Below are 115,343 nucleotides of genomic sequence, written 5' to 3' on the forward strand. Positions count from 1 at the left end.
TGGAACTCCTTGTGGTCCTGTCGCACCTGTTGGTCCAGCTGGACCAGGAATTCCTTGTGGTCCCTGTGGTCCTCCAGACCCACCTGGGGGTCCAGGAATTCCTTGTGGTCCTTGTGGTCCTGTTGCCCCTGTTGCTCCTGTTGATCCTGTTAATCCTTGTGGTCCAACTGCTCCTTCAGGTCCTTGTATTCCCCTAGCCCCCGTAGCTCCCGGTGATCCTGGAGTTCCTTGTGGTCCTGTTGGTCCCTGTGGTCCTGTTGGTCCAGGAATTCCTTGAGGTCCAGTTGCCCCTGTTGGTCCTGCTGGTCCTACTGGTCCTATTGGTCCTCCCGGAGTGCCAGGCGGCCCCTCTGGACCAGGCGGCCCCTCTGGACCAGGCGGCCCTTGTCGTCCCCGAATTGGGAGAAGGTGTTTACAATCACAACAACAATCACAACAATAATTACGATTTTTTTGTTTACATTGGTTGCACGAATTACCTTTAATTAATGACATAAGTCCACCCTTTTGGTTTTTAATAATATATGGGATTAAGTACTTAATGGTACGGGCAAATAGGAAATGATACGTATTTCTAACCATCAATCACAAAAAACACTTCTTAATTGAGAACAAATACAAGGAAAAAGAAAGGTTTTTGGGGGTGTTTTTTTATTACATTACTTGTTTTTATGATGTCTCATTAAATTCCGTTATATATAAAGGGGTGTTGGTTCATTTGGTTTCTTATAAACCCTTTAATACCAAGGATTTGAAAGATTTTCAAGTTGAAATTGACTGGATTTTTCAAAAAATAGAGTTAAAATTTTATAAGCCTCTCACAAGTTCATTGAACCCGTGGGAGGCTTTTCTTTTTAAAGCAGTAATAGAAAAAAGATCTTCTTTGTAGACTTTTAATCGATATTCTAGACAATAAATTCTCTTCCTTACCTATAAAGCTTTTCTAATTAGCTTGACGAAAAAATATCAAGTAGGTATAGTATAGATATTCATTGAGTAAGCGTTTACGTAAAGTGGAAGTAAGGTGTAATAATCATGAATCCAACAATCCAAGATGTAGCAAAAGCAGCGAATGTTTCGATTGCAACAGTATCCAGAGTCCTGAACAATCAACCCGGATTTTCTCAAAAAACAAAACAGCGGGTCTTGCAGGCGATTGAGGAGATTGGCTATCAGCCAAATGCGATTGCCAGAGGGCTTGTCAATCGAAATTCAGGAACAATTGGAGTGCTTTTCCCTAGTGTATCCGGTCTTCTATCATCAGAAGTCCTACATGGAATTGAAGCCCGGGCTAATGAGGAAGGTTACAGTGTGATTGTGTGTAATACAGCTGCAGATCACGAAAAGACCTTGAAATATATCCAGTTATTAAGTGAGAAGCGGGTGGATGGGCTTGTATTTGTGAGTGAAGAGGTCAATGAGGAATATTATAAGGCATTTCAGCGAATGGGCGTCCCAGTGGTGCTCGTATTGACGCAGTCTTACAAATATCCATTGCCTTATGTTAAGGTAGATGACTCTCATGCCGCTTATACGGCTACAAATTATCTTATTGAATCTGGTCATGAACGAATAGGAATGCTCTCAGGGAACCCGAATGATCTCCTGGCTGGAAGGTCGAGAATTGAAGGCTTTAAGCGGGCACTATTAGAGGCGGAACTTCCTTATTCTGAATCATTAGTTAAAAAACAAACTAGTTTCACCTATGAAGATGGAATCAACAGCCTACCTCGACTTTTAGAACGTCATCCTGAAATTACGGGTATTTTTGCTGCCAGTGATGAAATCGCCATAGGAGCAATAGCCGCTGCTTACAAACTAGGGATACGTATTCCAGAGGATGTATCAATCATTGGATATGACAACTTAAAACTATCGGAGATGTCCATTCCGCCACTTACAACGATTTCTCAGCCATTTCAGCGAATGGGAGAAAAAGCGATCGAAATGGTCCTTACTCTAAAAAATGATAAGCAAGCAGAGTCTAGCGTGATGCCCCATCATTTAGTAGAGCGAGAATCTGTGAAAAAAATAAAATAAATTTTTTTAAGGATTTACGTAAGCGTTTACGTTAAAAATTATGCGGAGGGTGAAAAACGGCAGAACAATGGTTGTAAATAAAGGGGGGATGTCCATAATCTCATACGTAAGCGTTTACTCTTTTTGCTAATGAAGAATTGCTAATTTGTACTTCTCACGTCCCATCTAACTAAGAGGAGGAAGAAAATGATTAGAAAAAGTATAACCCTTTTTGTCATGCTGAGCATCCTATTTTCTTTTTCAGCCACTATGGTTTGGGCTGATGGTTCATCTGCTTCTGTAGGCTCGCCAAATGGGAAAATCGATCTAACCTTCAACCTTAATGAAAACGGGGAACCCCAATACCAGCTCTCTCATGAGAAGGTGCAATTGGTTGAGCCTTCTTCATTGGGGTTTCAATTTAAAGGCCAAGATCCATTGAACAGTAATTTTGAGATTGTGGATACCGCGACCGAAACGTTTAATGAAAGCTGGGAGCCTGTGTGGGGAGAAAAGGATACCATCAAGAACCACTTCAATCAGTTAACCGTGTATCTCCAGGAAAAAGAGTTCCCACACAGAAAAATGAATCTCGTCTTCAGAGCTTATGACGATGGAATAGGCTTTCGCTATGTGCTGCCAAAACAAGAGAACTTAGATGAGAACCTGCAAATTACTTCAGAAGATACGGAATTTAAATTTTCCAGCAATAACACGTCCTGGTGGATTCCGAATGACTGGGACAGTTACGAATACAATTACAATCAAACACCATTAAGTGAGGTGGAGGAAGTCAGCACCCCATTTACAATGAAAACACCAGAGGGTATTCACATGACGGTTCATGAAGCGGAGCTCGTCGACTACTCAGGGATGGCTTTGCAGGCGGTAGAAGGGGAAAAGAATACATTCAAAAGTATTCTTGCTCCATGGCCGGACAGCAATGTGAAAGTGAAAAAGGATACCCTTCCTGTTGAAACTCCGTGGAGAACGATTGAAATCGGTGAAGATGCCGGGGATCTAGTGGAATCGGATATGATTTTGAACCTAAATGAACCTAGTAAAATCGAGGATACCTCATGGATCGAACCGATGAAATATGTGGGTGTTTGGTGGGAAATGATCAGTGGAAAATCAACCTGGGCATCCGGAGAAAAGCATGGAGCAACCACAGAAAATGCCAAACGCTATATCGACTTTGCGAATCAATACTTAGACACTGAAAATCAAAATATCGGTCTACTAGTGGAAGGATGGAATATCGGCTGGGATGGAAATTGGATAGAAAATGGAGATCAATTTAGTTTTACGAAACCATACCCTGACTACGACTTAGAAGAAGTAGTTCAATATTCCAAAGATCGTAACGTTTCCTATATTATGCATAATGAAACATCTGGAGATATCCTCAATTATGAGGAGCAAATGGATGAAGCATACCGTTTGTATCAACAGATGGGGATACATGCGATTAAGAGTGGGTACGTTGCTGACAACGGTATGCACAATCCAGAGGGCCAAAAGCACCATGGTCAATATATGGTCAACCACTATAATCAAGCAGTCAAGAAAGCAGCAGAACACCAAATCATGATTAATACACACGAACCGATCAAATCGACAGGTCTCGAACGTACTTATCCGAACTGGATGAGTCGTGAGGGTGTCATGGGAATGGAATATGCTGCGTTTGGAGATCAAAATAACCCGCCAGAACATGATACGATTTTGCCATTTACAAGAATGATGGCTGGGCCGATCGATTTTACACCAGGTATCTTTGATGTGGAAATTTCCCACGCAGATACCAGGGTCCATACGACTCGTGCCAAACAATTAGCTATGTATGTCACGATTTCTTCTGGTACTCAAATGGCTGCGGACTTACCTGAAAACTACAAAGATGAAGATGGACAGATTTTACCAGAATTTAAGTTCATCAAAGATGTACCTGTAACGTGGGACGATATTATGGTTCCAAATGCTGCAATTGGTGATTATGCTACGGTTGTCCGCCGCAGTGGCGATGAATTTTATATCGGTAGTATTACGGATGAACAGGCGAGAGACTTGGATGTCGACCTAGACTTTTTGGATAAAGGCAAGAAGTATGTTGCGGAGATTTATTCTGACGCCCATGATGCGGACTTGGAACAAAATCCTGAAGCTGTTTCTATTCAGAAAGTGATTGTCAGCCATAAAGATACACTAGTGGCTTCCATGGCCACAGGAGGCGGACAAGCTGTACGAATGTATCCTGCTTCTAAAGAGGAAAGGAAAGAGCTTCCTAAATATAAGGATCCTAAGCTGAAACTTTCCTATCAACATGTCCCAGAAGCTATCCAATCCAATGATAAATTCCAGATAACGGTAGAAGCGGAGAATAAAAGTGAAGTCGTGACAGGTAAAACGGTCCAATTGATGGTAGATGGTGAGCAAGTAGCTGAAGAAAAGATCAGAATTGCACCTCACAGTATCAAAGAAGTGACTCTCTCATACAATAAACTATTTAAACCAGGGAAATATAAAGTTCAAGTTGATGGACTGGGTGTCAATCAAGTGGAGGTCAACGAAAAAGAACCAACCTTTGAATATAGCAACCTTTCTGTAACAGCGGATGGGGATAGAATTATAGCTGAAGCCACAGTGACCAATTATGGCACAACTTCAGGAACAACAACTGTTCCGTTTACTGTGAATAGTGAGGAAGTAGAAACAAATGATGTAGAAGTCCCCGCTCAAGCAGGCGGAGGTACTCAGAAAGTGACCTTCACCTATGATACAAATGGGAAAGCAGACGCTTATACGGTTGCCATAGGGAACTTAGTACCTGAACCTATAGCCATGCCATTAATAAATCTTGCGGGAAGCTGGCTTTTCCAAAAAGGAGATAATGAAACTTGGAAGTCTCCAGAGTTCGATGACAGTAGCTGGCAAGAGGTTAACCTTCCAAGCAGTTGGGAAGATCATTCCAATTACTTCGAAGACGACACTTATGGATGGTATCGAAAAGCGATCCATATTCCAGAAGAATGGAAAGGCTATTCGTTAAAAGTGAAGCTTGGAAAAATAGATGATGTTGATCAAACGTTTGTGAATGGTCAAATGATCGGCGAGTCTGGCAGTTTCCCGACGGGAGAAGGAGAGCAAGGAATGATCTCTGCATGGGATTGGGAGCGTGAATATACGATCCCTGCAGAAGTGATTCGCTACGGTGAAGAAAATGTTCTAAGTATCCGCGTATTTGATGCTAAGAACGGGGGTGGATTATACGATGGACCTCTGACTCCGATTGAACTAATCAAGGAAGATGAAGATAATGAGAAATAACTACCTACAAACATATACCTAGAGAGATCGATGCCGAATAGAGGAGTATGTTCGTATTTGCGGCGAAGAATATTTCGCATATCTGTGAATCTATAGGTACCTAATCGAGTACCCTTGGTTATTCCTTATTAATTTGGGGAATTTTACTTGAAAATATAAAAAGAGGTTTTCCGTATGTTCTCTGAACTACTGGAAAACCTCTTTTTGGGCTTAGCAAACGTTATCCCCCTTGCTAATAGGCTAATGAGGCTATTTCTAAATAGTGCCGACTCTTTTAGCGATAAATTAATATGATATTTACATGTTCTCCGAATAAGAGAATGGATCTTTAAAGAAGCGAATTGATCTGATCTTTGGTCACATCAAAGTGGTTAGGTTCCTAGAATGATGAGCTGTAGCTGTAGGAATAAATATGAGAAGAGGTAGTGCCTGTATGACGATCATGTATTTTTCCAGGTCATTTATGACTGGAGTTTGACTGGACACCGTGCACAATCTATGATGTTTTATTTAATTAGAGGGTAGAATTTTTAAATAGAAGCGTTGATAATATAAGGTTTCTAAACTTTAATTATACTTATTTATACTAACAAAGGTATGGGCAACATGATGTGATAACTCCCTAACCCTCGGTATGATAAGGTTTTGACTGGATTTTTTTCAAAAAATCTAAAACAGCTGAAAGCCTCCCTTAAGATAATCAATCTTAAGGGAGGCTTTTTTATGAATTTTCTATTTTCCTTTTTTTTCATTACACTTTTTAGAACACTCTACAGGAAACATGTGCTTGGTGAATCTATCCGCTATGCCTACCCATTCCTGGTCTCAGCGAACGTTTTTTAGAAGCATTGGAAATGGCAGGAGAGTGGAGGCATCTAGATGCTATTACGTTAAATCAGATGCCCTTATTCCAAACCAAGGACAACTGGAAGATGAGCGAGTATTTTTTTATACCAAGGGAAGGAGCCGATCACTGATGCCTTTAGCCGTAAACTTATGAGCAAATTTACTCGGCGCTTCCTATTACAAAGCGATCGTAAAAAACGTTAGCGCTTAAAAAGAATTTATAAACCTCTTTAATCGTACAAAACGTAAAGAAGTTTTTATGGTGATTAAGTCTGACCCTTTCGTTGTATTTGTCTTATTGTTCTTCCGATCGAATTATAGTTGTTTCTAAACGGGCATTTAATCCATATTTCGAAAAGCAGTGCTTTTCCAAATTAGCAGAACTCCTAAGAGAAGCCCGGTACTGGCCGTATAGGTCAGTACTGTTTGAATAGGTAGATCAGAAGCTACAAGAAAGGAAATGAACCCGAACGCAATTGGTTCAAAACCACTTGCTGCAAGCGTAATGATGCTCATCACACGACCGAGCTTGTTTTTATCCGTTTTTTCCTGGACCATCGTCACTGTAGGAAGGTAAACGAACATTGCCGAAAATCCGGTAAGGGCTGCGAGCAGTACAAGAAAGAAAAGCGTTTCGACTTGGCTGAATACAAAGAAAAATAAAAAACATACAATCAAGGAAAAAAGCACCAGCCTGCCGCGTCGAAGTGTTACATTCCAAACAACGAGCACCACACTTGCGAGAAAGGTGCCGACAGCCAACCCACCTTCTAACAGGCTCAATTCGAAAGGACTGCCTCCTAGTGCACTGACAAGAAAAGGAAAGCTAATCATCATAGGACCAATCATGAATAAATTAATAATGACGATAGTGAGGGTTCCCGTCCTGTGCAGCGGAGAGTTTTTCACATAGTTTAGTCCCTCTTTTAAATCATCCAAAACAGTCCTTTCATTGATTCGTTTTTCCGTCACAGGATCTCTTACAAAAGAGGGAAAAACCAATATCGTGGAAACAGCAATCAAGATAGCTGAAACAGAAAAAGTAAGAGTGAAGTCTCCGATCGTGAGCAGAAAACCGGCAATCACTGGGCCGATAATAAACATTATTTCTGTAGAACCTTGAAACAAAGAGTTCGCCCGCTGGAGTTCCTGATCCTTCACAATAGTCGGTATCATCGAAGAAACTGCAGGGTAGAAGAAGGCATCGAGAAAGCCAAAAACGAGTGCAATGATGATTAATGAACTGATCTGTAAGGCGTCGATATTATAAAGTAGAATCATGGCAACCATTACAAATACCTGCAGCATATTTGTAATAAACATAATCAGTGATTTACGAATTTTATCTGCAAGGATTCCTCCATAAATTATCATAACGACACGTGGGATCGCTACGGACATCATAACAATACCAAGAAGAGCAGGCTGTCTGAGTACGTCTACCACGAACCAGGAAACAGACAAAAAGAACATCGAAAATCCCAGCATGACGCTTAGACCTGACATCCAGACAAGTAGAAAAGCTCTGTTTCGAAACAGTGGTGGTGGGTTTTCCATACATTTTTCCTCCCTGACGGCAACCCGGTAATGAGGCTTGGATATTTAATTAGATTGAAAAATTTCCATAGCTTTACGTTTACAGCAATCATATTTCGCCGTATTCTCTTATATCAATTACCACATAGCTTTTGTTTATAGAATGTCCTTAGTCGAATATTTTAGAAAATGGTAAACCCATATTGACAATTAAATGTTCAAACATTACCATTGATAATGATTATCAATTTCGATTTAGGGGGCAAGTTTTATGTCAAACCAAATAAATAAAAAACGATTTTTACTTATGTTTGCAATAATTCTTATTTTATCCATTACTTTACTAGGATGTTCAAGTAAAACTACAGAAAGTACTGAATCTACTAGTGAAAGTAGTAATATGATTACTTTTTCTTGGCCGAGGGATGTAGGTGAAATAAACCCCCATGTCTATAATCCTTCTCAAATGTTTGCTCAATCTATGATTTATGAACCTTTAGTTAGCTACCAAGATGGAGGAGAGCTAAAGCCTCATTTAGCGGAATCTTGGGAAATCTCTGAAGATGGAAAAGAATATGTATTCAACTTACGTCAAGGTGTGAAATTTTCTGATGGCTCAAGTTTTAATGCTGAGGTTGTGAAAAAGAACTTTGACACTATCTTAAAAAATAAAAAAACACATGGTTGGTTAAAATTTATTTCGTTAATTGATAGTACAGAGGTCGTAGATGAACATACATTTAAGTTTACATTAAAAGAACCATACTACCCTACAATTCAGGAGTTAGCTGTTGTTCGTCCAGTACGTTTCTTAGGAGAGGCAGGATTTCCTGAAAGTGGGGACACTTCAAAAGGTGTAGCAAAACCAATCGGAACAGGCCCATGGGTTTTGGATGAACATAAAGTAGATGAATTTACTATTTTCAAACGAAATGAAAATTACTGGGGTGAACTTCCAAAAGTAGAGAAAGTTAAAGTCAAAATCATTCCTGATGCTGAAACACGCGTTCTAGCCTTTGAAAAAGGTGAATTAGACCTTTTATATGGTGAAGGTGTTATTAATATTGATGCTTTTAACCAATTAAAATCCACAGCTTCCTATAAATCTGGTATTTCTGAACCAATAGCTACTAGAATGCTAGTTATGAATACAAATAATGAAAATCTCTCTGATATACGGTTGCGCGAAGCATTACATTATGGATTTAATAAACAAGCAATTGTTAAGGGCGTAACATCTGGGTTGGAAGAGAAGGCTGACTATACCTTACCACCTAATATGCCTTACACTTCAAATATTGATGTAACAACGGTTAATTATGATATTGAAAAAGCTAAACAATTATTAGATGAAGCAGGGTGGAAGTTACCAGAAGGGAAAGATATTCGTGAAAAAGACGGGAAACCACTTGAAATAGAGTTAATGTATAACTCTGCTGAATCCATTCAAAAAACGATGGCACAAGCATTACAATCCGAGTGGGCGAAAATAGGCGTTCAATTAAATCTTGATGGAGTTGAACTTACTACTCAAGTCGAAAGATTCGGTGAAAATGAGTTTGATATGAATTTCTATAGTAACTATGGGGCTCCATATGACCCACATACTTTCGTAAACATAGTTGCTACAGAAGGATTTGGGTTTAGAGAAGCTATTTCATCTTATCCAAATAAAGAGGAGTTACTGAACCAAATTGCTGAAGTTCAACAAACAACAAATGAGAAGGAACGTCAACAACTTTACTCATCCATTCTAGCTACACTACAAGAGCAAGGTGCAATTGTACCGATTTCTTATATTAAGCAAATAGCAATCTATCAAAAGGATGTTTCTAATTTTACATTCCCTACTAACCGGGATGAACATCCATTTACAGGTATTAGTATCGAGGAGTAAGCGACAGGAGTTTTTCTTATGGGCAATTTTATTTTGAAACGAATTATGACGATCGTTCCAATTTATCTTTTAGCTACTTTGATAACATTTGGAATGATTCACTTATCACCAGTGGATCCTGCTGAGGCATACTTAGCTGCAAAAAACATCCAACCAACAGATGAGCTATTGGCCCAAAAAAGACATGAGTTTGGCTTAGATAAGCCTCTTCTTGTACAATATATAAACTCTGTTATTCAGATATCCCAATTTGACTTTGGGGTATCTTATGTAACGAGTAAACCTGTATGGGAAGAGGTATCTTCTCGAATACCAGCAACCATTCAGTTAACTTTAGGGAGCCTCATCATAGCAATCCTAGTCAGTATCCCACTTGGTTTTTTAGCAGGTATAAAGAAAAACAGTGGAATCGACCATTTTAGTCGATTTCTCTCCTTTTTCGGGGCATCCATACCTTCCTTTTGGTTTGGATATTTGTTGATTTTTTTCTTTTCTGTAAAACTTGACATATTCCCAGTAGAAGGTATAGGAACTTGGAAACATCTAGTTTTACCCGCTATAACTTTGGCTTTACCTTTAATTGCTTTATATACCCGCCTATTACGTGCCAGCGTTCTTGAAAATTTAGAAGAGCCTTATGTGCTTTTCGCCCGAACAAGAGGAATTCATGAAAGAAAAATAATGGGAAAACATGTGTTTAGAATGGCCATATCTCCTATGGTTACTGGTCTCGGAATGAATTTAGGAAAGCTGATGACAGGTGCTATCATTGTAGAGGCAGTATTTTCATGGCCAGGATTTGGACGGTATTTTATCGAGGCTATTTTTAATCGTGATGTTCCTGTTATTCAATGCTATGTATTGTTAGCTGCAGGTTTATTTCTTATAAGCAACTTAATCGTTGACCTTATTCATATGTATATTGATCCGCGTATTTCAGGAAAAGGAAGGTAGTACCAATGATTGCAAGTTTTAGCGTATTAGTAAAAAGTCAAAAAGTGATTATACTATGTTCTCTAATCTTATGCACACTATTGTTTATCGCAATCTTTGCTCCGTGGCTTGCTCCTAATGACCCCACTTTAGTTAATTTTGCTCATAAACTTCAGGGCCCTTCCTTGAACTACCCATTAGGAACAGACCACTTAGGAAGATGTACGTTTTCACGTATTCTTTATGGCGCTCGCGTTTCGCTAGGATTTGCTACATTGATTTTCATTTCATCTTTAAGCATCGGTTTGATTATTGGCCTTATTGCGGGTTATAAAGGTGGTTGGGTGGATCAAGCGTTAATGAGATTTGCAGATGGTGTGATGGCATTCCCAGACCTTTTGCTAGTTCTTGGATTAGTTGGTATATGGGGAGCTGGCCTTACACAAGTCGTAATTGCATTAATTTTCGTACAATGGGTCTATTACTCAAGGGTCATTCGAGGTGTGGTTCTAAGTCTGAAAGAACAGAACTATATTACCGTAGCTAAAATAAGTGGATCTTCTCAATGGACAATTATGAAGAAACATATCATTCCTAATGTCCTTCCACCACTTGCAGTAATGGGAACATTAGAAATGGGTTGGGCTATCATGCATTTATCTTCCATGTCATTCTTAGGATTAGGTGTGCAACCCCCTACACCGGAGTGGGGAGCCATGATACACGAAGGGAAATCATATATCAGGACAAATCCATTATTAATGGTTTATCCTGGTCTAATGATTATGCTTGTAGTCGTTACCTTCAATTTATTAGGCGAGACACTATCAGAACGTTTTGGAATTAAACGTTGATAAAAAGAAGGGCTGATAAAATAATGGAAACAAAAGGGCAACATATTTTAAATGTGAGGGACTTACATGTGAAAGTAAAAACAAATAATGGTTTTGCCACACTTGTTCAAGACATTAATTTTGGAATTCAAAAAGGGAAGGTAATGGGTCTTGTTGGGGAAAGTGGTAGTGGTAAAACAGTCACAAGTATGTCTATATTACAGCTACTTGAACGGAAAGAAGCGGAAATTCAGGGTAGTATTACACTAAAAGGACGAGAATTAAATGGTTTAAAAAACAAAGAAATGCGAGAAATTCGCGGAAAAGATATTGCCTTTATCATGCAAAATCCGATGAATGCCTTTACTCCAATTTTTACGATTGGACATCAATTTGATGAAACGATTAGATCACATACCTCATTAAAGAAAAAGCAAGCAAAGGAGCTTGCGATTGATATGATGCAAAGTGTAAATTTGCCTGACCCTGATAAATTACTAAAAAGTTATCCTTTTGAATTGAGTGGAGGTATGCTTCAACGGGTGATGATTGCCATGGCTGCATGCTTACATCCCTCTGTTATTATTGCTGATGAGCCAACTACTGCACTAGATCTTCATAACCAATTATTAATACTTCGCTTATTAGACAAAATTCGCTCTGAATATGGGACATCTATTCTGCTCATTTCTCATGATCTAGGAGTGATTTCAGAAATGGCAGATGATGTAATCGTGATGAAAAAAGGAAGAATTGTTGAATCAGCAAATGTTTTTGATTTATTTGATAATCCAAAACATGAATATACAAAGAAACTGTTAAGAACAAGGCCTACCTTATACGGTGAACAACAACCTATTCCCCATCTTGCAGAGGTGGGAAACGAATGAGCTTATTACAAGTAAAAGAAGTAAGTTATAGCTACAATTCTAAGAAACTCTTTAAATGGAAGGATCAATCCGAAAAGGTACTTCATGATATTTCCTTTTCTATTGAAGAAGGAACATGCTTAGGTTTACTTGGTGCAAGTGGAGCTGGTAAAAGCACTTTAGGGAAAGTGATTCTTGGCATACAACCCCCACAGCAAGGAAAGGTTCTGTTTCAAGGATACGATATTTATAATGCAGATAAGATGACTCAACGAAAGGTATGTCGCGACCTACAAGTTGTTTTCCAAGATTCATATTCATCGGTTAATCCTCGAATGACAGCTGAACGTATTATAAGTGAGCCATTAGAGAATTATGAAAAACTCACCAAAAGAGAACAGAGAAGAAGGGTTATGGAGTTATTGGCACGAGTAGGATTAAGTGAAGATGATATAAAAAAATACCCACATCAATTTAGTGGTGGACAATTACAAAGGATTAATATCGCTAGAGCAATAGCACTTAAACCGAAGTTAATCGTCCTAGATGAATCAGTTAGTAGTTTAGATATGGTTACACAAAGTTTAATTTTAGATTTATTAAGCGAATTGAAAGTCGACTTCGGATTATCTTATCTTTTTATTACCCATGATATTAAAGCAGCCTTTTCCATTTCTGATAAGCTTGGTGTGCTTGAAAAAGGAGAACTTATTGATCGATATGATTCAAAGGATCAGTTTATGAAATCTCACCATCCTGCTATAAAACGAATGCGAGACTCTATTCTCGCTGAACATCCACGTTATCGTTCGCTTACCCCGAAGTCAAACAAGACATAGTACTGTAGGGTTAATCGTTTATTCAGCTAGAAATAAACCGGAGAATTAATGTCACAACATATTAAAATGCTGTGACATTTTTGTGGTTTAAAGGGGACAATTCAAGAATATTGGATCACGTTTTTTGTTCCGTTATAGGAAGCGATTGTTTAGTAACGTGTGCAATCCTTAGACCGAAAGAGAGCATGTCACTCTCTTCATTTAACTTCGTGTATAATATCAGTTTTACGAATAGTTGTTAGTAAACGAAACAAACGTTTGCTATAATAGAAGAAAACCAATTAATGGAGGTTATTCCATTGGATAATAAGATGCTAACGGAAATCGTGAATACGTTAAAAGATACGGTATCCCCTCATTTGATTTACTTGTTTGGATCTACAGCTAAAGGAACATCTCATGCAAAAAGTGATCTCGATGTCGCTTTCCTTTCACCTGTCACGTTGGATGAATATGAGGTATTTATGCTCGCTCAGCAGTTGGCCACAAAAGTGAATCGAGACGTTGACTTGGTTGATTTGAGAAGAGCATCGACAGTCTTTCAGGGGCAAATCGTGGCTACAGGTAAAATCATTTATTCTTCAGATGAGCAAACACGCATGAATTATGAAATGAAAGTTCTAAAGATGTACGCCAAATTAGGTGAAGAACGGAAACTGATCATCGATGACATTGAGGAAAGTGGGACGGTGTTTAATGAAGAATGACGTCATTTTAAACAAAATCAGTATTATTGAACGTTGTGTACGTAGGGTTAGAGAGGAATATGCTGATAATCCAGCTAATCTAAGCAACTTCACAAAACAGGATTCCATTATCCTTAACCTTCAAAGAGCTTGTGAAGCTAGTATCGACCTAGCGATGCATATCGTAGCCGAGAAGAAACTTGGGCTGCCTCAAAACAGCCGTGATGCCTTTACTTTTCTTGAAAATGAAGAGGTCATCTCCTCCCCTCTTAGTCAAAAGATGAAAGCGATGGTAGGATTTCGAAACATTGCCGTTCATGATTACCAGGAAGTCAATCTAGTCATTTTACAGAAGATCCTTGAGGATCATTTAATCGACTTTATGGAGTTTACGAAAACCACTTTATCATACTAGTTTAAGATAATTATATTATGGTAACAAAAACGTGTAAAAATTGTATTATACACGAAGTTATTTATTTTAAGGAGATAGCATGTATGGCCACTTCTAGACAACAATTGAATCATCAACGCAAATATGAAGCCCTCCTCCCTTCTCTTCCTGAGTATGTTCGTGATTATATACTCGCGTTAGAAGAAAACGAACGATCAGCTTCAACGATTCTGAACTATGTGATTGATATTAAGAGCTTTTTGGTATGGCTTCAGTCTCAGGGGTTTGCTGATGAAGGTCCTATTAAAAACATTTCACATGAGGTACTGGCTACGCTTCCTTTAGATGCAGCACGTGCTTACTTTAACCAGGTATCGAATGAGGAAATTCATATCTCTCGTTTCGAATCAAAAAAGAGAGAAAAAACCTCGGTTAATCGGAAGAAGTCTGCTTTACGCTCCCTTTTTAAGTATTTAACTACTCAAACGGAAACAGTTGATGGCGAACCTCTCTTCCATCGCAATGTGATGCAAAAAATAGCGGTTATAAAACCTAAAGAAACGCTAAACGAACGCAGTCGAAAACTGGCCGATAGCATATTTCAAGAAGATGATGATGTCGCTTTTTTAGACTACCTTCTAAATGACTACGAGCATTCCCTGAGTGAAAGGCAACGCTCCTACTTTTTAAGGGATAAAGAGCGTGATTTTGCGATTCTATCTCTCTTTTTAGGAAGTGGGATTCGATTAAACGAGCTTGCAGACATTCGAGTGAGAGATCTTCATATCAAAAACAGCAGCATTTCTGTTATACGTAAAGGAAATAAAATGGACAGTGTTCACGTTATTCCAGAGGTTTTTGATGACATCGCTAACTACTTGGCCATTCGATGTGAACGATATGGTGGAACGGATGCAGAACATGAGTACTTATTTCTCTCTAAATATAAGAAACAAGCGACTCCTCTTTCTGTTCGTACGATTCAGGACTTGGTGAGAAAGTACACCAAATCTTATAGAAAAGAGATGTCTCCCCATAAACTTCGGCATACGTATGCCACAAACTTAATGGGTGAGAGCAAGGACTTATCGCTTGTGATGGAACAGCTGGGTCACTCCTCGACCTCGACTTCTGTTTTATATGTTCACTCTACCCAGGAAAAAGCGAAACGTGCAGCAGAGGCGTTGGGTGCTAAGAGGAATAGAGCCCGATCTAATAAGGATTAGACTTGACCTTATGATTTGAATACGAAGATTAAAAAAATGAAAAAGAGATCCCAAGGGTCTCTTTTTTACTCTATAAAGCTTGTTTAATTTTACTCGCCACACGTTGCATCTGCTTTTCATCGAAAATCTCATCGAATTCAAGTTTCTTAGTCCCATACTGGATCTTTAGCCCCTTTTCGAGCATGCCGTCTTTAAACCAATTTACGTCTTTGATGGTTTGGTAACGAAACTTTTGCTGAGTACGGAAGTCATTTGATATGAACCAGACTCGTTTATTGGTCACAATCAAGTATCCTTTTAGTTCCTTCGTTTTTGACATATCGAATTCACATTTCAAGAAACAGAAGCCGTATTCCCCAGGTTCATAGACTGTTGCCACAAGGTTGGTGAAGAAGCTCTTATTCCTTTTTATCTCATTGTATTCGTATTTGGTATAATCATTTTTATTTAAGTTCATCACCTTTGCAATTAGACCAAGAACTTCCTGGTGTTCCTGTTCTTTTTTTCGTTCTTTTTGTTGTTGTGCCACAGCAGCTCGCTGCTGTGCCTTTTCCTTTTTCCTCGCTTTTTGAGCTTCTTTTGAGCCTCTATAATCCATTACTTTCATGGTAATTGTTTCGGAATCCTGTTTTCGACTCAGTACCCTGACAAAAACATCTTCTACTTTATAACAAACCGTTCTGTATACACCCATTAAAGATCTCCCCTAAGCCACCATTTTTTTCGCTACATAAAACCGTCTGCCGAGCCATGCTAGAATGATGGCGCCAATTCCAACAGAATTTCGTGTCGTTTCTTTTTGCTTAATCTCATCATATTCTGTAGCGCCTATCTCGTAATGGTGAGTAAACACTTCTTCTGATGCAACGTATTCTTCAGGAATAGCCAACGCTTCGCCACTTAGTCCTGATTGGTATGCAGTTTCCTGAATATCAAGGACTTCTGTGAGTGATTCAAACCCTTCTTTGTACCACTGATTGTACTTTTCTGCTTTGAAACCGGGGGTTTTGTATTTCAACATTGTAAAGGCATCATTAAAGCCTTTTTCAATATAAGAATCTTTCAATTCTTTTTGTCCTTTTCCAAATCCTGTTTCGTAAGCCTTACGATAATTCTCCTCCTCTACAGAGGGTGGATTGGCTTTATCGTTTTTTCCATCCTCATAGCCCTGTTTCGCATACTTTTCTTCTCTTTCCTGGGTTACTTCTTCGATTGCGCGATCGTATCCAGATTCAAATGACGCTTTTAAAGCAGAATGATTATTATAGGCTGCTGGGATAGTCAGTTTACTTTCCTTTAAGCCTCCTTCATAGCCAGCTTTCTCGGCAGCTTCTTTTTCAGCATTTAGCTTACTTTGACCTTCTTTATATCCCTGTTCATAACCATTGCGGTAGTTAGCAGAATCCTCGTTAGATGTAGCATTCTCTTCTTTATTGGCATAACCATCTTCTAGTCCTTTTGGATAGCCTGCTTCTTCTCCAGATACTTGTTCATTTTGAGCGATTTGAGCTGGGCTACCGTTGATTTTTGTAGTGTCATAGCCACTTGGCGCTTCACATGGTATCCCATCATCCACTACGTTCCCCCAACCATCTAGCCGTTCTGGATCATAATCTTTTGTGTACCCTTTTGCATTCCAATAAGAAATCATCTCATCATAGCTGGCGAAATCGGTACAATCTTTATCATTGGACTGAGATGATGAAGTACTAGATGTTGAAGTTGATTCAGAAGAACTACCGGATGAATCACTTCCTCCATTGTGAGAATGGTACCCCGTACAGAGCCCTTTTGCTTTTGACGTGTCTGAGCACTTGTGTCCGCCACTGGCATCTGTTCCTCCAGAATGTGCACTTGCGCTATTTTGAATCGCAAAAACTAGAAAAATAGTAAATAAAATAATTAGACTCCTCATATAATACCCCATTTTTATAAGTTCTTCGTTTAGATTGTTATGTTTTTATAGCAAATAATAGAAGGAATTAACAAATATTGAAAAAGGCCTCTTACCTTGTAAGAAGCCATAGGAAGCATTTTTTTGATAAATAGTCCTTTCAAACTGGAATTATACTATCCCTTTTCCAGTTACTATCTGGTTTCTTCATTCGATCGAACTTAAAAACGAATTGTCTATTCTATAGGCCGAATTGACTCAACCATATCAATGGGTATGTGATGAACAACATGGAGATGATTAATTACTCGAATTTGATGAGAAGAGAAATCCAGGTAGTGAATGCTCCCATGGATTGAAATGATTTTTTCTTTAAGTTTGTATGTAATAACCACTTCTGTTGAGAACTCCATCGCTGTATAAATCTCGGCAAGCGTATCTGGTTGAAACATACGACTTTCATTCATACTGATATCTATCCCCGTCCTCTTTTCTTCTGTATCACCATCATATACGAATGTATGTTTGGTCATGAATGTTAAATATAAACAGCCTTTAATTAGGAAGAGATTGTGAAAATGTGAATTTAAAGTAACGGGCAGTTTACTTCAATTTTTATATAGATGCTGACTGTTTTAGTTTACAAATAGGATGGAAAAATTCGAATTAGTAAAAATTTAAATGTAATGTTGACATTACATTTAAATTTTTATATTATTGGTTTATGTAATGTGCACATTACATTTCAGGGAGGATGTAATTCATGAAACATGGTGTACGAAATTCAGTCAAAGAATTTAGAAAGGAGAAGCGTATCACACAGGACAAATTAGCTGAAAGTATTTCCGTTACAAGACAAACGATTATAGCGATTGAAAAACAACGATATGAACCATCTATTGGTACTGCACTTAAATTAGCAACTGTTTTAGAATGTCCGCTTGAAAAATTATTTTGGATTGAGGGAGAAGAATAAAATGAATTTATCGTATCGAACCAATTTTATTATGCGTATGGTGATTCCACTGTTTTTGTTTATTAGTTATTTCTTCATCTCACACTCTAAATTAACATTAATCATTGCTATTTTAGCAACAATTCAATTGATTACACTTGGTCTAGATATTCATAGAAAAGGCAATTGGAATAAGGTTAATCTTCAGCATGACCAACGTACACGAGAAAATGCCTTATTTGCAGGAAATCTTATTTATTGGTTAACTATTCTCGTTTTACTTATTGGCACGTTGCTAATTCAAAACTCTATAATTACTATCACATATCCGAAGTTGATTGGATACCTGATATTAATTAGTTTGATTTTAAGATGGATGATACGAGATTACTTAAATAATCAAGAAGAAACGGAGGATTAAAAATGAAAAAAGTATTCGGAAGAATTTGGCGTTTACAAGAATAGTTATCAAAAAAGTTTTCGGCGGACTTTTATTCTTTCGATTATTATTGTAATGGTACGGAAACCAGCTAATATCTTGACGGGAGATTAGCTGGTTTTATCACCGTTCAAAATGATGAAAACTATGAAACTCTCAACTTAATAGGTATTCGCTGATCCATATCGAGAAAAAAACAAATTGGAAAACATAGAAGTGTTGTTCTCTCATCAAAAAGAGGTCACATGTTTATTAGATATCGTTCCTCTTTTTGATAAACTCGACCGTGGGCACCATCGTGCAATTTACGCTACCTTTGGCAAGAGAAAGGAACTAACCTGATTGGAAAACGTAGCTACGCTTTTGGCGCGTCACTTTAATCAATGGGGGCTTTCCCATGTATTCGGCTTACCAGGAAAACCAGTTGTTCCCTTAATAATGGCACTTGAGCAGCAAGGCGTGCACTTTGTGTTAAACCGACATGAATCTGGTGCAGGGTTTACGGCATCAGGCTATTCTCTCTTAAAAGAAGGACTGGGCGTAGCGATTGCGACATCCGGTCCTGGTGGTACCAATCTTTTAACAGCTGCAGCACAGGCAAAAGCATATCATGCACCCACGTTGTTTCTGACTGGACAGCCTTCTGGTCGGGAACTAGGAAAGCCTATTGGGCAGGATTCTTCTCTGTTTGGAACAGATCTTGTCAAAATGTTTGAACCCGTCACACTGTTTAGCGCGCGAGTTGACCGAACAGATCAGCTTGAGATGATGCTTCGCCATGCACTTGACCGAGCCAAAACAGGTCGCAAGGGTCCTGTCCATCTTTCCATCCCCATGGATGTGCTACGAGATGAATGTGCTTCGTTCACCATCCCACTCCCTTCTTCCCGATCATTGGTCGTTTCAAGCGAATTAGAGAATGTCTTCGAAAGGTTGCAAGAAGCAAAATCCCCTTTGTTGTTTCTTGGGAAAGGTGTGCACCTTTCGAAAGCCTATGAGCATGTTCAGTGGCTTGCCGAACACTGGCAAATTCCAGTTGTGTGACAACACAATCTTGAAAAGTTTTATCGGATGACAGAAGAGAAACAGTCGAACCCATGCCTACTATTAGGACGAAAAAAACTCCCACAAGAGAAGGAAACGATTGCTTCCTCAGTAACTGGAGAACCAGGGGGCCTTTCTGCAAAAATCGCCATTCATGCGATCAGGTCATCACTCCCATCCGAGACCATTTTCTTTGGTGACGATGGAAGCCATTCCTTTTATGCCATTAAACACCTCGATATTTTTCAAGCCGGAACTTTCTTTTTTGATGATGTATTTGGCTCAATGGGGCATGCCATCGGGTATGCGATAGGTGCAAAACTCCGTCAGCCAGAGCGTCCTATTATTTGTTTAACCGGCGATGGATGTTTTTACATGCATGGAACTGAAGTGGCGACAGCTGTTGATCTAAACCTTCCTCTTCTTTTCATTGTCTTTAACAACAATCAATTAGATATGGTTGATAAAGGCATGAAACAGTGGTTTGGCTCTTCTGTAGGTGCTTCGTATTCAGTCGGTCTAGAGGTTGCTCGATTTTCAAGGGCTTTAGGTTCTCGCGCTTATCGCTGCGAAACTGCCATGGAAATAAAAGAGGCGATTCATGAAGCCCTTTTTGTGGAAGGAGGTCCAACTGTAGTAGAAGTTATGGTCGACCCAAATGAGATCCCTCCTACATTAAATCGGGTTTAACTGAGAGAAGATGCAATACGTGCTACTATCGGCGAATCTGCTGAGCTTCTATTGGAATACACCTGTCGTATTGTTGCATATACAAAATAAGATTTTAAAAAATTTACATAATCCTTTTTGGGGAATTTGTTTTGATATATATTATAAGAGCATATAGCTAAATTAGGGAGAAGCCCATGGAAGGATTAATTTATATTTTCTTATTTGCAATTTTGTTGCCTAGACTAACTGCTTTTTTCGCAGCCTGGCCCTTCGGGTTCTTAAGGGAATTATGCATCAATAATGTCAGGAAGATTTATTGATAACACAAAGCTCATAAGGCTTATGTGTTTTTGGGGAAAGGAGGGAATAATCATAAAATCAAACAGAAGAACCGCTATCTTCCTTGGTCTACTGTTAATATTCAGTTTTATATTTGGAATACTTAGTTCTGTTCCAGCGTTAGAACAACCAGATTATCTTGAAAAATTGCCTGAAATCGAAATGCAAGTTTTGGTCGCAATATTTTTTCAAGCTGCAATGGCCGTAGTATATGTAATTATAACCGTATTATTGTATCCGATAATTAAAAAATACAACAAAGGTTTAGCGGTGGGATATTTCGGTTTCAGGATAATTGGAGCTGGATTTCTTTTTGCCAGTATAGGCTCTCTTCTTCTTTTATTATGGTTGAGTCAGAATTTTGTAGCTGCTAACCAAGCTAACTCAGCATATTTTGAAATAATAGCTGAATTGCTTAGACAAGGCAGAGATATTCTGAATCATATAGGAATGATATTGCCATGGAGTATTGGCGGATTGATACTCTATTTTTGCCTATATAAAATTAAACTTATCCCAAGATGGTTATCAATATGGGGTATTATTGGTTCTTCATTTACTCTAGTGGCTACGTTAATATTGATGTTGAATATCATAACATTAATGAATCCAGTCTACTTTATCTTAAATGCACCACTAGCTTTTTGCGAGCTGTTTTTTGCAATTTTTCTGATAGTCAGAGGGTTCAATCCTACTGATATAAAACCTAATGAATACGGAGATAGATTATGAAGTATTAGTTCTTGGGCAAGAGATGGCTTGAACTGTACCTCATAAAATGAGTTTAATAAAAACCACCTAGACAGCTAAAAGGTGACCACGGTATTGAACTAGGGTCATCTTTTTTAATGACCATTGATAACGCTCATTATTGTGATGATTCATGTATTCCCGAATGGCTTGCTTCACCTCAAATACGTAGAAACACGATTTAAAATCAATCTCATCCTTCATGTGTCCGAATAAAGATTCCATAGAGGTCTTGTCCCAACATTGCTCACGTATCTTGAAGACTTAGAATCGAGGTGATTTATCATAAATTAAAATATGGCGAGCGTAATGATCACGACTAACCTAGAATTTACAGAATGGAACCTAATAAAGCTCCCCCCTTATCCGGAGACTCAAAATCGAGATATCTAAAAGGGGATTATCTCGTCCGTAGACCCTTTAGTGCAAGAATGAATCCTTTCTGGCATTTTCAATCGAATAAATATATGAACCGAGGGTAACACTATACATAAAACTAATGTGGGGTATTAATTACATGAAACAGATTATTCTCTGGTCACTCTTGATATTGCCTTGGGCGTCTTTGTTTTTTTTGAAAACGGAGACTGTACGCAGGTACATGCCGGTCGCTCTATTTATGACCGTTATTCATACCTTAGCATATCAAGCGGCTCACCATTACGGATGGTGGAAAGAAGCAGGTTCCAGTCTGTTCGGGTGGGATAAAGTCGTCCCGGTTCCTTGGGTGTATGGAGCATATTTAGTTATAGTTATCTGGATATTTCGCTTTACTTTCGGGAAATTTTGGATGTATTTGACTGTCAATATACTTTTGGACGGGTTATTTATGTACATCATTTACCCGGTATGGCAACGGATTGGGCTTGTTTCGAGTGAATCGACTTTGCCCACAATAGCTATTGTTGCTATGATGGTCGGTTTTGCATTTATTATCTATCTATATCAACTGTGGCAGGACGAAGTGTTCAAACAGCCTTAAGTATGTTGCTTAATCGTTTCTTTTACGTAAGTAAGAAGATTACTGTATGGTGAGTTCCCTTTCAAAAATTGCAATACAACATCCAAAGGTAATATAACCATATCCCTCTTTTTAGTATAAAGAACACTCTGTGTGTTGTTATTACTAAACGCTCCATCAAGATTGGACGAATAATTACGGACAGAATCAGACTCATACAAGTAAAAGTCTTGATTAATACTATTTTTAATAACTTCACCAATATACGCACCTATACGATTAAAACAAAAGATTTTATTAGGTCAATAAATGCTAAATTGTCAAAAATCTCCCATAATAATATAATGCTTGTTATGATAATCTATGACTCAAGGAGCTTCCCCGAACTCCTTCCCCCTGAAATAAAATAAAATGATCCAAACCCCCACACTTTAAAGTGTGGGGGTTTGCGGTTTGTACATTCTATTAGGATCAATAAGTCTGACCTATTTCTGGATGAATATCTTTGCACTGAGTGAGAAATTGATATTCTCGCAAAATACATTATACAAGAAGTTGAAATAAAGAGAGTGACATGCTCACTTTGGGTCTAAGGATTGAACACACTACTAAACAATCGCTCCCTAAACCTGAAGACTCGATATCAAGATAATACACTTATCAATTTTCACGGAACTTTGGCTCTATATTCTTTGGGAGAACAGTTTACCCTCTTCCGAAAATTTTTATAAAAGCTTGAATGAGACCCATAGCCAACTTGGTATGCAATTTCAGTGCTAGATAATGATGTTGAAGACAACAACTCCTTTGCCTTCTCAATTCTGATTTTTTCTAAATACATATGTGGAGTACAGCCGATCTTTGATTTGAATATTCGATTTAAATGAAAAGGGCTTACTCCTACTTGGTGAGCCAAATCCTTAAGATGAATCGTTTGAGTGTAATCCATATTAATAATAGTCACTACTTGTTCAGCAATATCTGTTTGAGGATCATAGTTCTCTGATAAAAGGTCTGGTCTGCATCTTTTACAAGGTCTGAAACCATTATCGAAAGCATCTTCAATGACTATAAAGAAAACCGTATTATTGTATTTTGGGGTTCTAGATTTACAGGAAGGTCGACAAAAAATGCCGGTCGTTTTTACAGCGTAAAAAAACCGAGAGTCGTAGGTAGCATCACAAGTAATTATTGCCTTCCACATAGTTAGGAGGGAGAGTTCATTTTTTATCTCCATGTAGAGATCACCTTCTTTCGTGAATCAAGATATTCTTTCGAAAAATCATATAGAGGGAATAGAATCCGATAACTAATAAAGGAACTACAATGTATAATCTAAAAAAAGGAAGAACAAGTATACAAAGAATTAGCGCTACTATAGAACAAAACCAAGACAGAGATCTTTTCTCAAGCAATTTTATGCCTGCAGCCATTGAAAAAATATATACGAGAATTCCCAAAGAAGTAGGGATGAACAATATATCTTTGAAGGTCATAGAGAAAGATAAGGTAGTGAAAACGCCCATGATAGCAAATAAAATGACAAAAACAATCATTCGACGAGGTATCCCCGATGGAACATGTACTTCAGATAGTTTTTTGGGAAAAGCACCGTTTCTCCCCAGTGAATATCCAAGCTGAGCAAGACTAGCTACAAAAGCATTGGACGTCCCTATACAAATAATAAAAGCTAAAATAGCCGTTAATACTTGTGCTCCTATTCCTAATTCATTTCCAATAATAACTCCAATGGGGGATAAATTACTTTCCATATTCCCATACGTTGCTGTACCAATCGTAACAAAACTTAAAGCTAAAAATAAAACCCCTATAATAACTGCGCTAATAATGGTACTCCTAACAATGTCTTTATGAGGTCTCTTAAATTTAGTAGCAAGATTACATATAGCTTCCCAACCAAAAAATGCCCAATAGATAACAGTTATCGCTGTACCGATAGAAGGCCATCCTTTCGAAACAAAAGGAGAAAAATGAATCATCTGCACTTTTGGTAATGATAGGAAGACAGTGATCACTAATAAGCTCAATAAACATGAGCTGATAATTAAAGCAACTTTCCCACTGACTTCTATACCTAAGTAATTCGTAATTCCAGCAACCAATAAGATAGAGACGGCAATAAAAACACTCTGGAATTGGGACAATTCAAAAGCATTACTTACATAAAAAGCCCCCGTTAAAGCAACAATTGACTGACCAAATGCAGCCGTGACAAAATAGAACCACCCTGTAATATTCCCTAGGTGATCACCAAACGACTTCCTAACAAAGGTGGGGGCACCGCCTGCATCGGGAAATTCCCGGGCTAAACAGGCAAATGAATAGGCCAGGGGAAAGCTCATGATAATAACAATCAACCAAGACAATAGTGAGGCAGGTCCGGCTATCGAGGCGGTGACTCCTGATAAAAAAAGCACTCCTGACCCGAGAATTGCTGCAACATATAATGCGATGGCTTGAAATAACCCAATCGTTTTCTTTTCCATAAAACCACCAACTTTTACTATGATCGTATCAAGTTAGTAATCTCAAATTCATTTCTTATATTGCTTTTTAATTTCGTTAAGTTAAACTACCCAGAAAAGGCGACTATTCTTATTGAATAATCGCCCCCTTATCTTGAATACTTGAATTCAAGATAACATCAACCATTCTTTAATTGTTTAAAGCATGTTTTGAATGATTTTCCCTCAAGTTACTTCTTGTAATTTCATCAATTAGTAAAAAAATCACAGTACATATAGTTGGTGAAATGAAAACACTAGGGTGTAGGTAGTCAAATAAACTAATGCCTAATATCTCTGTTGTTTTATATATATGTCTCATCCTCGACTCTTGAAGATCAACAAAGCACTATTATGTATGGCCAAGTTAAGAGTCACTCACCTAATTTCTAAGAAGGATCAGGTTGTAATCCTGTCATGGCACCAAAAAACTGAGATGCCGTAGTAAAACATACAAAGGCACAAAGTTCGCTTATTTCTTCATCACCAAATGAATTATGTAACACATTAAATACAGTCAAGGGTATATTGCCTCTATAGAACAAAAAAGCTTCTGCAAATCCTACTGCAACTGACGTTTTTTCATCAAATAAATGGGGTTCCGGATGTCCTTTCGCTTTGCAATATTCACACCCATTCTCTTGTGCTAAAGTTCTTCTAACTTGCTCTTTTAACTGAGAGGATAAGGAACCCTCGGCTTCTAAGACCCCTCCCAAGTCATTCCATTCTTTCATTACTTGTTGATTATGTCCTAGTAATTGTTGAAACGAACTGCTTCCATTTTCAGAAAAAGTTATTCTTGGCATTGCTCTCCCTCCTCGTCATGATTATAGAAAAGATTAACACGTAGTTACATGTTATATTTAAAGCATTAGACCAATTTAATTTGCATTTCAACAAAAAATAGAAGGGATACTTTACATATGCATTTAGATACTAAGGATAAACAAATCTTGAATCAACTCAATCAAAACAGTCGGTTATCCATGAGGGAATTAGGAAGAATTGTAGGTATGTCTTCTCCTGCTGTAACAGAAAGAATAAAACAAATGGAATCATTCGGAGTAATTAAAGGGTACCATTTAAAAATTGATTATGAAAAAGCAGGCTATCCAGTCAGTTGTATAATAGAGACCACCGTTAAAAATGGACAGTACGAGTTGTTTAAGAAAAGGGTTGAGAAACTGAATAATGTGGAATATTGTCATCGAATTGCAGGTCAAGCTTGTTATATGATGAAATTACACTTTGAGAGATTAGCTGATATAGAAATTTTTATAAATAATCTTTCAGATTTAGCACAAACCGTAACCCATGTCATATTTTCAAGTGTTGAAACAAACCAAAAGCTTTAAAGTATCTCAATTAATAAGAATCCTCAAAAAAAAGGGTGCATGTCTATTTGACATTGCGCCTAATAAGTTAAGGTTTTTTCTAAAATATCTAATATATTCTTATTGAAGAAATGCTCCTCGATTGTTTAAGTACTTTTTTTCAAAAGTTATTTCATATCCAAAAATTCGTCGCATATCTTCCACATTTTTTACTTGATCAGATGTTACAACGGTAAGCCCTTTTTTAAGGCCAAAATTCCCCAGCCATGAATTGATAACTCCGTAACGTGTACATGTAGGTTTCGCATCGAACCCCAACCAAAATTATCAAATTCGTGAGTGTAGTCTTCTTTAGTTACGGTTTCCAAATATTGAAACAGTTTTTCCCTAGTTTGCTGAATCCAGTTCTACTGTTGAACCAATACATTCATTGTGTTACACACTCCCAATCATTCTTATTCTTGATTTGCCCCATTATAGTTGAACAAATACATTTGTTACACCGCTGGTTTACTAACGCTGTCTATTTTCAATTCATTGGACCGCAGAGCTTTGGACCATAAAAATACAGAATGTACAATTAGGATGGAGATAAGTAAGTAATTATAAATTGAAGAACCATTAGTTTGTGCCGTCATAATAAAAAGTTGTTTAAATCGTGAAAAGTAATGGCAATAATAATCGATTGGTTGTTCACCACTAACAGGGAAAGAACCATCCCTATAAAGAAAGCATATGTAATTTGCAACAATGTGTCTTCAATAGATTGTCCACCAAGAAGTTGTAGGGAATGAGTTAAAGCAAAGAGGAAACTTGATGTAATAACTGCAACCTTGAAACCCTTAGAAATCAGAATATTAATCATAAATCCTCGGAAAACCATTTCCTCAATGAATGCAACAACAAGGATTTGCGTTCCTAATACCAGCAGTAACTCTGATACGGATGAGACACTTATTCCGTCATTACCAATTAATAAAAGAGTTAAAACTACCACTAACGGAGATCAGTGAAGGATACTCTTCTTATCCAATTGAAGGGCTACCCTTAGAAAAGAAGTTCCTCCATTTTTTAGTTCTTATGAGGTAAAAACATAATCCTAACGCCAATGGTAAAAGACCGAAATATTGCATTAATGTATTAGAAGGATTGCCCAATACAAAAATAAAGAAAGGCGGCTACCCCTTATTAGATAATCGCCCCCGTTTGCTTAACAAAGTTTCCTCAATATTTATTTGATTTGCTCCGCCAACTCTAAAATAATCCCTTCTGGCCCACGAACGTAGCATAATTTATAAGCGTTTTCGTAGTTTTGTATCTCACCAAAAAGTTCCGCGCCTTTCTTTTTCAATTTGGCAACAACGCCTTCAATATCTTCAACAGCAAATGCAATATGCCGGATACCCAAGGTATTTGCAAAAGATTGCTGAATACCTTTTTCATCTGACGGCGTATGGAATTTGACCAATTCCAAAGTTGCCTGGCCGTCTGGCATCCCTAACATTACAACCGTCTCTCTAACATCAGTAAGCCCAATTATCCGTTCCACCCACTCTCCTTTCACTTCTGTTTCCCCTAGCACTTCAAGTCCAAGGTCAAGAAAAAAGGCTTTAGCAGCAGGAAGATCATTTACGATTACACCCACATGATCTATTCTATGGACCTTCATACCTCATACCTCCTATGTTCCTAAGTTTATCAAATACGTCTCCTAAAAATTTCTTCTCGATTGCTTAAGAGCTTTTCCTCTTTATTCCACAAACTGGACCACAGCATAAGTAAAGGAGGCAAGTCACCTTGTTACGCATTTGCCCCCGTTTAATAATCTATCTAATTAACCACTAAGCTTCCCAACATTATTTAGACCAACGCTTTCATGAGTACTATATAACTTCAGTTTATTTCTCACTAAATGCAATCTGTACCCCTATAACTCCCAATATTGACCCTTTTATAACGTTTATTCTTTTCGCAATAAAAGAGTTGAGTTCTAATAAATAGCGTATTTTATCCGATAAAATACTAATCCCAACAAAAATAACCAATGCCTGAACCATTGTAATCATTCCCAAAATAAATACTTGTCCTGTGACATTCCCTATTGATTCATCTACAAATTGAGGTAACAATGCTAAAAATAAAAGGGAAACCTTAGGATTTAAAATATTCATCAGAACCCCTTTTTTGTACAATGACTTATAGTTGAACAACCTTTTATTATTAGTGCCCTTGAGATCCATATCTTTTTCTCTAAATGATTGAATAGCTAAAAATAACAAATAAATAGCTCCAGCGTATTTTACAATAGAAAATGCAAGTGCAGATTGATAGATAAGTGCAGATATCCCCAAAGTAGCCGCACTTATATGTACGATTAGACCAGTACAAAGTCCGATTGCAGTTGCAATCCCTGCCTTTTTATTTTGAGAAATACTTTGAGCAATAACAAATAAAATATCTGGACCTGGCATTAAAGTAAGGAATACTACAACACCTAAATAAGATAAAACCATTGCTATATCCATTTACACACCTCTTAACAGACAAATTCATGATAATCTGAACTACATCATGCTATATTCTATATTAAATGTCATATCTTTTGGAAAGCTTTTCTTTGTGCGCTTGGAACACTTCTTCTAAGGGAATGTCATATTTATTCGCAATAATGACAGATCTTGCTGATGGATTTATTGTTTTTTATTCTCCTTAATTAAAAAACCTTATAACACATGTACGAAGTAAAACGATTTTGGTTTCAAAACGTTAATTATCTCGAAATCGAGTCTTCCACATCGCACCCTTTAGTTGAACAAGAACAGCCTATTTGCTATGAAGAAATGCTGTTCTTCTTATGTTGTATAAAACAGACAATAGTACAAATTTATTTTAAATAATGTTTTTTAAAGTCTGGGTGAATAGAGAATTTATGGCGTAAATTCACGAGGTTTTCCCCAAAACTTTCCTCTAAAAGTTCTCTATGTTTCTCCATAATTTCCATGAGATACAAATCATGAATCATGACTTCTGTAATTGGCATTACTAAACCTACATGCCTTGTCCATGCTGCACGGCTATCTTTCCCCAGCGAGACAATACCTGCTACTACTTCTGAATCATCTGCACTAATAACAATCCATCGTCCACCATACTCTTCTGTAATTTCATGACCCATATAATGAAGGTAAACATTAGCAAAATCAGAGGCGATTTCCCCATAAGCAATAATTGTTATGTTGACCCTTCTTTTTGCTGCCTGTCTTAGTTCAGACTCCAATTCTTCGAATTCCTCTTTCCAAAGCTCTAAGAGAATTCTTTTTTTTGCAGATAATATACAATCTTTTACCTTATCGAGTATTTCATTGCGTCCCGTGATATTCCAGATATTTTCACGGTCATTTGCAGAACGTTCGAACTCCGCTAATGATTTTTCTGCCAGTTCAAAATTCTCTTCTGCTTCCCTTCGGCGGTTTTTAATTAGCTCCTTTGCAGGAACAGGAGTATACTGCGGCGTGTTTCCAGGACTAACCAGAATATCTCCTCGTATGGCAAGACTATCTAGAACTTCATATATTCTTGAACGTGGTACACCAGAATTTTTCGCTACTGCATATCCAGTTAATGGAGATTCATCCAATAAGGTAAGATACGCTTTCGCTTCATATTCGGTAAAATTTAGATTCTTTAATGTTTCAAAAATGATTTCCTTCATAAACCCTCCAACAAAATATTAGTCGCTACCTTAGTAACTAATATTTTATCAAAATCTGTTGTTTATTTCCAAATGTTTCTGATATACTCATATAAGTAGTTACTTTGGTAGTCACTATTAGAGAAGGAAGGGAGAAACAACATGGATAGCTTACTAACATACATTTCAATTGCTGCAATGATGGTTGTTATACCAGGAGCAGATACTATGCTCCTGGTGAAAAACACGCTCAGCTATGGTCCAAAAGCTGGACGTTATACGGTTCTCGGAATGGCAACGGGACTTTCTTTTTGGACGCTTGTTGCTATTCTTGGATTATCTGTTGTCATTGCAAAGTCTGTAATTCTTTTTAGTACAATAAAATATTTGGGAGCTGCTTACTTAATTTATTTAGGTATAAAAAGTTTTTTTGCTAAAAGTGTGTTTTCTTTAGAGGAAATTCAAGCACAAGCGAATGCACCTACCAATTCTTCAAGTCGGCATAATAAAGAGTCCTTTATGCAAGCATTACTTAGTAATGTTCTTAATCCAAAGACTGTTTTGGTTTATATAACTGTCATGCCTCAATTTATTGATTTGAACGGAAATGTAAATCAGCAATTGATTGTGTTAGCATCAATCCTTACTTTCCTTGCTGTATTGTGGTTTCTAACCCTTGTTTATGTAATTGATTACGCAAAAAAATGGTTGAATAACTCCAAATTTCAGAAAGTATTCCAAAAATCAACTGGCTTAATTTTAGTAAGTTTTGGCGTTAAAACAGGGATTTAAGTTTTATTTATTAACACTTCTAATTCAACTTTCTCCGTTCAGACAACTGAACGGTTTTTCTTTTTTGTCCTCATTTGCTTCAAACATGCAACTAACATCATTGTTCAACTAACCTGCTCCGTTAGCACAATAAGCGATAGCCCTTTTTTGCCATGAAACTAACTGCTTTAGCAATAGACTCTTCTGATACAGCAATAAAGTCATCGACGTAATCTTTTGCTAAATCATAGCTAAGCTTTCCAATCCCTCCAACAAGAGCATCACATATTGATTCCTCACCTGGATATTCTTCATAAAAGGTATTGTCCTCATAAGATTTTATCATGGCAGGACATGCTTCTGTTTGCACTCCTATGACTCTAATTCCTGGTTTTTTAGATTTAGCTGCTACAGCTATTCCTGTAATTAACCCTCCTCCTCCTATAGGCACTACGATGGTATCAATGTCTTTATTTTGTTGTAGAATTTCAATGTTGTTAACAGCATTTATAACGGGGATTAGTATCGATATGTGGCTTTTTTTATTAAAAAATTTGCTCACACCTGAACTATGGTACAGCAAAGTTGTTTACTTTGGAATCGGCTTAATTGTTATAGGATTAGGTACTGCAATATATCTACACACAAATTTTGCACCGATCCCGGTTGACCGATTAACGTTAATCATACAAGAATTAACTAGAACAAATATATTTTTTTCGAGATCATTCATTTACCTTATATTCTTAATAATGGCTGTGATTTTTAGAGGACCAATTGGTGTTGGAACTTTATTAATCGTTTGTTTAAGTGGTCTAATACTTAACTACTTTATGTCATTTACTAAAAAGGTATTGGGCCAAGTATGAATAAACCCTAGTATATCGGCAAACTTTGAGAGGTAAAAAGCATTCAATATAGATTGCTTTTTTCTAGGTTATCTCGAAACTGAATCTTCAACAATCCTGCCATTACCCTACTTCTACCCTCTTTAACATTTCTAGCCCTATGGTTTTACTATGTATATTTTTAAATATCCTTAACAAGCTATATATAGGGGTGGTTATAAAAGGAGGATCTTCTTTGGATTTACATTTCATATGGAAATCTATTGTTATTGTCGTTGGTGGAGTCTTTATTTTGCGGTTAGCTGGACGAAAGTCAATTTCACAGCTTACGGTTGCCCAGACTGTCATGATGATAGCTGTTGGTTCATTAATTATTCAACCTGTAAGCGAGAGGAACATTTGGATTACTATGGTAATTACATTTTTAATGGTCCTTACCCTTCTGTTTATTGAGTATATCGTTTTGAAATATGATGCTCTAGAAACTTTAATTTATGGAAAATCTCTTATGGTTGTCGAAAATGGACAGATTAATGAAAGCAATTTAAAAAAATTACGTTTAACGGTTGATATGCTTGAAGTGCGATTAAGACAACAAAACATTCAAAACATCAGTGACTTACAATGGGCAACCATCGAATCGAATGGTCAGTTAGGATATATGTTAAAACCTAATCTCCAATACTCTACTAAAAAAGATATTCAAATGCTGATGACGATGATTCAAAACAACTCTCCTGCCCCCATTGAAACAACAGAAGATCAACCAGATGAATCACATAACCTTTTTGAGGAAGTTAAAAATAAAAAACATCTAAAAAAACCTCCCGAAGGCTTAAGATGAGGAATGCAAAATGGATAGAAAACTAAAATATAAAACCTTTTTCACGGTTCTTAGTCGATGGGTATTTTTCGGCAGCCTGATTGGTATAGTTGTGGGTTCGTTCACTGCTTTCCTATTAGAAACTAACGATTTTTTAGGAGAGGTAAGAGAAGAAAGCGGATGGCTCATCTTCTTTCTTCCTTTAGGAGGAATTGTTCTCGGGTACATATATATGAACTTTGGAAAGGTGTTTTTAAATAACACACTGCATGACACAGCTGAATTAAATAACTTAGTAATTGAAGGAGTTCATGGAAAGAAAAAAGTTCTGTTGAGAATAGGCCCCATCGTCTATTTGGGAACCTTTATAACCATCTTATTTGGGGGGTCAACTGGAAGAGAAGGTGCAGCTATCCAAATGGGCGGCAGCGTAGCTCAAGCAGTTAACATGTTCTTCAGGAAAAATAAGTCAGACACTAAAATCCTCCTGATGAGTGGGATAAGCGCTGGGTTTGGCGCGGCCTTTGGAGCACCCATAACAGGTGCCGTTTTCGGAATGGAAATGGCTGCTTTAGGAAAGATGAAATTTGAAGCGCTCGTTCCGTGCCTTGTAGCTAGTTTTATCGGCCATTATATAACAACATCGGCTTTGGGAGTTGAACACGTAGAATTCATAATTCAAACTCTACCTGAGACGTCTCTTGTTACATTTGCAAAAGTTATATTAGCAGCTGTTATTTTCAGCCTATTAAGTATTTCATACTGCCAATTAAGACACGGAATACAAAATTTATCTAAAAAAATTTTCAAGAAAAACCATATGAAAAGAGCCTTTGTTGGAGGAGTGATCATTGTAGTATTAACTTTAATAGCAGGTTCACAAGACTACAACGGTCGAGGTTTAGAGATGCTTGAACAATCTTTTAAAGAAGATGTACCTCCCTTTGCCTTCCTTGCAAAGCTACTATTTACAGCGATTACGCTCGGCACTGGCTTTGTAGGTGGAGAAGTCATACCTCTATTTTTTATGGGGGCAACATTAGGCAACACTTTACATGACTTCATGGATTTACCCATCTCATTTCTTGCTGCCCTAGGAATGATAGCTGCTTTCAGTGCTGGTACGAATACTCCTATAGCAGCTTTCCTATTGGCCATGGAGATGTTTGACGGAAAAGGAGCAGAGTACTTTTTTGTTGCTTGTCTAGTGAGTTTTATATTTTCAGGCCACCATGGATTATGGCCTTCTCAAAAAATATATCAACCTAAAAGCAGTTTATATAATATCGCCAACGGAGATACCATTGAACAAGTTGAAAAAAAGAAAAAATCCAGGGATTAGTAAGCGAATGGTTACTTATTCTAATAAACCTACTTTTGATTAATTCTCCTACACACTTTAGTTTATCTTTATTTGCAATTTATCTCGAATTCAAGTCTTCAACAATCCGGCGCGATTGCATAATACCAATTATTTCAAATCAGCATTACTTTCACAAGTGATTGTTCTAAGGTTAGTACTAATATATCCAGAGAGAATCCGAAATAAATAAGACTAAATATGATGAATTTAATGATCTATAAAATAAGGATTATACACAAAGTTAATATGGCGGCTGAAGACTATGTCCTCCTTCTACAAATTGTTCATCTAAAATTGGAATGTGAAAATCATATCATTCTAATTTACGTTTTCATATTAAAAAACTAGCCTCTCGTTCCGATACACTATTTAGCACTCACACCTCTTTACTAGAGTGAAAATTAGAAAAGACTCGAAGTTTTAAGATTATTGTCAATTCAACAAAAAACACCGATTCTTTTATATTTTATAAATGGAAGCAGTGTTTCTTCGTTTTTAATTATTATTTCCGCAAAATCTTCTCCATCGCTTTTCCCTTTGCTAACTCATCGATCAGCTTATCCAAATAGCGAATTTCCTGCATAGTTGGTTCTTCGATGTCTTCCACTCTGACACCGCAAACCACACCTTTGATCAAAGTCCGTGAAGGATTCAGTTGGGGAGCTTCCGCAAAGAAGGCCTCAAAGTTTGTCTGCTTTTCCAGTTGGGATTCTAACTCTTCCTGGCTATACCCTGTTAACCAACGGATGATTTCATCGACTTCTGTTTTCGTACGTCCTTTTTTCTCCGCCTTCGTAACATAATGGGGATAGACACTTGAGACACTCATTGTATAGATCTTATGTTTGGTCATGATACATCCTCCCTTTCATGTATTTTTGATTAATTGTTCTCCAATTATATCATTCAAAAGTTATTTTGATTTCTCATGGATAGCTGTATGATAATATTGATCCAGATAAATAAGTAAAGGGCGTATCCCTATCATGGACACTACCCTTAATAGCGCTTCTATCACTATCATCATCAAACTCCAAAATTGTTTATCTGTGTTGATCGATTAGAATCGGGTTACCATCAGGGTCTTCAATCGTAAGACTTGCTGGCCCTTCGCTCGTTTCATCTGCTTCAGACAGGATTTTAATTCCGTGTTCTTTTAGCTGCTTTTGGAGTTCGCGAACATCTGTAAACGAATCAATATCTTCGGCATTTTGATTCCATCCAGGATTGAAGGTCAGGATGTTTTCCTCGAACATTCCTTGAAAAAGCCCAATAACACAGCTTTCATTTTTCATAATGAGCCAATTTTGAGTAGCATCTCCTCCAAGGGGCTGAAATCCTAGCTTTTCATAAAACGCTTTAGATTTGGTGATGTCTTTCACACTTAAACTTACAGAAAATGCACCAAGTTTCAAATAATTCCCTCCTAAAGTATTGCTATTGGAAGTACACCTTACAAGGATACAACAATCTCCAATTGTATCTGAGTAAGCCTCCTGTCCATTCGTCGAACAGGAGGCTTTTTATGGTGATAAAGAAGGGTGTGGGCTATTACCTCGACTGATCCTCTGGGACATTCACTTGAAAAGTAACGCCGAACTTGTCTTTTACGATCCCGTATAAGGGGCTCCAATCCGTTTTTTGAAGGGGCATGACAACTTGCCCACCGTCTTTAAGGGCAGCAAAGATTTCTCTCGCTCTTCCCTCTTCTTTAGGATGGAGGGCAATCTGAATCGTATCGCCTGGCTGATAAGGCATGCCTGCGAATGTATCTGAGAACATGAGATCTGCTTCGCCGACTTTTAAGTGAGCATGCATAACGCGATCCTTCATGTCATCTGTCAACGGCTGATTTGGGTCCGCCGGCATATCTCCGAACGTCATGATATCCATCACTTTTCCTCCCAGTGTTTTCTCGTAAAAATTGACCGCCTCTCTCGTGTTACCGTCAAAAATCAAATAGGGGTTCAAACTAATAGACATCATTTAACAGCTCCCTTTAAACAATTTGGACAACCATATATATTATATACCAATATAAGTAAGAGACAAATAGTCCCACCTTTAGGCAGGAGTTTATCTCTTGCTCCAGAAATGCCCCTTTTTCTGGAAAACTTGAAATTGAGATACCTTCAATGAAATTAAGGACACATTTTATTTTCTTGTGAAAAGCGCCCCTAAATAATGAACCAGACCAATCATCCCTCCTATAATTTCTAGGTTCTCCAATACAGACACCACTTTTCCGTAACAAGATGTTCCTTCCATTTTCTATGTAAAAGGCGATTCCTAATACAGAAATCACCCCTATTTAACCGAACATTGACTAGTTCTTTTCATTTGTACAATATTCTATCAGAGCTTATGATTTAGTTCGTAATCCTCCTGGATGGTATTAATGATATTGTATGAATCTTCTGCGGTTTCTTTGTTAGATCTCCTATTCCAATTGTAAGTAATTAAAGATTTCCATAAAGCCCATCCTCGCGCCCTGTTCCATGTTTCTTCGTCCGTATTTAATATATCTTTAAAAACCTTTCTACTTTCGTCTTTAAAAAAGGTCCATGCCATGGCATAATCACAAGAAGGATCACCTACTCCTAATATCCCAAAGTCTATAACGGCAGAGAGCTTTCCATCTTTAGTGAGAATATTACCTGGAGCCATATCACCATGAATCCAAACAGGATGACCGAAAAATTTAGAGCTCAACGAAAGTTCCCAGGTTTCATCTAGTAATGAGGTGTTTAATGTATCTGTGTTCGCGTTAATAGCATCTCTCGTCTCTTGATCGTATACCGCAAGATCGCCACCTCTGTAAAAATTGTGTTTCCCTGCAAAAGGACCTCCACTAGCATCTACAGATTGAAACTCAATTAAAAATGCTCCCAGGTCTCTTGCGAATTGGTTAACATCAAGAATATTTTTAGAAGTTAACGTTTCTCCCTTTAACCACTTGTTGATTGACCACGGAAACGGGTATTCCTGACTAGGATACCCCTTTGCTATGGGTGTCGTAATGGGTAAAGATAATTCTTTTGCTAACTTTGGTAACCATTTTTGTTCTTTCTCGACTTGAGGAACATAATGTTCAGAACTCGGTAGCCTTACACTCATATAATCACCTAGGTGGAACGTCCTATTGTCATTACCACCATTTCTCACAGGTGTAATATCTAATTCTGACCATTCAGGAAATTGTTCGTTTATTAAACTTCTAACTAAATCAACATTAATCTCCATTTAATCTTCCTTTACCAGTTAAGTTTTCATCACCTTACATTCTTTAATTTTTAGCGCCCGATTTAGTTAAAAGTAAGTTCATTCGAATTACCTCCCTATTAAAATTACCATCATTGTAGCATTAAGCATTAACACGTTAGATGTAATATTTTCAATCCCACTAAACTGATTTCAAATCGAAGTTATCTTGAAAATACGTCTTCAACAATCTTCCCTTTATAAAGAAAGGAAAGTCTTACGATTTCTCTAGTTTTCTTAGAATTTCATAGTCATTCATTTCTAGTTCACACTGGAATCATGGAATTAAATTGTATTTATGTCTAATTATGGACTTTAAGATGCTGAGGATCTATATCCCACTTCATATATTTTAAAAATAGGATGTCTGAATGCTTATGATCGCACTAGAGGATGTCCACCAGCCAATATTTATTGACTGGTGTAATATGGTAGATAAAGGTTTACCGGAATGACTCATCTGTAAATATAATAATCACCCAAGTTTATCGCTAACTTTTTTCTTTACTGGCATCCAAATTTCGCTATATACATTTTCTGATGTACTATTGTGCTTAGTAAAAGAAATTCCAGGTATATCTGCTATTGTATAATCTGAAGAAGGCAACCATTCAGAATAAACTTTTGCGGTAGTTTCTTGAAGTGTAGCTGGAAATGGTCCTTGATTAGGGAAAATAGCCCATAAGCTTTCTTCAATAGAAATTTGCTCTAAATCATCGAATGGATTTTCTTTTGTAGTTGCAAATCCAATCATATGAGTTAAGTAGCCTTTTTCTTCCAAGAAGCCATCATCAAAGTCATAAGATACATTCAGGACTTGATGAGGATATAAATTAGCTAATTGATGCATTTCACTTCTTTGTTGTTCTGTAATTGACTGGGCTAGTTCTAAGATAGCATTATTTTCACCTTCGAATTGAATTGGCACTCTTTTCGATACACCTACTATATTAAATTTCTCCTTCTTTTCAATTTTGAATTCCATGGATATTCCTCCTCTTATATCTATAAAGAATGAAAATTTGGGAAATGATTTTTGAATTTTGTTTTTAATTACTTCTGAAGGTAAAAAACCACTCCATTCACGAAAGGCTCTTGAAAATCCTTCTATAGACTGATACCCATATTTATAGGCGATATCTGTCACTTTTGCTCCGTTTATTAATTCAACATTCGCAACTGATAATCTCCTGTTTTTGATATACTCATTTAAGGACATTCCAGCCAGATACGAAAACATTCTTTTAAAATGGTAATCAGATAGTCCTGCAATTTTTGATATATCTTTTCCAGAGATTTCTTCCGTTAAATGTGTTTCGATGTAATCCATTAAATTATTGAATTCTTGTAACATTCATTTCCCTCCTTTACAAGTACATAATATCGTTAAAATTCATTATTCACTCGATATTTTTTATACGGAAGTTATCGGATCTTGCATTCCATTATTAGAGTCGCAAAGTATTTTTACTCTCGAACACGAGGAATCCGCACCTCTATTATCTCGAAACTGAGTCTTCAAGTATCCTTCCCTTTAACAGAACATGGGTATTTCAATGATGTCCCCTATTTCACCATATAAAAATTTTAATACGGGCGATTCCTAAATGTATTGGCAGTAAAAATGGCAATATAATTGACACTATTTTAGATCAAATCTTGAATGGTCATAATGCCAAAAATAAATGTGTGTCATTTTTGAAGTAATTGACTTTTAACGCCTTTGGTATAAAAAGAAACCGCCTCGTGTCAATTCACAAGACGGTTAGTATGTAATTTAAACAAAAGGCTCCTGAAATCGGAACCAAGGTCTCTGCATATAACATCACTTTTTTTCGACCAAACTGATCAGCGAAATATCCCCTAATAAAGTTGTTTCCAATCCCAATGAAAACATTAATTATTAGGAGTAGCCCTGCTACCTTTGCACAAAAAGTACGGCCAAGTAAAACACATAAAAGGAAAAATGTGTATAAAGGAGACACTTTTATTTATCCCGGTTGCACTCCAAGGGTAACTAAAGTGATAATCAATAGGAATTCATGGTTAAAATCTCCTTGTTTATGCATTCGTATTCGAGTGATGTATAGATATTTCAGAATGACGATCCGTTATTCTGAAGGCTTATTAATCTTGTGTGAAGGACGACTGATGAACTTGATAGGAAGACGACTATTTAAATCGCCTTCAAACCCTATATTTTACCAAACAACCAAAAATATTCAAATAAATTCAATTAATATGGCGCTTTTATCTTAAAGAGCCAATCATGTTTGTCTGATCGAATCCTCGTCATCCCAGATTTACACTCCCTTTTCGGCATCCAAATAGCCTTTTCCTTGTGTATTAGGAGGTAATCCCCAATCTTCGGCACTATTCAGAAGCTTCTCCTTCACTTGATCAGGGGTAAGATTTGTATTTTGTTGAAGAACTAAAGCGGCCACTCCTGCACAGATCGGAGTTGCCATCGAGGTTCCAGAAAGTGAAAAGTAATGCTGTCCAACACGGCTCGATTTTGATACCTTATCTAAAAAGGAATTAGGTGAACGAAGTGATACGATGTCTACTCCAGGAGTTAATAGATCAGGTTTTGTAAATCCATCGATGGTTGGTCCTCGACTTGAAAAGCTGGCTATGGTATCATCCGAACGGTTCACCGTATTGTGATCCTCCATCGCTCCTACCGTTATAACTGTTGGACTAATCCCTGGACTAGCGATCGTGTTTTCATCAGGACCATCATTCCCTGCGGCTACACAAACGACCATTCCTCTTTCCCATGCCTGTTCTACTATTCTTACCACTGGATCATCACTGGCAGATTGAGTGGCTCTGCTTCCAAGAGACATCGAAAGAATATTAATCTTATACGTCTCTTTATGATCGATACACCATTGCACACCAGCAATCACGGTTGAAAGGGAGCCAGAACCGGTCCTGTTTAGCACTTTAACTCCGACAACATTGGCTTCTGAAGCTGGTCCTTTGTACTTTCCATCGGATGAAAGTCCGTTTCCTGCTGCATCACCAGCACAATGAGTACCATGTCCGTTATCGTCATAAGCAGTATCTCGATTGTTTACTAGATCTTTAAAGGCCAAGATCCTGCTATCCAGATCAGGGTGGGGGTATATCCCTGTATCAATAATGGCTATTGTCACGTCTTTCCCTGTTAATCCTGAATCGTTTACATGATTCGCATGGATGGATGGAGAAGCTACATCAAGTAATGCGTTGACTTCCCGGTCGTAGTGTATTTTTTTAATTTGCGAACCGTTCACAATGAGGTGCTCAACAGCGTTGGCTGTTAAAGTTGCTGAACAACATGAGATGCTATTAAATTCATGGTTTATTTTACATCTACGGTGTTCGGAAGCAACCTGTTGAACCTCTTTCAACCCTAGTGAGCAAGCATTTTTTGATTGATAAAATTCGATGATGACCGGTATTCTATGTCTCCTTTTTATCCATTTTTCAAAAGAAGAATGAAGAAAACAGGGCACCCAATGGAGTGGACGATAAAGATTAACAAGCCTGTCTCGCAAAGGCTGGTCCATCTTATCTCCAAAACGTCGTACTAATTTGATCATGGAAAATCCAAACATCATTTCCCTCCTTATTTTATGAGATAGAGCATCTTATGAAAACAAGCTCGAAAGGGAAGCGGTTCTTGTCCACTACAAAAGAAAGTTTTACGGATCATCGTTTTGGAGTGAGAAAGTGATTGACTGTTTTTTGACGTGGTGTTAAAAAACAGCGCAATCATAAAATTAGATCGATTTATGATAGACCTCTGCTCAATCATTTTTTCTATTATTTACATATGGTATTGGAGGGGCTAAAACCTCTTATGAATGTAATTGAATGGAGGCGAGAAGATGGAATGAATTTCATTTTCATATAAGATGGGGACCGTTTGTCTAGGGGGATATATCAGTTACTTATTCGGTTCGATGACGCCACTTTTAAATATGCTTGTTCTATTTGTGATTGTGGACTATATATCTGGAATGCTTGCGTCAGCATATGAAGGGAAGCTTTCAAGTGCGTTCGGCTTTATAGGTATTTTTAAAAAAATAGTTATATTTAGTATCATTGCAATCGCCCATTCCCTTGATCAACTTTTTGGAGGTCATATGATTAGAGATGCTACTCTTTTCTTTTATTTATCGAATGAATTATTGTCTATTATTGAGAATGCCGGAAGGTTGAACGTACCGATCCCTGGTGTTATTAAAAACGCTGTAAAAATTCTTAAAGGAAAAGCGGACAAGAAGTAGCCTAAACCCCTTTTCAAAAACGAATAGATTGACTTAAAAAGCGAATCTTTTTCCCTGATCATCGTGTTTCATAGCTCCTTTGAATACGTTGGATGCATACTATTACCTCAAGGTACCGATTTTTTCAAATAACGTTAAAAGATAAAAAACACCATGATTCCTGAAAAGGATCATGGTGTTTTTGGTTTTATCCTAGATCGATTTTTATGTAGAATGCATGATTCATTGCTAAATAATGATCAACGAAAAGTCTCAAACAGAAAGAAGGGATTTTTCCATTTTCCTTTTTGACATTACGCCCATCATATAATTGATCATGATCCCTAAATTATAATGAACTTTATACAGTGTACGGTCTAGTTCTCCTGCTAGGGTAAACTATCGAAGAAACTCTTCTCTGATAACACACGTTTGAGGAATATATGGAAATTTAACTCTGTAGTTAAACCGAGACAACAATAAAATGCTGCTCCTCATTTCGGGCTCTACATCATTGAAGTTAAAATAGAAATAAACGACAATCCAGTGATCAAAGTAATCGAGATCAGCGCTCTCATCTATATGAACCTCTTACTCACTCCTGGATCCTCTCTCTAAAAATTCGAGAAGCATCAAGAAGAAGGGGTCAGGTACGTACCTGACCCCTTCCTCATTTTATAACGGGGGCAAATCAAGCTTCCCTTCAGAAAACAATTCCTTTATCATATGCTGAGCATAGCCTTTTGCCTGGCTAAATGTTAAGTTACTTGGAAGTGGTGCTTCATTTGCATCCACAACAACGTCTACAATACAAGGTTTTGACTGAAGTGCTGCTTTTTTTAGAGTAGGCATCAAATCTTCCGGTTTTTCTACTCGGAACCCTACTCCCCCACAACTTTCTGCGTATTTAGCAAAGTTAGGATTGTGTAGATTTGTTCCGAATTCAGCATTCCCCATTACTTCTTGCTCAAATTTAATCATGGCAATCTTATGGTTATTTAAAACGATGACCATCATCGGCAAATCATATTTAACGGCCGTCACAAAATCGTTCATTGTCATTGTAAACCCGCCATCTCCACATACAGCAACTACTTGTCTTGATGGGTAAGCAATTTTCCCGGCAATAGCACCCGGAAGCCCGCAGCCAAGAGTTGCTAGCCAGCTAGAGATAACAAATTTCTGATTTGTCATTCTGAAATGTCGAGCCATCCATACGGTTACGTTCCCCACATCACAGGAAATGATGGCATCACTGGATGTGACTTCTTGTAAAGCTTTCACCACGCTTTGAGGTTTAATCGGAACATTCTCCACCTTTTCTTCCTTCTCCATCTTGGCCCACCAATCGGCCATACGTCCCTGACAACTTTCTAAGAATGTTTGGTCTTCCTTTACTTGTAGTACATTTAATAATTCCTTTAGCGTTTCTTTCGCTTCTCCTACCAAACCAACATCGATTGGGTACCGTTTGCCGATTTGAACAGGGTTCGTATCGATTTGAAGAGTTCTCGCTTTTTCAGGAAGAAATCCGGTGAATGGAAAGGACGTCCCGATAAGAATTAATGTGTCTGCTTCTTTCATCGCCTCATAAGCCGGTTTTGTCCCGATTAACCCTAATCCTCCAAGGCAATAGGGATGCTTGTCAGGAATAACACCTTTCCCAGGTAACGATAATACTATGGGACATGCCATTCTTTCAGCAAATTCCACAAGTTCTGCACTGGCTTTCCTAGCGCCTTTTCCTGCTAAAATAACTGCTTTTTTTGACTTACGAAGCAGTGCTTCTGCTTTTATCAAATCTTGTTGATGAGGAAAGAATTTAGGCTTGATAACAACGGGACTTGTAAACCGAGCTCCCTTCTCAACTTCAGCCTTCTGAACATCATCAGAAATTGTAATAACAGCAACGCCACTTTTAGCATACGCCGTACGAATTGCCTGATTTATCACTCCTGGAAGCTGCTCAGCTGATGTAATCCGCTGATTATAAACGGCAACATCATCAAAAAGGCGAGAAAGGTTAACTTCTTGGAAGTAATCTATTCCCATAAGGTCCGATTCCACTTGCCCGCAAATAGCCAGTAAAGGTGCCCCATCCAATTTTGCATCATAAAGCCCGTTAAGTAAGTGAATAGCTCCTGGACCAGCGATGGCTGTACATACTCCAATCTTACCAGTTAACTTAGCATAGGACGAAGCTGCCAATGCTCCATTCTCTTCGTGGCGAATTTGGATAAATTTAATTTTATCCTCGACTTTTCTTAATGACTCAATGATTGAATTAATGGAATCTCCAGGCATTCCATAGATATGATCTATGTTCCAATCAATTAACAATTCCATCAACACGTCTCCAGCATTCTTTCTAAACAATGTGGTCCTCCTTCAAAATAGTGATACCGTTATTCTTTGCATTTCTGGTTTTACAATACAATTGAGTTGAATTTTTATCATTCGGGAAGCTATCACCTATTCCTAGTAATGCAAACCACCTTCAAAGCAAACATGCTGAATTTACTATAAAAGCTAATTCTGTATATATAAGTTGAATTAATGATTCTGTCGGGTATGAATTAAAAATATTCGAAAGGATGCATGAGGTACGGACGTTCAAAATCAGCTAAATGAATTGAAAGAAGCCATGCATGAAGCGAAAGATCGTCGCCATTTCGAACGTTTTTAAGACATCCAAGACACCATTGTCTAGGCTAACAGTTCCTACTGCCAAGCCTGTAGTGGACTTTCATCACCTAGTTATAGCCCATACCGGGCGCACTAAAAAGACAAACGTAAACATCAACGTTTACGTTTGTCTGTATTGACCCTTGGTATTTATATTGCGGTCCTATCCTGCATACTGTCGATCCATTTTCGTAATAGATCGTAATATATGTGCAAATTGGCTTGGGTTTTGAGAGCTAATTCTTCATTATACGTATGTACGGTTAAGTTACGATCATTCACCATCTCCAAAGCGACGATCACTTCGTCGTCCTGGAGAAGATGGATTTCCCGGCTGCTCCGAATCACAGCTTTCGTAGAACCCTCATCCAGGCCTTGTGCTTCGATTAGAGTCAAAGTAATCAAGTTTTCACTCCGTATACGATAAAATTCCGGAAAATCATATCCTCAAAAAGATTACGATAGTTATTGATTTCTGTTTTATTAACGAGCTACTGAAGGACACCTTTCAAACGTTTTCGGCGTCTAGCGAAAGAACCCTTGATTTCATGTGTAAACTTCTATTCTTACAATATATTTAATACTATTCAGATGAACAAATGAAGAAGTTAATCTTGTCTAAATATATTTTCTCGTGATCAATCCAGAAGACTCCCTGCCAGATAAAAGTCCTTGTCAAAATTCCGAACGCAACGACTCGGAGAGAACATGCTTGATGAGATAATGACAGAGATCTCACGGCAATTTGTGGACCTGGGAAATTAAAGGGAAAAGTTGAGTATATAATAAAGTGGTCTCTCTCTGGCGTTAACTATGCTTTCATTCTCAATCACGACTGAAAATTGAAATACCCCCGATAATGGCCACCTTTATTATAAGGCTTCCAGTATCTGAGGATAGTTCATTCAACCACATCTTTATGTTGTAACAGTCGTAGTAGAAGTTGGAGAGAAGTTTATAACTTCCAATACAACTGGTGAGCCCGTTGGTATAGAATCTCCTCCTGCAGGAACCTCAATCGCAAGGGAACCAACAGTTGTGGCACCAGGTGTGTAGGTTGAAATACCTTCCATTTGTAACACACCGTTCACATTCACATTAAAGTAACTATTACTTGTTGCCAATACAGGAAGATTACTAGCAGCAGCACCTGCATCATCGAAAAAATCTGCAGTATCTATTGATAAAGTTGCCCCTGCAGCAGTTTCTCCAGTGGTAACATAGAAGAACTTTGCTGGAGTTGGACCAGTTTCTATGGTTGACGTTGCCGTTACAAGAAGCTTCATAAGCTGTAATGCCATTATTTATAACTCCTTTTTAAAATTTTATCCCCTACCCTACAATATATACATAATATAAATAATGGTTATAGGTTAACAGGTATTTACTTGGTTAGCTCATACAGGTAATATCTTCCTATAAAATTCAATGACAGCCGGGGGCTACCGCTAATGAATGATAATTTATCTAAAAATAAACAAAAGCAATCGCCCCTATTTACATTCCCAGAACTCCCCAAAAAAGAAGTTCGCTATGTTTGTCCAAAAAGAGTTAAAGTTTTTGAATACTATACTATGTCTACTGGATCTAAAAGGGTATTTATGGATAATGACTCTCTTTCCAATTATGGTCCTCAAAAAATTCTATCACCTACTTTGGTCTCTTATATGAGTTTGTTTATTAATGCAGTCTTACAACCACCAGCTACCTATACTGTAAAAGAAGGTAAAATTATTCTCCATACAAAGGATATCCCTTTATCAGGTACACCCATTATTTTACAAATGATCAAAGTAGAATAAGCCTTTTCTCGTTTTTCTTCTGGAATTATGCCCCTCCTCCTTCTCTCAATCAAAAAGGAGGAGTTTTTCAAATTCAATTATTACCACAAATATTAATTATTTATCCAACGTATTACCAATTAATAAAGTTAAAAAGCATTGCAAGTGAATTGATCGTAATAGGTGGAAACTCAAAGGGGTTAAAAGCAGACAAGTTTACCGTACTTTCAGGTGCAAACCGATTTGAAACGGCTGCCAAAGTAAAAAAATATATGAATTCAATTTAATAACTTAACATTCTATATAAATAACGTTGCCAACGTATAAGAGGTAGAGTCCTTTCTAAGAAGGATCCTTTGAAACGAATTCACATATTGTAACCCAAAGGGAAGGGAACGTAACAGAAAGAAATTGTATAGTCAGAAGGACGTTATCCCTTACGTCCTTTTTATTATATTGCATAATGTAGACTAAACTGTTGGAATTAATCTAATTCTGGATTGTAGATCCATCCCCCTTTTTTTAACTTCTATAAACAATACCTTTTTTGTATTTTTTAACAATAGAAAAACAGGTGAGAGGTGGATCATTACGAAATATCCTATTGGAGATATGAGTTTTAGCCAAAATATACTACTCTACTTACCTTGCATCTCTAACTGAAATCATGGAGATCGATCTGTTTTTGCGAGATAACGAAACAAGCTTTTTTGCATCTTTTTTTGAGATTCCCTGCTTTTTTGCGTTGTTCTTTCTAGCCATTTCATTTCACTCCCTGAATGGATATTATTCGTTATTAGAAAGTATCGCCAGGCTTTCTCGCTTTTATACTTCTATCCTCCCCTCCTCTCGCATATCTATGACTATATGATTTTCTGACTCTTTGACTCTAGGATATTCCTTGAAAGTGGAGTGAATTTCAATGGGGAGGTAGAATGATGGATTCACTTAATCCTATGTTTCAGAAAAAGAAAGCAACGAGACCTAAACCAGTTCGGACCACCAATGTTCGGAAAAAGCCGATCACAAAAAATGAAGGGCGCAAAGTGCGGCGTGATAAGAAACATGATATTAAGATACCTCTCACGCTTGATCAGCGAAAAATGATTAAGGCATTAGCCCGTCAGGCCGGTGAATACCCCACAAACTATCTTAGTCAAAAGATGAAGACTGAACTGCCACGGGCGGAGTTCTTTCCGGAACCTACTGTGCCCTATCCTTCCAAGTCTAAATTGTCATACCCTGTTAAATTGGAGCAGGATTATTTTAAACAACTTCAAGATCTCAGTATTGAATGGGATTGTAGTTTGCGGCGGGCAGCTTACCGTATTATCTCTGCAATATTATCTTAAAAGGAGGTTAAGTGAGATGCATTCAGAATCTGACCGTTTCAAGCTAGTTCACGAAGAGGTTTCGAATCTTGCTTACGAAGGGACTTCCCTGCGTGATCGGATTGTTGAAAGACTTTTTAAAAAAATCCAGTCTTCCGAAGTATTAAAATACCGTTTTGTGGTTCCGGCTTCTCTCTATCTACGAGGGGAACTTCTATGTGAAGATATTACAGAACTTAGTGATTTTCAGTTTACCCAAGCCGATCTATTAGATTTATTGTTGAAGGATTTTTTGCATAATATCAGGCAATCCCCTGATCATCATGCAGTCTTTCGTGAACTCATGGCCAGGGACAAACGCCCGGCCGTTTTAAGAACGTACACTGGACAGGAAGTACTCCTCAATCAAGGAGTGAAAAGAATGAAAGAAATTACCTGTCCGATTAAACGGCGGGCTGGTCTCCGTGTTGAAGTCTTTTTAGCAGACCTATCAGAGCTTTACGAAGATGCCAATTATTCGGTTGAGGACATTTTACAGCTTCTGTACTGTGATTTTATTGAGTCCTATCGAACTGGTCAAATTCGTAATGTCGTAAAATCGATTATTAGCAAACTTGAAAAAGGGATATGACTCATTAGCATATATGGATTCCCCCTGGAAGTTTGAATAAGTTTTTCGGATGCTATAAGAAATACTCCTTATTTCTTGTCATTAAAAAGATTAACGACTCCCCATATGCGGATTTGTGTATGAAGGGTCATAATATAATTTCACATACCATACTTTAAATAAAATATAATAAATTATTCCATCATTAACACTTTACTTACCCAATTCCCTACACCTTGTCTATAAAATTTATTAATTACCTCTAATGTACAAAGAGAAGAGATTTAAAAACTAAATGCACATATAGCGTTAGAGGGAAACTAAATACTTATTGTGTTTCCTTTACCTCAGAAAAGACATGTTGATATATAAGGGTTTTAACTACTCTTTCAAATCTGGTATACTAGTAACGAAACATAACGATTATAGTTGTTTCCTAAAAGGAAACATTAACATACTACACATTTAGTCAGGAAGTTGAATGCACTTTCGCAGAGAATAAGTGATTTCAGCAAAGGAGAAGAGGTGACTTATGAGAACGGTAGAACCCATTCGTGATTCGGAAAAAATTGAAGAAATTAAGCGAGTCTTACGAAGAGATGGTTATCGAAATTGGTTTTTATTCGTCCTTGGAATTAATACAGGGATGCGAATTAGTGATCTGTTGAAATTACAGGTAAAGCATGTACGAGGAAAAACACATATTAAAATGATTGAACAAAAAACTGGGAAAGCAAAAGTATTTAAAATCAATGCCAGTTTACGTATGGATATCGATGAATACATTTTTGATATGGAACCAGAAGCTTTCCTCTTCCCTTCAAGACTTACCGATTTGCCAATTAAGCGGGTCCAGGCTTATAAAATTTTGAATCGGGCCGCTAACAAAGTAGGTCTAGATGGCATTGGCACTCACACGCTTCGCAAAACATTTGGATATCATTTCTATAAACGAAATAAAGATGTCGCCATGCTACAAAATATTTTCAATCACTCTTCCCCTTCCGTAACATTACGGTATATAGGAATTGCTCAGGAACAAATCGATGAGGTTATTGATGATTTTTATTTATAATATTTAAAATAAGTATGGTACGTGAAATTATTTTCTCTAGTTATCTAACTCCCTCATCTAACTCGGCCCCCGTCAAAGTGCTGGGGTTTTCAGTTCTTTGCAATGAAACCTATTCTATATAAACAATAAACAGCAAATCAGATCCTAATCCACTTAGATAAAGAGAAGAGTGCCTTATTTCACTCAAAATAGATATATAGAGGTTACGATTAAACAAACATATTACTGTTACATTTATGGTTACATAAACGTTTATTTAATTTATTACATCTACTTATACGTAATATTAAACCTACACTTGATGAGAGGAAGCTACCAAGAAAGGTAAATTAAGTTAGGTAAATATTACTATTGATATTGGGTTTTAAAAAGGGAAACCCCATTATCAGAATGGAGTTTCCCTTAGTCCTTCAACAATCGCTCCCCTATAAACTGTATTATTCTAAAGATAAAAAGCCATCGGAAATCCCTCTGGCCTCCTCGTATTCCTTTTTCATCCCCTTATTTAACATGATGCTGAAGCATAATAAATCCCAATATCATGTAATCATTCCTCTTCCAATAACACCACTAGACTGGGAGTAACTAATGGCCCGTTTGCTTAATAGCAGCTACCTATGGTAAAGAATATTTTTTCAAACTAAAGAATCTTATTCCTATTACCGTCACAAAATAAGCCGCGAAAACAAACTGAAAAAAAGCTTGTCATTCTTTCGAGTCTCCATTAAGCATTGTCCTAACTTAATCTGCTAAGTCTTTACGATTCGCTGCTTCTAGCGGCTGTTCCAGCCAACCGTTGTTAATAATCATAATGTTTGCCCCATCATTAGCATAGTGTCCAATTTCTGCTGTTACATAAGTAACATCTAAGTCGTGTCTCGGACTGGAAGCCATCGCCATACCATATTGACCAATGCCAGTCCCAATGAGTGAAGGTCTAACTCATATTCCAATATAGAACGAATGTCGTCATCATCAGTGTGTTTAAAAAAATACTTAATGCCGCAAATGGCCATTGAATCATTTTAATACGACAACCAAAGATTGGCGATTTCTGATGAGGTTAAGTCAACGTTGTGTTCCATTTAGATTCATCCCTTCATTCGTATTTTGTCCATTCTGGTTAATGTTTTCGTTTGGCTAATTGATCACGATCTGCTGCCTTAGGGGGTTGTTCCATCCAACCTTTGTCAATCATCATCTTTGCTCCGTCTTCGGAAAACTTCGCGATTTCTGCCGTTAAGCGAACATAATGTAAGCCTAAATCGTGTCTCGGGCTTACGGACATCGACAGGCCGTATTGCCCTATACCTGAAGCCGAAAGGACGGCAATATGAAACATCAATAATTTATCCGAAAATGGCGGGGCCGTAGAATCCGTTACTTGATGATCCAAAGTCATGGGCGCAGGTAAATGCTCCTCACCAAGGATAGAAGAGAAAATTTCAATGTGTTTTTGTGAAATATCCCGTCCTCTTTCCATGTACTTCCGTACTTCTTTTGAACGGGTTACTTGACTGAAACCGATAATAATGGCCTTTCCTATTGCGTTTCGTTCAATATTGGTCGTTAAATTTGTGATTTCAATTCCCAGCAATGGTCTGCGATCACCAAACCAACCCGTCAAGAAGCTTCGACTGGTCACGTAGTCCGGCTGATCCGGTTTGGGAATCTCAGGTGAGCGCACATATACACCTTTTTGAAATGCCAGCTTTTTAGCTCTTACATGAAGCTCTTGTGCTTGGTCTAAGGAAACTCGATAAAAATCAACAACATCTAATCGTGCGGAGACTGCGCCTGCGAGACCGTATGCGGGCAGCATAAATCTGGCCATATCTAAGATGTACATGAGAAAAAACGTATCCGAGTATAAACGCGGCGCGTTTTCATTGACATCTTCATCTGTAAAACCATACGGAATAGGATAATTTTCCTGATTAAAAATTTGCGTCACCGTTTCAACATGCTGTTGCATGATGTCCAGCGCATAGATCAATACAGATGAAATGTCCGGATCGTCTACTTTGGCTACAAAATATTTCAGTCCGCAGACCATCATGGTCCCTTGCACGTAGGATGTCCAAAGGTTTGAGATATCCGCGGAGGTCAATTTAGGTTGGTGATCAACCATATACAGTAACCTCCAATTCAAGTTCTATTGTTAAGGGATCAAAATAAAACGCTCCGTTTTAACCTTTGGCTAATGGAATTTGATCCATGTGACCTCGCTCAATCATGAGATTTAAACCATCTTCCCCATATTGAAGAAATTCTGCCATCATTCTTGAAAGATCAAGACCTACGCCTTTCCTCATCACACTGGAAATCGCCATGCCGTACTTACCGGTTGCGGATGCAGATAAAACAGAGATCTTGTACAGCATCAGTTTCTCTGAAAAAGGAGCCGCCGTGCTTTCTTTAATCTCACTTTCCCATGTAGGGATTTGGGACAATTCATCCTTCGCTAAGTGGGATTGGAGGATTTTTAAGTGTTTTTCGATCATGGTTTCCCCACGCTCAAAATATTGCTTTACCTCTTTTGAATCCACGGTTTGAGCAAAACTTCGGTAAAATTCTTTAGCGGCGGCTAAACCTGTAAAATGAAAGTGAAGTTGCAAAATTTCAGCGGCATTTAACGAACGATGTCCTGTAAACCAACCACCCAAAAAGGATTGTTGGTGAACTTTTTCAATGCCGTCAGGGGTTGGGATATGAACCTTTGTTTGGGACAGTCCCTTTTTCTCCATAAGGTTTGCACACTTGTTATAAAATTCAGCTGTTTTCTTCACGTAGGTTTCGTAGTACTGACGAACGTCAGTACGGATGGACGTGGATAAAGACATCGATTAGGCTGCTCCACCATCCTGGCCTAATGTGTATTTAATCAAAAGGATTATGTTATCTGTATAAAGCCGGGGCGTACCTGGATGGGTATCATGTTCGGTAATCCCGTCAGGAAGGGGCTGCCCATCTTGTGTCAATAACTGTTTTGCTCCCTGTTCTTGCTCTTTAGCCAATTGCCATGCATCAGTAACCAAGGCATACACATCTTGATCTTGTATATAAGTAAGGAAGTACTTAGAAACATGTTCAGCCATTGTATTTCCTAAGTAAGAGTTCCAAAGGTTCATGATTTCAGCGGATGTCAGTCGATCATTATTCACTTTCATCCCTCCAAAATTCAGTATTCTCGGGTAGTTTTTACCAGAATTCGGAAAGTATTCACTATTTGAAGCATCTTTGAGACAGTTTGGTTAGAGATAAACAAACGAATACAACACAACAGAGAGGAGTTATATAGAAGTTTTAAAAGTGAATTACACAGAGGACTCAAGAAGATAAAGTGATCCGTTCGGTTGTATCTGCTGCAATCGAGCGCTTTAATTGAGCAAGATAAATATTTTTGACTGATCGTTTTACCGTTCAGTCCATTTTTTATTTCATTAGGGTCCAGGTATGAACTATGCCATAAAGCTTTACAAAGAAGGGAATATGACCGTAAAGAAAAATTGCGACATCACAAATGTGTCAAGATCAGCTTTGTACAGAAAATTGACAGAAGGAAATAAGAAAAGCTAACCATACTATAAAGTTAATATTCCCCAGCGTGGCCTCTCAATCCTCGAATCGTTTCCGTACCCCTATAAACAGCAAACCAGATCCTAATCCACTTAGATAAAGAGAAGAGCGCCTTATTTCACTCAAAAGGGAACTTAGATATAGAGAGGTTACGATCAAACAAACATATCACTGTTACATTTATGGTTACATAAACGTTTATTTACTTTTTTACATCCACTTATACGTAATATTAAACCTACATTTGATGAAAGGAAGCTACCAAGAAAGTTAAATTAACTTATGTTAAATCTTACTATTGATATTGGATTTTAAAAAGGGAAACTCCATTATCAGAATGGCGTTTCTCTTAGTCCTTCAACAATCGCTCTCCTATAAACCGTATTACTTTCTAAGATATTGAAAATCTTAAAGATTTGATCCATTTATTTTCTCATCGAATACTAATCATTAAATCCCTTTCCATTGAGAATTGGCTGCCTACACTTTTCAACCCTTGACTCTCTAGTTTTGAATTGTTTGAGTTTAGAAAAATAAAGAATTTATGCTCTTTGCCGTACCAGCGATGTTTCTTTTCTGAAACGTGTTACAAGGAACACCCCACTTCAATTGTTTATTCCATGGTAATTCGTACTTTGGAAGCCTTTAACGTTGTAAATCCACATCTTCCCTGAGTCGACCCCTATCATAAGGTAACTTAGATATAGAGAGGTTACGATTAAACAAACATATTACTGTTACATAAATGGTTACATAAACGTTTATTTAATTATTTACATTGAATTATACGACATAATATACCTATACTTGAAGAAAGGGATGAGCTAATAAGAAAGTTAACCACTAAATTTTGCTTCGAAAAACCACTCGTTATTTAGAATAAAGATAATGATACATACCGTTTGTAAACTATCTTCGGCTCTACTACTCTAAATCTGTACATCTAGTATGTCCTTCGTCATTTGCTAGATTCAACTAACAACGAACAACTAACGAAACAGAATGAAGCCCTACAGAACAAGCTTCAAAGCATCGATGAACGAATGAACGAACGAACACACACACACACACACATTAAACGATTAATGGAATCTATAAGGGAAATGCAAGAAACTAAGCAAATGATGGTTGCTGCAAAAGAGGAAGAAAAAAAGGGCTTCTTAGCCCGTTGGTTTGGTGGTAAGTAAGGATGATTAAGACTAAAGCTGATTATCCTATAATATTAACTGCTTTAGAAGTTGCTGAAATTTTACAAACCTCAAAATGCAACGCATATAGAGTGATGGACTTTAAAGGATTTCCTTTAGTTAGAGTAGGTAGATTAAAGCGAGTAGGACGTGATGCTTTTTTTGAATGGTTTGAAAAACAAGGGAGTAATACTTTTGAGTAATAAATTAAGATACGATGTAATGTATTGCCTTGAAAAGCTCCTATCAGGGGCTTTCTTTTTTTTGATCGTCATCATCCTCTATATCCTCATTTCGTATCAGCACCATCTTACTCTTTCCATCTCCCCACATTACCCGGAATACAGCGCCTTCCTCAGTTTGACAGATGAACTCATAGTCAACGTTGAACACGTTCATACCTCCCTAAGAAACAACTAAAATAAACTAATGAACATATCCTACAGCCAAAAGGCAACCATCACTCCTAAGATCAGCATAAACGCAAGGAACGGCAGTATATACCACAGCGCATATCCTTTCAACATCATGTTCCCCGTCTTAGCGAGTTTCTCTTGTTCACTCATCTTAGGCTCATTCGCATACTTTTCTTTTTGTTCTGCTCGCGTAGCCCTAAACTCGTCACCTACTTTTTTGAAGTCTGCCTTCGTTTCCTCTTTCCACTTTCTCATATCATCCTTGAATCCCATGATAATCCCCCTTTTATCTTGTAGAATATCTTTGCCGTTCCTTTGCTAACTTGATCAGACTGGGCATTAGCACTTCAATAAACCTCTTGTACTGGGCTTCAGTGAGTTGGATTTTTATTTGTATTCACCTCATTTCTCAACCCATAAGGTAGCTTATGGTAGATAAAAAGACAGGCATTAACCTGTCTTCGTTGTTGAACCTACGCGTACACTCATTGGTTTCTTGGCCATGTCGATCAGTTCTTTAGCATTTTGAGTTTGAAGAATGCGAAACCTATACTGCCCCAGGGTATATTTGTTTGAGGCTACTATCCAGACCCGAGGGTATACTGGTTTATTCTCCGGTTGCCATTCCAGTTCCTTCCACATATTGCTGTAAAAATACTTCTCGTAGCGCTTTATCTTCTCTGTCATAATCCTTTTTGAATATATACTGCGTTGGATTTCAACCCAGAAGGGGGCTCCACGCCAAATCATGAAGATATCCGGCCTCATATCGTCGTACTGAGGCTCGATTATGAAGGTTTTTGGCTTAGAATATCTCAGTAGCTCAAGGTAGAATGATGCGATCTCAAGAAAATGTTCTACTTTTTGCCCATCTTTCTTAATTCTTGAAGGAGCTCAAGTGGTGTCGAGATTCTCAGCAAGTTTTCTGCCGTATCTTCTCTGAAAACTAGAATAGGAAACAGCACACGGAATTGCTGGTCTCTTTCTATAAAATCAAAAAGGTCTTTTACCCCTTCTTTAGCTAGATCTTCTCCAATCGGCCATCATTTGAACATGAGGAAAATAGAGTTCATTTGCTGTTTTTTTTTAAGATTGCCGTATGTATCATCGAAGGCAGCCACTGTGACTTCGCCTTTTCTCTCCTCTCCATAATAAAGTTCACGTCGAGTTTTTTTAATCGCTTTGCCATGCCAAACATTGTTCCTGGGATACCATCAGCAAATATTTGATACTCTTTGGCGGCACACCTCTCCATTTATATATAATTTGTTACTGTCAGAATCTGATTTTTTTCCCCATATAAATGACTTATATTTAACGTTCCTGATTCATCAGTTAGCTTTACTAACTTCACCTATTTTGTGGAACAGTAAATTGTAAATAGCTTTAATTCACGAAATATATCATTTAGAACTCACGCTGCTTAGGATATACCTTTAACTTCTAACCTTCCAAGCTTGTCTCAAAGATGATTATTAAACTTATATAACTTACTCTTTTCGCACACACTAGTGTAAAGGCTTTATTATATGGAATCAATTACGATAAATAGAACACTTGGTTTGCATAAGAGGTGATGTTAAATGTGGGGGAAAATTTTTTTCTACCTTCCTGAATGGGAGGTTTTTCTTCAGGCTTTTACTGTATTTTTCATTCCATATGCAATCTCAAAATTTTTTGCTTGGGTTCGGGACTCAGATAAAGATGGAGATGAATGATAGTGGAACAGCATTCAAAATTTTTCACGGGAGAGCTTAGTAAAGATTTAAAAGCCATCAAGCAGGAGATCGGCTATAATTTTGATGTGCGTTTTCATGAGTTCAATATAGGTAGCACCGATACTCGTGCAGTTATCATTTTCGTTGAGGGCCTTTCCGATAAAGAGCTAATCGAAAAACATATTCTAAAATCACTAATTCCCCCTATTTCAGCAAACCCCAAACATAGAAAAAAAGATTTACTTTCCGTAGACTATATTAAAAATTACATCCATTCTCTCATTGAAGTAAAAGAAGTCAAAACCATGGAAGAGCTCGTTCCTGAGGTTTTAATAGGGTCGGCGGCTCTTTTAGTTGATAGAGCTTCCACAGTATTAATGCTTGATACCGTAAAAGGAAAAACACGGGACCTACGAGAGCCACCTTCCGAAGAAGCAATCAGAGGACCCCGAATTGGTTTTACTGAAAATTTAAATGATAACAGCGCGTTATTAAGACAAAGTGGGAAAAATGAGAAATTATCATTAGTAAAACACGAAGTGGGAGTACGATCAAGAAAGAATCTTGTAGTTGCCTATATCACGGATATAGTTGACCCTGAGTTAGTGAAAGAGGTAAATAAAAGAATTAAAAAAATCGATATTGATAATGTAATGGAATCGGGATTCGTTGAGCAATTGATTGAAGATAATTATCTAAGCCCTTTTCCGCAAGTCCAGAATACGGAACGACCAGATCGTGTCATGGCCGCATTGATGGAAGGCCGCGTAGCTATTCTCTTGGCCGGGACGCCATTTGCTTTAATTGTCCCTGTTACCTTTAGCATGATGCTGCAAGCGCCCGAAGATTATTATGACCGTTGGATAGCAGGATCTCTCATTCGTCTATTGCGTTTTTTTGCAGCCTTTATTTCTCTTTTTGGCCCATCCTTATATATAGCCTTTATATCCTTTCATCCAGGATTAATTCCAACCGAACTTGCCATTACTGTGCTTGGAACGAGGGCTGGTGTTCCGTTCCCTTCCATTATTGAAGCCTTAATAATGGAAATATCTATTGAAATTCTACGTGAAGCTGGACTGCGTCTGCCAAAACCTATTGGACAAACGATTGGAATTGTAGGCGCACTGATCGTTGGAGAGGCTGCCGTACGAGCAGGAATTGTCAGTCCTATGATGGTAATTGTCGTGGCGATAACGGCAATTTCTTCGTTTGCTCTCCCACAATATAGTATAGGTATATCTTTACGAATCCTTCGTTTTGGAGCAATGATTTTCGCCTCGATGCTTGGTTTATTTGGTGTGGTTCTATTCTTTCTGTTGCTTTGCAGCCATTTTGTACAGCTGAAAAGCTTTGGTGTGCCTTATGCCAGTCCCTTTGTCCCTTACAGGTTTAGTGACTGGAAGGATTTATTGGTGCGTATGCCGATTAAAACGATGAAACGCCGCCCGAGGATGCTCCATACCAAAGATTCTATTCGGAAAAAATAAGTTGTAGTTGATAACATAGGGAGGATAGGATACATGATAAGTCTGCAAGAAAAAGACAAAATAAAGACTTCGCAAGCGACAGTTATTCTTATTAATTATACTCTCGGAGTCGGCATTCTGACCCTCCCCCGAACAACAGCCCAGGAAGTACAGACACCAGATATCTGGATAACCGTTTTACTGGGTGGGCTCATCTCGCTACTCGTAGCGATAATCCACGTTAATTTAAGCCAACGGTTTCCTGGGAAAACTTTTTACCAATACACCCAAACCCTTGTAGGTAAGATCATTGGGAAGTTGCTTGGTCTATTTGTTTTAGGATACTTTTTAATTCTTTCTGCATTTGAAGTCCGAACAGTTGCAGAAGTGACAGGTTTTTATTTGTTAGATGGTACTCCTACTTGGTTTATAACTATGCCTTTTATGTGGATAGGACTTTATTTAATCAGAAGTGGGATTAATCCTATTGCCCGGTTGTATGAACTGATTTTTCCTATAACTGTTATTCTATTTTTACTGCTTATCTTGATGAGCTTTAAAATATTCGAATTAGATAACCTGCGCCCTGTATTGGGTGAGGGGGTCATACCAGTGTTAAAAGGAATTAAGACAACGGCTCTCACATATACAGTTGCAGAAATTATGGTGGTCATTATTGCTTTTATGGAACAGCCAAAAAAGGCAGTAAAAGTTATTATTGTTGGAGTAGGGATTCCTGTATTATTTTACTTGTTAACTGTACTTATGGTTATAGGGGGATTATCCATTGATGTAGCTGTAACGAAAACCTGGCCTACAATCAGTCTCATTCAAAGTTATGAAATCCCTGGTTTAATTTTTGAAAGGTTTGACTCTTTTCTACTAATAATATGGATTATGCAAATATTTGCTACATATGCGATATGCTATTATGCAGCAGCGCTAGGGTTATCCCAGCTTTTCAAAAAGGATATCAAGCCGATGATGTTTATATTGATACCTATTATTTACATCGTTTCCATGCTGCCGAAAAATATCAATGAATTATTTAGCCTTGGAGATATGATCGGCCATGCTTCCTTTGTTTTATTTGGGTTATTACCATTATTACTTCTTATAGGTTCATGGATAAAGGAGGGAAGACATGAGGCTTAGCCATATCAGTAAATGGAGCGTTTTCGTCCTTTCCCTCCTATTTCTAACTTCTTGCTGGAGCATGAAAGAAATTGAAGATTTAGGGCTTGTCTTAGGAGTAGCGATTGATTTAGAAGAAGAAGGATTAGAAGAGAACCTAATAACCCTAACCAACCAGTTAGCCAAGTCTAATAGTTCAGAAGCTGGTAAAGAAGGAGGGGCATCATCATTCAAAAATGTTTCCGAAACAGGACATTCCCTTATGGGGTTGACACTTGATTCTTTATTAAAAAACAAGGAGATCCCTTTAGCTCACCATATAAAGGTTATTGTTATTGGAGAGGACTTGGCACGAACAACAAACCTACAACAAATTCTGGATTACTTTTTAAGAGAACACGAAATAAGACCAAGTTGCCTTATTTTAATTGCCAAAAATAGAGCAAGTCAAATACTTGAGACAAGTGACCCATCTGTCGTGCCATCGCTAAAGCTTGCACAAATGACGACTAATACTCACAAAAGAAATTCTAAAGTATTACCTCCCGTATCACTCCTAAAATTGAGCAGGGAAATACAATCAGAATCTAGCTTTCTTTTGCAAAATGTAATCTCAACAAATGGAGAAGTCACATTGGAAGGAGCTTCAGTTTTTGAGGGAAAAACAAAAAAACTTAAAGGTTTCTTAACTAAGGAAGAGGTCATGGGAATTAACTGGATAAAAGGAAATGTAAAAGGCGGTTATGTAGAAATCTTTGTCGAAAAACAAAGCAATCCTATTGTATTCGAAGTATTGTCAATGAAAACTCATATACAACCACACGTGAACGGAAATAATATCTCTTTTGAGGTAGACATAGAGTCTGAAGGACGTATAGGGGAAGACAGAGGAATTTCTATGAAACCTTTTTCTGATGATACTCTAGCAAGAGCAGAAAAAGCCATTGAAAAAGAAGTGAAACGACTAGTAGAAAGTGTATCAGAAAAAACACAAGAAGAACTCCAAGCAGATGTTTTTGGATATCGAGATAGTTTAAGGATCCATTATCCTAAAGTGTGGAAAAAAGTAAAAAAAGACTGGGATCAGACATTTAGTGAAGTACCGATCGAATACAATGTAAAAATAACCATTAAAGATTTTGGAACGATTGGGAAATGAAAAACATAAGTCAACAGCTGTATTAAAGGTATTATTGTCCTATATTTAGGTCTTTATCACATTTAACAGCGTATAGGAATAACGAACTCTATAGTTCTGCCACTGTATCGCTTTAATTCCACCATAATGATAAGGATTTCAGTTGAATTTTGCTGAATTTATAAAATGGTCAAGTTGTGATATTTAATCAAAATCCGTCAATAAGAGCGATAACAAGAAAAAGTAACAAGGAAGCCTCCGAACCTCTATCATGAGGGGGACCCAGTGAAAAGAACCTAACGGTGAGGGAAATTATTCACTCACCGTTAGGGCAGCTGTAGGGCTGGTAAAGATGGATATAGAATATTCTTTACTGTTATACCTCCGAATATGTTCCATTTCCTCTACAGAACAATAGCGCACCTCATTACCATTATCTAGATGCAGAAACTTGATTTCTCTATTTATATTTCGGTAATGATTTTCAATACTTTTGCTCCTCCTGCCACAATGATAATTGAGTGGCCTTTAGAAGATATTTCCCTAATTTCTTGATAGATTTCTTTACCTTCAGAAAGAACTGTACTACTCCCCAACTTGATTACATATAAGCTACTGATTATGGCCACATCCCTTCGTTTTGAAAACTCAAAGCTCTTCCTCTGAAAAGTCAAAATATTGATTGAATGCTCGAACAGCTTGACCTGCAGCCCCTTTGGAATGTTTCTCTCATCCATTTTATGTTGATTTAGAAGTAACTTTAGTCAATGTTGGGGATTGCGCTCAGATCTTATCTCTCCAGTAAATCTTTTTAGCATTTCCCAGTAATTATCCCAAAGGGAATTCAAATGCTGGTTATTTACGATGTACTCGCTTGAATGTCTGTTTAATAATATTTGATCGACTTCTTGTTCTTTTTCCATACACTCCTCATCCTTAGACATACAAGAGAAATAATAGCAACAAAGATAAAGCTAACAAAGAAACCTGGACGAAGTTCATTTCCAATGATAGTACCACTTATTGCAGCAAGGATTAACAAAAGCCCTAAATAAGAAAACATTTTATTCCATATCGTATATGTTAAAATACGAAAAGAAGATGTAATGATAAAAAACCAATTGTACAAAAGTAGAATTCCTGCTGCGGTTGTGATGTACTCATAGGTCTTTTCTGGAAGTAGCAGGGCTGTCACAATTGATGCCACCAAACCCATTGTAGCGAGTCCCAAAGAAGCAATTGGTAAGTTCTTGAATTTGTCGCTCTTCTTAGCAAATAATGAGGGAGCATCACCATCTTCAGCCAGGGCTTTAAGCAAGTTAGTTACTCCATATAAGGCTGCGGTCATTGTTGAAAACCCTGCTATAATAATTGCCCCATTGAAAACGTGTGGAAAAAATGCAAGATCATATTTTGCTAAGGCTGTTACAAATGGACTTTCATTCACTTGAAATGATTCTAGTGCCACCATTGAGACCGCAAGTCCAAGAGATAAAACATAAACGATTGTTAAACTGGTTAACATGATTTTCCCTGCCTTAGGAGCATCTTCCTTCTTATTCAATTGCAACGCCATAATGCCGATCACTTCAATTCCCCCATAGGCATAGAAAGCATAAATAAGAGAAGCCCAAAAACCTTTAAATCCCTCAGTAAATAGTTCATTTCCCTTTAATGGCAATTTAATTGGCTTTCCTCCACCCTTTATCCAACCAAATAAAGCAGAAACTGCAAGAATAATAAACATCACAATTGCAGCGAATTTAATGATGGCAAGAACATTCTCAATTTTATCGAAGCCCTTTGTGCCTGTGAAAACGATCAAAACAGAAAGAATCGCATAAGCAGTTGCAAAAATCCACAAGGGGATATGAGGGAACCAAAAACGGGAGAGGATGGCGAGTGCAATCAATTGACTACCCATGATCAAAATATTTGAAAACCAATAATTCCACCCACAACTAAAGCTAGCCCATTGTCCATAAGCCTTGCCAGCATAATAACAAAAAGACCCTTCCTGTGGATCTTCTGCTGTCATTTTTGCTAAAATATCAAATACGATATAGGTACCAATTGCTGCTAGAATGAACGATAGAACAATGGAAGAACCCGTAATTTTGATTCCAATTGTCGATCCTAGAAAATAACCAGTTCCAATCGTACACCCGACACCAATTAGCGCTAACTGCCACCATTTCAATCCCCCCCTATCACTTGCTTCCTTAGAGATCGTTTCAATTGAACTACTCTTTTTACTCATTTACTTGCTCCTTGCCTTCATATAATTGGTAACCATTTATTATCCAATATTTATATTCATCCCAAACTACGTGGATCAAAGGATATAGCGTCTATTGAAGAAATTCTGCCTCTCCACCAGTTAGAATGACTATACCCCTCTACTCCTGTGAAAGTAATGTCTTTTAAATGAAGAAAAGTCGCAGGGTTTTCCTCTTTGCTATCCTCTAGCTGCTTTAAATAAGCTTCTTTCAATACAGTAAATTTCTTGCCAATGATTTTTGACATCGTATTATCCTTTAACTGTTTGGATATTTCTGAAATTCCTTCATAGTAAGCATTGGCCCCGATTAAAATACCTGAAACAATGACTCCTTTTACATTTAAAGTGATGGGTACTTCTATTCCATCTTCCTCCACTAGTGATAAAAACATCAATATTATGGCGTCATCTGTCCCGGCTGGATCATTCTTTTTATTTGACATCTTTTATTTCACCTCAATATTTAGGTTTACTTTCTCCATTAAAGCTCAAATACTTACTTCATTAATTTGCTATAAGTTCAATTTAATATTCACTCATTTAACCAAATGAAGAATATTCAAATGTCATGAAATCAATACTAAAATGTAAAGACATTATACAAATAGTGAGTTTGCACAATAACCTAAAAAAAGGTGATGAGAGGTGCACAAAAAAAAGAAAAAGCTTGATTTATTAGCTGTATCATCAGTCCCACTTGTTATGACACTAGGTAACTCAATGTTAATTCCAGTACTGCCTTTGATTGAGAAGAAACTAAGAATATCATCATTTCAGGTTTCATTAATCATAACGGTTTATTCGATTGTTGCAATTGCATTAATACCCATTGCTGGTTATTTGTCGGATCGATTAGGCAGAAGGGTTATCATGATACCTTGCCTTGTTTTAGCGGGGATAGGAGGTGTTGTATCTGGTTGGGCTTCCTGGCAAATGGATGATCCTTTTCATATGATCCTTGTCGGAAGAGTCCTACAAGGGATAGGATCTGCAGGAGCAGCTCCAGTGGTCATTCCTCTAATAGGAGATATGTTTAGTGATGATAAGGAGATCACAGCTGGGTTGGGTACAATTGAAACCTCGAATACAGTAGGAAAAGTATTAAGCCCGATAATAGGTGCTTTATTAGCATCGTTCATCTGGTTTTTACCATTTTGGTTTATTCCTTTTTTTAGCCTCATTAGTGTTTTACTTGTTATTTTCTTAGTGAAAATTCCAGATATAGATAATGAAAAACAGTCTGTTACTGAATTCACCAAATGTGTTAAAGATACTTTCAAAGCAAATGGAAAATGGCTTTACGCTATTTTTGTTATTGGATGCATTATTATGTTTGTTCTATTTGGTGTTTTATTTTACCTCTCAGACACATTGGAAACTTACCATCACATCAAAGGCGTAAAAAAAGGGTTCTTCCTTGCGATCCCTTTGCTCTTCCTCTCTATAAGCTCCTTTGTTTCCGGTAAGAAAATGGGTCAAAAGAAAAAACTAATGAAATTAGTCATTGCTGGTGGCATGGGATTATTGGCCCTTTCGTTTGTTGCATTACGATTACAACACTCATTTCTCTTTTTGCTTCTTTTCCTTGTATTTAGTGGCATCGGGATTGGGATGGCACTTCCATGTCTTGATGCTTTAATTACAGAAGGAATTGATAAAGGAGAACGTGGCACCATTACCTCCTTTTATAGTGCTATGCGATTTATTGGTGTTGCAGCAGGACCTCCAGTCTATGCGTCAGTTATGTCTGTTTCCCACCATCTTGTCTTTTATCTGTCCGGTGGGATAAGTCTATTTGCCTTACTTATCGTAATTGTCTTTGTAAAACCGGAAGAGAAAAAGGAGAGTACAATCAAATATGCTTGAGAAGTGCAAGAGAAAAAATGATATTAGCTGATACAGTATCGTGATGGAACAGACAGTTGATCTATTAGAAATAATCATCGATTATTGAATCAGACCTGCTTCAAAGCAAGTATAAAAGGTTTATTTAGTCAAACATACTAATAAAAAGTAGGAGGCTTGAAATGACTCATCAAATGGATTATTTACATGAACAATTAAATAACGCGAGGATAGCTGTTGAACATAAACAGCAAAACAATACAGGTTATGCAGAAGCACAACAATTTATTAAGTTAGCAGAGGAAGCGTTAAATGAGGTAATGATTAATCCCGATAGTGAAGTGGATAAAAAAGAAATTCAAAGAGCTACGGATTTGTTACGTTTGCTCGAAGAAACAAATCAAGCAACAACCTAATAGAGACAAGAAAACACATTGCTCCCTTGAGCAATGTGTTTTCTTATTTTGGCCACAATAATTGACTCGTACATTAATTAACAAATACTTGAATATGAATGGTACAAGCTGATAAAAGGGAGTGAAATATATTGAGTATATTCCTCGGTTATATTTTTCTTGGTTTGTCATTAGCTGCACCTATTGGACCAATAAATGCTGCTCAAATTAATCAAGGAATTAAGAATGGTTTTTTCCATTCTTGGTTAATTGGATTAGGTTCAATTGTGGCTGATCTTTGTTTTATTCTTGGTGTTTTTTTAGGAGTTGTGCACTTTTTAGAAATTCCTTTAATGAAGTCCTTTCTATGGCTTTTTGGTTCATTTGTTCTTTTTTACACCGCATTTGAAAATTTGGGAAGCTCGTCCCAAATAAATTCCCCTAATTTGAGAAACAAGACTTCCTTAAGCAAAACATTTATGAGTGGGTTCCTGTTATCGATTACTAATCCCCTGTCTATCCTCTTTTGGTTAGGTATATATGGATCAGTCTTAGCAAACACAATAAATCGGTATGATAATCTCCATTTAATTATGTATGGAGGAGCAATTATCCTTGGATTAATGATATGGGATATTACCATGGCCACATTATCAAGTGGTTTCGGAAAAATACTAAACGATCGTGTACTTAAAACAATTTCCCTCGTATCAAGTTTAAGCTTACTCGGTTTTGCCATTTACTTTGGGTTCCAAGCGTTTACATTACTATTTGGATAATAAGGGGAGACATTGCTTAAAATACAGAATAAAATTACGAACAATGGAACAAGAAAACAGAGTGCTTTAAACAAGATAGTTGGAAAATGGTGTCGCTCTTTCCCACCCCCACCAGATCGCCATCAAAATTTGGAAGCAAATGCCTGCAGGTGCACGAATTCAAGAGCAAGAAACCGTAGCTATCCTGGTTCATGGATATTGCAGCAAGTTTGGTTACAGTAGCCATCATTGGGCAATCTATCCGTGAATATTTGGTCAGTTTCATCTTCAGAAAGCGACGCTCGGTGGAAAATGCTTTTTAGTGACTTCACTCCTACCTCATATGTTGAGCTGAAATGTTCTGCGTCATCGAACGATGCGTACATCGGTAGAACCTGTTCTCTATTCATGATTCGGTCCTTCCCGTCCCATCTCGAGTTTGAGATGGGACTATGACCTCGGCTGACTTCTGATGGTTCAGTGACTTCTCGTGAGGCCAGTTACCATAAGTGTAGGGCATGGGCCATCAGTCCTCCCCGGGTAAGCGCACAAACTTCCTCTCCATCTACCCGCCTTATTTACTGTCCTCCCCTTTGGTTGTAAGGGCTAATGTATCGTCATTTCATCCAAGAATGACAGCCTCTTATGAGGTTCGTGTTCCTCGGGTCGGAGATTTGCCTTCAGCTTCTTTCAGATTCCGGGTTGCCCCGGACACCCTTGCCTTTGGCTAACGGTTACCACAACCTTCACCGTTCGGGACTTGAACTCTAAAGCGTGCACGACATTCCGGTGCACACCACAAAAAGAATGAGCCATAAAAAGGCTCATTCTTCTTCAAAATCAAACATACTTTTAGCGAATCGATTATGAACTGCACTTGTTTCGAATAGTAATTCTTCTTTTCTTTCGTGAAGTTCGGAATTCTCTTTTTTCACAGGAGAATCTTGGGTTATCATTTGGTAAATGACGTGTCCGAGAAGACGTTTTGTAATTTTGTTCTGAAGGACTTCTTGCTCCTCTTTCGTTAAAGAAGCTGGCATGGTCAAAATAATATCTTCAGTAGCTTCCTTTTTATTTAAAATACCCTCAAATAATATAGTTGCCAGTTTTCTACTGAAGTTGCGTCCCTCTACTTCCTTTAGTTCGTTTAAAAAACTCAAGACTGACTCAGGTGTATCATTAGGAAGACGAAAGGAAATCGTCTTTCCCCGATCATAGAAACCTGACATGTTTATCACTCACTCGCTTTTGCGACTTCTAGTTCAATCCCTTTTTGCTGTGCATAAATCATAGATAGTTTGTAGTATGCCCTAGCGATTGTCCAAATGGCATCTTCAGAAGATAAATCACCTATAAAAGTTATTGGGTACTCCTGTTTTTGCTCATTAATTCTCTCAAGGTATGACTTCAAGAGTAATGAGCCTCCTCCAATTAAATAAGCTTCATCAAGGTCTGGTGTCTTTCTCCAAATATGCTCAACATGACGATATTGAACTTTTGCTGCTTTTGTAAGTACTTCATCCACCAATTTTTGTATAGATACGGGTTTTCCTTTGACTTTTATATGATTTTTACGCTCTGCTTTTCTACCTGTTATCACATCGACTACTAGTGGACGACTCTGGAATTTATATTTATATTTATCGTAAACACTCTCAGCAATTTCATCCAAGTAAACAGAAATCCCTTCATCAATGCCAATACTTGAAATGTTATCAATTTCCCCGTTTGGATTGATGACAGCTGCATCTGTCGATATTCCTCCGATATCATTAATTAATATTTTCTTTTCCAACATGCTTTGGTTTCTCGTTTGTCCATTATCATAGGTGGTTAGATCAACAAATGCAGCAAACCCTTCAATGTTAACCAGTACTTCTTCGAATTTAAGGATCACTTTTTTTCCTGAATGATTAGGCGTTTGAAGAAAACGAACTTCGTGTGTTGATTGCTTTAGTTTGTCACGGAATACTTTTCGATATTTTTGCTTTGTTTCATCTAATGGAATTCCTGTAGATAAAAAGTATGTTGCTTGAATGATTCCATCTTTTTCTTCATATGTTTCGACTGCATCAACTGCAAGTGATGTTAATAGCATAATGAGTGTCTGATCACTCGTCGCTTTGTCCGAATCCGACGTTAACTCATCATTGAATTGATATGTTGTGGCGAGTTTTCCAACTGCATAGATTCCTTTACCTTCTTTAAGACTGGAAGATGTAACTTCTATGTGCAACCCGTTTAGTGTCTCTTTTTCAAGTTCATACTCTTGCCTCTCTTCGCCCTCTTCTGCAATAACATTCGGTATGTAAAGCTCTTTATTTAAACTTCCAAAATACCCTTTTAAAGCATCATTACCTACGTCAATAGCTGCAATCCTCAAAATATTCACCTCTTCTTAGTTATCTGTTTGCAATTATATCATATTTGCAAACAATTATCTATTTATGTTTGCAAATAAGACCATTCTGCATACAAATCATTTTCTTATTAATCTTTTACTTTCATACTGGGAAAAGAAAACCACGAAAATTATCTTAGTAAAATATTGATTTTATCGGCTGTACCGACTAGAAAATCAACATTATAAATTTCTGTTTTAAAAATTACATATAATTTAACGTAAACAGTAATATATTAATGGAAGTACTTGCGTTTCATATTTCGTATACGATTTATATTACAGTTATTTAATTTATTATTTTTATGGAAACGTTTATGTAACACATTATATAAGAAGATAAGTAAAATATTATGTTTGAGTGATACTTTTTCGTATTCAATAGCTGCTTATTTTATAAGGTGGTTTCTAACTGATTTCCCTCGGAAATCAGTTAGCGATCTAAAGTGTAAACAGTTTATGTTTTAGTTTACTATGATTAAACCTATTTATTAAATATGATAATAAATAGGTTTAAATAAGGAATTACACTTATGTATTCTAATAAACAAACTCTTAATGGTATGTAACATGAAACTGTTACATACCATTAAGAGTTTGTTTTAAGAAGTTAAATAATATTTTATGTCTATATAAACATGAAATGTAATTGAAAGTGGATAATTGATATTTTCACCTGAAAGTAGTTAGAACTTATGACTCTTATAAAATAATCTATTATGATGCAGTTTTTCTACGTTGGAGAACTATTTCCATAAAAGCTATTTTTGGTTAGTTACTTATTAACCACTTTCTGTTTTAGATGAAGTTCCTGGTTTAACTAAAAATTTTAGGATCTATAAATATGGAAAGGGGAGGGGACTATAAAATAATTGCTTAGTTTTATATATTTTCAATGCTCACAAAACGTTGATCGCCATGCTCGTTCTTAAGAAGCCTGTTTTATTAACACTGAAGCAAATTTACGCCAGATTTTAATTGCAATCTGTAATCACAAAACTCATATTATTGAGTTGCTTCACTGCACAAAAGTGCAGGGGCCTGCAAATAACTTTTTTCCATATAAAAAAACATAACGTGCAGTGACTGCATAGTCACTGCACGTTATGTTTTTTATCTTATTTTGATTCTATCTCATCTAACAGCTGTTCTAAAGCAAAATTAATAGCTCTAGTTTTAAATCCTTTTCCTTGATTAGCCGATACTTGCTGAAGTCGCTCTACTAGATCATTCCTCACTAGGTACGTTTGGCGTGTATGCGTATCCTCCATCGTTAGCTTTTTGTTTTTGGACTCTAATAACTCCCAAAATTCATTATCTTTTTGTAGCACTTTAGGAGAAGCTTGTTTCTTTTTACTCGCAGCTTTCGTCGATACGCTTTTTGGTGTTTCTGCCTGTTTCTTAACTTCTGCAGTGTCCTGCACTGCAATATTTGCAGTCTCCTCTGTTTCATGTTGGTTCTCTTCCCTATGAGTTTGATCTACAGGATTCTCTGAAGAGTGAATAGAGTTACTGTTACTATTACTGTTACTATTACGTTTTTCTGTTACGTTTTCTTTGTTTGCATCACCAAAAAATGCAGCTGCAGGGCTTGGCCGCCGATTTCCTGATTTCACTGCAGACTTTAATTTATTAGTAGAATTAGACTTTTTCTGGTTTTCCGACACGACCAATCAACTCCCTTAAGAATTTTTTGTGATAGCTAAATGCTTGATTTGCTTCTTTATTTTCCCATAGTCCATATACTGGTAAACGGCCAGTAGTGGCCCTTCGATGGATAACTGTATCAAAAACTAGTTCTGAATATTCCTCTTCGATTAGTTCGATCATTGCCTTTGAGTCCGTCCTTTTTGCATCAGCTAATGTTCGCAAAATGCCTGCTATTTGAAGATCAGGGTTTATTTTAGATTTAGCTGCTTCAATAGTATCTAAGAAACGAGGAATAGCCGAATAGCAAAATTTACTCGTTTCAAACATAATCACAACATGCGTTGATGCTCCTAAGGCATTAATTGTTTGTTCTGATAGAGCAGGGGGGGTATCTATAATAATATAATCATAGAAGTCCTTCACTGAACTAAGAGCGCTATCCAAAGCTAAAGAAGGGTTTCCGCTATATTCCCGGAACAGATACTGCGCAATGGTTGCGAGAAAGTCATCTGCAGGAAGGAGATGGAGATGATCATCCATTGCCTTTATGTAAGGGCGAGCATCTCCTTCTTTAATAGCTTCTAACACCGTTTGTTCTTGAAAGTCATACAAATCATCACTACCACTGATGAATTGAGTAAGGTTTCCCTGAGAATCCATATCTACAGCGAGAACTTTATAACCTCTTTGAGCTAATAAAAAAGCTGTAATACCCGAGGTTAGAGTTTTACCGACACCGCCTTTTTGAACACCGAAAGTAATCACCTTAGCCATGTTTTTCCTCCTTATCAATCTATTACTAGTGAATATTATACCATCATATTTAAGGAAAAAGAAAATTTAATAGGATAAGATTATGTACTAGTAAACTGTTACATATAGTATTACATAACATGTTGTTTGTTGTCTTTAATTTTTACGATATTTATATTCACTCCAAGAGATAATCGATGCTAGTTCCACCTCACAAATTTAGATAAGGAATAATTCTATTTAATTCCCAAAAAATAATCGATATAAAAATAGAGACCTTTGTTGCTCTAAATAAATATGATGTGCTATTCAAGTAGAAGAGCGTACTTTTAAAATCAAAGTTCCGAAGTGATAGTCAGTTTTTTCCGAATAAATCACATATTATAAACAACAAAAAAGTAGACTGTTTTGCTGGAATAATGTTGTAAAGAAAATCAAAGTGATCATCCTTTATTAAGTCGGAGTGGTTGAAGAAATTGACCTTACCAGAGAAATGAAAATATCTTTTAGATGAGGTTTATATAGGTCTTGAAAGAAAAACATTTAAAGTAATTTATTCAATAATAATTATGATAAACATCATCATTAAGTAATTATGTTTTATTAAAGTATTACGTAAACTGTTACATAATTAAATTGAGTTTGTTATTGGCAAGTTAGGTCGTTACTTTTATCCAACGGATGTTTGCAATGGAGATAGGGGAGGGGATCATTAGTGTACGTCTAAATTTACTGTCTTCAATAAAAGTGATTGAGAAATGCACCTTATAAACTGAACTGATTTATTATCAATGCAATTTATTAGTTCAGGGTTTTGAACCTTTAATATTGAAAATTATTTGGGTTGAAAAGAACTTATAATAATTTAATAGAATACAATCATCATTCTTTTGTTTGTTTTTTATTTTGTTTTAATTATTTGTTTTAAATGTTTCTTGTTTTACTGTTTTAGAGGGGTATGAACCTAGTGATATCAAGGCTTTGAGAGATGAAAGTATCACCAATTTTGCGCTAACTATCACTAATTTTGCGTATAGTATCACTAATTTTGCGCTAACTATCACCAATTTTGCTAAGAACCATCACCTTTTTTGCTACTAACGCTCACTAATTTTGCGTATAGTATCACCTTTTTTGCTAACCATCACTAATTTTGCTAGGAACTATCACTTTTTTTGCTATTTGATCTAATTTCCCCTTACACAATAAATTCTTATTAAACTATCACCAATTTTGCTAATGGATTACTATTAACGCTCACTAATTTTGCGTTTTAGAGCTGTTTTGTTACCAGAAAACCCCTTTTTGAAGGCATCATGAACCGTGGATTTTAATCCCATGATTTTATTATCACTAATTTTGCGTCTTCCACCCAACAAATGTGTTAAAACTAGGGTGAAAAACAAATATTTACTTAAAATCACTCCTATGATAAGTTAGTGATAGTTAAGTCGAGAGGATGTCATTTATGAAGAATCAACTTGATATCAAACAAAGCGAACTTCAAAGCATAGACATAAAAAACTGGGTAACAAAGTCAAATGAATTAATTGAAAGTACATATAAACTATCTTTGCAAGAACAAAGAATTCTTCTAGTGATGGCTTCAAAAGTTCAACCTAGTGACGAAACGTTAAAAACGTATAGTTTTAGGGCTAGGGATTTTATTGAAATCATAGGAAATAAAAAAGGAACTGGATTTTACTCTTACTTAAAAGAAATTGTGAAAGGGCTTCAAACTAAAGTGCTCACAATAAAAAAAAATGGGCAAGAGCGTGATTATAGCTGGGTCATTACTTCTATTTATGAAAAAAATGAAGGTTACATAACTCTACAATTCCATCCAGATCTGAAGGATCTTTTTTTAGAACTTAAAGAAAAGTTTACTACCTATCAACTTGAGAATGTAGTGAGGTTAAATTCTGTTTATTCGATCAGAATTTATGAGCTTTTAAAGCAATATGAAAGGTTAAAAAAGCGACAGCTAACAATGTTAGAATTGAGGAGCTTACTTGGTATCGAGCCAACAAAATACAAACAATATGGCCACTTTAAAAATAAGGTGCTTCTTGTCGCGCAGACGGAAATTAATCAAAAAACTGATATTAATTTTGAGCTTAATGAAATCAAAACGGGTCGAAAGGTAACTAGCATTGAATTTAAAATCAACGGCAATTCAAATAAAGAGGTTAAAGTCATAACCGAGCCTAAGCTTGAAAAGACATTAGAGAGTGAAGAACCGAATCTTTTTACTATGACTCAAAATGAAGATGTGTTAGAAATTCAAGAGATTGGTTTAACCCTTGGGCTAAAATTGTCTGAAAAACTAATAAAAGAATGGCTTAAATACCCTAAGGAAAATATTATTGATTTAATGAATATGATCAAGTACAAAGATGATATTAAAAATCCAATTGGATATATTTCTACTGTACTACCGAAACAAGCCCAAGAGAAAAAAGAAATAACAGACCCAATTCAAAAAGCGATCCGTGATCTAATTAAGAAATATATTCCTAGTCAAAAAGTTTCACGATTAGATTCACTACCGGATTTTATAATAAAAGAGTCAGCTATGAAAGAGTTTATAAAATTGATGGATGTAGATCAAGCTGAAAATGTGTGGAGAGAAAATAGAGAACAAATAACATCGGAAATAAATGAACAAAGAAGGAAAATGCAATTCAGCTAATAACTTTTAAAATCCTCTCTAGGGTGTAGAGAGGATTTTTATTATTCATTAGGTAATTACCCCTTTGAAACTCTAAAAAACCTCATATAGTGCCTTAAAACGAGATATTTACTACTGTATATTTAAAAACTACCAATATTTGAGTGAAAACCAAGGAGTTGCACCATGATTTTCACTATACGTTGTTATTTTCCCTATCTTAAGTACTGTTAAAATTACACGTCATTAGCTACTAGTTCTATTTGAAATATATTACATAACCTTAAACATAAATGTATGAGCTTAAATTATATGTTACTGAAATATATTACATAATATTAAACATAAATGTATGAGTTTAAATTATATGTTTCGTAAAAATATTATTAACGGTTTTGGTCTAAACACCATTGGACAAGCTCTTCCCACATTTTCAGAGAATGTACCATATTTTAGAAAAAAGACAAACCATGAACCCCCGTTTCTCAAAGGTTTAATAATGAAGTCATGAGATAGTCCAGCATAGCCCTTTTTACATTCAAAGAACTCCGAATGAAGGCATGAATAAGAATGCAGCATGAGGAGCATTGAAATTTGGTTTATACTGAGCATCTTCGAGAATCTCACGAAAAACATTATTCTTAACGGGTGTAGAGAGAAAGTGACGCACAGATTGACGAGAACGTACAACTTCTTGAAAAGATTTAATAAGCAGGCACCTCTGCAGATTTCATGAATATGCTCTAAATGCGAATTGTACGAAAAAGTATAACGGATAGGCTAGAGGGACACATATTCCAGCAATGGAGCACCTGAATGAGCTTGAACTCAAAGCAGTTAGGACCAGAAATATGGAGAGTGCTAAGAAAAGCGCTGATGCCTTATAGGAAGATAGAGGCAGGTCCCTAAAAGTATATGGGATCTCTTTTTATGTGACCATCGGAGTAACAGATTAATTGATAAAGCAAAAGAACTTGCTCGTGATATCCTACCTTATCCAGCAGTGACAAATAATCGTTTTGGACTTGGATTCTATTTTATATTGATTGGTGGTCTAATGAAAATGAACTAAACCATCATGTTTATATGGAGTCACATGAAGCCCCTGGTACTTTTGAATATGTGACTACTAAAGGATTAATTGCGTGCTGTTGGGATCTAAAAGTTTTAAGTTACGAAAGAGATTGTTGGATAGAGTCCATATTAAATAATCCAAAAGGCTCCCCAGATATAAATAGGTATTTAAAAATGCTATTAAATGAATATTTACCCTTCACATGTGGGAAGGAGTGGATTGAGAAACTCTGACGAAATATCTAACAAAAAGATCCCGGCAAGGCATTGCAGCTATTGAAACGGTTGCCTAAAGATCTCCTAAATAAAACAGATCTTTACACAGGATGTAAAGATCAAAAAAAGCAATAACTATTTGTAAGACTCTAAAATTTCTAACCCCTTTTCTTTAACCATCCCTGAAACTACAAGCGATTTCACAATAGAGATAATGTTAGTCCTATTAAAAATAGGGTTGACTTTTAATGCTTTTTGTTCCAAGGCAAAATTATTACCATTGTAATTTTGTATATGTTTTGTGAATTCTTTCAAATCTTTTTTGGATAAATCATATGTAACTACTGTTTCGTGTATAGTTGGCTCTTGCATTCTATCGTCATTTAGTAATCCCACAAGTGTAAGGAGACTGCGGTTGTGAAATTTTAATTTCTCTATTTCAGCTAATAATTCTTTATACTGGTTATTTTCCATTATGCTCTTTTTCCTTTCTTATAATAGGAATGCATCTGTTGCCCACGCTATATTTCGAGCATGGAAAGTTTGAACTATAGCAGAAAGGGGAGATTGATAATTTTCACCACTTCGCTGTACTGTCACTGACTACTTCCAGAACAATACGTAAGGCTTTACCTCCCTATCGAAAAGCATAAACGATAGGGAACTAATATAAAAGCTAACTATAGATCATATTTGCAAGTGTAGAATATGTTGAGGTCCTTTTGGTCCGTCATAAATTTTGTTTTCGTCTCCAAAGCTGGTTTTTTTATATAGGTTTATTGCGGCTAAATTTCTCTTGTTAACCCCAAGAACAATTTCATTGGTATTCGGAAGAGTTTCTTTAACAAAAGAAGGAAATAATTTTAGTCCTAGTATAGCTAGTCCCTTACCTTGCCGGGAACTAATTACTTTTTGCCAAATTATTGATCTCTTAAGTTTTTGAGAGATTGAATATCAATCTGACTTTCGTCCCTTGCTCTTTTTCGCTAAATACTTCTATCTTTCCATTATGAGCTTCCACTAATTGTTTGGTAATTGCTAGTCCTAGACCAGACCCCTCCTGGTTAGCAGTAGTTGAAATACCTCTATAGTACTTAGTAAACAAATTCTCTAAGGTTTCCTTATCCATACCTTCCCCATTGTCTTCTACTCGGATGCAAAATCTCGATTCTTCACAATATAGCCTTACGGTTATTTTTGTATGAGCATTGTTATGTTTGATGGCGTTTCCTAACAAGTTACCAATGATTCTTTTAAACCACTTAGTATCCATTTCAAAATAAATTGGATTTTCCGTTTCATCCCTGAATTCGACATTATACTCAGAAAACTCAGGGTGGTTAAAAAATTCGATTATAATTTCTTTTAAAAGTGGAGAAACCTCAATTTTTTCTTTTTGCAATGGCAAAGACTCATACTTCAATCGATACGTTAAGCTTAGGTCATCTATTAATGACTGAATATATTTTCCTTTATCATGAAGAGAGTTGCCGATGTTTTGTATTTCAGGTGCAGACCACTCGTAGTCAAGCGATCTTAATAAAACCGCATATCCGACCATAGAACTTAAAGGGGTTTTTAAATCATGTGATAAACCGGCAATCCAATCTTCTCTCATCTTTATTAACTTTTCATTATGTCTTTTGTTCTCTTGCAACTTGTTTGTAAGAATTCCTAAAGATTCATGGATCGCAGAAAAAACACGTGGAAAGCGCATTTTTCTTCCTTTTTTCAGTCCTGATGGCTTCTTCAATTGGTTGTTTGCTAAATTTTCAATCCATTCAAGCATATGGAGAATTGGAATTCCCCACCGTCTTGCATGATAGTAAGAGAGCAGTACCAAGCAGATGAGTACACATAGCAGGAAGATACTCAAATTTATAAGGACAGAGACTCCAAGTTCATTATCTAAAGAGTTTGCGGTATATGCCCCTTCCCTAGGCGCCCCCAGTACAACAGTATTGTCTGAAATTGATGTTGTCGCAATGTCGTAGTGCTTGTTACTTACTGGTGTTGCTTCGCTTATGATTTCTTCATTAGTTAATTTTTGAGGTTGATTAAAACTGTCTACAATATCTCCTGTTTGATCGTAGACTATATACCAAGCCTTGTCCTCTTGAAGGGTATTCTGGAAGGAAGAAGAACTTAAGGTTTCAGCATTTCTTACGGTGTTTATAAGCTGCTCGCTGATTGAGGGATAGCCGTATAAAGCCATAAGCTCCTCATTTATCATCCAAGACTTAAACTTGTAAGGGGAGTCAAAATCTTTTGTATTTATATTAATTAAATCATGCATAGAGTAGTAGTTTTGCACCTCATCGGGCGTTTTTAAAGAGTTAACAACGTCCCCATTTTGGACATCAATAACTTGAAGCCATCCGTGATTTTGGTTAATGTTTTCTTTTATATCCTCACTAAACTCCACACTGTTATTTTTTGTGTTTACATTTCCTTCTATGTAATCGTTTGTTGCCCGGGTAAAATCTGAATTGTATTCTTGTTGACTTAAGGTTTGATATAGGTAGAAAAAGAAAACACTGATGAGGATTGTACATAAAATTAAGAAAAAAATATGTTGCAAAATAAATTGTGAGGTTAGTTTATTGTGCATTCTGCCTTCACCATCTTATATCCTAATCCTCTAACTGTTTTCAAAAATATCGGTTTAGAAGGATTGGGTTCAATCTTATCCCTCAGCTTGTGAATATGTACAATAATTGTATTATCATCTATAAAATTTCCTTTACTTCCCCAAACCTGTTCATATATCTGATCCTTTGTTAACACTCGCCCTGAGTTTTCGCAAAAAAATACAAGCAGTTGATACAGTTGTGCTGAACACTCCCTAGTCTCTCCTTCAACAATCAACTCTGCAGCTTTTTTATTTACTTTAAAATAGCCAAAGTCTATTCCTTCATCCTGTTCATGTTTTTTAGGTTTTGTATATATTGTGCGTTTTAAAATTGCTTTAGCTCTTGCCACAATTTCTAACGGATTAAAAGGCTTCGTTATGTAATCATCTGCCCCAAAAGCAAACCCTGTTAATTTATTAAAATCTGTATCTTTTGCTGTCAAAAAGAAAACGGGAGCGTCGGACGCATCTCTTACCGAAGGTAAGATCTCAAATCCAGATTTACCTGGGAGCATTACATCTAAAAGAATTAAGTCGAAACTATATTTTTTCACTAAATCTAGGGCATCTTCTGCATTGGTACATAGGGTCAAGTTTGTAAAATTTTCTTTTTGAAAGGTGAGACGTAGCATTTCTAAAATATCTTCATCATCGTCTACTATTAAAATATTAGGTTGAATATCAATGTCCACCATTTAACACCTCTTTTTCTAATTAATGTAATGTTAATCTAAATTACAGGTGCTGTAAATCTTCTGATGCTACATTTTTAGTGAAGGAGGAATATTAATGTGGGCAATATCTTTACAAGAATTAAAAGGATTATCTAAAGGAATAAGATCCATTATTATTACAGCATTCATCACAGGGATCTCCTTATTGTTCGCTTATTTAGCACAAGAAAATGGAGAATTGATTGGAGGGATTAGTAAGGAAAGCGCCTATACCAGTGGGTTGTCAGTAGGTGTTATTTTCTTCGGCATTTTATTTGTGTTTATACTCTCTCACGATGCTATTAGTAAAGAGAGTCAAAATCGTACGATGAGGTTCATAGTAACAAAAACCTCCAGAAAAAACATTATTCTGGCTAAAGCCATAGGTATTACCCTTTTCTGGATAGCTGTTGTTTTCCTTTCCGTAAGTGCCATTTCACTAGTAGCAAAAATGTTTTTTATTAAAACATTTCTTCAATGCATTGTTTTCTTATTTTACGGGATTTCGATTACTCTGTTGGTCTCTACATTATGTAAAAAAGGGTCCCAATCTTTATTCATAGGGTTACTCGTATCACTTCTTTTACCAGCAGTTAGTTTCGCCACAATCTTTTGGGATAACATCTTTATTCAATGGGTTAAGTATTTAACCCCCTATTATTATATGGATTTGGGTTTAGGGTATTTAACAATTGTATTGGTTTTATCCCTTGGGCTCTTAGTTACTTCCTCCATTTTATTTGAAAAGAGGGATTTATAATGACTATTATAAAAACCAACAATATAACAAAATCTTACAATGATAAGAAGGTGGTTAAAGACATCTCTCTAGAAGTAAAGGAACAAGAGATTTTTGGATTTTTAGGCCGTAATGGGGCTGGGAAAAGCACCTTTATTAATATGATTACCGGCATTATTTTACCCACTTCTGGTACCTTTGAATTGTTAGGGGAAACCGATCTGAATGTAGTCAAGAAAAAAATAGGGGTCTTGCCGGATTATTCAACCTTTTACGACTCTTTGAGTGCTTTAGACCATTTGAAATTTTATAGTAAAATTCAAGGGGTAAAACCTTCAAAAGAATATCTTATGGAAACTCTAGATCTAGTAGGACTCACAGGTAATGAAAAGCAAAAAGTAGGAAAATTCTCATTTGGAATGAAAAAGAAATTAGGGATCGCTCAAGCTATCGTAAACAAGCCCGAGTTGCTCTTCTTGGATGAACCCACTTCAGGAGTAGATGCAGAGTCAGCGATTCAGATCAAGCAATTGATAAAGAAACTAAATGAAGAAGGCCGGACTATTTTTATGACCTCTCACAATTTAAATGAAGTCGAAGAAATTTGTTCCCAAATTGCTATTATGAGCGATGGAGAAATTCGTTCAGAAGGAACATTACGGGAAATTAAAAGCAATTACACCACCTCATTATTAGCTAAGGTTAAAGTCCAGCCAATCATAAAACAGCCTGTTCAAAAAGAAATTTCTACATTCTTAGAAACGAATTTCAGTAAATTTCGTTGGGATAGTAACTACTTAACAGTAGAAATTGGAAATGAAAATGAAATTCCTGTGATACTCAGAACGTTAATGCAGAGTAAGGTGGATATCTTTGAAGTGAAAGTCATTGAACCGTCATTGGAAGAGGTTTTCCTAGAAAAGAAGATCGCTATATAACTAAGAGGAGGATTGGATATGCGAGGGATAATTTTTTTGTTGGAGCTTTTATTTCTTTTGTCTGTAGTGGGATTAATAGCTTCTTCACTTGGATTGGAAGTCCTAAAAGATTGGAAAGTAACCTTAATTATTACGGCTGGGGCCTTATTTTTAATTACGACGATATTAAGAAAACAATACAAAAGCTCAACTTAGCATCCTTACAGAAATAAAGCGAGAAAGCCTACAGTTTTAATCGTGGGCTTTCTCGCTCGTCTCTTTTATAGGAAAAAAATCTGGTGGCCCCATCTAAAAATGACAAAGAAAAAAATGATAACGACTATCACACTCACGGTTTGCCACCAATGTTCAAAAATCTTCATAATTTATTACTTCTTTTGAAGTTGTTGGTTGGTACATGAACTCAGGTATTCAACCAAACAATTTCGAAGACTGGGCTAAATATGAAGGTGATAGACGTTATTTAGAAGATTGGCAGCTATCCCTTCTTAAAAGTTGGGATTGTGGAAGGGATTCAATAGAAATCATAAATGTTATGAAAAGTATCGTGCTGGAGTTTAAAAACGTTCATAGCTCCCTTTGCAATAGGCTAGAAATAAGCTAAAACACTGTTTGGATTAATAAAATTGTAGGCATGAGGATTGTTGAGGAAGATGAAAGGGGGATTTGGTTGAAAATTTTACGATACGTTCTATCAATAGCAACTTTTACACTTGCTGTTTATGGATTGATTACAAGTAATTTTGAGTTTAATCATATTATGATATTTCTTTTAGGACTTACAATGTTGATTATAGGAATAGAAGAATTTCAGAAAGAAAGAAAAGCAATTGGAATGTTACTTGTTGGTGTTTTCATATTCTCCTTATTTGTATCAATCGAGGGGTTTTTATTAAGCTAAAGGGAGCAAATCTGGAAGATGACCACCAACGTTTAATGCTTAGTATAAATACACTTTAGTTCGGCGCTAAAATGTGAATAGTTTTTTTCAAAAATATAAGGAGTGATCTATATCTATTTAATGCAAATTGTATTATTTCTTCTTCCAGCAGTTGCTCTTTTATTAGGTGGGTTAGGATATTTTATTTTTAAAAATTTATATGTAGCCCCTTTGATCGTTATAATAACAGCAAGCATTTCAGTATACACTGTGTTTAATTCTTCATTTTGGATATGGGTAGTTATTTACACTTTGGTATCATTTTTGGCAGGATTATTTGTTAAACTACTTTCTTCAAAAAGGCAGACATCAAATACCTATTAAACAATCGGGAGTTTAATTGAATAAGAGGTAGAGTCAGGAAAAAGGTTTTATCTTTGTAAATCCGCATTTTCCTGACTCTAGACACTACCCCTACTTATGTAAAGGACATTTAAAAAAAGCTAAGCAGCACTATTTAAAGGGTGAGTCTTGTAAGAAGCAGGGGTCAGTCTTATCATTCCAAGAGGCACCCTTTTTACAATTAGCTTTTTGGATCCATGATTATAATTAAACGGCAAATTATCCTCTTTCATTAATTTCATAAGCTGTTCGTATTCCTGACTCAATTGCCCCTTCTATCCACCCATGAAAGGAAGAAGTGTGCTCTCCTGCAAAATGCAACCTACCTTCAGGTTGACGAATGACCTCGGAAAACTTTTCTCCCTGGCCCGGGAGGAAGAGAGTAAAAGCCCCACCGGAATATTGATTTAAGGTCCAATTATATGAAAACGCCTGCATGTATTCTTTATATACAATATTCCCATAGATTTTGGCCAAATCGTCCAGCAATTCACGTACCATCTCGTTATGGGGTAAACCAGCCCAAAGGATCGCATCTTGTCCCCAACTATAACTTGCCAATAAAACCGCTGGACCAGCGGAACCTATTCCGTGACTTGGAATATAAGAAAACCTTGAAGGAAGATCCGTTACGGCATTTCCTACCCCTGCCTTCTCCCAAAAGCGATGTCGAAATTCTATGCCGATTTTAACGGCAGGAAGGTTTATAAGTTCTCGTATAATCTGCCGTTTCTCAAAGGATATAGAGTTATAAGGGAAGACATCTATATATTGAAATACAGAAAAAGGAACGGTGACAATTGCATAATCTCCCTCGTACTGATGCCACCTGCCAGTTATAAGATCTATTGCTTGGATTTTTACACCATTGTCCATCTGATAAATTTTATCCACTTTTCGGTTCAATCGAATATTATGCTGCAGCTCCTTCATAAAGGATAAGGGTAATTGATCATTCCCTCCGTCAATCTCGAAAAACCTCACCGTTTTACTAAAAATCGGATAAATAATATCTGTTAAAATATCCACAAAGGAAAATCCCGGAAACCCTTCAAGTCCTAACATGACACCTATGCTCCTTATTGCGGAAGTCGATAAAGGTCTCCCAATAGGATTAAACTCAAGAAACTCGCCCATGGAATACTCTGCATATTGTGCTTTTAGCTTCTCCTGTTCCTCCGGGGTACTATTTGAATAAAGTTCTATAAATGGTTGAGTAGCCTCCAAAAAAAGCTCGATGGCGGTTTTACCTTTTTCATTTTCATTAACTGGGAAGTTTAAAATATCAGGGTTTTCCTCGTACATTTTCCTTGTAGTTAAAACATTATTTACATAAATCAAATCGACAGGTGAGGAATTAATGAAAGGATTAATAGGCAATTGAAAACGTCTTATATATTCAAACACCAATTCGTGATTATCAGGGATTCTCATTGCTCCTACATCTAAATAATTACCTGAAGTAAACGGATGCCTTACTGTATAAACCCTCCCTCCAATACGATCATTACCTTCTAATATGATCACATGATTACCGGCTTCTTTAAGCAAAGAAGCAGCAACAAGACCAGCCATCCCCCCTCCTATAATAAGAACTTTTTTGGGACGGGACTTTTTTTCTAATCCTTTTTTTATAAATCTAAGCATATCATTTGGGTAACCTAATTTGCCGAGCTCTTTCAAAAATTCTCCCCCTTTCTCTAATCCATTTATATGGGGGGAAGAGTATTTTTATTTAGACATTCTTACTCAAAGATTATGTAAGAAAAGAATGGGTAGTTACGCTCGCTCCCCTATGGGTTAAGAAGTTAATTTCTATTTTTGAACCTCTAATTGTTTCCAAAAAATTTATTTTACTAAATAAGTTGAAGTGTAGAATATTGACAGACCTAGTTATTGCTTTTGGGTGTATCCGTAAAAAATACTTCTGCTATTGAATTCTATAGGTCAATGGGGATGATAACAAAAAGTAGAAAAATGGAGAGTATCTTTAACTGACGAAGGCGTTAGTTATAAATTTATTCGAAGATATCTTGAAATCAAGTCTTTCAGTATAGGAGGCAATACATTAAGTCATTAAAAGAAGGATAAATAACTTTAGACAATTAAGATAAAGCAGGAGGGATCGGAGAAATGGATATTCGCTTTGTTAAAAGCTCAGATTATTATGTTCTTCCACCTTTAATTAACGAATGGCGGGGTGGCAGGGGCAGAACGGAGGCTGAAGCCATAGTTAAGGTATGCCTCACGGCTGATACGGTGAGAATCGTTCTTTGAGATAGGAACTGACGAACTTCCAAAGGTAAGGGTCTAAATTTTTCAACATAAGGAAACTTATGTGTCATCTTACGATGACGTGAGTGGTGTGGAGCAGGGGAAAAGCCGGAGATAACCTCAAACGCTTACCTATTGCTAACTTAACTGTAGTATAGATAAGCTTTTTTGTAGAAAATCATTGAGTTCTTGGGGTTTAGATATTTCTAGAGACCCTTTATGAAGGTTGAAGGGCTTATATATTATGGAATTAAAGAAAGCCTGTCATTTCATTCATAACTAAATTTCAATTTCGATGTTGATAGTGAAACAATTCCTGGCATATAGTTTTATTAAAAAGGTGTGAATGCTGTGGCCTTAATGTTTGATAGAGATCGATTTGTGGATGAGCGTTATTTAAGTGTGAGTGTAAAAAATAAAGGGCTGAATTATGGTTTGGGTTGCATAGATGGAATTCGAGCTTTTTGGAATGAGCAGAAAAATCAATTGTTTATTTTTCGATTAGAAGATCACTTGAAAAGATTCCACGGCTCTGGAAAGAGTTTGTTTATTAGCATCCCCTATTCTGTAAAGCAATTGTCTTCCATAACCAAACAATTGCTTTTGTTAAACCGGGTCACTCAGGATGTTTACATACGACCGATTTGTTTTAAGGGAGCGAATACTTTACGTCCCGATATAAATGACCCGTTTAATCATCTGGCTATCTATACAGACCTTACGGAATATGAAGCGAAGCCATTTTTAAAAGTATGTATATCCTCTTGGACTAGAATAGGAAGTAATATGATTCCTCCCCAAGCCAAACCTTCAGCGGGGTACATGAACTCTGCACTGGCGATCAATGAAGCTGTTATGAATGGTTATGATGAAGCTCTCTTCTTAACAAAAGAGGGGAATGTCAGTGAAGGCTCTGCAGAGAATATATTTATTGTCCGTGGGGGTATGGTTCTTACCCCTCCTTTATCAGATGATATCCTTCCTGGGATTACTAGGGATACGGTTGCTAAGATCTTAAACAAAGAGTTAAATATACCAATCCTTGAACAAAGTATGACAAGGGTTGAATTATATGAGGCAGATGAAGTGTTTTTAACGGGAACGGCTATTGGAATTAAGCCAGTAGTAGAGATTGATCGAAGGGTGATTGGGAAAGGGAAAATAGGCTCGGTTACTTCAAAAGTTCAACAAATCTACAATCAAATCGTTCGTGGGGAAATGCCATTTTATAGGAATTACTGCTATCCCTTATATTAGAATGCTGTAATCTTTTAATAGCCTTTTTCTTTGTTCCAGAATAATAGCTAATAGGAGCGTTTAGTTTTTAATTAAAAAAAGATAGCAATAAATACTTTGTTTTTTCTGATTATCTTGAGCTCAAATCTTCCATAAAAGAGACGATTACCTAAAATTTAATAATTGTTTCCTTATGGGTACCCTGCCTATGTACTAAAGAAGCCTAATTGCTCCACCAGTTATGGAAGACCATTTCGGAGGTTCACCTTCTAAAAGTAAAGATAATGAAATCCAAACTATTGGGAATAAATTTGTGGCTACGAATGCCCAAACAATACGGTTCCTCATAATTAAATTTCCAAGTTTAAAATGTCCTTCTTTATTACATTCATGGTAATAGCCTAAAAGAATAATTAACAAGAGTAGGTTATAATAAAAGGCTGAATCTCAAGTATGTCTTGAATTCGAGTCTTCAACCATTGGGAGCGTTTGCTAAAAAAAAGTAAGCCCTCTATGTAGGTCTAGGGAGTTATTAAAATATGAACTATTCAAATTTTATGCATTGTATTATTTTGATCAATTAATGAAAAAACTTCCTGTACACTTTTTGATAGAGAAGTAAATGGAAGGGGAATTCAACTCAACATGTGGACAACCTTGTAATGATTATCTAAACAGACAGAATACTAACCTGTAAAAATAACGGGTGAAGTATGTCTATTTTTAAATCATTAACAAGGGGCGCTTGGTGTGTTAATTCCTAAGAACACAGGCGGATACCTTTGTATCTGCTTTTTTGTGTTTTAAGGAAATTTTACATCTCTAATAAACACACCTTTGTATCCTGAAAATTGTTTTTTTGCTAATGGAGGGGATTTTTAGATGTCAAAATATGAAAACGAAGAAATGCTTACAGGAGGGAATGTCTCAAACGTATATCGTTCGGGAGATACTGTTAGACGAGAATTAAAGCCAGAGAGTACTAAAATTCACAAGCTATTAACGCATTTAGAAAACAAAGGTTTCAATTATGCACCAACATTTTTAGGTGTTGATGAAAAAGGTAGAGAGATCTTATCTTTTATTGAAGGCGAAGCTGGCAATTATCCTTTAAAAGAATACATGTGGTCTAATGATGTTTTAAAGGAAATCGCAAAGATGCTCCGTCTTTACCATGATGCGGTGAGCGATTTTTCTTTTGATTATCGTTGGCAATCAATCGATAACACTCCAAAACCTTATGAGGTACTATGCCATAATGATTTTGCCATATACAACATTATTTTTAATTATAAAAGACCAGTTGGTATTATTGATTTTGATGTTGCTGCTCCTGGTCCAAGACTTTGGGACATTGTCTATACTCTTTATACTTGCGTTCCGTTAAGTAGGCTTTACCATACTGAAAACGGTGAACCAGTTTATTATGATTCATCACGGGATGCCAACCGTATTAAACATAGAGTTAACTTGTTTTTTGAATCCTACGGTATGGAGGGAATGAAAGCAGATTATTTAGAGATGGTCTTGCTACGATTAGAAGGGTTATGCAAAACAATAAAAAGAAAAGCCAAAGAAGGCGATATGGCTTTTCAAAAAATGATTGACGAAGGGCATCATGAACATTATCAAAATGAAATTAAATTTATTCGTGAACATGGAAAAGAGTGGATTTAAGAAGGGTTTGTGAACGAACTTGGAGCGCTTGATTAAAAAATGTATGCCTTTTCTACAGGTTCGAAACCGTATGTAGAATAATATTGAAATTACTTTTGCGCAGAAAGTGAAGGGAGATGAACGAATTGGAGTTTACACAAGATAATAGTAATTAATATGGTGGTTAAATTAGACTAACCATCATTTATCATAAACCGAGGTGGGTGGTTAGTATGACAAGGACAAAATTGATAATCGTCGAAGGTATGTGGGGTTCTGGTAAGAGCACTACAGCTGAATTGATTTATGACCATTTAACAGAATGTGGCATCGACACGCGTCTATTCCTTGAGGGAGATTTAGACAACCCAGCAGATTACGATAAAGTCGCATGCTTTACACATAATGAGTATAACAATCTATTAGAAAAGTATTCAGACTCTATCCGATTGATTCAGTCAATTACTGAAAGCAAACCTCACATTTATCTTTATTTAACCCCCCAACAAGAGATTTAGAAAGTTATATTTTGGATAAAGATATCATTTACGTGGGAGGAGGTAACACAAAAAATCTATTAGATTTATGGAGGGAATGGGGGCTGGATAGAATCATCAAAAAGGCATACGATCAAGAAATAATATTAGCTGGTATTAGTGCAGGATCCATCTGTTGGTTCGAAGAAGGAGTTACAGATTCATTTGGAGACGAATATGAGCCATTAAAATGTTTGGGGTTCCTCAAAGGCAGTAATTGTCCTCATTATGATGGAGACAAGGATAAAAGACTTGTTTATCATAAACTTATTGGTACAAGGAATATACAACCAGGAATTGCAACAGATGATGGTGTTGCTGTTCATTACATAGAGCAAGAAGTTAGTAAAATAGTCAGTTCAAGACCTAATGCTAAAGCATATCAAGTTTCCTTTGATGAGAAGGTTATAGAGAAGGAATTACAAACAAAATTTCTAGGGAATTGCTAAACAATCGGGAGCTTTAATTGAATAAGTCAAGACTGAATAACAGCCACATCTTAATCCCAGAGGGATTAAGATGTGGCTTATTTATTTTTGCAAATACCTATACAAATCATAGTGCAAATTCCAGTACATTTTCCCTTGCTTTTTCATATGAAAAATAAGGTTTTGCGATAGGTAACGGAACCCGTTAAGGTAAGTGGGGTCTCTTCTTTAAAAAACTCGTCTAACAACTAGTAATTTTGTAACGCATATAAAGTGGTTTTATTTATGCTTCATACATTTTGATCGTTTTTTTCAACTTAAACATTAATCGTTTTATGGTATTTAGAGTTCTGTCTAGCGTGGTTCGATCGCTGAAGATGACTTAACAGTGGGCAGGTATTGGTTGGATCCATCCTCTAGTTTTATACGCATAATGGGTCCAGGTAAGATGTAATAAGAGGAAAAATATAGCGTGTAGGTAATTGGAATTAAATTCCCAAAATTGTTTGAAAACGGTTGCAAAACATTTGTTCGTCAAGTACACTGTGAACAAGAATGAGATGGGAATAAATGGAGAGTAAAACCGAGAACTAAACATGAATTTAACCAATAATTAGACGTGAGTCAATTCACTTTTTATTCCGGTTTTATTTTGGTGCAAACCCCAATTCTATAAGGGTCAGAACTCACCTCCTTTCACTTCGTTTTCAGTAGAAGACCTCACCCCATCCACGTACGTTACTGTGATGAGGTCTTCTACTACTCGTTACAGTCGGTGGGATTCGAAAATATAATTGGGGTTTGCTGAGTGGATGGGATGTAGGTAGGTTGGGTTAAAGGTAGTTAAACTAAGTTTGGGGATCAAGTGAAGTGAAGGTCAAAATGGGATTAGGGAATTGGGATCAGATCAAGTGATAAGTTTAAGTGCGTGAAAGGTCAAGAGATTATTCAAGGTCTAAGGAAAGAAAAAAGTCTTAAAAAGTTAAGTTCAAAGTTAAAAGCGAAAGGCAAGTTCAGGTAAAAGAGTGCGGTTCAATATCTGTATAAAAATGAGTCATATTGGATAATTATGCAAGTGGTGAGGTGTGTCATCTTACCAAGAGGATTGGTAATGTTCGCATGTGTTTTTGCTGTTTTTTGTGCTGAGGTTTGTGGGGTTTATTGTGATTAAGTTGTTAATGGAATTGTCATTGTTTTTACGGGTCTTATTTGGTCCATGAATGGCTTTTGTTAGGTGTTGTTTTGTTAATCTTTTAAAGAGGAGAGTGAATTCTTACTTTGTTGAAAAGGGATGATTTGTAAATGGCACTTAAGTATAGTGGTTTGAAAGAAAAGGATCTTGAGTATATGACGTTCGTGTTGAGAAATGGCGTTGTTACAGCTAAGCAGATCAAGTTAAAGTTCAGAGAGCCGAATTTGTCACGTGTTTATCGCCGGTTGCAGAAATTAGAAGATCGGGGCTATTTAAAACATGAACGAGTGGCTCATAAAGTTGGGGTCTATTATGGCACTCAAGACGCGAGAGATATCGCGAATGTATCGGCTACCATTCCTCAGAAAGCAACCATCTATACGATGCAGCATGAGTTACTGATGACAGATTTAATATTGTTTTATGAGTTTCAGGCGGAGAAAAAGGGTGTTACCTTTCGATACAAATCTGAGCGAGAGATTCGTTTTGAAATGATAGGAGAAGGTGACAATCAGAGTAAGCTAAAGGCCTTTAATGAAAAACGAGATCGTATTCCAGATGCTGTCTTTTTCTTTATTTTACCAAACAATCAAGAAACGACGACGTGGGTTGAACTCGAGCTTAATAAAAAAGATCGGAAACGGTATGAGGAAAAATTCAAGTTGTTTGAAGACCTTCTTTCTGGAAAGAAACACGAGGATTATCGCTATGCCTTTGATCAAGTGATGTATTTTGCGGATGAAATAAAAATACACAAATTGGTCAATGAAGCCAAACAAAAGTTGGTCAATGGAATGAAGATTGTTGTGAAAGATATACCTTCCGTGGTTTTAGATGAAAACTGGGATGAGGTGATGTCTAGTGGAAGAACCTCACATGATGAGGCGAAATGACCAGTCACAACAGACAAAAAATGACCAGCTGATTGGAGATCTTGTTCTATACGCAATTATCGGAGTCATCACCATTTGTTTTGCGCTTCCTGCTTTACTAGGTATGTTCCTGTTTGCCTTATTGCACGTTTTAAAACGAGAATGGCTTTCTTATATCGCATTAATTCTAGGGGTCTTGACTTTGTTCATTCAGTATCAAACGGGGACTCTTCTTTCTTATTTTGGGCTTGTTTCTGACATGAATATTCCCTATCTCACGACAGGGGTTGAGCGTGTTTTACATGAGGGAAGATCCATACCTGTCACAGCGGCAAGTTACTTTAATTTACTTGGAATTGCCTTAATTTTTTCATTTGGTTATTCGCTCTACGCTAAGTACTTTTGGAAAAAGCGTGTGAATACGAAGCATGGGGACACTCAAAAGAAGAAAGAGGCTAATCTGTATCAACGATTTCGCAAAAAACGCGTTGTCTTTCTGAACAAAAAACAATTGGGTTATCGGAAAAAGCCCTCAAAAGAAATATTTGTTGGTTACACGGACTTTAAAGAAAGAGTCTCTCTAAACGAAAAAGAACTGAATTATCATATGCTGGCGACTGGTGGTACGGGTACTGGGAAAACGACATTAATTGCTTCTCTAATGGAATCGGCTTTGCAACAGAATAAACCGGTTATCTTTGTTGATGGAAAAGGTGAACGAAAGGCAATGCTTGAGTTTAAAGCATTATGTGAGGCCTACGGCAAGACCGTTTATATGTTTTCAGAGCTTGATGATCTTACGTATAACCCTATTAAAAATGGCACACCAACTGAAACGCGAGATAAGCTAATGTCTCTTTTTACCTTTTCTACTGAAGGAGATGGCGCTTACTACACCGATATCGCTTCTCGATATTTGCAGTTGGTCGTTAAGTTGTTAGATGAAGCGAAGGTTCCACGTGATATTCAAACGATTTATGAATTAACCGATAGGAAATCCATTCAATCGTTCTTTAAAAAAAACAGTACAGAGCGCGAAATTGAAGAGGAGATTGAGGTTGAGGAAGAAGTTGCTATTGAAGAGGCGCAGGCATCTACAGATGAAAATGATTTTAGTGACTTTGGTGATTTTACTGTAGAAGCGCCTCAAGAAACGCAAACAAAAACAATGAAAAAGACGTTCCTTGAGAAGAAGAGTCGAAAAGTGACCTATCTTGAGGAGGGCATCGAAGATATAAAAAATATTCTTGACAGAGACTTTCCAGAAGACCTTATAGAGGGCTGTCTCATCCGTCTCAAAATGCAGTTAGGTGAGTTGCTCGAATCTGATTTAGGTCATTTGTTTGTCGAGAACGACCAGGGGATTGACCTTCAAAAGATTACGGATGAAAACAATGTAGTGATTTTTAGCATTTCAGGAAGTCGCTATTCGGATTACATCAAGAAGCTCGGGAAAATGGTGATTTTAGATGTTAATAGTTTAGTTGCTTACCGACAAGCACATGGAAGAAAACCAATTTTCGCTGTTTATGATGAATTCTCAGCTTATGGTGATCGTCGCATTGTCGATATTGTCAATAAGGCACGATCAGCAGGATTTGAATGTATCATTTCTACTCAAACTCTTTCAGACATTGATAGTGTTGATCCGATCATGACCGAGCAAATCATTTCAAACTGTAACGTCATTGCAACTGGTCGTGTTAATTCGTCTAAAGATGCGGAACGCATCGCTGAAGTCTTTGGTACTTTTTCTGATCGAGAAATTACTCAACAAATTGAAAAGAAGAACAATTTAATGCGCTTTGAAGCAGACATGGGGACGATTCGTGATGTCCAGAGATTCAGAGCTAACCCGAATGACATCAAGAATTTACAAATTGGGGAAGCGTTTATTAATCGGAAGATGATCGAGGAAGATTCAGGAGGTACCTATTTCCGCCGAGTGTATGTTCGTAATGCCTTGCAACTAGGAGGGATTAAATGAATTTCTTCAGCAAATTGAAGGCAGGTCTAAAAAGAAATGTGAAACAAGGACGTAAGAACGTAATGAAAGATGATCGCCGGTTGAAATCGTCTCGTTTTAACGGACGGTTTGCATTCTCTATAACGTTTTGGTTGGTGTTAGCTGGGGTGGTATTCTTCGCTTTTCAGTCCTGGGCGAGAACGGGGTTTCTAAATGAAAAAGTAAACGGGTATCAAGATCAAGCTTCAGCGCAAATCGCAAGTCTCAATGAAGTCGGGTTTTCGAATTCGCCTGCAGGTACCGATTATGCGAATCGATTTCTTGAGACTTATCTCAACGTGCCGAGTGATAAGGAAGAACGTGAGAAGCGAGCAGAAACGCTTCAAAGCTTTTTGGCTGAAGGGCTGAAGGTCGGGGAACTCGAAAACTTGAGCGCATTTGAAGGAAAGCGTGTCTTAAAGGATGTTAGCTTATACGATGTGAAAAATGTTCGGGAAGATGCGGCTAGTTACGTGTACCGAATTGATTATGAGCTTTTCAATGTTATTGAGACGAAAGAGGAAGTAGAAGTAAAAGAGAAGGATGAAGAAGGGGAGGGGAAATTAGTTACTGAAGAAAAGGTGACAACGAAAGACGAATCAGTAGGGGTTAAACAGGAAATGATCGTCGTTCGTCTTGGGACAGATGGAAACTCTTTTAATGTGATTGAACAACCTTTTTATCAAGCTCTTCCAAGCGAGACGAGACTCGCTGCCGTGTCGGATCAAACGGATCAGGCTGATCAGAACGTTAAAGTAGAAGACGAATTGAAACAGTTCGCGACACAATTTTTCACTTCTTATACAACCAACTCCGTTGAGGAGATGTCTTACTTAATGGAAAATCCTGAATCACTTCAAGGCCTCTACGACTACCGGGGTGTGGAAGATTTCGTTGTTTATGATGGAGAAGAAGGACAATATGTTTTAAAGTCGATTGTGCTCTTACAGGAAGCGAATACTGGGTTACAAACGAAGCATCCGTTTACCCTTGTTGTGAGCAAAGAGAACAATAAGTATTACGTTCAGGAACTTAAACACACCATAGGAGGATGATCGAAATGCCGGATATTACAGGTCTTACCGATTACGTGTCATCACAGGTCGCCGCCATTGTGTTCATCGTGATGGTTGTCATGATCGTACGAGCATTTGTTTCTCAGCGATGGGGTATGTTTTTCTCGAGCTTCATCTTTGCGGTGGTTTGTTATGTAATTGTCGCAAATCCCGGGGAATTTGAAAGTATGGCGAATGCGATTTGGAATTCTGTTAAAAGTGGTGGCCTCAGTTGAGAGCTGAATCCTATAGTTACCGAAAATTCTTTAACTATCCGTTAAAAATTTGGAAAATTGGGAAAGGTGAGAAATCTTTAGTTTTCTCTAAAGGCGTTGAAATCAGACAAATCCTTCTTGCCTTTTTCCTCTTTGGGATCCTATTCCTTTTTCGAGGGAGCATTAATGCCATTTTGCCAACAGCCTTGCAACTGGCTTTTTATGCCATGTTGCCCTGGATGATCGCTGGGGCGATCTGCCGAAGTCGCTTAGACGGAAAGCGCCTTGATCGTTTCTTTATCGGATACTTCCGATATCTCCACAATAAACGTTTTAGTTACAGCAGCTATAAACCTGTTTACCAGCCTCAAATGAAAAAAGTTCAGTCGTATGAGCGATTTCAATAAGGTGGTGCATTTTGATGTTACAGTTTCCCATTCAATCGTATCAAGAAAATGTGATTTATACGCATGGTGCGGAAGCCTGGTCTTATTATCGCTTGCAGGAAAGCACGGTAGGCGTCAATGAACAGGAAGCCGAAAATCATCTTGTGAACCGTCTCCAACGCTTGGCGTTACAGCTTGCCGTTTTTGAAGAAATTGATTATAAGATTTTGCCTGTTCCGATTAACGTCGATCAACGGATGGATCATCTAAAAGGAAAGTATAAAGGGAAGTATGCTGAGACAGGGAACTACTACGCAGAACGAGCCAAAGAAATTCTGCGTGAGGAAGCGAAAAACATGGTGGAGTACAAGTTCTTCATTGGTGTGAAACTAAAACGTCGAGAGCTTGATGAACGACTAATGGCGACTTTCTCTACTTCATTTAAAAGTATGAATCGGTACCTGCAGAAGCTTGCTGGTTTTGAGGATGATGGGGTCGATGAGTTAACCGCGAGTCTCTTCTGTGAATCCGAAGAGGATGCGTATACCACCCTTAATAACTTTCTACATGCGTATCGTGTAAAGGAAAAAGAATTGCGCTACCTCATTCGTCACCAGTTTGTTCGAGGGCAATCGGGGCCTGATGGGGTGGGGAGTGTGTATAGCCTGACGGAAGGCATGCTTGATCCTGGTAAAGCAGGTTATCTCCATATCAAACAGTTGGAAGAGGAATCCTGGTGCGCGTTTCTTCCCGTTTCTGAATTTCCGATTGATCTCAGCTATACAGACTGGGCATACTTTTTTCAATCTTACTCTTTCCCAGTGGAAGTCAACATGCGCACAATTTACAAACAGAAAAAAGAAGACGAAAACCAGACGAACAAGATTAAAAAACGGTTTCGAGATCAGGATGCGCAACTTATTGAAGCCAATGAAGACGATGACAGCTTAATCAATACAGGTCGCGAGCTGTTACATGATTTAGAAAATCAAATAAAAAACCAAGGAAAACCCCTTCTCAGAACGCACATTCATTTTGTGGTGTATGGTGCTACGCGTGAAGAAGTTCGAAAGCGAGCCAGAAGACTGAAAATCGACTTTGACGATCACCAAATCGAACTTGTGCAGCCACTAGCCGATCAACTCCTCTTATTCCATCAATCACTTCCAGCATCTAAGGTTGTTGCTCATGACTGGGAACAGGTTTTAACACCTGAGTCATTTGCGGAATCTCTTTTTTCACTCACCCGAAAAGTTGGCAATACAGTCGGATTCTATCTTGGAAAAAACATATCGCACGAAGGTGAAAGTGTTGAAAATTCACAGTCCCTTGTGTTTTATCACCCATTCCTCGCTCACCAGGGCTTACCAGGATCGAAGTATTCGTCACCACACGTGACCATTTCAGGTCCAACTGGTATGGGGAAATCCTATTTACTTAAGGATATTTTACTTAACGCGGTCTTTTTCGGGGCGAAAATTCTCATGACGGATCCAAAGGACGAAGTTGAAAAAAAGTTCAAGAACGCGCTCACCCCAGAAATGGCGCACCAGGCACCTTTTTTTAAAGAAATGATCGAGAGCTTTAACTACATTACGCTCTCTAGTGACATGAGAGATGCTGGAAAGCTTGATCCCTTGACCTTTCTTGAAGGGGAGGAAGCGACAGACGCAGCCGTAGGCGTGCTTGAATACTTATCTGAGCTTCAATCCAGTGAACGGAATATCAAAACTGCAATTTATAAAGGGGTCCGTCACGTGGTGCAACAGGAGAAGAAGCCGGGTCTTTTAAAAGTCATTCGTTACTTACAGAATTCTAGCGATCAGGATGTTCGAAATGTTGGTGATTTGCTTTACGAGATTGGGAGAAACGGGATTGCAAAGCTGATGTTTTCAGAAGGGGATGTGGAAGGCATCAGCCTTCATGAACAAGTGAACATCTTACAGATTCAAAACCTGAACCTTCCAGACGAGGGAGACATAGCCGTGACGCGTGATGAACATATTGCCGTTGCTCTCATGCAGCCGTTGGCGAAATTCGCCACGAAGTTTGCGCGCGATGATTCCGTTGTGAAGATGACCATTTTCGAAGAGGCCTGGATGCTGATGAATACAGGGGCTGGCGATCGTCTCATTAATGAGTTGTTACGCACTGGCCGATCCTTGCGGTCAGCTGTCTACATCATTACGCAATCCACTTATGAATACAACAAACCCCAGATTAAGGAGAACATTGGAACAAAGTTCGCTTTTAAAGCCAAGACGACGGAGGAAGCTGGTAACATCATTGAGTTTCTTGGTATGGAAGATAACAAAGTGAATCGCGATATGTTAAAGAATCTGACCGAAGGGCAGTGCATTGTGGAAGACATGTATGGACGCACTGCCAAGATTCAAACGGATGTCCTGTTTGACGAATGGATCAGTGCCTTCAATACGAAAGAGAACGATCGAGATGCAGTCGAAACCGAGGAGGCGTTCATCTAATGAAACGATTGTTTCTATCTCTCATCACTCTGACTATCCTATTAGCCGGGTGTAATCAGAGCACGTCTCCTGAAGAGATCGCTAAGATTGCTTATGAATGGGAAGAGGCTAAGTTTAATAATAATTATACTAAACAGCAGGAATTAATTTTTGAAAAAGGGTCTTATGAAGTTGATAAAGGATCTAAAAAAATAGATTCAGGTTTAAATTATGATGATATACAATTTGAAGTTTATTTCGATACAGAGTTAGAGCATTATTATGTGTTTGCGAATTTTGATAATCCAAATGGAGACAACGCCGTAGAAGATAATGTGGTTTTGCGTGAAAAGAATGATGAGTGGAAAGTTGATACAAGCCACAGTTTAGATGTGAGCCGGGAGGAGATTAAAGAGAAGCTTGAACGGAAGTCGTGTATCCACTGCGAATAGGAGGGGTGAAATGAGGTTCCTGAAAAGAGGGTTGAGTTTCGGTTTCGTGATGTTGTTTCTACTTTTGCCGACGGCTTCCTTCGCTGAAGAACCTTCTCCGATAGTCCAGAAAAATGAGGAAACGTTGGGTCGAGTAACGCTGGAAAGCAAAGAATATCCTCTTGAACATTATCGAATGGAGGCCGACATCGGGAATGGTTTGAAAGAAGTAGGTGACGGGGCTCTTCATGCGATCAATCAGGGGATGTGGGGGTTTAATAAGACGATTGCTAGTTTTACCCTTTATTCGATCAACCAGCTTATGTCATTCGATTTGATAAGCAGTATGGTTAGTGAAGCTGGAGTGATGAGTGAACGTATTTATGAATTGATGTCCGGGACCTTTTTGTCTCTTTTCATCATTTTCGTAGGTGCTTCCGCAGCCTGGCGTTATTTTGTCAATCATCAGGTCAGTCATGCGGTAAAAGCGATTTTAGGGGCATTGGGCATCATGGTACTGACGTTTTGGTTTTTCTCGAATGCCACAGGAAATATCCAGTGGTTGAATGAAAGAGGCGCCGAGCTTGAGGGGATTGCAAGCTCAGCTAATGTGCTGATTAGCTCTGACGAATTTGACTCGAATGCCGCGTACGACCCAAAAGAAGGGACTGCGGTGTTAGAAAATCAGTTGTTTAACCTGATGGTTAAACGGCCTTACTTATTGTTGAATTATGGGTCTACGAAAGAAGCAGAAGTAGTAAGTGAGGATCCAAATCGAGTGAATAAGTTACTGGAGGTCAAGCCTTTTACAAATGAAGGTATTGAGGATCGCAAAAATATAGTTAAGGAAGAAGTTACAGAGCTAGATAACAAACAAATGTCACCTCAATTTAGTGGAGAACGCTTTGGTTACCTTATTATCACGATCATCTCCACCATTGCCCTATCGATCCCTGTCTTGTTGTTGGGTGCCTTTAAGTTTTTGCTTCAAGTATGGTTCTTAGCGCTTGTTATTTTCACAGCGATTCCTCTCGTTCTCTCGTTAATCCCAGCTTATAGTGAGAGTGCATTGAATCATGGGAAAAAGCTTGTTGGGGTTCTGATGATGAAAGCTGGTCTCGTGCTTTTAATTGCGGTTATTACGGGCCTTGTTACCTTACTCTATGAATCTGTCAAAGTGACGAATGGAGTGGAAGGTTACGCGTTTGTTGTTTTCTTAATCTGTCTTACGATGTGGGGCTTATTCAAGTATCGTTCTGAAATCTTTGAAGTAGCGTCTGCCGGTATGGTTCAGGGCCAGCAAGTCGTCGAGCGAGCGACTACTAAATCCATTGATAAAGTAGGGGAGGCGAGGCAGAAAACGACGCAAACGGCAACCCGGATGGTTGGGAAAGCTCATAAAAGCTATCAGAACCAAAAGCGCTATTCTGAAAGAGAAGAAAAAGTTGCAGAGCGTAAGACAGCCACAGGTGGTTCAGTTGAAAATGGGAAACGATCTGAACAGAGAAAAGCATCAGGGGAAATGCAATCTCAATCACAACAGACGATAACGAATAAGAAAGGGGCATCTATCGCTGGAACAGGAGTTGAAACGACTCGGTCAGCTGCGCGGACTGCTGGAGATGGCGTGGTGAATTTACGTGATTATAAAAAGGGAAGGGAGGAAACGTCCATCAATAAAAAGGATGGCGTTCAAGGAAAGCCTTCGGAAGGGCCTCCTTCACAAGGGCGAAAAGCAGAAGTACGGAAACAAAGAGAGAACAGGCAAGAACAGGTGAAAGGGGCGACTCAACGAGGAGGACGAGACGTTCAAAACGCTTATCGTTCTGTTTTTGAAACACGTTCCCCAAACCCTACGAAAGCCACAGAAAGTAAGGAGAAACATAGGGGAGATTCTCGTCAGGAACGTAGCAATAAAGGTAACACGACACCTGCTCTTTCCAATAGTCGTAATCCTGGCGTGTCTGATGCTGAGAGAATCGAGAGAAAAAAAGCATTAACGTCTAGTAAACACGATTCAGTATCCCAGGTGCCATCTCGACGCCGTAAACTCTTTTCTGAACGTACTGTAAGTGAACGTGAGGCGGCTGTTTCGGTTGACCCGGACAAGCCGATCACAAAATGGGAAGCGCAGCAACAGATTGATAAACGGCGTGCGAGATCTCATGCCCTAGATCGATCGGAAAGCCGTAAACCAGGGCGTCATCATTCTAAAAGGCGAAAATGAAGTGGAGAGGTTTATCTTGCCACTAATATTGTTCAATACATCACAATTTTGTTTGGAAAGGAGAACCTATGCAAGGTGTGTTAAGGAAAGGAGCGAAAGTTGCTGGAGCCGTTACTATTTTTAAAAACCCACTTACCTGGATTGTGGCAGGGATCCTCCTTCTTCTTACGTTTCTTTTTAGCATCGCTATGTTCCTTTCGATTAGCCTGGGCGGTGAGAATCAATTCGAATCTGGCATGTCAGGAGAAGAGGCCGGAGGCACGGCACAGGTTTCAGCTGAGGTCTTGCGGTATGAACCGTTGATTACTCACTATGCAACTGAATATGAAGTGAGTGAATATGTTGGTCTTATTTTGGCACTTATTCAACAAGAGTCAGGAGGCAGGCATTTGGATGTGATGCAGTCTTCTGAATCCATCGGGCTCCCACCGGGAACCATCACGGATCCTGAATATTCGATTCAACTTGGGGTGAAGTATTTTGCGGAAGTGATGAAACAATCGAAAGGGGATATTCATTTAGGGTTGCAATCTTACAATTTTGGTAGTGGGTTTATTGGATACGCGTTAGAGCGAGGTGGCTATTCGAAAGAAGTCGCCATTGATTTTAGTGAGATGATGGCCGTAAAGATGGGGTGGGAGACCTATGGTGACGTGAATTACGTTCAACATGTGCTTCGCTATTATGATATGGAAACAGACAGTGTACTCGTTCAGGGAGATGGGACCCAAACGTTTGATGTAGCAGAAGTTCACGGGATTATGAAGAAGTATCTCGGCCGCCCGTACGTATGGGGCGGACGGACCCCAGCAGCAGGAGGGTTTGACTGTTCCGGCTTACTTGAATACGCGTTTGCGCAAGTTGGCATTGATTTATATGGCACGGCCCAATCTCAGTATGACAAAACAGTACCAGTTTCTGAAGAGCGCATTAAACCTGGAGATTTGGTATTTTTTTCAACATATAAGCCTGGCGCCTCTCATGTCGGCATGTATGTGGGGGATGGGCAATTTATCAATGCGAATAGTGGGAACGGAACCTCGTATTCTTCCGTGGATCAGTGGAAAAGCTTATATCCCTTCTTAGGGTTTAGACGGGTTCAGTAATGGAGGTGAGAGCGCTGGAGCCAGGTCAAAAGATGAAGTACCTCTTGCTTATAATTGGATTTATCGCGACGGCTGTGGTTATTGTATACGTCTTTAGCTTGCAGACACAATTACGAGATGTTCGAGCGAATCAACATTACTATGAGGAACAAATCGCCTCACTCTCTACGGTCAGCAATACGAATGCGCAGGACGTTAATCGAGCGTTTCTAGAAATTTTTTTCACCTACAAAAAGACAGCTGAGCGATACAAAGACATTCAACCTTTCATGACCGATCAAGGGCATCAGGCGATCCACCCTTCAGGCACTGAGCTTCCTAAGTCAGAGCCATCAGTTCAGTCCACCATGGTAGGGTTGAAATCATTTGAGTACCAGTCGTCCAAAACGGAAGCAGAATTTTTTAATGAATTTAATCTCAGTACAGAATTCAATGATGTCACAAACACAGAAACGGTCATTGTCAAAACATCTTTGGTTTATGTGAAAGAGCAAGGGTGGAAGATTGATGATGTTGAGTTTATCGGTCAGCTTACAGGAAGAGAATAAAATGATAAAAGAAGATGGAATTAAAGAGGTTTTCTACATTGAATTACTGCACCATTAATCCAAAATTACCAATAATATCACCTTACCTGAATGGAATGAGTTATCGTGATGCGGTCCTCTTGGAACGGATTATTGAAATTTTTTTGATTAATAAGACATTATTTCACCTCTTTTTCATTTAACAAAAAGGGTGGAGGACATTGTTCTTCGCTGTTTTATTCGCTTTAATAAAAAACAACAGCTGCGCCAACAATGATCAACAAGATCAACAACACCACGATGAGAGCAAACCTGGTTCATAGTCCTAACTCATTTTGCTTTTATACAACGGATGTAGTAGTGTATGAATCTTAGTTGATAAGAGTGGACGGAAAAAATGTTTTGTTTAAAGAAATTCCTGGTTTGTAACGAACCAAGTCAATCTGCTTAAGCAAGGGAGAGGAACCCTATACTTCAATGACTATATGACTTATTTCTCTGAAAGGGTTTGGTTATACAGTCCTAACCCGTTCTTTAGCTTTGGATTATCTTCTCAAACATCTACAGGATAAAGAGGTACTTTAATATTTTAAATCAAAAAAAGATTTTAATATAAAATTTTTACGTTGAAATCCCGATTAATAGAAATGGAAGAAAATATTTCTATTTACTCATCGAGTCGATATGAGTGAAAGCAGGAGGTGCTCAAAATTAAGAAAAAATTTACCAAAAATGAACTTATAGTAGAAATTGAAAGATTAAGAGGCGAAATGGTGAGAACCGCCAAGAATAGAGGTTTAAGCAGTAAGGATGTGCTAATAGTTAGTCAAGAGTTGGATGTTTTTTTAAATCTATTACAAAATCAGATGAGGGGTTGAGATGTATATAAAAGTAGAAGATTTAAAAATGGGTGATATCTTAATGCAACTTATTAAAAATGATGACGTACTGCTAGTGAAACGAGGTAGTATTCTTATACAGAATATGCTTGTGAGATTAAAGCAATGGGGGATTAAGAGAGTTGAAATTGAAAGTCATAGTTCATCACGGAGTGAATCGACACTCATATAGATAAATACGTTCTCCTTTTTCGTTTCTTTCAAAAGTATATCCGGATTTTTCTAAATCTATGGACCATCTTCTTAGTGTAGAGGTAATTACCTCTAATTCTGTAGCGACATCCTTAGCGAAATATCCAAACTCTGATGCGTTTTTAAATGCGTTCACCTCCAGGTCTTCATTTAATTCTATCACTATTTATTTTTATCCTGCACTTATAGTGTTTTAAATTAAAAAGATAAGCAAAAAAACTCCTATGCTAGCATGATAAAAAGGACGTAAGAGAAAACGTCCTTTTGACTATACAATTGTATTGAAGTTGCTTTCCCCTTTGAAATACATTATGTGATTCGCTTTTAAAAGGTCTTCGAATGAAATTTAGCTCTTCCACTCAAAGGATTAATTTTTAAGTGTTTTGGGTTTTTTAGTATTAAAATTTGAGTATTAAATCGAATCAATATACATTTTCACTTTTGCAGCCGTTTCAAATCGATTCGCGCCCGAAAGTACTGTAAACTTATCGGCTTTTAACCCCTTTGAGTTTCCACCTATTACGATCAATTCACTTGCAACTTTACTATTTGAAGCGACGCTTCTTGTATAAATAGGTGCTTCAATGCGGGTTGCTAATACTTCAGCAACAGGGTAATCAACAAAGGAATTCACGACTACCGCCACTTTTAACAACTTCTTTTCCTCCTCAGGTTTATAAGTCACGCCAAAATAATCACAAATTCCTTTGGCATGTTCGACCGCCACTTCTTTTTGAAAGTCTTTATCCAGCATGAGTAAAGCTTCTAACTTGGAATCCATAAATCCATTTTCACTTAGGATGGCTATCATATTTGTTTCCCGTAAAACGTGGAAATTTGCCTCTAAAATCCCCCTATAATTTTGTGGCGTCCCTTGTCGAAGATATTTTGCAATCGAAGAAGCTAGTTTACCAGCCTCTTTGTTTTTATGTCCTAAATAAACATATATCTCAATACCACTCGGATTTGATCCACTGAATGAGCCATCAAACGCATTGTAGTGTATCGCAATATAGGCATCTGCTTTCTTACTATTAGCAAGGTTTGTCCGTGTTGTGAGTGGCGTATCTTCATCGGTGGGAGCTACTAATAGAGTCTGAAATCCGCATCTCTCTAATTCAACTTTGAGATATTTAACTACTTCTCTGTTAAATTCATTTTCTTTTATAGAACGACCGATTTCTGGAATGTAGGGTGTTCTTTTTCCAGGAGTACTCATCCCATGCCCATCATCTAACGCAATCAGTTTAGGCATTAGTTCACCTCATTTCAAAAAAATAAGGGAAAAAATCCCTTTATATATTAGTTAATGCAAGTACCATAATTTCGTATGTGTTCTTTCATTAGTCTCACTCATTTATTTTCATCCTATCTTATATTCCTGATTCATTGTTAAATCGGAGGGACGGATGGAAATTTCATATTATTAAACTATTAATAGAAAGGGCGATGATAAGATTACTCCAACCAGAATTGGACTATCCAGTTCTGGTTATCGATCAAAATAATGAGATTAACAAAATGGTTAGTTTGTTAATCTAAAGGAGGTTGATCAATTATTTGATCAACCTCCTTGTAAAAATTATTTATATTACCGGTAATTATAGCGTTATCTAATAAAAAGCATGTAAATTATATAGGCTACGACTAGGATAACAATTAGAATAATAGTTCCTTTCCATCCTAAACTTCCTACTAAATCTACTAGATTGGTTCCCTCACTTCGATTCATTCCATCTCTCATATTTCCTGTGGGATTATTTTTAAGTTCTTTTTGTCTTAATCTTTCGCGTTCTCGCTTTGGATTAGACAATTCTCATCCTCCTTTACTTCGTTTATTACCTTTAGTTAACTTGTTATTGATGAATAATATCTGGAATGTCAACACTAAACTAGACAGCTATTTTAAGGTTCATAGACTTGTATTCAATCGGACTTAAATAGCCCAAAGTACCATGGATTCTAATGTTGTTGTACCAGTGTACGTAATCAAAAAGTTCTATATTGAGCTGCGCTTGGCTTTCGAAGTGGGTTTGATAAACAAACTCAGTTTTGATGACCTTAAACATCGCTTCAGCGACGGCATTATCATAAGGTGATCCTTTAAAGCTTAAGGAGCGTTTGATTTGGAAAGTTTCTAAGGCCTCATCAATCAATTTATTCTTAAACTCATTGCCACGATCCGTGTGAAATAGCTCAAAGTCATGCAGATTTCCTTTAATGCTAGAGAACGCACGGTAGACAAGGCTGGCGTCTTTTCGTGGACCTGCACTGTAGCCAATTATTTCGCGGTTAAATAGATCGACAAAGACACAGATGTAGTGCCATCTTTGTCCGACACGAACATCCGTTAAGTTACTGACAACCACTTTTAATTTTTGATCCTGATGAAATTCACGGTTCAATTAATAACGCAACATAACTCTTAGCGTACGTTTTCCACGTTTTGCTGTCTGGACCCCATAGGTGCTGTTCAAGGTCTGGATGACGCAAAAAATCCGAACGTCAAAAATAGACGTTCGGTTGGATGGCGCGGGTCTTAGGTTTGTGTTTTTAGGCGTCAATACAATAACGAAACACACTTTTATCCCGTATAAATAGTCAGACAAATATGCTAACATGAGATATAGGTAACTAATTTGTTTGCAAAACAAATAGTTAGAGGTGGTGTTCACTTGAAATTAGACAATAAAGAGAAAAAAGACTTACGCAAAGTCATATTAACCTTTGGATTTGGTTGTGCAGCACTAGCGTCAATCTCTTTTGTCTTTGATCTTTTTTGGAGTTAATGAATTGCATATGAATCTAAAAAAGCCCCTGATTTCTCAGGAGGCTTTTTTTATAATTATTGACATTAAGCGTAATCAAAGCATGCCATGATCGCCTTGATGTTGAATCCACCTGCCACAACGACACCACCAACACAAGCGGCACATACAGCACCTGTAATGGGGGCGCCCGCACAAGCTACGACACAAGTCCCTGCAATGATTCTGGCTACTGTCAAATCAACTAAAAGGACAGTAGATAGACAAAGCGCCACTTGATTAAACCCTTGGGGTTGAGGTTCAGCCACTTCATTGATGCCCTGGGATTGAATGGCTTGATTCATGTCGATGTTTTGTATTTTATCTAATTCTTTTTGTACTTCTTCATTGCTGACGTATTCAATATCTGAAACCTCATGTCTTACTAATTTATCATCTGTATACGTATCATAAACGACTGTATTGACATCACTTTCATAAAGCAGTGTTTCCGTATACGTTAGTATTTCATCGTTATTCATTACGACAGTCAAGTTACTAATAGGGCTGTATTCGTCGGATACGATCGGGATCGTGAGCGTTGTATTTTCTACATCACCCTCACGAACCTTGGCAACCTTTGCGTGGTTAATGTTTAATTTAGCGTTTTCAGCGTTTGACGCTATATCACCGCTATCAACAGCTTCTTGGTACAAATCTTTAGCTTCATCGATTACTTGGGGATCATCCACTATACTTATCTTTTGTGCTGTTTAGCAAGTACATCAAATTCGTTCGATTGTGCGTTTGCTTTTGCATTTGCCTCTAAGATCGGGGTAGACCATCCAACGATTACAAGCGCAATCACCATCATTACCGCTATGGCTTTTTGCCATGTTTTCATTCGAACCTCTCCTTTTAAATAATTTTCAAGATACGACGCAACCTTACAAAGTTTTCCAGATCCCTCGTAAACAAACTAGCAAGAATTTTCAAAAAAGTAAAGAACTGTTTTTTTCTTGAATAGAATACTGAGAGTTTTTCCTTTTAGGGCGGGCGTTTTATTTTTTAATCACTTTTAAGAATTCACTGTAGGTGTTGGTCTAGGTTTTGATGTAGATTATTCAATCGATAAAACAGCAAAACCGAACGTCAAAAATAGACGTTCGGATGCACTGTGTGCGTCACAAGATGGATTTCTTTAGCGTACTTCACCGCATTTCCGGTTCCACCTGACGATCCGTCGTGAAGCCCCAGAAGGAGGTTTGAATGACCGAGCATGCCTTCGTTCCTGAGATTCAAGACTTTCGATGCGAGCCCGCGTCGTTTGTGTTTTTCGATACCTTTTAGGGTGCTTAGCGTATATTTTCCGCGAAATGATACTGGGCCCCCTAACAGGAGTCTCGGCAGAAAACGTCTCGGACCTCCTATTTAACGAGATTAACAAAATGGTTAGTTTGTTAAATGAAAACACATTGAAACTATGTTGAAATGTGTTTTTTTTAATACCTATTGGCAAGAGGTGAAACTTTGGGAATTAAACAGTAAATCATCACACCTGTTTCCCAATACCAATATTAGGGATTTAAGTGTAGACTGTATTTTGTAGCGCTAATAGAGTGTTTTCTCCTGGTTAAATGCCTTGAATTAATAAAGTCGTAAGCTTATATTTTCGTTACATAGTAGTAAAATGCATTAGAAAGACTGGCTAAATCAACAGAAAATACAAATTGAGGAGATATCGATGAAACGATTAATTATTATTATTTTTTTATTGGCTGGATGCAGTGATCCCTCCCCACTAAAATCAGATATAGAAGTTAGGTATAACGAATTGTTCGGAACTGAATTCGGAGTTATTGATCAAGTATATGTTGATTCTAATAGCAACAATCTTACAGTACTAGGAGCTGAAGAATTCTTAGATTACTTAGATGGCGCTAAAAAAGTTAAAGGAACAGAAAGTAAAACAAATATAGTAATTACATTAGTAACATCTGATGGAATGAAAGAATATAGCAAAAAGCAAACATCAGAACAACTAAGCTATGATGCTACTAAAAACATGATCTGTAACAATGACTCTTGCTATACAATTCCTTCCCCTTTAAAAAAGCTTATTGATGACTTAGGATAACAAGAAAAAACTTACTTGTTAGGAGCAGAGTTAGCAACTGAAGGTGTAGTTTCTTACTGTGCATTTAAAACCAGAGTATAATAAAGGTAAATGAGAAGGAGGGATAATTTAACATGGTTAAAAATATTCTCTCAGTATTTTTAATAATATGTGGATTTTTAGTTGCTTTAACGTTATTTAATGTCATTAATATACCTCTTTTCTTTCCATATGCAGGTATAATTATTAGTACGACAGCTATTTTAGTAATTATTTTTAAGAATAGAAATACCGAGTCTAAATCAGTTTAACTTAGCTTGGGTTTTAGTATTTCGAACGCATACATTTTATATTTTTTACTATCTAGAATAGCGAGATTAACAAAATAACAACCGGGGTTATAACCCTGGTTGTTATTTTTCTCCTTTTGGCATTTTAATTTTAGAAAGATAAATATTAGAATATTTATAATAATGGTTGATATGAAAAGGAGGGAATACGTTGAGTGAAGAAAAGTATAGATACATAAAGCTAGCTATCTTTATTGTAATTTCTATAACTTTAATTTATATGTCTACGGAGCTTGCGGATTTAGTAGATGTGTTACAGGCATTAGTCAAAGTACAATAGTTCATAAGTTGTCTTATTCTTTTTAAATGCATAGGTATTTCTATGGAATACATGGAACTGCGTTCATGAGTTTAACAAAATGACTAGTTTGTTAAACTCGCCAAAACCCCATAAAAGAACCGAAACCCCTTGCCCGGCAAGGGGTTTTTTCGTATGTCGATAAGAAAAAGGGTTTTCACCTTAACATATTGAATGGTATTGTATAACTAGACTAAACGTATTGAATGAAAGAGGGGGTTTACCGTGCGTATAAAGGGACACACCTGGTCCTCCAATTGTGTGGCGTGCTTTCGGGATTTTGAACCAGGCGATGTGGTCGCTTACCTAACGGTCGATGAGGTGACCGTCTGTCAGCGATGTGCAAATGAGATGAAGCAGCAGCCGGTGGAATTGCGTGAAGTGCTGTTTTCCGATGAGGAGGAAGAAGCATGGGACTAAAAGGCGCCAACACGGTCGAACCGATTCGCGATCCGGACCAGATCCGGGAGATGAAGGAGCATTTGTTGCATAAATCGTACCGAGATTATTTCTTATTTGCGTTTGGGATCAACTCTGGCTTACGAATTGGTGATATTTTGCCTCTGAGGGTCATGGATGTGGCTTCAGCGACGCATTTGCGGATCAAGGAGCAAAAGACCGGGAAGATCCGGAAAGTTCGCATGACGGTGGCGCTGCAGCAGGAGATTGAGAAATACACGAAGGGCTTAGCTGCGTCGGATTATTTGTTTCCGTCACGCCAGGGCAACAAGCCGATCAGTCGCGTAATGGCCTGGAAGATCATCAACGAGGCGGCCAGAGTGGTCGGCATTGAGGGCGCGATCGGGACGCATACCTTGCGGAAGACGTTCGGGTATCACTTTTACCAGCGCACGAAGGATGTGGCGATGTTGCAGGAGATTTTTGGCCACAGTAGTCCGTCGATTACGTTGAGGTATATCGGCATCAATGATGACATGATTAATTCTGTGATGGACAACTTTTCTCTATAGGGGTTCAGTCAGGAAAATGCATCTGACAGCTGAGGATTACGCAGTCTTTTTCACATCGGTCGATCTCGGACATTTCAGAAGAAGCGTGACGTCGATGTATTATGTGTGAATAAAAACACCAGTCAAAGCGACTGGTGTTTTTATTATTTCTCTTCGTAGAAGTCTAACGTGTATTCAATTCGGTTATTACCATCTGCCTGATTGCTGTGAATCGCTCTTTCAATGACTCTCACAACTGTTTCATCGCCGTTGTTCGGATAATTGTCGATCGTAAAGCGATCGCCGATCCCTAGGTAGATCTCTTCTTCATCAATTTCTTTATTTGGCACACTGACAATCCCTCTGTCGATGAACTCGGTAGCAGTTCCAGAAAACAAAAGTTCGCCATGGAAATAAGTTGGATTATGTTAACTGGATTTGTATATGGTATACAATTAAAAAAGCTATTTATAGAAGTATAAATAGCTCCTAAATTAATGTTGGTATGGATTTTATTTTACTCCACCAAAAACGGCAAGTTCCATCCATTTGAAGTAACAATCTGCATTTTTAAATCCTATCTCCTTAAGCCAATTGACTTGATTATAGACGGGTTCAAGGATGTTATCTTCTTTATCAGGACGTGCATAGTATTCAGTAGCAACTTCTTGACGGTTTCTTTTGTTAAGAACAGTGATATGATCAATGAATAGTTCATCATGCAATTTTTCTATTTGGGAACTAGCAGAAGCTGTATGTTCAATATTAATGAAAATCCCCCCTGGTGTTAGGACCCTATAAATTTCTTGATACAATTCTCTTTTTTGTTTGTTAGGAAGATGGTGTATGGCATAACCAGATACGATACAATCTATTGATTGAGAAGTTGCATACTTTTGAAGAGAGTGACTAAAGTCATCATGAATAATCTCACATTGCGCAGAATAATCAGTCATATGAAGCTTGGCTTGCTCAATCATTGGCTTTGAATGATCAATTAAAGTAGCAAAAGCCTCAGGGTAAGTTTTTAATAAGATTTCAGATAAAAATCCGTTTCCACATCCTAAATCCATTATTTTTTTAGGGTTAGGTGCAAAATGATCAACGACTTGTAGCATAATTTTAGCTTGTTCTGCTCCAAAAGGAATTGCACCTCGTACTTGTTCAAGGTAGTGATGTGTAACATCGTGTCTTTGCCAATGTGTTTTAGACATTTTCATTAAATCCAACCTCCTATTAAATATAAAAATAAAAAGCCTAACGTCTTCTAATAAGAGACGTTAGGCTTTACCTACGTGGTACCACTCTCGTTGATTCATATTTTCAGTTCATGAACCCACTTTAAGACTTGATTACGGTTGTCATCCGTTACGGCCTATGTATCAGCCGCACCACTCCTGGGCGAGTTGGGGAATGTTATTTACTACCTTTCACCAACCGGCAGCTCTCTAAATAATAACGATTTCCTTAATACTCCCTTTCATTGCGTTTAGGATAATATGTAATTTTTAACATTCTATTATATAATCCTAGGATGGTCAATCTATTTTTTAACTACCGAGAACATGATTTATGTTAACTAGAAATGAATTTGGTATACATCACTCATTTTCTTCCTCATCCCATGATAAAATGGAATAAAAAGTAATATTAGGAGTGGATCTATTGAAGATGGCTAAAGCAAAATCAACAGCTTGGGGTTATGTGGCATGTATTTCGGCACTCTTATACGCTGCACCACATCTTTGGTGGGGGATGGGAATATCTGTAGCTTTTCCAGGCGACTATAACTCGTTCCCTAATAACGTTTGGTCAATAGCTATTGGATTTTGGACAATGGGCTTCGTAGCTGTTTTCGCAGCACTTTTTGCACTTTCTTTTATAAAACCATGGGGGCGAAGACTTCCTCGTTTAATGCTACTTACACTTGGTTGGATCTCATCAGTCGGGTTAACCCTTTGGGGTCTCGGTTTTTATTATTTAAGGTTTTTTATACAAATTGGTCGTGTGACATCGTCCCCACAATTTATTTATCAAGATTCAACTATACATCCTATAATTTGGGGTTATATTTGGTATTCATTGTTCTTAATTTGGGGTATTTCACTAGGTCTTACGGTCCTGCAGTATCAAAGAAGATCTTTTGTACAGAATGGGGAAGTTAATAAATCTATGTCTATAGACAACTAAATGAAGAGTGGAAGTTCCTAGTATGGATGATTGCGATTACTTTAATTAAGAATAAAAAATAAATAAGAATAAACAGCTCAGCAGCTCTTTAATACATTATATTGAACAATTTGAAGAAAAAGTTGCCCAAGAATTAATTATTACATTAGGGATTTACCCAGAAGGAACATTGGTAGAAATGACAAATGGTGAAGTTATCCAGGTTGAGGATCACTTCCCCTCACGTCCCATAATTCAATTGAGTAAGGAGATTGGTCCTTATTCTTATAATCCTGAGTCTGGAGTGAAAATAGTATCTCTGATCCCTTAAATGACTTTGATTAGCCATTTTAGTTCACGAAATTTCAGTTTTCCTCACTTTCATTTTACAACTGTGATATTAAGTCGTAAAAAATTGGGAAATTCAATAAAACACTTGAAAAAGGAACATGTGTTCGGTATTATTGAAGTTGAGAAAACAACTATGTGTTCCCACATCATAGCGATGACATCCACTTTCGAAGAGGGAGCCCTTTTTTTTGAAATGGAGGAGGAGAAGAATGATGGAACATGACTTTGTTCTGAGGCAAATGGAGAAGGATATGCGAGAGTCGATGACGCGTTTTTCAAAAATGAGAGGACGTCATAACATGAAGACGACTGTTCGAAAGCAGATGCAGGGAAGCCGGCAGTGGAGAAAAGACATTTGGTAATCAGTGATTTTAAACGATAGAGGCTCCTATTCCTTAATCAGAAGGAATGGAGCTTTTTTTATGTTCTTAATAGAATTGTTCACCAGTTTCCATGATTACGCTATCGTCTGAACTCCCTCTTGTTTGTTTTTTTCTAACCAATCAACGTACGATTTCCCGTAAAAATACTCATTAAATTCCTGAACACAGGACATCAGTTGGGAGCGTTTTTTCGGATAGCTCTAATTAATTAGAACTATTCTTAAATCTTCTCATGTATTAATGGTGCTCTCCACTTGTTCGGTACAAGTTCATTAGTTCCTCGGACTCTTTTCCGACTACATCGACTGGAAAAGGCGTGAGCTCCAACGCGGCAATAGCCATCTTTCTAAGAGTAGGAAATACCGTCACAAACTCAGATAAAGACCAGTTCATTCAGCTTATGAGTTGGTTACGTATAGCGCCACTTTCTTTTAAAAGCTTTGACCGCAGTGTAGAAACGACACGAAGGTCAGCTTCCATGCCTTTTAAGATGCGAGGGAAACTGTATCGTCCATCCTTCACAAGGCCAGCGATCACATAGACATCCTCTAGTGTCATGTTTCGTAGGCAAATTATCATCTAGCTCTTTTGAGCGTTTGACATGCATCGGGTTTGTCATGAACAAAGGAATACCCCGGTCATCTAGAAAATACGCGAGATTCAACCAGTAATGGCCGGTCGGCTCAATGCCGACATTGTCTCACTATCAACCCCCACGCCGATTACTGAAACTTGTAGGATTAACCTTACGAGAAAACTCCTCCGGTCAACACAAAGGTCAGAAGCGTATATCCAAGCGTGGAAGAAGGCGATTGCGTGCCATTCTTTTCCGAGTCATGATGCCGATCATTTGACACAAGGAAGCCAGCATTTTGTTATCCAATAATCCGTCGATCAACTTGAGTCGCACTTTGAACCTGAGTTCATGATCTTCTAGGCGACTTTATCAAATTTTGGAGAAAGAGATAAATTCCACGTATTTCCCTACAGTTTGTCCAAGACCCTTTTGTCACTTAACATATAATGATTAACGAGCAAGAAATAGTTCATTTTTCAATCGACTGAATTCATAATACCTTACAAAAAAGGAGGTGATATTTTATGAGTGACTTGCAAGAGGCTCTTTCAAATGGATGGCAAAAGGGAAAAAAAAATAGGATGATGGATATTTTATTATCTGATATTTTCCAAAGGCACGGGGTATCTAATGATATAAATTTGACAGATACGCAAAAACAGAAAATAAAAGATATTTTTTCAGATATCCAAAAGCAAGTGGAAGAAATCACAAAAAAATAATAAGGAGAAGGTTCATATGAGAGATACATGGGTTCGACGTGTAGACGGCGGTAAACCTCTTAATCATAAAAGTAAAAAAAGTTGGAATGCATTAGATGCTTCATGCAACCACCCATCATTTTCAGATGGAACAATTGAACAGGAAGCAAAACAAAGCTCCAAAACACTTCAGTACTCTGAAGAAAAAATTACAATTAAAGATTCTTGTGATGTTACGGTTTCTACCACAGAAACCCAAGCTGCTATTTCACTTCAAGTAGCTTTACAAGTTGCTATTGCTTTGGTTTTAAGTATTTCTATTGCAGATAGTTCTAAAGCTGATCAAATCGCGCAAGAATTATTTCAAAAAACATCAGTAAAGCAAATTAACCATCAGCACACTTATATCGAAAATTCTAGAAATGTTAATGTTACAACTACAGATACTGATTTGGCTGTAAATATTCAAGTATTACTCCAAGTGTTGGTTGCATTGCTTATTAGGTTGGATGTTCTGTAATTTCCACTTGGAAATATAATCACAATTGATGAGTACTGGAATGGGTCGAGTTCGTATCTCATCAAATGTCATTGATAAAGTTTTTATCGATAAGAAGAAAAACAGATAAAACTAGAATTCATAAATAAATCCACATCTTATTCCATTATGGATTAGAATGTGGATTGTTTTTGATCAGATAGTCTAAAGAATATATTCAGTTAAATTTCACCTTTAAGGGGTAGTAAAACACCCACCCCAAAAAGCAGGTTGTTCGAGGCGATTAGGTGGGGGACAACTGCCCATAAAGGTCCGATTGGTTCATCTAACCACCAGAGGGGGTGAACACGGCTCCCCATTTTTATTAACTATTTTCAGATTTATTATGAGATGATGCAATGAAGCTTAAATGGCCACGGAATGATCAATGGTAAATCATTGGTTGAGCTGACATTTTGTGTTTACATTCTTTCGAGGGAAACATATTTCCTTTTTGCCAAGCATATCATACACACAAGGGCATTAGCCCTCTGACCAAGTTAAGGGCCCTTCTGTAGAAGGGCCTTTTTACAATAAATAACGTTATATCTCCTTACCTGGCCTTGTTGGTGGATTAACTAATCTTGTTTTAGGGCATTTTTCCGTTTGGAACAATACCGGTATACAAGAATAGAGGGTGCTAAATAAGAAACAAATGCCCAAAAAATAGTCCACCCATGATCATAGTGGACCTTTCCTATTAAGAAAAGTGCCCATTCTAATAAAGTCGTTATTAAAGAGGTAATCATAATTTTTAAAAACGGTTTTCTATTTTTGATTTATCCAATAAATAAGAAAGCTAGCTAGGACTGGATAAAGTCCTAAATTGTAAGGAAGTGCCGAGAAACTTTCTTCGTTAAAAATCGATTTAAGATGCCAAAAGTTCATATAAAAGCCAAATTGATTAACTGTAAAAGCAATACAAGATGCAACCGGACTGACGGTTAAAACGATTTTTGAATCTCTCTTAAATAAAAATGAACTGTACCCCATAATCTAGACAGTTAAAAAAACACCTAAGCACATATGAGATGGTTCCGGTATTAAGCCGGGGTTATCTTTTTTAATGACCACTAATACCTTCTAGTATTGTAATACTCAATATAGTCACTAATGACTTGTTTAACTTCACCAAGGGCATGACACGATTTAATATCGACATCATCTGTAGTCGTTTTGATTCGATCATTTATTGGAAGTTATTTATCACCTGAAACTCATAGGAAGGAACACAAATGGTTTTATAGCCGTATTGAGTGATGTTTATGCATGTAATTCTACGAGCCTTCCCGACATGTGTCGTTAGTAGTTATAAAAATATTTTTATTATCTTTTTGTCTGGTTTTTATTTTCCTTAAAAAGGGTAAGGGGGGTATATTATGGCTTTTGGAGTTGAAAAAAATGAATGGTCAAGAAATGATTGAAGAATGGATTGCTGCGGAGTTTAATTTGCTCGAGGTTACTATTGAAAGTGATTCAGCGTTTCCTTTTGGTAAACGAATTCTAGACACCAACGGTGATTTTATGATCGTATTTTTCAATGAAAAAACTCAAAGGATTATGTGCACGTTTAAAGGGGCAGAACAGTTTCAATTCCCTGTCTTTCAATAGAGTCTTCAAAGTCTTCCCTTACTCCAGTTGTCCTCGTTAAACCACGGTTGTTCATTTCCAATATTTCAATATTTTACCACTTATTATGATGGAATACAGTTGGTATACAAAATGATTCCTTTAGTCTTGCTGAAGGATCTGTAGCAAAACAAAACCTTGATGTTTAGAGAGTAGGGGGATGATCAATGAAAGCAACAGGAATAGTACGTAAAATTGATGATTTAGGACGAATTGTACTGCCAATTGAACTAAGACGAACGTTTGGCATAAAGGAAAGAGATCCTCTTGAGATTTAATTGGATGATGGACAAATCCTCATTCAGAAATAAAAACCTAGTGAACAGGCTTGTCACGTGACTGGAGAGGTGTCATCTGATAACTTTTTGTTTGGAAATGGCAACATCGTCTTGAGTCCTGAGGGAGCTCAGATTCTGATGGGAGAATTGAAAAAAAAGCTAGATTAAGTGTTTTTCTTTGATACGTGATTAAAAGGGAAGGGAGATGAGACTATCTTCTCCTTCCTTTGTCGACTCCTTGGAACCGAGGTACTCGATCACGTAATTGTGAGTCATACTGGGGATCATTACAGCTTGAAGGAACGGGGACACCTTTAAAAATAATCATCCTATTTTTAAAAGAGATCTGATTTCATAGGGTTGTCCATGTTGGTTTCATCTTATTTATCTGGCGAAGTGTTACATTCTTGAACGGAGCTAATGGACAAGGTGAGTGATTCACCAGATTCATTGTGACCTAATATAATCAGTTGGGTGTGTGGATATAAACGAAACCAAATTGTAGTCTACAATATCCTGCCGTAAAATAAAAAAGGACATAAGGGATAACGTCCTTTTGACTATACAACTTCTTCCTGTTACTTTCCCCTTTGGATTACAGTATGTGTTTTCGTTTCAAAGGATTCTTCTTAGAACGTAAGGTAACTCTATCCTTTATACGTTGTCCACGTTATGTTGAAGCAATATAGAATTTTTGTTATTAAATTGAATCTATATACTTTTTTACTTTGGCAGCGTTTCAAATCGGTTTGCACCTGAAAGTACTGTAAACTTGTTAGCTTTTAACCCATTTGAGGCTCAATTAAGATGCATAAACGGTATTTACATTTTAAAAGTTCAGGAGTACACTATGTCTCAGTTACCTAAACCAACAGTTTCTTAAACCAACAGTTTCTTAATCTTAAATCGCTTAAACCTTTTTCTTGGTACGGGGGACCCAATCTTGTTGCAGTTTACTGCTAGGGGTGAATCCTATGGCAAAGCATAGGTAGGGCTACTCTTATAGTCCGAATCCGACAGCTAACTCCGTAAGCGTTATGAGGGAAGACGATGAAACTTGTGCTCGAAATATAACGACCACAGGCTAATTTGTCTGTGGTCTTTTTTATGCACAAAAACAGAAAATTTGATAGTAACCTTGCTAGAAAACTCATCATTTTTTTGGGGATGGGCAGATTAAAAGCATGGTGGAATTGTAGTTGAGAGGGGAAGACATCATGAAAAAAAGCTTTGCAGTCATTGGACTAGGACGTTTTGGTGGAACGCTTTGTAAAGAGTTGAACAGAAGACGCGTGGAAGTACTTGGCATTGATAAAGACATGCAGCGAGTAAATGAATACTCAGAATTTGCCACGCAAGCACTCGTATTAGATGCAACAATCGAAGAGAATTTGCAACGAATAGGCATTCGAAATTTCGATCATGTTTTTGTTTCCCATGGGGACGATCTCCAATCCAGTATCTTAACAACGCTTCTTTTAAAAGAAATGGGGGTTAAGAAAGTTTGGGTGAAAGCAAAGAACGATTATCATCATAAGGTTCTAGAGAAAATAGGTGCTGATCACATTATCCATCCAGAGAGTGAAATGGCGAAACGTCTTGCGCATCACGTAGTCTCTGAAAAAATCATCGATTACGTGGAGCTATCAGACGAATATAGTATTGTTGAAGTCATTGCAACAAAAAAAATTGCAGGGAAGACGTTACTTAAGCTGGACACTAGAGCAAAATTTGGAGTTACTATTGTAGCGATTAAGAAAAGAGATCGTAAGATTCTTGTTTCACCTTCTGCGGAATCGACGATTGACAAAGAGGATGTGTTAGTTGTCATTGGTAATAATGACGACCTTGAGCGCTTTGAAGAAGTAGGAGTGTAAAATCATGATGAGAAATAAATTTGTGTTACGGTTTATTAAACTCAGTCCACCACAAGTGCTGATATTTGTCTTTTTGGCGTTAATATTCATAGGGGCTGCCTTATTAAAAATTCCATTAGCGACCACACAAAGTATCACTTTGCTTGATGCCTTATTTACAGCCACATCAGCAATGACTGTCACGGGACTAGTTGTGGTGGATACTGGACAAGCGTTTACCTTATTTGGTCAGTTAATTATTCTTTCCTTAATCCAACTTGGTGGGCTTGGAATCATGACTTTTGCGGTATTAATCTTCATGGCTTTGGGGCGAAGAATTGGGATGAAACACCGTCTATTAGTGCAGCAGGCAACAAACCAGTCCTCCATTGGAGGCGTTATTAATTTAGTTAAAAATATTTTGATCTTCTCTTTGGTAGTTGAGACGATTGGATTTATAATTTTAGCAGCACGCTGGGTCCCGGATATGGGGTGGCAGGCTGGAGCTTACGCAAGTTTTTTCCATTCCATCTCTGCTTTTAATAACGCTGGTTTTTCGATCTGGTCTAACAGTTTAATGGATTATGTCGGAGATCCCGTTGTCAACATAGTGATTTCGTTCTTATTTATTTTTGGAGGAATTGGGTTTACGGTATTAAATGACCTCATTCGAAGCAAAAGTTTTCGAGAAATGGCCCTTCATTCTAAAGTAATGCTTATTGGAACCATCGCCATAAATATCATTGCTATGTTCACTTTTTTCATTTTGGAGTATCACAATCCGCAAACTCTAGGTAACTTATCACTTGGTGATAAGTTATGGGGTTCATACTTCCAGGCTGTGACTACGAGAACTGCGGGTTTTAACAGTGTGGATATTGGCGGAATTG

112 protein-coding genes, 10 pseudogenes, 1 riboswitch and 1 other annotated feature (2 of these 124 only partly in view) are annotated in these 115,343 nt (G+C 37.4%); of the genes and pseudogenes, 71 read left to right on the forward strand and 51 right to left on the reverse strand.

Features of this window, described 5'->3' with window-relative positions:
• Positions 1-495, reverse strand: partial view of a collagen-like protein gene (locus ABFG93_RS21960; protein ID WP_347553221.1) — the beginning only. The gene continues 612 nt to the left of window position 1, outside the view; 495 of the gene's 1,107 nt are visible here — the first part of the coding sequence; the start codon lies at positions 493-495; the stop codon falls past the left edge of the window.
• Positions 496-1,035: 540 nt separating this feature from the next.
• Between ABFG93_RS21960 and ABFG93_RS21965 the strand changes: the two genes are divergently transcribed.
• Complete coding sequence (locus ABFG93_RS21965) at positions 1,036-2,040, forward strand: LacI family DNA-binding transcriptional regulator (protein ID WP_347553222.1); 1,005 nt, start codon at positions 1,036-1,038, stop codon at positions 2,038-2,040.
• Between the two features lie 186 nt (positions 2,041-2,226).
• Positions 2,227-5,349: a glycoside hydrolase family 97 catalytic domain-containing protein gene (locus ABFG93_RS21970; protein WP_347553223.1), complete on the forward strand. Its 3,123-nt coding sequence runs from the start codon at positions 2,227-2,229 to the stop codon at positions 5,347-5,349.
• Positions 5,350-6,534: 1,185 nt separating this feature from the next.
• Here the strand turns inward: ABFG93_RS21970 and ABFG93_RS21975 are convergent.
• A complete protein-coding gene (locus tag ABFG93_RS21975) occupies positions 6,535-7,752 on the reverse strand; it encodes an MFS transporter (protein ID WP_347552924.1) in 1,218 nt (405 codons plus the stop codon).
• A gap of 250 nt (positions 7,753-8,002) precedes the next feature.
• Here ABFG93_RS21975 and nikA point away from each other — a divergent pair, with 250 nt between their 5' ends.
• The 8 genes from nikA to xerS all read left to right on the forward strand — a co-directional run bounded on the left by nikA (position 8,003) and on the right by xerS (position 15,408).
• Positions 8,003-9,628 (forward strand): nickel ABC transporter substrate-binding protein, encoded by a 1,626-nt coding sequence (nikA, locus tag ABFG93_RS21980; RefSeq protein WP_347552925.1) that lies wholly within the window; start codon positions 8,003-8,005, stop codon positions 9,626-9,628.
• 18 nt (positions 9,629-9,646) lie between these two features.
• Positions 9,647-10,582, forward strand: coding sequence for a nickel ABC transporter permease subunit NikB (gene nikB / locus ABFG93_RS21985; RefSeq protein ID WP_347552926.1), 936 nt, complete (start codon positions 9,647-9,649; stop codon positions 10,580-10,582).
• 5 nt (positions 10,583-10,587) lie between these two features.
• Entirely contained in the window at positions 10,588-11,415 is an 828-nt protein-coding gene (nikC, locus tag ABFG93_RS21990; protein ID WP_347552927.1) for a nickel ABC transporter permease subunit NikC, read from the forward strand.
• A gap of 23 nt (positions 11,416-11,438) precedes the next feature.
• Positions 11,439-12,284, forward strand: a complete 846-nt coding sequence (nikD, locus tag ABFG93_RS21995) for a nickel import ATP-binding protein NikD (protein ID WP_347552928.1) — start codon at positions 11,439-11,441, stop codon at positions 12,282-12,284.
• Complete coding sequence (nikE, locus tag ABFG93_RS22000) at positions 12,281-13,102, forward strand: nickel import ATP-binding protein NikE (protein ID WP_347552929.1); 822 nt, start codon at positions 12,281-12,283, stop codon at positions 13,100-13,102. The genes nikD and nikE overlap by 4 nt, the downstream gene beginning before the upstream one ends.
• 311 nt (positions 13,103-13,413) lie before the next feature.
• Complete coding sequence (gene mntA, locus ABFG93_RS22005) at positions 13,414-13,809, forward strand: type VII toxin-antitoxin system MntA family adenylyltransferase antitoxin (RefSeq protein ID WP_347553240.1); 396 nt, start codon at positions 13,414-13,416, stop codon at positions 13,807-13,809.
• Positions 13,799-14,203, forward strand: coding sequence for a type VII toxin-antitoxin system HepT family RNase toxin (hepT, locus tag ABFG93_RS22010; RefSeq protein ID WP_347552930.1), 405 nt, complete (start codon positions 13,799-13,801; stop codon positions 14,201-14,203). Before mntA ends, hepT begins: the two co-directional genes overlap by 11 nt.
• Positions 14,204-14,286: 83 nt before the next feature.
• Positions 14,287-15,408, forward strand: a complete 1,122-nt coding sequence (gene xerS, locus ABFG93_RS22015) for a tyrosine recombinase XerS (protein ID WP_347552931.1) — start codon at positions 14,287-14,289, stop codon at positions 15,406-15,408.
• 70 nt (positions 15,409-15,478) lie between these two features.
• Here the strand turns inward: xerS and ABFG93_RS22020 are convergent, their stop codons facing one another.
• From ABFG93_RS22020 to ABFG93_RS22030, 3 genes are all read right to left on the reverse strand, one after another.
• Complete coding sequence (locus ABFG93_RS22020; protein WP_347552932.1) at positions 15,479-16,102, reverse strand: PH domain-containing protein; 624 nt, start codon at positions 16,100-16,102, stop codon at positions 15,479-15,481.
• A gap of 12 nt (positions 16,103-16,114) precedes the next feature.
• Positions 16,115-17,323 (reverse strand): hypothetical protein, encoded by a 1,209-nt coding sequence (locus tag ABFG93_RS22025; RefSeq protein WP_347552933.1) that lies wholly within the window; start codon positions 17,321-17,323, stop codon positions 16,115-16,117.
• Between the two features lie 215 nt (positions 17,324-17,538).
• On the reverse strand, positions 17,539-17,769 hold the full coding sequence (locus tag ABFG93_RS22030) for a hypothetical protein (RefSeq protein WP_347552934.1): 231 nt from the start codon (positions 17,767-17,769) through the stop codon (positions 17,539-17,541).
• Between the two features lie 296 nt (positions 17,770-18,065).
• Between ABFG93_RS22030 and ABFG93_RS22035 the strand changes: the two genes are divergently transcribed.
• The 5 genes from ABFG93_RS22035 to ABFG93_RS22055 all read left to right on the forward strand — a co-directional run bounded on the left by ABFG93_RS22035 (position 18,066) and on the right by ABFG93_RS22055 (position 21,483).
• Positions 18,066-18,278: a helix-turn-helix transcriptional regulator gene (locus tag ABFG93_RS22035; RefSeq protein ID WP_347552935.1), complete on the forward strand. Its 213-nt coding sequence runs from the start codon at positions 18,066-18,068 to the stop codon at positions 18,276-18,278.
• Between the two features lies 1 nt (position 18,279).
• Positions 18,280-18,678, forward strand: coding sequence for a hypothetical protein (locus ABFG93_RS22040; RefSeq protein WP_347552936.1), 399 nt, complete (start codon positions 18,280-18,282; stop codon positions 18,676-18,678).
• Positions 18,679-19,038: 360 nt separating this feature from the next.
• Entirely contained in the window at positions 19,039-19,740 is a 702-nt protein-coding gene (locus tag ABFG93_RS22045) for a thiamine pyrophosphate-binding protein (RefSeq protein WP_347552937.1), read from the forward strand.
• A 27-nt stretch (positions 19,741-19,767) separates the two neighbouring features.
• Complete coding sequence (locus ABFG93_RS22050; RefSeq protein ID WP_347552938.1) at positions 19,768-20,430, forward strand: thiamine pyrophosphate-dependent enzyme; 663 nt, start codon at positions 19,768-19,770, stop codon at positions 20,428-20,430.
• A gap of 282 nt (positions 20,431-20,712) precedes the next feature.
• Positions 20,713-21,483, forward strand: coding sequence for a DUF4386 domain-containing protein (locus tag ABFG93_RS22055; RefSeq protein ID WP_347552939.1), 771 nt, complete (start codon positions 20,713-20,715; stop codon positions 21,481-21,483).
• Between the two features lie 66 nt (positions 21,484-21,549).
• Here the strand turns inward: ABFG93_RS22055 and ABFG93_RS22060 are convergent, their stop codons facing one another.
• Complete coding sequence (locus ABFG93_RS22060) at positions 21,550-21,726, reverse strand: IS3 family transposase (RefSeq protein ID WP_347552940.1); 177 nt, start codon at positions 21,724-21,726, stop codon at positions 21,550-21,552.
• Positions 21,727-22,018: 292 nt separating this feature from the next.
• Here ABFG93_RS22060 and ABFG93_RS22065 point away from each other — a divergent pair, with 292 nt between their 5' ends.
• Positions 22,019-22,483 (forward strand): hypothetical protein, encoded by a 465-nt coding sequence (locus tag ABFG93_RS22065; RefSeq protein ID WP_347552941.1) that lies wholly within the window; start codon positions 22,019-22,021, stop codon positions 22,481-22,483.
• 646 nt (positions 22,484-23,129) lie between these two features.
• On the opposite strand, the gene ABFG93_RS22070 is transcribed toward ABFG93_RS22065, so the two are convergent.
• The 3 genes from ABFG93_RS22070 to ABFG93_RS22080 form a co-directional block, all read right to left on the reverse strand.
• Positions 23,130-23,699 (reverse strand): bifunctional transcriptional activator/DNA repair enzyme AdaA, encoded by a 570-nt coding sequence (locus tag ABFG93_RS22070; protein ID WP_347552942.1) that lies wholly within the window; start codon positions 23,697-23,699, stop codon positions 23,130-23,132.
• Between the two features lie 7 nt (positions 23,700-23,706).
• Positions 23,707-24,969, reverse strand: coding sequence for an APC family permease (locus ABFG93_RS22075; RefSeq protein ID WP_347552943.1), 1,263 nt, complete (start codon positions 24,967-24,969; stop codon positions 23,707-23,709).
• 407 nt (positions 24,970-25,376) lie between these two features.
• Positions 25,377-25,793 (reverse strand): carboxymuconolactone decarboxylase family protein, encoded by a 417-nt coding sequence (locus ABFG93_RS22080; RefSeq protein ID WP_347552944.1) that lies wholly within the window; start codon positions 25,791-25,793, stop codon positions 25,377-25,379.
• 117 nt (positions 25,794-25,910) lie between these two features.
• Between ABFG93_RS22080 and ABFG93_RS22085 the strand changes: the two genes are divergently transcribed.
• Positions 25,911-26,342 carry an Lrp/AsnC family transcriptional regulator gene (locus ABFG93_RS22085; protein ID WP_347552945.1) on the forward strand — a complete coding sequence of 144 codons (432 nt, stop codon included), beginning with the start codon at positions 25,911-25,913 and terminating at the stop codon, positions 26,340-26,342.
• Positions 26,343-26,955: 613 nt separating this feature from the next.
• Here ABFG93_RS22085 and ABFG93_RS22090 read toward each other — a convergent pair.
• The 4 genes from ABFG93_RS22090 to ABFG93_RS22105 form a co-directional block, all read right to left on the reverse strand.
• Complete coding sequence (locus ABFG93_RS22090; protein ID WP_347552946.1) at positions 26,956-27,318, reverse strand: CPBP family intramembrane glutamic endopeptidase; 363 nt, start codon at positions 27,316-27,318, stop codon at positions 26,956-26,958.
• 234 nt (positions 27,319-27,552) lie between these two features.
• Positions 27,553-27,990 (reverse strand): VOC family protein, encoded by a 438-nt coding sequence (locus ABFG93_RS22095; protein WP_347552947.1) that lies wholly within the window; start codon positions 27,988-27,990, stop codon positions 27,553-27,555.
• A 229-nt stretch (positions 27,991-28,219) separates the two neighbouring features.
• Positions 28,220-28,846, reverse strand: coding sequence for a LysE family translocator (locus ABFG93_RS22100; RefSeq protein ID WP_347552948.1), 627 nt, complete (start codon positions 28,844-28,846; stop codon positions 28,220-28,222).
• A gap of 359 nt (positions 28,847-29,205) precedes the next feature.
• Entirely contained in the window at positions 29,206-30,033 is an 828-nt protein-coding gene (locus ABFG93_RS22105) for a TrmB family transcriptional regulator (protein ID WP_347552949.1), read from the reverse strand.
• A 141-nt stretch (positions 30,034-30,174) separates the two neighbouring features.
• Between ABFG93_RS22105 and ABFG93_RS22110 the strand changes: the two genes are divergently transcribed.
• Entirely contained in the window at positions 30,175-30,804 is a 630-nt protein-coding gene (locus ABFG93_RS22110) for a homoserine/threonine efflux transporter (RefSeq protein ID WP_347552950.1), read from the forward strand.
• A 121-nt stretch (positions 30,805-30,925) separates the two neighbouring features.
• Here ABFG93_RS22110 and ABFG93_RS22115 read toward each other — a convergent pair whose 3' ends face one another.
• Positions 30,926-31,345, reverse strand: a complete 420-nt coding sequence (locus ABFG93_RS22115; RefSeq protein ID WP_347552951.1) for a pyridoxal-phosphate dependent enzyme — start codon at positions 31,343-31,345, stop codon at positions 30,926-30,928.
• Here ABFG93_RS22115 and ABFG93_RS22120 point away from each other — a divergent pair.
• The 3 genes and pseudogenes from ABFG93_RS22120 to ABFG93_RS22130 all read left to right on the forward strand — a co-directional run.
• Positions 31,278-31,652: pseudogene (locus tag ABFG93_RS22120) on the forward strand (YitT family protein); the annotation flags it as partial. The gene ABFG93_RS22115 and the pseudogene ABFG93_RS22120 overlap by 68 nt on opposite strands.
• Before the next feature lie 214 nt (positions 31,653-31,866).
• Positions 31,867-32,475, forward strand: coding sequence for a DUF421 domain-containing protein (locus tag ABFG93_RS22125; protein WP_347552952.1), 609 nt, complete (start codon positions 31,867-31,869; stop codon positions 32,473-32,475).
• 10 nt (positions 32,476-32,485) lie between these two features.
• Positions 32,486-33,796, forward strand: coding sequence for a voltage-gated chloride channel family protein (locus ABFG93_RS22130; RefSeq protein ID WP_347552953.1), 1,311 nt, complete (start codon positions 32,486-32,488; stop codon positions 33,794-33,796).
• A 523-nt stretch (positions 33,797-34,319) separates the two neighbouring features.
• Here ABFG93_RS22130 and ABFG93_RS22135 read toward each other — a convergent pair.
• The 6 genes from ABFG93_RS22135 to ABFG93_RS22160 all read right to left on the reverse strand — a co-directional run bounded on the left by ABFG93_RS22135 (position 34,320) and on the right by ABFG93_RS22160 (position 40,683).
• Entirely contained in the window at positions 34,320-34,670 is a 351-nt protein-coding gene (locus ABFG93_RS22135) for a DUF2200 domain-containing protein (RefSeq protein ID WP_347552954.1), read from the reverse strand.
• Between the two features lie 190 nt (positions 34,671-34,860).
• Positions 34,861-35,232 carry a VOC family protein gene (locus ABFG93_RS22140; protein WP_347552955.1) on the reverse strand — a complete coding sequence of 124 codons (372 nt, stop codon included), beginning with the start codon at positions 35,230-35,232 and terminating at the stop codon, positions 34,861-34,863.
• A gap of 136 nt (positions 35,233-35,368) precedes the next feature.
• On the reverse strand, positions 35,369-35,800 hold the full coding sequence (locus tag ABFG93_RS22145; protein ID WP_347553241.1) for a VOC family protein: 432 nt from the start codon (positions 35,798-35,800) through the stop codon (positions 35,369-35,371).
• Positions 35,801-36,172: 372 nt separating this feature from the next.
• A complete protein-coding gene (locus ABFG93_RS22150; protein ID WP_347552956.1) occupies positions 36,173-37,060 on the reverse strand; it encodes an aminoglycoside phosphotransferase family protein in 888 nt (295 codons plus the stop codon).
• Between the two features lie 493 nt (positions 37,061-37,553).
• Positions 37,554-38,432 carry an AraC family transcriptional regulator gene (locus ABFG93_RS22155; protein ID WP_347552957.1) on the reverse strand — a complete coding sequence of 293 codons (879 nt, stop codon included), beginning with the start codon at positions 38,430-38,432 and terminating at the stop codon, positions 37,554-37,556.
• A 949-nt stretch (positions 38,433-39,381) separates the two neighbouring features.
• Positions 39,382-40,683: a S8 family peptidase gene (locus ABFG93_RS22160; protein ID WP_431522115.1), complete on the reverse strand. Its 1,302-nt coding sequence runs from the start codon at positions 40,681-40,683 to the stop codon at positions 39,382-39,384.
• Positions 40,684-40,983: 300 nt separating this feature from the next.
• Here ABFG93_RS22160 and ABFG93_RS22165 point away from each other — a divergent pair, with 300 nt between their 5' ends.
• Complete coding sequence (locus tag ABFG93_RS22165) at positions 40,984-41,358, forward strand: phage holin family protein (RefSeq protein ID WP_347552959.1); 375 nt, start codon at positions 40,984-40,986, stop codon at positions 41,356-41,358.
• 654 nt (positions 41,359-42,012) lie between these two features.
• Here ABFG93_RS22165 and ABFG93_RS22170 read toward each other — a convergent pair.
• Positions 42,013-43,713, reverse strand: a complete 1,701-nt coding sequence (locus tag ABFG93_RS22170) for a pyruvate oxidase (RefSeq protein ID WP_347552960.1) — start codon at positions 43,711-43,713, stop codon at positions 42,013-42,015.
• A gap of 459 nt (positions 43,714-44,172) precedes the next feature.
• Complete coding sequence (locus ABFG93_RS22175; RefSeq protein ID WP_347552961.1) at positions 44,173-44,427, reverse strand: nucleotidyltransferase substrate binding protein; 255 nt, start codon at positions 44,425-44,427, stop codon at positions 44,173-44,175.
• A gap of 23 nt (positions 44,428-44,450) precedes the next feature.
• On the opposite strand from ABFG93_RS22175, the pseudogene ABFG93_RS23240 reads away from it, so the two are divergent.
• A pseudogene (locus ABFG93_RS23240) lies at positions 44,451-44,781 on the forward strand (transposase); the annotation flags it as partial.
• A 158-nt stretch (positions 44,782-44,939) separates the two neighbouring features.
• Here the strand turns inward: ABFG93_RS23240 and ABFG93_RS22180 are convergent.
• Entirely contained in the window at positions 44,940-45,323 is a 384-nt protein-coding gene (locus ABFG93_RS22180; protein ID WP_347552962.1) for a DUF4183 domain-containing protein, read from the reverse strand.
• Between the two features lie 150 nt (positions 45,324-45,473).
• Here ABFG93_RS22180 and ABFG93_RS22185 point away from each other — a divergent pair, with 150 nt between their 5' ends.
• From ABFG93_RS22185 to ABFG93_RS22200, 4 genes are all read left to right on the forward strand, one after another.
• Positions 45,474-45,824: a DUF4183 domain-containing protein gene (locus tag ABFG93_RS22185; RefSeq protein WP_347552963.1), complete on the forward strand. Its 351-nt coding sequence runs from the start codon at positions 45,474-45,476 to the stop codon at positions 45,822-45,824.
• A gap of 914 nt (positions 45,825-46,738) precedes the next feature.
• Positions 46,739-47,155, forward strand: a complete 417-nt coding sequence (locus tag ABFG93_RS22190) for a hypothetical protein (protein WP_347552964.1) — start codon at positions 46,739-46,741, stop codon at positions 47,153-47,155.
• Positions 47,156-47,171: 16 nt separating this feature from the next.
• Complete coding sequence (locus tag ABFG93_RS22195) at positions 47,172-47,765, forward strand: hypothetical protein (RefSeq protein WP_347552965.1); 594 nt, start codon at positions 47,172-47,174, stop codon at positions 47,763-47,765.
• Positions 47,766-48,276: 511 nt separating this feature from the next.
• Positions 48,277-48,819: a site-specific integrase gene (locus tag ABFG93_RS22200; RefSeq protein WP_347552966.1), complete on the forward strand. Its 543-nt coding sequence runs from the start codon at positions 48,277-48,279 to the stop codon at positions 48,817-48,819.
• 741 nt (positions 48,820-49,560) lie between these two features.
• Here the strand turns inward: ABFG93_RS22200 and ABFG93_RS22205 are convergent.
• The 4 genes from ABFG93_RS22205 to ABFG93_RS22220 all read right to left on the reverse strand — a co-directional run bounded on the left by ABFG93_RS22205 (position 49,561) and on the right by ABFG93_RS22220 (position 51,983).
• Positions 49,561-49,746: a DUF3231 family protein gene (locus ABFG93_RS22205; RefSeq protein WP_347553242.1), complete on the reverse strand. Its 186-nt coding sequence runs from the start codon at positions 49,744-49,746 to the stop codon at positions 49,561-49,563.
• A gap of 196 nt (positions 49,747-49,942) precedes the next feature.
• Positions 49,943-50,950, reverse strand: a complete 1,008-nt coding sequence (locus ABFG93_RS22210; protein WP_347552967.1) for a DUF3231 family protein — start codon at positions 50,948-50,950, stop codon at positions 49,943-49,945.
• Positions 50,951-51,008: 58 nt separating this feature from the next.
• Positions 51,009-51,566, reverse strand: coding sequence for a DUF3231 family protein (locus ABFG93_RS22215; RefSeq protein WP_347552968.1), 558 nt, complete (start codon positions 51,564-51,566; stop codon positions 51,009-51,011).
• 99 nt (positions 51,567-51,665) lie between these two features.
• On the reverse strand, positions 51,666-51,983 hold the full coding sequence (locus ABFG93_RS22220; RefSeq protein ID WP_347552969.1) for a DUF3231 family protein: 318 nt from the start codon (positions 51,981-51,983) through the stop codon (positions 51,666-51,668).
• 289 nt (positions 51,984-52,272) lie between these two features.
• Between ABFG93_RS22220 and ABFG93_RS22225 the strand changes: the two are divergent.
• The 3 genes and pseudogenes from ABFG93_RS22225 to ABFG93_RS22235 all read left to right on the forward strand — a co-directional run.
• A pseudogene (locus tag ABFG93_RS22225) lies at positions 52,273-52,398 on the forward strand (helix-turn-helix domain-containing protein); the annotation flags it as partial.
• Between the two features lie 962 nt (positions 52,399-53,360).
• The gene (locus ABFG93_RS22230) at positions 53,361-53,585 is read left to right on the forward strand and encodes a DUF3967 domain-containing protein (RefSeq protein WP_347552970.1); all 225 of its coding nucleotides are present in this window, start codon (positions 53,361-53,363) and stop codon (positions 53,583-53,585) included.
• A gap of 2 nt (positions 53,586-53,587) precedes the next feature.
• The gene (locus tag ABFG93_RS22235) at positions 53,588-53,788 is read left to right on the forward strand and encodes a DNA-binding protein (RefSeq protein ID WP_347552971.1); all 201 of its coding nucleotides are present in this window, start codon (positions 53,588-53,590) and stop codon (positions 53,786-53,788) included.
• 43 nt (positions 53,789-53,831) lie between these two features.
• On the opposite strand, the gene ABFG93_RS22240 is transcribed toward ABFG93_RS22235, so the two are convergent.
• Positions 53,832-53,978 carry a hypothetical protein gene (locus ABFG93_RS22240; RefSeq protein ID WP_347552972.1) on the reverse strand — a complete coding sequence of 49 codons (147 nt, stop codon included), beginning with the start codon at positions 53,976-53,978 and terminating at the stop codon, positions 53,832-53,834.
• A gap of 47 nt (positions 53,979-54,025) precedes the next feature.
• Complete coding sequence (locus tag ABFG93_RS22245; RefSeq protein WP_347552973.1) at positions 54,026-54,274, reverse strand: hypothetical protein; 249 nt, start codon at positions 54,272-54,274, stop codon at positions 54,026-54,028.
• Between the two features lie 1,441 nt (positions 54,275-55,715).
• Between ABFG93_RS22245 and ABFG93_RS22255 the strand changes: the two genes are divergently transcribed.
• The 3 genes from ABFG93_RS22255 to ABFG93_RS22265 are packed head-to-tail and all read left to right on the forward strand — an operon-like array spanning position 55,716 to position 59,481.
• Positions 55,716-57,209, forward strand: a complete 1,494-nt coding sequence (locus ABFG93_RS22255; RefSeq protein WP_347552974.1) for a spore germination protein — start codon at positions 55,716-55,718, stop codon at positions 57,207-57,209.
• Between the two features lie 33 nt (positions 57,210-57,242).
• Entirely contained in the window at positions 57,243-58,343 is a 1,101-nt protein-coding gene (locus ABFG93_RS22260) for a spore germination protein (protein ID WP_347552975.1), read from the forward strand.
• Positions 58,333-59,481, forward strand: a complete 1,149-nt coding sequence (locus ABFG93_RS22265; protein ID WP_347552976.1) for a Ger(x)C family spore germination protein — start codon at positions 58,333-58,335, stop codon at positions 59,479-59,481. Before ABFG93_RS22260 ends, ABFG93_RS22265 begins: the two co-directional genes overlap by 11 nt.
• An 865-nt stretch (positions 59,482-60,346) precedes the next feature.
• On the opposite strand, the gene ABFG93_RS22270 is transcribed toward ABFG93_RS22265, so the two are convergent.
• Together ABFG93_RS22270 and ABFG93_RS22275 are read right to left on the reverse strand one after the other, a co-directional pair.
• Complete coding sequence (locus ABFG93_RS22270; protein WP_347552977.1) at positions 60,347-61,720, reverse strand: amino acid permease; 1,374 nt, start codon at positions 61,718-61,720, stop codon at positions 60,347-60,349.
• Between the two features lie 56 nt (positions 61,721-61,776).
• Positions 61,777-62,184 carry a hypothetical protein gene (locus ABFG93_RS22275; RefSeq protein ID WP_347552978.1) on the reverse strand — a complete coding sequence of 136 codons (408 nt, stop codon included), beginning with the start codon at positions 62,182-62,184 and terminating at the stop codon, positions 61,777-61,779.
• 259 nt (positions 62,185-62,443) lie between these two features.
• Between ABFG93_RS22275 and ABFG93_RS22280 the strand changes: the two genes are divergently transcribed.
• From ABFG93_RS22280 to ABFG93_RS22290, 3 genes are all read left to right on the forward strand, one after another.
• Positions 62,444-63,607 carry an MFS transporter gene (locus ABFG93_RS22280; protein ID WP_347553243.1) on the forward strand — a complete coding sequence of 388 codons (1,164 nt, stop codon included), beginning with the start codon at positions 62,444-62,446 and terminating at the stop codon, positions 63,605-63,607.
• 161 nt (positions 63,608-63,768) lie between these two features.
• Complete coding sequence (locus tag ABFG93_RS22285; RefSeq protein ID WP_347552979.1) at positions 63,769-64,002, forward strand: hypothetical protein; 234 nt, start codon at positions 63,769-63,771, stop codon at positions 64,000-64,002.
• Between the two features lie 131 nt (positions 64,003-64,133).
• Positions 64,134-64,760 (forward strand): LysE family transporter, encoded by a 627-nt coding sequence (locus tag ABFG93_RS22290; RefSeq protein WP_347552980.1) that lies wholly within the window; start codon positions 64,134-64,136, stop codon positions 64,758-64,760.
• 179 nt (positions 64,761-64,939) lie between these two features.
• Here ABFG93_RS22290 and ABFG93_RS22295 read toward each other — a convergent pair whose 3' ends face one another.
• The 5 genes from ABFG93_RS22295 to ABFG93_RS22315 all read right to left on the reverse strand — a co-directional run bounded on the left by ABFG93_RS22295 (position 64,940) and on the right by ABFG93_RS22315 (position 69,564).
• Positions 64,940-65,149: a hypothetical protein gene (locus ABFG93_RS22295; RefSeq protein WP_347552981.1), complete on the reverse strand. Its 210-nt coding sequence runs from the start codon at positions 65,147-65,149 to the stop codon at positions 64,940-64,942.
• A gap of 414 nt (positions 65,150-65,563) precedes the next feature.
• Complete coding sequence (locus ABFG93_RS22300; protein WP_347552982.1) at positions 65,564-65,968, reverse strand: hypothetical protein; 405 nt, start codon at positions 65,966-65,968, stop codon at positions 65,564-65,566.
• 5 nt (positions 65,969-65,973) lie between these two features.
• On the reverse strand, positions 65,974-67,131 hold the full coding sequence (locus tag ABFG93_RS22305; protein WP_347552983.1) for a ParM/StbA family protein: 1,158 nt from the start codon (positions 67,129-67,131) through the stop codon (positions 65,974-65,976).
• Between the two features lie 1,127 nt (positions 67,132-68,258).
• Positions 68,259-68,807 carry a hypothetical protein gene (locus tag ABFG93_RS22310; RefSeq protein WP_347552984.1) on the reverse strand — a complete coding sequence of 183 codons (549 nt, stop codon included), beginning with the start codon at positions 68,805-68,807 and terminating at the stop codon, positions 68,259-68,261.
• Positions 68,782-69,564, reverse strand: a complete 783-nt coding sequence (locus ABFG93_RS22315) for a ParA family protein (RefSeq protein ID WP_347552985.1) — start codon at positions 69,562-69,564, stop codon at positions 68,782-68,784. The genes ABFG93_RS22310 and ABFG93_RS22315 overlap by 26 nt, the downstream gene beginning before the upstream one ends.
• A 1,447-nt stretch (positions 69,565-71,011) precedes the next feature.
• Here ABFG93_RS22315 and ABFG93_RS22320 point away from each other — a divergent pair.
• The gene (locus ABFG93_RS22320) at positions 71,012-72,235 is read left to right on the forward strand and encodes a replication initiation protein (RefSeq protein ID WP_347552986.1); all 1,224 of its coding nucleotides are present in this window, start codon (positions 71,012-71,014) and stop codon (positions 72,233-72,235) included.
• 1,404 nt (positions 72,236-73,639) lie between these two features.
• Here ABFG93_RS22320 and ABFG93_RS22330 read toward each other — a convergent pair.
• The 3 genes from ABFG93_RS22330 to ABFG93_RS22340 all read right to left on the reverse strand — a co-directional run bounded on the left by ABFG93_RS22330 (position 73,640) and on the right by ABFG93_RS22340 (position 76,831).
• Positions 73,640-73,978, reverse strand: a complete 339-nt coding sequence (locus ABFG93_RS22330) for a hypothetical protein (RefSeq protein WP_347552988.1) — start codon at positions 73,976-73,978, stop codon at positions 73,640-73,642.
• A gap of 457 nt (positions 73,979-74,435) precedes the next feature.
• Positions 74,436-76,115 carry a sensor histidine kinase gene (locus tag ABFG93_RS22335; RefSeq protein ID WP_347552989.1) on the reverse strand — a complete coding sequence of 560 codons (1,680 nt, stop codon included), beginning with the start codon at positions 76,113-76,115 and terminating at the stop codon, positions 74,436-74,438.
• Positions 76,100-76,831 carry a response regulator transcription factor gene (locus tag ABFG93_RS22340; RefSeq protein ID WP_347552990.1) on the reverse strand — a complete coding sequence of 244 codons (732 nt, stop codon included), beginning with the start codon at positions 76,829-76,831 and terminating at the stop codon, positions 76,100-76,102. The genes ABFG93_RS22335 and ABFG93_RS22340 overlap by 16 nt, the downstream gene beginning before the upstream one ends.
• Before the next feature lie 94 nt (positions 76,832-76,925).
• Here ABFG93_RS22340 and ABFG93_RS22345 point away from each other — a divergent pair, with 94 nt between their 5' ends.
• The 5 genes from ABFG93_RS22345 to ABFG93_RS23245 all read left to right on the forward strand — a co-directional run bounded on the left by ABFG93_RS22345 (position 76,926) and on the right by ABFG93_RS23245 (position 79,790).
• Positions 76,926-77,609 (forward strand): ABC transporter permease, encoded by a 684-nt coding sequence (locus ABFG93_RS22345; RefSeq protein WP_347552991.1) that lies wholly within the window; start codon positions 76,926-76,928, stop codon positions 77,607-77,609.
• The gene (locus tag ABFG93_RS22350) at positions 77,609-78,526 is read left to right on the forward strand and encodes an ABC transporter ATP-binding protein (RefSeq protein WP_347552992.1); all 918 of its coding nucleotides are present in this window, start codon (positions 77,609-77,611) and stop codon (positions 78,524-78,526) included. The genes ABFG93_RS22345 and ABFG93_RS22350 overlap by 1 nt, the downstream gene beginning before the upstream one ends.
• A gap of 18 nt (positions 78,527-78,544) precedes the next feature.
• Positions 78,545-78,721: a hypothetical protein gene (locus ABFG93_RS22355; protein ID WP_347552993.1), complete on the forward strand. Its 177-nt coding sequence runs from the start codon at positions 78,545-78,547 to the stop codon at positions 78,719-78,721.
• Positions 78,722-79,196: 475 nt separating this feature from the next.
• On the forward strand, positions 79,197-79,427 hold the full coding sequence (locus ABFG93_RS22360; protein ID WP_347552994.1) for a DUF3953 domain-containing protein: 231 nt from the start codon (positions 79,197-79,199) through the stop codon (positions 79,425-79,427).
• A 120-nt stretch (positions 79,428-79,547) separates the two neighbouring features.
• The gene (locus ABFG93_RS23245; RefSeq protein ID WP_431522106.1) at positions 79,548-79,790 is read left to right on the forward strand and encodes a DUF2651 family protein; all 243 of its coding nucleotides are present in this window, start codon (positions 79,548-79,550) and stop codon (positions 79,788-79,790) included.
• A gap of 237 nt (positions 79,791-80,027) precedes the next feature.
• Here the strand turns inward: ABFG93_RS23245 and ABFG93_RS22365 are convergent, their stop codons facing one another.
• Positions 80,028-81,491, reverse strand: coding sequence for a flavin monoamine oxidase family protein (locus ABFG93_RS22365; protein WP_347552995.1), 1,464 nt, complete (start codon positions 81,489-81,491; stop codon positions 80,028-80,030).
• Between the two features lie 951 nt (positions 81,492-82,442).
• Here ABFG93_RS22365 and ABFG93_RS22370 point away from each other — a divergent pair.
• The 14 genes and pseudogenes from ABFG93_RS22370 (at position 82,443) to ABFG93_RS22435 (ending at position 98,440) form a co-directional block, all read left to right on the forward strand.
• Positions 82,443-83,339: a branched-chain amino acid transaminase gene (locus ABFG93_RS22370; protein ID WP_347553244.1), complete on the forward strand. Its 897-nt coding sequence runs from the start codon at positions 82,443-82,445 to the stop codon at positions 83,337-83,339.
• 861 nt (positions 83,340-84,200) lie between these two features.
• The gene (locus ABFG93_RS22375; RefSeq protein WP_347552996.1) at positions 84,201-84,995 is read left to right on the forward strand and encodes a phosphotransferase; all 795 of its coding nucleotides are present in this window, start codon (positions 84,201-84,203) and stop codon (positions 84,993-84,995) included.
• A gap of 212 nt (positions 84,996-85,207) precedes the next feature.
• Positions 85,208-85,492 (forward strand): hypothetical protein, encoded by a 285-nt coding sequence (locus tag ABFG93_RS22380; RefSeq protein WP_347552997.1) that lies wholly within the window; start codon positions 85,208-85,210, stop codon positions 85,490-85,492.
• Positions 85,453-85,959 (forward strand): annotated as a pseudogene (locus tag ABFG93_RS22385) (Type 1 glutamine amidotransferase-like domain-containing protein); the annotation flags it as partial. The gene ABFG93_RS22380 and the pseudogene ABFG93_RS22385, both read left to right, overlap by 40 nt.
• 1,281 nt (positions 85,960-87,240) lie before the next feature.
• A complete protein-coding gene (locus tag ABFG93_RS22390) occupies positions 87,241-88,023 on the forward strand; it encodes a hypothetical protein (RefSeq protein WP_347552998.1) in 783 nt (260 codons plus the stop codon).
• Entirely contained in the window at positions 87,992-89,989 is a 1,998-nt protein-coding gene (locus tag ABFG93_RS22395) for a type IV secretion system DNA-binding domain-containing protein (protein WP_347552999.1), read from the forward strand. Before ABFG93_RS22390 ends, ABFG93_RS22395 begins: the two co-directional genes overlap by 32 nt.
• Complete coding sequence (locus ABFG93_RS22400; protein WP_347553000.1) at positions 89,986-91,062, forward strand: conjugal transfer protein; 1,077 nt, start codon at positions 89,986-89,988, stop codon at positions 91,060-91,062. The genes ABFG93_RS22395 and ABFG93_RS22400 overlap by 4 nt, the downstream gene beginning before the upstream one ends.
• Positions 91,063-91,067: 5 nt before the next feature.
• Complete coding sequence (locus ABFG93_RS22405) at positions 91,068-91,298, forward strand: TcpD family membrane protein (protein ID WP_347553001.1); 231 nt, start codon at positions 91,068-91,070, stop codon at positions 91,296-91,298.
• Entirely contained in the window at positions 91,295-91,684 is a 390-nt protein-coding gene (locus tag ABFG93_RS22410; RefSeq protein ID WP_347553002.1) for a TcpE family conjugal transfer membrane protein, read from the forward strand. The genes ABFG93_RS22405 and ABFG93_RS22410 overlap by 4 nt, the downstream gene beginning before the upstream one ends.
• Before the next feature lie 14 nt (positions 91,685-91,698).
• Positions 91,699-94,149 carry an ATP-binding protein gene (locus ABFG93_RS22415; protein WP_347553245.1) on the forward strand — a complete coding sequence of 817 codons (2,451 nt, stop codon included), beginning with the start codon at positions 91,699-91,701 and terminating at the stop codon, positions 94,147-94,149.
• Positions 94,149-94,580, forward strand: coding sequence for a hypothetical protein (locus ABFG93_RS22420; protein ID WP_347553003.1), 432 nt, complete (start codon positions 94,149-94,151; stop codon positions 94,578-94,580). The genes ABFG93_RS22415 and ABFG93_RS22420 overlap by 1 nt, the downstream gene beginning before the upstream one ends.
• 10 nt (positions 94,581-94,590) lie before the next feature.
• Positions 94,591-96,786: a CD3337/EF1877 family mobilome membrane protein gene (locus ABFG93_RS22425; RefSeq protein ID WP_347553004.1), complete on the forward strand. Its 2,196-nt coding sequence runs from the start codon at positions 94,591-94,593 to the stop codon at positions 96,784-96,786.
• Positions 96,787-96,854: 68 nt separating this feature from the next.
• A complete protein-coding gene (locus ABFG93_RS22430) occupies positions 96,855-97,892 on the forward strand; it encodes a bifunctional lytic transglycosylase/C40 family peptidase (protein WP_347553005.1) in 1,038 nt (345 codons plus the stop codon).
• Positions 97,893-97,924: 32 nt separating this feature from the next.
• Positions 97,925-98,440, forward strand: coding sequence for a hypothetical protein (locus tag ABFG93_RS22435; protein WP_347553006.1), 516 nt, complete (start codon positions 97,925-97,927; stop codon positions 98,438-98,440).
• Between the two features lie 224 nt (positions 98,441-98,664).
• On the opposite strand, the pseudogene ABFG93_RS22440 reads toward ABFG93_RS22435, so the two are convergent.
• Positions 98,665-98,730: pseudogene (locus ABFG93_RS22440) on the reverse strand (YjcZ family sporulation protein); the annotation flags it as partial.
• A gap of 390 nt (positions 98,731-99,120) precedes the next feature.
• Here ABFG93_RS22440 and ABFG93_RS22445 point away from each other — a divergent pair.
• Positions 99,121-99,297, forward strand: coding sequence for an aspartyl-phosphate phosphatase Spo0E family protein (locus tag ABFG93_RS22445; protein ID WP_347553007.1), 177 nt, complete (start codon positions 99,121-99,123; stop codon positions 99,295-99,297).
• Between the two features lie 193 nt (positions 99,298-99,490).
• Here the strand turns inward: ABFG93_RS22445 and ABFG93_RS22450 are convergent.
• The 6 genes and pseudogenes from ABFG93_RS22450 to ABFG93_RS22475 all read right to left on the reverse strand — a co-directional run.
• A pseudogene (locus ABFG93_RS22450) lies at positions 99,491-99,646 on the reverse strand (MerR family transcriptional regulator); the annotation flags it as partial.
• 276 nt (positions 99,647-99,922) lie between these two features.
• Complete coding sequence (locus ABFG93_RS22455; protein ID WP_347553008.1) at positions 99,923-100,765, reverse strand: N-acetylmuramoyl-L-alanine amidase family protein; 843 nt, start codon at positions 100,763-100,765, stop codon at positions 99,923-99,925.
• A gap of 354 nt (positions 100,766-101,119) precedes the next feature.
• Positions 101,120-101,323, reverse strand: a complete 204-nt coding sequence (locus tag ABFG93_RS22460) for a DUF6366 family protein (protein ID WP_347553009.1) — start codon at positions 101,321-101,323, stop codon at positions 101,120-101,122.
• 79 nt (positions 101,324-101,402) lie between these two features.
• Positions 101,403-101,915: pseudogene (locus tag ABFG93_RS22465) on the reverse strand (IS3 family transposase); the annotation flags it as partial.
• A 449-nt stretch (positions 101,916-102,364) separates the two neighbouring features.
• The gene (locus ABFG93_RS22470; RefSeq protein WP_347553010.1) at positions 102,365-103,009 is read right to left on the reverse strand and encodes a hypothetical protein; all 645 of its coding nucleotides are present in this window, start codon (positions 103,007-103,009) and stop codon (positions 102,365-102,367) included.
• A gap of 5 nt (positions 103,010-103,014) precedes the next feature.
• Positions 103,015-103,161 (reverse strand): hypothetical protein, encoded by a 147-nt coding sequence (locus tag ABFG93_RS22475; protein WP_347553011.1) that lies wholly within the window; start codon positions 103,159-103,161, stop codon positions 103,015-103,017.
• An 840-nt stretch (positions 103,162-104,001) separates the two neighbouring features.
• Between ABFG93_RS22475 and ABFG93_RS22480 the strand changes: the two genes are divergently transcribed.
• The 4 genes from ABFG93_RS22480 to ABFG93_RS22495 all read left to right on the forward strand — a co-directional run bounded on the left by ABFG93_RS22480 (position 104,002) and on the right by ABFG93_RS22495 (position 105,992).
• Positions 104,002-104,394: a hypothetical protein gene (locus ABFG93_RS22480; protein ID WP_347553012.1), complete on the forward strand. Its 393-nt coding sequence runs from the start codon at positions 104,002-104,004 to the stop codon at positions 104,392-104,394.
• Between the two features lie 480 nt (positions 104,395-104,874).
• A complete protein-coding gene (locus ABFG93_RS22485; RefSeq protein ID WP_347553013.1) occupies positions 104,875-105,003 on the forward strand; it encodes a hypothetical protein in 129 nt (42 codons plus the stop codon).
• A gap of 279 nt (positions 105,004-105,282) precedes the next feature.
• Positions 105,283-105,441: a hypothetical protein gene (locus ABFG93_RS22490; RefSeq protein ID WP_347553014.1), complete on the forward strand. Its 159-nt coding sequence runs from the start codon at positions 105,283-105,285 to the stop codon at positions 105,439-105,441.
• Positions 105,432-105,992 carry a site-specific integrase gene (locus ABFG93_RS22495; RefSeq protein WP_347553015.1) on the forward strand — a complete coding sequence of 187 codons (561 nt, stop codon included), beginning with the start codon at positions 105,432-105,434 and terminating at the stop codon, positions 105,990-105,992. The genes ABFG93_RS22490 and ABFG93_RS22495 overlap by 10 nt, the downstream gene beginning before the upstream one ends.
• Positions 105,993-106,135: 143 nt before the next feature.
• Here the strand turns inward: ABFG93_RS22495 and ABFG93_RS22500 are convergent, their stop codons facing one another.
• Together ABFG93_RS22500 and ABFG93_RS22505 are read right to left on the reverse strand one after the other, a co-directional pair.
• Positions 106,136-106,321: a hypothetical protein gene (locus ABFG93_RS22500; protein ID WP_347553016.1), complete on the reverse strand. Its 186-nt coding sequence runs from the start codon at positions 106,319-106,321 to the stop codon at positions 106,136-106,138.
• A gap of 162 nt (positions 106,322-106,483) precedes the next feature.
• The gene (locus ABFG93_RS22505) at positions 106,484-107,191 is read right to left on the reverse strand and encodes a class I SAM-dependent methyltransferase (protein WP_347553017.1); all 708 of its coding nucleotides are present in this window, start codon (positions 107,189-107,191) and stop codon (positions 106,484-106,486) included.
• Positions 107,192-107,241: 50 nt separating this feature from the next.
• Positions 107,242-107,464: a binding site (T-box leader), on the reverse strand.
• A gap of 178 nt (positions 107,465-107,642) precedes the next feature.
• Here ABFG93_RS22505 and ABFG93_RS22510 point away from each other — a divergent pair.
• Positions 107,643-108,161 (forward strand): DUF3995 domain-containing protein, encoded by a 519-nt coding sequence (locus ABFG93_RS22510; RefSeq protein WP_347553224.1) that lies wholly within the window; start codon positions 107,643-107,645, stop codon positions 108,159-108,161.
• Between the two features lie 539 nt (positions 108,162-108,700).
• Positions 108,701-108,853, forward strand: a complete 153-nt coding sequence (locus tag ABFG93_RS22515; RefSeq protein WP_347553018.1) for a hypothetical protein — start codon at positions 108,701-108,703, stop codon at positions 108,851-108,853.
• Between the two features lie 279 nt (positions 108,854-109,132).
• Here the strand turns inward: ABFG93_RS22515 and ABFG93_RS22520 are convergent.
• Positions 109,133-109,568: pseudogene (locus ABFG93_RS22520) on the reverse strand (IS110 family transposase); the annotation flags it as partial.
• Between ABFG93_RS22520 and ABFG93_RS22525 the strand changes: the two are divergent.
• The 3 genes and pseudogenes from ABFG93_RS22525 to ABFG93_RS22535 all read left to right on the forward strand — a co-directional run.
• Positions 109,567-109,725: pseudogene (locus ABFG93_RS22525) on the forward strand (transposase); the annotation flags it as partial. The pseudogenes ABFG93_RS22520 and ABFG93_RS22525 overlap by 2 nt on opposite strands.
• 250 nt (positions 109,726-109,975) lie before the next feature.
• A complete protein-coding gene (locus ABFG93_RS22530) occupies positions 109,976-110,173 on the forward strand; it encodes a spore coat protein (protein WP_347553019.1) in 198 nt (65 codons plus the stop codon).
• A gap of 16 nt (positions 110,174-110,189) precedes the next feature.
• On the forward strand, positions 110,190-110,672 hold the full coding sequence (locus ABFG93_RS22535) for a spore coat protein (protein ID WP_347553020.1): 483 nt from the start codon (positions 110,190-110,192) through the stop codon (positions 110,670-110,672).
• A 1,091-nt stretch (positions 110,673-111,763) separates the two neighbouring features.
• Here ABFG93_RS22535 and ABFG93_RS23250 read toward each other — a convergent pair.
• Complete coding sequence (locus tag ABFG93_RS23250; RefSeq protein ID WP_431522109.1) at positions 111,764-111,883, reverse strand: IS3 family transposase; 120 nt, start codon at positions 111,881-111,883, stop codon at positions 111,764-111,766.
• A gap of 208 nt (positions 111,884-112,091) precedes the next feature.
• Between ABFG93_RS23250 and ABFG93_RS22540 the strand changes: the two genes are divergently transcribed.
• From ABFG93_RS22540 to ABFG93_RS22560, 5 genes and pseudogenes are all read left to right on the forward strand, one after another.
• A complete protein-coding gene (locus ABFG93_RS22540; RefSeq protein WP_347553021.1) occupies positions 112,092-112,301 on the forward strand; it encodes a hypothetical protein in 210 nt (69 codons plus the stop codon).
• Positions 112,302-112,486: 185 nt separating this feature from the next.
• Positions 112,487-112,594 (forward strand): annotated as a pseudogene (locus ABFG93_RS22545) (AbrB/MazE/SpoVT family DNA-binding domain-containing protein); the annotation flags it as partial.
• Between the two features lie 60 nt (positions 112,595-112,654).
• Positions 112,655-112,765, forward strand: coding sequence for a hypothetical protein (locus ABFG93_RS22550; protein WP_347553022.1), 111 nt, complete (start codon positions 112,655-112,657; stop codon positions 112,763-112,765).
• 729 nt (positions 112,766-113,494) lie between these two features.
• A riboswitch (cyclic di-AMP (ydaO/yuaA leader) is annotated at positions 113,495-113,648 on the forward strand.
• Between the two features lie 166 nt (positions 113,649-113,814).
• Positions 113,815-114,474, forward strand: a complete 660-nt coding sequence (locus ABFG93_RS22555; protein WP_347553023.1) for a potassium channel family protein — start codon at positions 113,815-113,817, stop codon at positions 114,472-114,474.
• A 1-nt stretch (position 114,475) separates the two neighbouring features.
• Positions 114,476-115,343 carry the 5' portion of a TrkH family potassium uptake protein gene (locus ABFG93_RS22560; protein ID WP_431522110.1) on the forward strand. It continues 470 nt past the right edge of the window, so only the first 868 of its 1,338 coding nucleotides appear in the window; it begins with the start codon at positions 114,476-114,478; its stop codon lies beyond the right edge, outside the window.

Source organism: Pseudalkalibacillus hwajinpoensis (assembly GCF_039851965.1).
GTDB lineage: Bacteria > Bacillota > Bacilli > Bacillales > Guptibacillaceae > Guptibacillus > Guptibacillus hwajinpoensis_E.

Bases quoted from the DNA above. Each gene is read 5' to 3' on its own strand.
- ABFG93_RS21965 (WP_347553222.1), top strand. From the start codon at position 1,036: ATGAATCCAACAATCCAAGATGTAGCAAAAGCAGCGAATGTTTCGATT.
- ABFG93_RS21970 (WP_347553223.1), top strand. From the start codon at position 2,227: ATGATTAGAAAAAGTATAACCCTTTTTGTCATGCTGAGCATCCTATTT.
- ABFG93_RS21975 (WP_347552924.1), bottom strand. From the start codon at position 7,752: ATGGAAAACCCACCACCACTGTTTCGAAACAGAGCTTTTCTACTTGTC.
- nikA (WP_347552925.1), top strand. From the start codon at position 8,003: ATGTCAAACCAAATAAATAAAAAACGATTTTTACTTATGTTTGCAATA.
- nikB (WP_347552926.1), top strand. From the start codon at position 9,647: ATGGGCAATTTTATTTTGAAACGAATTATGACGATCGTTCCAATTTAT.
- nikC (WP_347552927.1), top strand. From the start codon at position 10,588: ATGATTGCAAGTTTTAGCGTATTAGTAAAAAGTCAAAAAGTGATTATA.
- nikD (WP_347552928.1), top strand. From the start codon at position 11,439: ATGGAAACAAAAGGGCAACATATTTTAAATGTGAGGGACTTACATGTG.
- nikE (WP_347552929.1), top strand. From the start codon at position 12,281: ATGAGCTTATTACAAGTAAAAGAAGTAAGTTATAGCTACAATTCTAAG.
- mntA (WP_347553240.1), top strand. From the start codon at position 13,414: ATGCTAACGGAAATCGTGAATACGTTAAAAGATACGGTATCCCCTCAT.
- hepT (WP_347552930.1), top strand. From the start codon at position 13,799: ATGAAGAATGACGTCATTTTAAACAAAATCAGTATTATTGAACGTTGT.
- xerS (WP_347552931.1), top strand. From the start codon at position 14,287: ATGGCCACTTCTAGACAACAATTGAATCATCAACGCAAATATGAAGCC.
- ABFG93_RS22020 (WP_347552932.1), bottom strand. From the start codon at position 16,102: ATGGGTGTATACAGAACGGTTTGTTATAAAGTAGAAGATGTTTTTGTC.
- ABFG93_RS22025 (WP_347552933.1), bottom strand. From the start codon at position 17,323: ATGAGGAGTCTAATTATTTTATTTACTATTTTTCTAGTTTTTGCGATT.
- ABFG93_RS22030 (WP_347552934.1), bottom strand. From the start codon at position 17,769: ATGAATGAAAGTCGTATGTTTCAACCAGATACGCTTGCCGAGATTTAT.
- ABFG93_RS22035 (WP_347552935.1), top strand. From the start codon at position 18,066: ATGAAACATGGTGTACGAAATTCAGTCAAAGAATTTAGAAAGGAGAAG.
- ABFG93_RS22040 (WP_347552936.1), top strand. From the start codon at position 18,280: ATGAATTTATCGTATCGAACCAATTTTATTATGCGTATGGTGATTCCA.
- ABFG93_RS22050 (WP_347552938.1), top strand. From the start codon at position 19,768: ATGACAGAAGAGAAACAGTCGAACCCATGCCTACTATTAGGACGAAAA.
- ABFG93_RS22055 (WP_347552939.1), top strand. From the start codon at position 20,713: ATGTCAGGAAGATTTATTGATAACACAAAGCTCATAAGGCTTATGTGT.
- ABFG93_RS22060 (WP_347552940.1), bottom strand. From the start codon at position 21,726: ATGGAATCTTTATTCGGACACATGAAGGATGAGATTGATTTTAAATCG.
- ABFG93_RS22065 (WP_347552941.1), top strand. From the start codon at position 22,019: ATGAAACAGATTATTCTCTGGTCACTCTTGATATTGCCTTGGGCGTCT.
- ABFG93_RS22070 (WP_347552942.1), bottom strand. From the start codon at position 23,699: ATGGAGATAAAAAATGAACTCTCCCTCCTAACTATGTGGAAGGCAATA.
- ABFG93_RS22075 (WP_347552943.1), bottom strand. From the start codon at position 24,969: ATGGAAAAGAAAACGATTGGGTTATTTCAAGCCATCGCATTATATGTT.
- ABFG93_RS22080 (WP_347552944.1), bottom strand. From the start codon at position 25,793: ATGCCAAGAATAACTTTTTCTGAAAATGGAAGCAGTTCGTTTCAACAA.
- ABFG93_RS22085 (WP_347552945.1), top strand. From the start codon at position 25,911: ATGCATTTAGATACTAAGGATAAACAAATCTTGAATCAACTCAATCAA.
- ABFG93_RS22095 (WP_347552947.1), bottom strand. From the start codon at position 27,990: ATGAAGGTCCATAGAATAGATCATGTGGGTGTAATCGTAAATGATCTT.
- ABFG93_RS22100 (WP_347552948.1), bottom strand. From the start codon at position 28,846: ATGGATATAGCAATGGTTTTATCTTATTTAGGTGTTGTAGTATTCCTT.
- ABFG93_RS22105 (WP_347552949.1), bottom strand. From the start codon at position 30,033: ATGAAGGAAATCATTTTTGAAACATTAAAGAATCTAAATTTTACCGAA.
- ABFG93_RS22110 (WP_347552950.1), top strand. From the start codon at position 30,175: ATGGATAGCTTACTAACATACATTTCAATTGCTGCAATGATGGTTGTT.
- ABFG93_RS22130 (WP_347552953.1), top strand. From the start codon at position 32,486: ATGGATAGAAAACTAAAATATAAAACCTTTTTCACGGTTCTTAGTCGA.
- ABFG93_RS22135 (WP_347552954.1), bottom strand. From the start codon at position 34,670: ATGACCAAACATAAGATCTATACAATGAGTGTCTCAAGTGTCTATCCC.
- ABFG93_RS22145 (WP_347553241.1), bottom strand. From the start codon at position 35,800: ATGTCTATTAGTTTGAACCCCTATTTGATTTTTGACGGTAACACGAGA.
- ABFG93_RS22150 (WP_347552956.1), bottom strand. From the start codon at position 37,060: ATGGAGATTAATGTTGATTTAGTTAGAAGTTTAATAAACGAACAATTT.
- ABFG93_RS22155 (WP_347552957.1), bottom strand. From the start codon at position 38,432: ATGTTACAAGAATTCAATAATTTAATGGATTACATCGAAACACATTTA.
- ABFG93_RS22160 (WP_431522115.1), bottom strand. From the start codon at position 40,683: ATGTTTGGATTTTCCATGATCAAATTAGTACGACGTTTTGGAGATAAG.
- ABFG93_RS22165 (WP_347552959.1), top strand. From the start codon at position 40,984: ATGGGGACCGTTTGTCTAGGGGGATATATCAGTTACTTATTCGGTTCG.
- ABFG93_RS22180 (WP_347552962.1), bottom strand. From the start codon at position 45,323: ATGGCATTACAGCTTATGAAGCTTCTTGTAACGGCAACGTCAACCATA.
- ABFG93_RS22185 (WP_347552963.1), top strand. From the start codon at position 45,474: ATGAATGATAATTTATCTAAAAATAAACAAAAGCAATCGCCCCTATTT.
- ABFG93_RS22190 (WP_347552964.1), top strand. From the start codon at position 46,739: ATGATGGATTCACTTAATCCTATGTTTCAGAAAAAGAAAGCAACGAGA.
- ABFG93_RS22195 (WP_347552965.1), top strand. From the start codon at position 47,172: ATGCATTCAGAATCTGACCGTTTCAAGCTAGTTCACGAAGAGGTTTCG.
- ABFG93_RS22200 (WP_347552966.1), top strand. From the start codon at position 48,277: ATGAGAACGGTAGAACCCATTCGTGATTCGGAAAAAATTGAAGAAATT.
- ABFG93_RS22210 (WP_347552967.1), bottom strand. From the start codon at position 50,950: ATGGTTGATCACCAACCTAAATTGACCTCCGCGGATATCTCAAACCTT.
- ABFG93_RS22215 (WP_347552968.1), bottom strand. From the start codon at position 51,566: ATGGAGAAAAAGGGACTGTCCCAAACAAAGGTTCATATCCCAACCCCT.
- ABFG93_RS22235 (WP_347552971.1), top strand. From the start codon at position 53,588: ATGATTAAGACTAAAGCTGATTATCCTATAATATTAACTGCTTTAGAA.
- ABFG93_RS22245 (WP_347552973.1), bottom strand. From the start codon at position 54,274: ATGGGATTCAAGGATGATATGAGAAAGTGGAAAGAGGAAACGAAGGCA.
- ABFG93_RS22255 (WP_347552974.1), top strand. From the start codon at position 55,716: ATGATAGTGGAACAGCATTCAAAATTTTTCACGGGAGAGCTTAGTAAA.
- ABFG93_RS22260 (WP_347552975.1), top strand. From the start codon at position 57,243: ATGATAAGTCTGCAAGAAAAAGACAAAATAAAGACTTCGCAAGCGACA.
- ABFG93_RS22265 (WP_347552976.1), top strand. From the start codon at position 58,333: ATGAGGCTTAGCCATATCAGTAAATGGAGCGTTTTCGTCCTTTCCCTC.
- ABFG93_RS22270 (WP_347552977.1), bottom strand. From the start codon at position 61,720: ATGAGTAAAAAGAGTAGTTCAATTGAAACGATCTCTAAGGAAGCAAGT.
- ABFG93_RS22275 (WP_347552978.1), bottom strand. From the start codon at position 62,184: ATGTCAAATAAAAAGAATGATCCAGCCGGGACAGATGACGCCATAATA.
- ABFG93_RS22280 (WP_347553243.1), top strand. From the start codon at position 62,444: ATGACACTAGGTAACTCAATGTTAATTCCAGTACTGCCTTTGATTGAG.
- ABFG93_RS22285 (WP_347552979.1), top strand. From the start codon at position 63,769: ATGACTCATCAAATGGATTATTTACATGAACAATTAAATAACGCGAGG.
- ABFG93_RS22295 (WP_347552981.1), bottom strand. From the start codon at position 65,149: ATGAATAGAGAACAGGTTCTACCGATGTACGCATCGTTCGATGACGCA.
- ABFG93_RS22300 (WP_347552982.1), bottom strand. From the start codon at position 65,968: ATGTCAGGTTTCTATGATCGGGGAAAGACGATTTCCTTTCGTCTTCCT.
- ABFG93_RS22315 (WP_347552985.1), bottom strand. From the start codon at position 69,564: ATGGCTAAGGTGATTACTTTCGGTGTTCAAAAAGGCGGTGTCGGTAAA.
- ABFG93_RS22320 (WP_347552986.1), top strand. From the start codon at position 71,012: ATGAAGAATCAACTTGATATCAAACAAAGCGAACTTCAAAGCATAGAC.
- ABFG93_RS22330 (WP_347552988.1), bottom strand. From the start codon at position 73,978: ATGGAAAATAACCAGTATAAAGAATTATTAGCTGAAATAGAGAAATTA.
- ABFG93_RS22335 (WP_347552989.1), bottom strand. From the start codon at position 76,115: ATGCACAATAAACTAACCTCACAATTTATTTTGCAACATATTTTTTTC.
- ABFG93_RS22340 (WP_347552990.1), bottom strand. From the start codon at position 76,831: ATGGTGGACATTGATATTCAACCTAATATTTTAATAGTAGACGATGAT.
- ABFG93_RS22345 (WP_347552991.1), top strand. From the start codon at position 76,926: ATGTGGGCAATATCTTTACAAGAATTAAAAGGATTATCTAAAGGAATA.
- ABFG93_RS22350 (WP_347552992.1), top strand. From the start codon at position 77,609: ATGACTATTATAAAAACCAACAATATAACAAAATCTTACAATGATAAG.
- ABFG93_RS22355 (WP_347552993.1), top strand. From the start codon at position 78,545: ATGCGAGGGATAATTTTTTTGTTGGAGCTTTTATTTCTTTTGTCTGTA.
- ABFG93_RS23245 (WP_431522106.1), top strand. From the start codon at position 79,548: ATGCAAATTGTATTATTTCTTCTTCCAGCAGTTGCTCTTTTATTAGGT.
- ABFG93_RS22370 (WP_347553244.1), top strand. From the start codon at position 82,443: ATGTTTGATAGAGATCGATTTGTGGATGAGCGTTATTTAAGTGTGAGT.
- ABFG93_RS22375 (WP_347552996.1), top strand. From the start codon at position 84,201: ATGTCAAAATATGAAAACGAAGAAATGCTTACAGGAGGGAATGTCTCA.
- ABFG93_RS22380 (WP_347552997.1), top strand. From the start codon at position 85,208: ATGACAAGGACAAAATTGATAATCGTCGAAGGTATGTGGGGTTCTGGT.
- ABFG93_RS22390 (WP_347552998.1), top strand. From the start codon at position 87,241: ATGGCACTTAAGTATAGTGGTTTGAAAGAAAAGGATCTTGAGTATATG.
- ABFG93_RS22400 (WP_347553000.1), top strand. From the start codon at position 89,986: ATGAATTTCTTCAGCAAATTGAAGGCAGGTCTAAAAAGAAATGTGAAA.
- ABFG93_RS22405 (WP_347553001.1), top strand. From the start codon at position 91,068: ATGCCGGATATTACAGGTCTTACCGATTACGTGTCATCACAGGTCGCC.
- ABFG93_RS22415 (WP_347553245.1), top strand. From the start codon at position 91,699: ATGTTACAGTTTCCCATTCAATCGTATCAAGAAAATGTGATTTATACG.
- ABFG93_RS22420 (WP_347553003.1), top strand. From the start codon at position 94,149: ATGAAACGATTGTTTCTATCTCTCATCACTCTGACTATCCTATTAGCC.
- ABFG93_RS22425 (WP_347553004.1), top strand. From the start codon at position 94,591: ATGAGGTTCCTGAAAAGAGGGTTGAGTTTCGGTTTCGTGATGTTGTTT.
- ABFG93_RS22430 (WP_347553005.1), top strand. From the start codon at position 96,855: ATGCAAGGTGTGTTAAGGAAAGGAGCGAAAGTTGCTGGAGCCGTTACT.
- ABFG93_RS22435 (WP_347553006.1), top strand. From the start codon at position 97,925: ATGAAGTACCTCTTGCTTATAATTGGATTTATCGCGACGGCTGTGGTT.
- ABFG93_RS22455 (WP_347553008.1), bottom strand. From the start codon at position 100,765: ATGCCTAAACTGATTGCGTTAGATGATGGGCATGGGATGAGTACTCCT.
- ABFG93_RS22475 (WP_347553011.1), bottom strand. From the start codon at position 103,161: ATGAAAACATGGCAAAAAGCCATAGCGGTAATGATGGTGATTGCGCTT.
- ABFG93_RS22480 (WP_347553012.1), top strand. From the start codon at position 104,002: ATGAAACGATTAATTATTATTATTTTTTTATTGGCTGGATGCAGTGAT.
- ABFG93_RS22495 (WP_347553015.1), top strand. From the start codon at position 105,432: ATGGGACTAAAAGGCGCCAACACGGTCGAACCGATTCGCGATCCGGAC.
- ABFG93_RS22505 (WP_347553017.1), bottom strand. From the start codon at position 107,191: ATGAAAATGTCTAAAACACATTGGCAAAGACACGATGTTACACATCAC.
- ABFG93_RS22510 (WP_347553224.1), top strand. From the start codon at position 107,643: ATGGCTAAAGCAAAATCAACAGCTTGGGGTTATGTGGCATGTATTTCG.
- ABFG93_RS22515 (WP_347553018.1), top strand. From the start codon at position 108,701: ATGATGGAACATGACTTTGTTCTGAGGCAAATGGAGAAGGATATGCGA.
- ABFG93_RS22530 (WP_347553019.1), top strand. From the start codon at position 109,976: ATGAGTGACTTGCAAGAGGCTCTTTCAAATGGATGGCAAAAGGGAAAA.
- ABFG93_RS22535 (WP_347553020.1), top strand. From the start codon at position 110,190: ATGAGAGATACATGGGTTCGACGTGTAGACGGCGGTAAACCTCTTAAT.
- ABFG93_RS22540 (WP_347553021.1), top strand. From the start codon at position 112,092: ATGAATGGTCAAGAAATGATTGAAGAATGGATTGCTGCGGAGTTTAAT.
- ABFG93_RS22555 (WP_347553023.1), top strand. From the start codon at position 113,815: ATGAAAAAAAGCTTTGCAGTCATTGGACTAGGACGTTTTGGTGGAACG.